Origin of the sequence: Tardiphaga sp. P9-11 (genome assembly GCF_008329525.1) — a bacterium.
GTDB lineage: Bacteria > Pseudomonadota > Alphaproteobacteria > Rhizobiales > Xanthobacteraceae > Tardiphaga.
This window is the reverse complement of record NZ_NPKQ01000004.1, coordinates 111923-225883: the sequence shown is the minus strand read 5'-3', so window position 1 is coordinate 225883 and position 113961 is coordinate 111923. Positions and strand designations below refer to the sequence as shown.

The 113961-nt window shown below is 61.4% G+C and carries 111 protein-coding genes and 1 tRNA gene (1 of these 112 running past the window's edge); 39 read left to right on the top strand and 73 right to left on the bottom strand.

The window, feature by feature from the left end; all coding sequences use genetic code 11:
• Positions 1 to 607: 607 nt before the first annotated feature.
• The 5 genes from CIW50_RS16450 to CIW50_RS16430 all read right to left on the bottom strand — a co-directional run bounded on the left by CIW50_RS16450 (position 608) and on the right by CIW50_RS16430 (position 4330).
• A complete protein-coding gene (locus tag CIW50_RS16450) occupies positions 608 to 829 on the bottom strand; it encodes a hypothetical protein (protein WP_149532290.1) in 222 nt (73 codons plus the stop codon).
• A 42-nt stretch (positions 830 to 871) separates the two neighbouring features.
• Complete coding sequence (locus CIW50_RS16445; protein ID WP_149532289.1) at positions 872 to 1102, bottom strand: hypothetical protein; 231 nt, start codon at positions 1100 to 1102, stop codon at positions 872 to 874.
• Positions 1103 to 1377: 275 nt separating this feature from the next.
• On the bottom strand, positions 1378 to 1890 hold the full coding sequence (ldtR, locus tag CIW50_RS16440; protein ID WP_149532288.1) for a transcriptional regulator LdtR: 513 nt from the start codon (positions 1888 to 1890) through the stop codon (positions 1378 to 1380).
• 339 nt (positions 1891 to 2229) lie between these two features.
• Positions 2230 to 3798, bottom strand: a complete 1569-nt coding sequence (locus CIW50_RS16435) for an AMP-binding protein (RefSeq protein ID WP_149532287.1) — start codon at positions 3796 to 3798, stop codon at positions 2230 to 2232.
• Positions 3799 to 3850: 52 nt separating this feature from the next.
• The gene (locus tag CIW50_RS16430; RefSeq protein ID WP_149532286.1) at positions 3851 to 4330 is read right to left on the bottom strand and encodes a DUF6163 family protein; all 480 of its coding nucleotides are present in this window, start codon (positions 4328 to 4330) and stop codon (positions 3851 to 3853) included.
• A gap of 230 nt (positions 4331 to 4560) precedes the next feature.
• Here CIW50_RS16430 and hemB point away from each other — a divergent pair, with 230 nt between their 5' ends.
• From hemB to CIW50_RS16415, 3 genes are all read left to right on the top strand, one after another.
• Complete coding sequence (hemB, locus tag CIW50_RS16425) at positions 4561 to 5619, top strand: porphobilinogen synthase (protein ID WP_149532285.1); 1059 nt, start codon at positions 4561 to 4563, stop codon at positions 5617 to 5619.
• 126 nt (positions 5620 to 5745) lie between these two features.
• Positions 5746 to 6327 (top strand): RDD family protein, encoded by a 582-nt coding sequence (locus CIW50_RS16420; RefSeq protein ID WP_149532284.1) that lies wholly within the window; start codon positions 5746 to 5748, stop codon positions 6325 to 6327.
• 99 nt (positions 6328 to 6426) lie between these two features.
• A complete protein-coding gene (locus tag CIW50_RS16415) occupies positions 6427 to 7203 on the top strand; it encodes an arginyltransferase (protein WP_149532283.1) in 777 nt (258 codons plus the stop codon).
• Here the strand turns inward: CIW50_RS16415 and CIW50_RS16410 are convergent.
• The 16 genes from CIW50_RS16410 to CIW50_RS16335 all read right to left on the bottom strand — a co-directional run bounded on the left by CIW50_RS16410 (position 7200) and on the right by CIW50_RS16335 (position 24686).
• On the bottom strand, positions 7200 to 8585 hold the full coding sequence (locus CIW50_RS16410) for an Nramp family divalent metal transporter (protein WP_149532282.1): 1386 nt from the start codon (positions 8583 to 8585) through the stop codon (positions 7200 to 7202). The two genes, CIW50_RS16415 and CIW50_RS16410, sit on opposite strands and share 4 nt — an antisense overlap.
• 270 nt (positions 8586 to 8855) lie before the next feature.
• Positions 8856 to 9383, bottom strand: coding sequence for a DUF5943 domain-containing protein (locus tag CIW50_RS16405; protein ID WP_149532281.1), 528 nt, complete (start codon positions 9381 to 9383; stop codon positions 8856 to 8858).
• Between the two features lies 1 nt (position 9384).
• A complete protein-coding gene (locus tag CIW50_RS16400) occupies positions 9385 to 10362 on the bottom strand; it encodes a dipeptidase (RefSeq protein ID WP_149532280.1) in 978 nt (325 codons plus the stop codon).
• 76 nt (positions 10363 to 10438) lie between these two features.
• Entirely contained in the window at positions 10439 to 11158 is a 720-nt protein-coding gene (locus tag CIW50_RS16395) for an ABC transporter ATP-binding protein (RefSeq protein WP_149532279.1), read from the bottom strand.
• Positions 11155 to 11943, bottom strand: coding sequence for an ABC transporter ATP-binding protein (locus CIW50_RS16390; RefSeq protein ID WP_149532278.1), 789 nt, complete (start codon positions 11941 to 11943; stop codon positions 11155 to 11157). Before CIW50_RS16390 ends, CIW50_RS16395 begins: the two co-directional genes overlap by 4 nt.
• Positions 11940 to 13106 carry a branched-chain amino acid ABC transporter permease gene (locus CIW50_RS16385; RefSeq protein ID WP_149532277.1) on the bottom strand — a complete coding sequence of 389 codons (1167 nt, stop codon included), beginning with the start codon at positions 13104 to 13106 and terminating at the stop codon, positions 11940 to 11942. Before CIW50_RS16385 ends, CIW50_RS16390 begins: the two co-directional genes overlap by 4 nt.
• Positions 13103 to 14014, bottom strand: coding sequence for a branched-chain amino acid ABC transporter permease (locus tag CIW50_RS16380; RefSeq protein ID WP_068737795.1), 912 nt, complete (start codon positions 14012 to 14014; stop codon positions 13103 to 13105). Before CIW50_RS16380 ends, CIW50_RS16385 begins: the two co-directional genes overlap by 4 nt.
• 22 nt (positions 14015 to 14036) lie before the next feature.
• Positions 14037 to 15221: a branched-chain amino acid ABC transporter substrate-binding protein gene (locus tag CIW50_RS16375; protein WP_149532276.1), complete on the bottom strand. Its 1185-nt coding sequence runs from the start codon at positions 15219 to 15221 to the stop codon at positions 14037 to 14039.
• 277 nt (positions 15222 to 15498) lie between these two features.
• Positions 15499 to 16350: a formyltetrahydrofolate deformylase gene (gene purU / locus CIW50_RS16370; protein ID WP_149532275.1), complete on the bottom strand. Its 852-nt coding sequence runs from the start codon at positions 16348 to 16350 to the stop codon at positions 15499 to 15501.
• Between the two features lie 101 nt (positions 16351 to 16451).
• Entirely contained in the window at positions 16452 to 16859 is a 408-nt protein-coding gene (folB, locus tag CIW50_RS16365) for a dihydroneopterin aldolase (protein ID WP_149532514.1), read from the bottom strand.
• Positions 16860 to 16871: 12 nt separating this feature from the next.
• Positions 16872 to 18161, bottom strand: coding sequence for a serine hydroxymethyltransferase (gene glyA, locus CIW50_RS16360; protein ID WP_149532274.1), 1290 nt, complete (start codon positions 18159 to 18161; stop codon positions 16872 to 16874).
• 9 nt (positions 18162 to 18170) lie between these two features.
• Entirely contained in the window at positions 18171 to 19544 is a 1374-nt protein-coding gene (locus CIW50_RS16355) for an L-serine ammonia-lyase (protein ID WP_149532273.1), read from the bottom strand.
• Between the two features lie 29 nt (positions 19545 to 19573).
• A complete protein-coding gene (locus CIW50_RS16350) occupies positions 19574 to 20101 on the bottom strand; it encodes a sarcosine oxidase subunit gamma (protein ID WP_172980352.1) in 528 nt (175 codons plus the stop codon).
• A gap of 34 nt (positions 20102 to 20135) precedes the next feature.
• Positions 20136 to 23126: a sarcosine oxidase subunit alpha gene (locus CIW50_RS16345; protein WP_149532271.1), complete on the bottom strand. Its 2991-nt coding sequence runs from the start codon at positions 23124 to 23126 to the stop codon at positions 20136 to 20138.
• Positions 23123 to 23416 (bottom strand): sarcosine oxidase subunit delta, encoded by a 294-nt coding sequence (locus CIW50_RS16340; RefSeq protein ID WP_149532270.1) that lies wholly within the window; start codon positions 23414 to 23416, stop codon positions 23123 to 23125. The genes CIW50_RS16345 and CIW50_RS16340 overlap by 4 nt, the downstream gene beginning before the upstream one ends.
• 16 nt (positions 23417 to 23432) lie before the next feature.
• A complete protein-coding gene (locus tag CIW50_RS16335) occupies positions 23433 to 24686 on the bottom strand; it encodes a sarcosine oxidase subunit beta family protein (protein WP_149532269.1) in 1254 nt (417 codons plus the stop codon).
• Positions 24687 to 24962: 276 nt separating this feature from the next.
• Here CIW50_RS16335 and CIW50_RS16330 point away from each other — a divergent pair, with 276 nt between their 5' ends.
• Both CIW50_RS16330 and CIW50_RS16325 read left to right on the top strand, forming a co-directional pair.
• Positions 24963 to 25478 carry a prolyl-tRNA synthetase associated domain-containing protein gene (locus CIW50_RS16330; RefSeq protein ID WP_149532268.1) on the top strand — a complete coding sequence of 172 codons (516 nt, stop codon included), beginning with the start codon at positions 24963 to 24965 and terminating at the stop codon, positions 25476 to 25478.
• 278 nt (positions 25479 to 25756) lie between these two features.
• Positions 25757 to 26779: a GlxA family transcriptional regulator gene (locus CIW50_RS16325; protein WP_149532267.1), complete on the top strand. Its 1023-nt coding sequence runs from the start codon at positions 25757 to 25759 to the stop codon at positions 26777 to 26779.
• Positions 26780 to 27379: 600 nt separating this feature from the next.
• On the opposite strand, the gene CIW50_RS16320 is transcribed toward CIW50_RS16325, so the two are convergent.
• From CIW50_RS16320 to CIW50_RS29870, 3 genes are read right to left on the bottom strand one after another with little or no spacing between them, the layout of a single operon-like run.
• Complete coding sequence (locus CIW50_RS16320) at positions 27380 to 28360, bottom strand: Bug family tripartite tricarboxylate transporter substrate binding protein (RefSeq protein WP_149532266.1); 981 nt, start codon at positions 28358 to 28360, stop codon at positions 27380 to 27382.
• A 36-nt stretch (positions 28361 to 28396) separates the two neighbouring features.
• On the bottom strand, positions 28397 to 28984 hold the full coding sequence (locus CIW50_RS29350; protein WP_197738375.1) for an aldehyde dehydrogenase family protein: 588 nt from the start codon (positions 28982 to 28984) through the stop codon (positions 28397 to 28399).
• A complete protein-coding gene (locus tag CIW50_RS29870) occupies positions 28929 to 29102 on the bottom strand; it encodes an aldehyde dehydrogenase family protein (RefSeq protein WP_502707497.1) in 174 nt (57 codons plus the stop codon). The genes CIW50_RS29350 and CIW50_RS29870 overlap by 56 nt, the downstream gene beginning before the upstream one ends.
• Positions 29103 to 30073: 971 nt before the next feature.
• On the opposite strand from CIW50_RS29870, the gene CIW50_RS16310 reads away from it, so the two are divergent.
• The 5 genes from CIW50_RS16310 (at position 30074) to CIW50_RS16290 (ending at position 36678) form a co-directional block, all read left to right on the top strand.
• Positions 30074 to 31333, top strand: a complete 1260-nt coding sequence (locus CIW50_RS16310; protein ID WP_149532265.1) for an MFS transporter — start codon at positions 30074 to 30076, stop codon at positions 31331 to 31333.
• 198 nt (positions 31334 to 31531) lie between these two features.
• On the top strand, positions 31532 to 32665 hold the full coding sequence (locus CIW50_RS16305) for a TRAP transporter substrate-binding protein (protein ID WP_149532264.1): 1134 nt from the start codon (positions 31532 to 31534) through the stop codon (positions 32663 to 32665).
• A gap of 131 nt (positions 32666 to 32796) precedes the next feature.
• Entirely contained in the window at positions 32797 to 33465 is a 669-nt protein-coding gene (locus CIW50_RS16300; RefSeq protein WP_149532263.1) for a TRAP transporter small permease subunit, read from the top strand.
• Complete coding sequence (locus tag CIW50_RS16295; RefSeq protein ID WP_149532262.1) at positions 33462 to 35324, top strand: TRAP transporter large permease; 1863 nt, start codon at positions 33462 to 33464, stop codon at positions 35322 to 35324. Before CIW50_RS16300 ends, CIW50_RS16295 begins: the two co-directional genes overlap by 4 nt.
• Before the next feature lie 127 nt (positions 35325 to 35451).
• A complete protein-coding gene (locus CIW50_RS16290) occupies positions 35452 to 36678 on the top strand; it encodes a multidrug effflux MFS transporter (RefSeq protein WP_246664300.1) in 1227 nt (408 codons plus the stop codon).
• Here CIW50_RS16290 and CIW50_RS16285 read toward each other — a convergent pair.
• The 3 genes from CIW50_RS16285 to CIW50_RS16275 are packed head-to-tail and all read right to left on the bottom strand — an operon-like array spanning position 36675 to position 42305.
• Positions 36675 to 37937: an adenylate/guanylate cyclase domain-containing protein gene (locus tag CIW50_RS16285; RefSeq protein ID WP_149532261.1), complete on the bottom strand. Its 1263-nt coding sequence runs from the start codon at positions 37935 to 37937 to the stop codon at positions 36675 to 36677. The two genes, CIW50_RS16290 and CIW50_RS16285, sit on opposite strands and share 4 nt — an antisense overlap.
• A 34-nt stretch (positions 37938 to 37971) precedes the next feature.
• Positions 37972 to 41136, bottom strand: a complete 3165-nt coding sequence (locus CIW50_RS16280) for an efflux RND transporter permease subunit (protein ID WP_149532260.1) — start codon at positions 41134 to 41136, stop codon at positions 37972 to 37974.
• Complete coding sequence (locus CIW50_RS16275) at positions 41133 to 42305, bottom strand: efflux RND transporter periplasmic adaptor subunit (protein ID WP_246664299.1); 1173 nt, start codon at positions 42303 to 42305, stop codon at positions 41133 to 41135. Before CIW50_RS16275 ends, CIW50_RS16280 begins: the two co-directional genes overlap by 4 nt.
• A gap of 335 nt (positions 42306 to 42640) precedes the next feature.
• Between CIW50_RS16275 and CIW50_RS16270 the strand changes: the two genes are divergently transcribed.
• Positions 42641 to 43942, top strand: coding sequence for a hemolysin family protein (locus CIW50_RS16270; RefSeq protein ID WP_149532258.1), 1302 nt, complete (start codon positions 42641 to 42643; stop codon positions 43940 to 43942).
• 86 nt (positions 43943 to 44028) lie between these two features.
• On the opposite strand, the gene parC is transcribed toward CIW50_RS16270, so the two are convergent.
• The 16 genes from parC to rpoZ form a co-directional block, all read right to left on the bottom strand.
• A complete protein-coding gene (parC, locus tag CIW50_RS16265) occupies positions 44029 to 46287 on the bottom strand; it encodes a DNA topoisomerase IV subunit A (protein WP_149532257.1) in 2259 nt (752 codons plus the stop codon).
• A 179-nt stretch (positions 46288 to 46466) separates the two neighbouring features.
• Positions 46467 to 46769, bottom strand: a complete 303-nt coding sequence (locus CIW50_RS16260) for a copper-binding protein (protein WP_149532256.1) — start codon at positions 46767 to 46769, stop codon at positions 46467 to 46469.
• A gap of 40 nt (positions 46770 to 46809) precedes the next feature.
• Positions 46810 to 47271 carry a cupredoxin domain-containing protein gene (locus CIW50_RS16255; protein ID WP_246664298.1) on the bottom strand — a complete coding sequence of 154 codons (462 nt, stop codon included), beginning with the start codon at positions 47269 to 47271 and terminating at the stop codon, positions 46810 to 46812.
• A 51-nt stretch (positions 47272 to 47322) separates the two neighbouring features.
• Positions 47323 to 48708 carry a multicopper oxidase family protein gene (locus tag CIW50_RS16250; protein ID WP_149532254.1) on the bottom strand — a complete coding sequence of 462 codons (1386 nt, stop codon included), beginning with the start codon at positions 48706 to 48708 and terminating at the stop codon, positions 47323 to 47325.
• A 13-nt stretch (positions 48709 to 48721) separates the two neighbouring features.
• Positions 48722 to 50188, bottom strand: coding sequence for a TolC family protein (locus tag CIW50_RS16245; RefSeq protein WP_149532253.1), 1467 nt, complete (start codon positions 50186 to 50188; stop codon positions 48722 to 48724).
• Between the two features lie 9 nt (positions 50189 to 50197).
• Positions 50198 to 50491 carry a hypothetical protein gene (locus tag CIW50_RS16240; protein ID WP_149532252.1) on the bottom strand — a complete coding sequence of 98 codons (294 nt, stop codon included), beginning with the start codon at positions 50489 to 50491 and terminating at the stop codon, positions 50198 to 50200.
• Between the two features lie 77 nt (positions 50492 to 50568).
• Entirely contained in the window at positions 50569 to 51039 is a 471-nt protein-coding gene (locus CIW50_RS16235) for a hypothetical protein (protein ID WP_149532251.1), read from the bottom strand.
• Positions 51040 to 51121: 82 nt separating this feature from the next.
• Positions 51122 to 51871 (bottom strand): DNA repair protein RecO, encoded by a 750-nt coding sequence (gene recO / locus CIW50_RS16230; RefSeq protein ID WP_149532250.1) that lies wholly within the window; start codon positions 51869 to 51871, stop codon positions 51122 to 51124.
• A 44-nt stretch (positions 51872 to 51915) separates the two neighbouring features.
• On the bottom strand, positions 51916 to 52308 hold the full coding sequence (locus tag CIW50_RS16225; RefSeq protein WP_149532249.1) for a hypothetical protein: 393 nt from the start codon (positions 52306 to 52308) through the stop codon (positions 51916 to 51918).
• Positions 52309 to 52341: 33 nt separating this feature from the next.
• Positions 52342 to 53295, bottom strand: a complete 954-nt coding sequence (gene era / locus CIW50_RS16220) for a GTPase Era (protein WP_149532248.1) — start codon at positions 53293 to 53295, stop codon at positions 52342 to 52344.
• On the bottom strand, positions 53285 to 54106 hold the full coding sequence (rnc, locus tag CIW50_RS16215) for a ribonuclease III (RefSeq protein WP_149532512.1): 822 nt from the start codon (positions 54104 to 54106) through the stop codon (positions 53285 to 53287). The genes era and rnc overlap by 11 nt, the downstream gene beginning before the upstream one ends.
• Entirely contained in the window at positions 54103 to 54861 is a 759-nt protein-coding gene (gene lepB / locus CIW50_RS16210; protein ID WP_089264616.1) for a signal peptidase I, read from the bottom strand. The genes rnc and lepB overlap by 4 nt, the downstream gene beginning before the upstream one ends.
• A 277-nt stretch (positions 54862 to 55138) precedes the next feature.
• Positions 55139 to 55558 carry a holo-ACP synthase gene (acpS, locus tag CIW50_RS16205; protein ID WP_149532247.1) on the bottom strand — a complete coding sequence of 140 codons (420 nt, stop codon included), beginning with the start codon at positions 55556 to 55558 and terminating at the stop codon, positions 55139 to 55141.
• Positions 55555 to 56319, bottom strand: coding sequence for a pyridoxine 5'-phosphate synthase (locus CIW50_RS16200; protein WP_149532246.1), 765 nt, complete (start codon positions 56317 to 56319; stop codon positions 55555 to 55557). The genes acpS and CIW50_RS16200 overlap by 4 nt, the downstream gene beginning before the upstream one ends.
• A gap of 31 nt (positions 56320 to 56350) precedes the next feature.
• On the bottom strand, positions 56351 to 58672 hold the full coding sequence (locus CIW50_RS16195) for a RelA/SpoT family protein (protein WP_149532245.1): 2322 nt from the start codon (positions 58670 to 58672) through the stop codon (positions 56351 to 56353).
• 153 nt (positions 58673 to 58825) lie between these two features.
• A complete protein-coding gene (gene rpoZ / locus CIW50_RS16190) occupies positions 58826 to 59218 on the bottom strand; it encodes a DNA-directed RNA polymerase subunit omega (protein WP_068732476.1) in 393 nt (130 codons plus the stop codon).
• A gap of 372 nt (positions 59219 to 59590) precedes the next feature.
• Here rpoZ and CIW50_RS16185 point away from each other — a divergent pair, with 372 nt between their 5' ends.
• Both CIW50_RS16185 and CIW50_RS16180 read left to right on the top strand, forming a co-directional pair.
• Positions 59591 to 60217 (top strand): LabA-like NYN domain-containing protein, encoded by a 627-nt coding sequence (locus CIW50_RS16185; RefSeq protein ID WP_149532244.1) that lies wholly within the window; start codon positions 59591 to 59593, stop codon positions 60215 to 60217.
• A complete protein-coding gene (locus CIW50_RS16180; RefSeq protein WP_149532243.1) occupies positions 60198 to 60905 on the top strand; it encodes a uracil-DNA glycosylase in 708 nt (235 codons plus the stop codon). Before CIW50_RS16185 ends, CIW50_RS16180 begins: the two co-directional genes overlap by 20 nt.
• Position 60906: 1 nt before the next feature.
• On the opposite strand, the gene CIW50_RS16175 is transcribed toward CIW50_RS16180, so the two are convergent.
• Positions 60907 to 61800 carry a LysR family transcriptional regulator gene (locus tag CIW50_RS16175; protein ID WP_172980350.1) on the bottom strand — a complete coding sequence of 298 codons (894 nt, stop codon included), beginning with the start codon at positions 61798 to 61800 and terminating at the stop codon, positions 60907 to 60909.
• 111 nt (positions 61801 to 61911) lie between these two features.
• On the opposite strand from CIW50_RS16175, the gene CIW50_RS16170 reads away from it, so the two are divergent.
• Positions 61912 to 62796: an NmrA family NAD(P)-binding protein gene (locus CIW50_RS16170; protein WP_149532241.1), complete on the top strand. Its 885-nt coding sequence runs from the start codon at positions 61912 to 61914 to the stop codon at positions 62794 to 62796.
• Positions 62797 to 62802: 6 nt separating this feature from the next.
• Here the strand turns inward: CIW50_RS16170 and CIW50_RS16165 are convergent, their stop codons facing one another.
• From CIW50_RS16165 to dapA, 4 genes are all read right to left on the bottom strand, one after another.
• Complete coding sequence (locus CIW50_RS16165; RefSeq protein WP_149532240.1) at positions 62803 to 63378, bottom strand: peroxiredoxin; 576 nt, start codon at positions 63376 to 63378, stop codon at positions 62803 to 62805.
• A gap of 38 nt (positions 63379 to 63416) precedes the next feature.
• Positions 63417 to 63890 (bottom strand): SsrA-binding protein SmpB, encoded by a 474-nt coding sequence (smpB, locus tag CIW50_RS16160; protein ID WP_068732465.1) that lies wholly within the window; start codon positions 63888 to 63890, stop codon positions 63417 to 63419.
• 66 nt (positions 63891 to 63956) lie between these two features.
• Entirely contained in the window at positions 63957 to 64373 is a 417-nt protein-coding gene (gene mscL, locus CIW50_RS16155; RefSeq protein WP_149532239.1) for a large conductance mechanosensitive channel protein MscL, read from the bottom strand.
• Between the two features lie 105 nt (positions 64374 to 64478).
• Entirely contained in the window at positions 64479 to 65369 is an 891-nt protein-coding gene (dapA, locus tag CIW50_RS16150; RefSeq protein ID WP_149532238.1) for a 4-hydroxy-tetrahydrodipicolinate synthase, read from the bottom strand.
• Between the two features lie 283 nt (positions 65370 to 65652).
• Here dapA and CIW50_RS16145 point away from each other — a divergent pair, with 283 nt between their 5' ends.
• Entirely contained in the window at positions 65653 to 67872 is a 2220-nt protein-coding gene (locus CIW50_RS16145) for a lytic transglycosylase domain-containing protein (protein WP_172980349.1), read from the top strand.
• Between the two features lie 142 nt (positions 67873 to 68014).
• Here the strand turns inward: CIW50_RS16145 and CIW50_RS16140 are convergent, their stop codons facing one another.
• Positions 68015 to 69541 carry a porin gene (locus CIW50_RS16140; RefSeq protein ID WP_149532236.1) on the bottom strand — a complete coding sequence of 509 codons (1527 nt, stop codon included), beginning with the start codon at positions 69539 to 69541 and terminating at the stop codon, positions 68015 to 68017.
• Between the two features lie 703 nt (positions 69542 to 70244).
• Here CIW50_RS16140 and CIW50_RS16135 point away from each other — a divergent pair.
• A tRNA-Ser gene (locus CIW50_RS16135) sits at positions 70245 to 70335 on the top strand.
• Positions 70336 to 70650: 315 nt separating this feature from the next.
• Here the strand turns inward: CIW50_RS16135 and mbfA are convergent.
• Positions 70651 to 71628, bottom strand: coding sequence for an iron exporter MbfA (mbfA, locus tag CIW50_RS16130; RefSeq protein WP_149532235.1), 978 nt, complete (start codon positions 71626 to 71628; stop codon positions 70651 to 70653).
• 212 nt (positions 71629 to 71840) lie between these two features.
• On the opposite strand from mbfA, the gene CIW50_RS16125 reads away from it, so the two are divergent.
• Positions 71841 to 72692: a hypothetical protein gene (locus CIW50_RS16125; protein ID WP_246664297.1), complete on the top strand. Its 852-nt coding sequence runs from the start codon at positions 71841 to 71843 to the stop codon at positions 72690 to 72692.
• A gap of 33 nt (positions 72693 to 72725) precedes the next feature.
• Here CIW50_RS16125 and CIW50_RS16120 read toward each other — a convergent pair whose 3' ends face one another.
• The gene (locus CIW50_RS16120; RefSeq protein WP_149532234.1) at positions 72726 to 73034 is read right to left on the bottom strand and encodes a hypothetical protein; all 309 of its coding nucleotides are present in this window, start codon (positions 73032 to 73034) and stop codon (positions 72726 to 72728) included.
• Between the two features lie 300 nt (positions 73035 to 73334).
• On the opposite strand from CIW50_RS16120, the gene CIW50_RS16115 reads away from it, so the two are divergent.
• A complete protein-coding gene (locus CIW50_RS16115; protein ID WP_149532233.1) occupies positions 73335 to 73676 on the top strand; it encodes a hypothetical protein in 342 nt (113 codons plus the stop codon).
• 68 nt (positions 73677 to 73744) lie between these two features.
• Here the strand turns inward: CIW50_RS16115 and CIW50_RS16110 are convergent, their stop codons facing one another.
• The 4 genes from CIW50_RS16110 to CIW50_RS16095 form a co-directional block, all read right to left on the bottom strand.
• Positions 73745 to 74014, bottom strand: coding sequence for a hypothetical protein (locus tag CIW50_RS16110; RefSeq protein ID WP_149532232.1), 270 nt, complete (start codon positions 74012 to 74014; stop codon positions 73745 to 73747).
• A 1392-nt stretch (positions 74015 to 75406) separates the two neighbouring features.
• A complete protein-coding gene (gatB, locus tag CIW50_RS16105) occupies positions 75407 to 76891 on the bottom strand; it encodes an Asp-tRNA(Asn)/Glu-tRNA(Gln) amidotransferase subunit GatB (protein WP_149532231.1) in 1485 nt (494 codons plus the stop codon).
• Between the two features lie 98 nt (positions 76892 to 76989).
• The gene (locus CIW50_RS16100; protein ID WP_172980348.1) at positions 76990 to 78372 is read right to left on the bottom strand and encodes a patatin-like phospholipase family protein; all 1383 of its coding nucleotides are present in this window, start codon (positions 78370 to 78372) and stop codon (positions 76990 to 76992) included.
• A gap of 239 nt (positions 78373 to 78611) precedes the next feature.
• Positions 78612 to 79817 carry an MFS transporter gene (locus CIW50_RS16095; protein ID WP_149532230.1) on the bottom strand — a complete coding sequence of 402 codons (1206 nt, stop codon included), beginning with the start codon at positions 79815 to 79817 and terminating at the stop codon, positions 78612 to 78614.
• Between the two features lie 145 nt (positions 79818 to 79962).
• Here CIW50_RS16095 and CIW50_RS16090 point away from each other — a divergent pair, with 145 nt between their 5' ends.
• Positions 79963 to 80469: a MarR family winged helix-turn-helix transcriptional regulator gene (locus CIW50_RS16090; protein ID WP_149532229.1), complete on the top strand. Its 507-nt coding sequence runs from the start codon at positions 79963 to 79965 to the stop codon at positions 80467 to 80469.
• On the opposite strand, the gene CIW50_RS16085 is transcribed toward CIW50_RS16090, so the two are convergent.
• From CIW50_RS16085 to CIW50_RS16060, 6 genes are all read right to left on the bottom strand, one after another.
• Positions 80466 to 81563 (bottom strand): sensor histidine kinase, encoded by a 1098-nt coding sequence (locus tag CIW50_RS16085; protein WP_149532228.1) that lies wholly within the window; start codon positions 81561 to 81563, stop codon positions 80466 to 80468. The genes CIW50_RS16090 and CIW50_RS16085 overlap by 4 nt on opposite strands.
• Positions 81564 to 81647: 84 nt before the next feature.
• On the bottom strand, positions 81648 to 83126 hold the full coding sequence (gene gatA / locus CIW50_RS16080; protein WP_149532227.1) for an Asp-tRNA(Asn)/Glu-tRNA(Gln) amidotransferase subunit GatA: 1479 nt from the start codon (positions 83124 to 83126) through the stop codon (positions 81648 to 81650).
• Positions 83127 to 83360 (bottom strand): hypothetical protein, encoded by a 234-nt coding sequence (locus tag CIW50_RS16075; RefSeq protein ID WP_149532226.1) that lies wholly within the window; start codon positions 83358 to 83360, stop codon positions 83127 to 83129.
• A 31-nt stretch (positions 83361 to 83391) separates the two neighbouring features.
• Positions 83392 to 83679, bottom strand: coding sequence for an Asp-tRNA(Asn)/Glu-tRNA(Gln) amidotransferase subunit GatC (gene gatC / locus CIW50_RS16070; protein WP_068732434.1), 288 nt, complete (start codon positions 83677 to 83679; stop codon positions 83392 to 83394).
• Positions 83680 to 83761: 82 nt separating this feature from the next.
• A complete protein-coding gene (locus CIW50_RS16065) occupies positions 83762 to 84838 on the bottom strand; it encodes an NAD(P)H-dependent flavin oxidoreductase (protein ID WP_149532225.1) in 1077 nt (358 codons plus the stop codon).
• A gap of 137 nt (positions 84839 to 84975) precedes the next feature.
• On the bottom strand, positions 84976 to 85200 hold the full coding sequence (locus CIW50_RS16060; RefSeq protein ID WP_092144320.1) for a hypothetical protein: 225 nt from the start codon (positions 85198 to 85200) through the stop codon (positions 84976 to 84978).
• A gap of 83 nt (positions 85201 to 85283) precedes the next feature.
• Between CIW50_RS16060 and CIW50_RS16055 the strand changes: the two genes are divergently transcribed.
• The 3 genes from CIW50_RS16055 to CIW50_RS16045 are packed head-to-tail and all read left to right on the top strand — an operon-like array spanning position 85284 to position 87309.
• Positions 85284 to 85841 carry a GNAT family N-acetyltransferase gene (locus tag CIW50_RS16055; RefSeq protein WP_149532224.1) on the top strand — a complete coding sequence of 186 codons (558 nt, stop codon included), beginning with the start codon at positions 85284 to 85286 and terminating at the stop codon, positions 85839 to 85841.
• Positions 85842 to 85888: 47 nt separating this feature from the next.
• Complete coding sequence (gene ruvX / locus CIW50_RS16050) at positions 85889 to 86380, top strand: Holliday junction resolvase RuvX (protein WP_149532223.1); 492 nt, start codon at positions 85889 to 85891, stop codon at positions 86378 to 86380.
• Positions 86381 to 86382: 2 nt separating this feature from the next.
• Complete coding sequence (locus tag CIW50_RS16045; RefSeq protein ID WP_149532222.1) at positions 86383 to 87309, top strand: AEC family transporter; 927 nt, start codon at positions 86383 to 86385, stop codon at positions 87307 to 87309.
• On the opposite strand, the gene CIW50_RS16040 is transcribed toward CIW50_RS16045, so the two are convergent.
• From CIW50_RS16040 to CIW50_RS16030, 3 genes are all read right to left on the bottom strand, one after another.
• On the bottom strand, positions 87310 to 88095 hold the full coding sequence (locus CIW50_RS16040; protein WP_246664296.1) for a CPBP family intramembrane glutamic endopeptidase: 786 nt from the start codon (positions 88093 to 88095) through the stop codon (positions 87310 to 87312).
• Positions 88092 to 89738 (bottom strand): isovaleryl-CoA dehydrogenase, encoded by a 1647-nt coding sequence (locus CIW50_RS16035; RefSeq protein WP_149532221.1) that lies wholly within the window; start codon positions 89736 to 89738, stop codon positions 88092 to 88094. The genes CIW50_RS16040 and CIW50_RS16035 overlap by 4 nt, the downstream gene beginning before the upstream one ends.
• A 67-nt stretch (positions 89739 to 89805) precedes the next feature.
• Positions 89806 to 90579: a M15 family metallopeptidase gene (locus CIW50_RS16030; RefSeq protein ID WP_149532220.1), complete on the bottom strand. Its 774-nt coding sequence runs from the start codon at positions 90577 to 90579 to the stop codon at positions 89806 to 89808.
• 147 nt (positions 90580 to 90726) lie between these two features.
• Here CIW50_RS16030 and CIW50_RS16025 point away from each other — a divergent pair, with 147 nt between their 5' ends.
• Genes CIW50_RS16025 through plsY form a run of 3 tightly spaced genes read left to right on the top strand, consistent with a single transcriptional unit; the run spans position 90727 to position 93632 of the window.
• Positions 90727 to 91680, top strand: coding sequence for an aspartate carbamoyltransferase catalytic subunit (locus CIW50_RS16025; protein WP_116661886.1), 954 nt, complete (start codon positions 90727 to 90729; stop codon positions 91678 to 91680).
• Positions 91681 to 91684: 4 nt separating this feature from the next.
• On the top strand, positions 91685 to 92986 hold the full coding sequence (locus CIW50_RS16020; protein ID WP_149532219.1) for a dihydroorotase: 1302 nt from the start codon (positions 91685 to 91687) through the stop codon (positions 92984 to 92986).
• A 58-nt stretch (positions 92987 to 93044) separates the two neighbouring features.
• Positions 93045 to 93632 carry a glycerol-3-phosphate 1-O-acyltransferase PlsY gene (gene plsY / locus CIW50_RS16015; protein ID WP_149532218.1) on the top strand — a complete coding sequence of 196 codons (588 nt, stop codon included), beginning with the start codon at positions 93045 to 93047 and terminating at the stop codon, positions 93630 to 93632.
• Positions 93633 to 93661: 29 nt separating this feature from the next.
• Here the strand turns inward: plsY and CIW50_RS16010 are convergent, their stop codons facing one another.
• Both CIW50_RS16010 and CIW50_RS16005 read right to left on the bottom strand, forming a co-directional pair.
• Positions 93662 to 94693 carry a DUF6892 domain-containing protein gene (locus CIW50_RS16010; protein WP_149532217.1) on the bottom strand — a complete coding sequence of 344 codons (1032 nt, stop codon included), beginning with the start codon at positions 94691 to 94693 and terminating at the stop codon, positions 93662 to 93664.
• Positions 94694 to 94787: 94 nt separating this feature from the next.
• Positions 94788 to 95252 (bottom strand): hypothetical protein, encoded by a 465-nt coding sequence (locus CIW50_RS16005; RefSeq protein ID WP_246664295.1) that lies wholly within the window; start codon positions 95250 to 95252, stop codon positions 94788 to 94790.
• Positions 95253 to 95359: 107 nt separating this feature from the next.
• On the opposite strand from CIW50_RS16005, the gene dprA reads away from it, so the two are divergent.
• The gene (dprA, locus tag CIW50_RS16000) at positions 95360 to 96478 is read left to right on the top strand and encodes a DNA-processing protein DprA (RefSeq protein ID WP_502707491.1); all 1119 of its coding nucleotides are present in this window, start codon (positions 95360 to 95362) and stop codon (positions 96476 to 96478) included.
• Positions 96479 to 96482: 4 nt separating this feature from the next.
• Here dprA and CIW50_RS15995 read toward each other — a convergent pair whose 3' ends face one another.
• Positions 96483 to 96863, bottom strand: coding sequence for a winged helix-turn-helix transcriptional regulator (locus tag CIW50_RS15995; RefSeq protein WP_246664294.1), 381 nt, complete (start codon positions 96861 to 96863; stop codon positions 96483 to 96485).
• 97 nt (positions 96864 to 96960) lie between these two features.
• Here CIW50_RS15995 and CIW50_RS15990 point away from each other — a divergent pair, with 97 nt between their 5' ends.
• Positions 96961 to 97569: an FMN-dependent NADH-azoreductase gene (locus CIW50_RS15990; protein ID WP_149532214.1), complete on the top strand. Its 609-nt coding sequence runs from the start codon at positions 96961 to 96963 to the stop codon at positions 97567 to 97569.
• Between the two features lie 71 nt (positions 97570 to 97640).
• Here CIW50_RS15990 and CIW50_RS29075 read toward each other — a convergent pair whose 3' ends face one another.
• Together CIW50_RS29075 and CIW50_RS15985 are read right to left on the bottom strand one after the other, a co-directional pair.
• Complete coding sequence (locus CIW50_RS29075; protein WP_172980346.1) at positions 97641 to 97796, bottom strand: hypothetical protein; 156 nt, start codon at positions 97794 to 97796, stop codon at positions 97641 to 97643.
• Between the two features lie 150 nt (positions 97797 to 97946).
• Positions 97947 to 98720 (bottom strand): SDR family oxidoreductase, encoded by a 774-nt coding sequence (locus CIW50_RS15985; protein ID WP_149532213.1) that lies wholly within the window; start codon positions 98718 to 98720, stop codon positions 97947 to 97949.
• A 128-nt stretch (positions 98721 to 98848) separates the two neighbouring features.
• On the opposite strand from CIW50_RS15985, the gene CIW50_RS15980 reads away from it, so the two are divergent.
• Positions 98849 to 99298: a winged helix-turn-helix transcriptional regulator gene (locus CIW50_RS15980; RefSeq protein WP_149532212.1), complete on the top strand. Its 450-nt coding sequence runs from the start codon at positions 98849 to 98851 to the stop codon at positions 99296 to 99298.
• Here CIW50_RS15980 and CIW50_RS15975 read toward each other — a convergent pair.
• The gene (locus CIW50_RS15975; protein ID WP_246664293.1) at positions 99287 to 99493 is read right to left on the bottom strand and encodes a hypothetical protein; all 207 of its coding nucleotides are present in this window, start codon (positions 99491 to 99493) and stop codon (positions 99287 to 99289) included. The two genes, CIW50_RS15980 and CIW50_RS15975, sit on opposite strands and share 12 nt — an antisense overlap.
• A 232-nt stretch (positions 99494 to 99725) precedes the next feature.
• On the opposite strand from CIW50_RS15975, the gene topA reads away from it, so the two are divergent.
• The 5 genes from topA (at position 99726) to CIW50_RS15950 (ending at position 106456) form a co-directional block, all read left to right on the top strand.
• On the top strand, positions 99726 to 102482 hold the full coding sequence (gene topA / locus CIW50_RS15970) for a type I DNA topoisomerase (RefSeq protein ID WP_149532210.1): 2757 nt from the start codon (positions 99726 to 99728) through the stop codon (positions 102480 to 102482).
• 11 nt (positions 102483 to 102493) lie between these two features.
• Positions 102494 to 104893: a ribonuclease R gene (gene rnr / locus CIW50_RS15965; RefSeq protein WP_149532209.1), complete on the top strand. Its 2400-nt coding sequence runs from the start codon at positions 102494 to 102496 to the stop codon at positions 104891 to 104893.
• 4 nt (positions 104894 to 104897) lie between these two features.
• The gene (locus CIW50_RS15960; RefSeq protein ID WP_149532208.1) at positions 104898 to 105320 is read left to right on the top strand and encodes a DUF983 domain-containing protein; all 423 of its coding nucleotides are present in this window, start codon (positions 104898 to 104900) and stop codon (positions 105318 to 105320) included.
• Between the two features lie 54 nt (positions 105321 to 105374).
• Positions 105375 to 106112: an NUDIX hydrolase gene (locus tag CIW50_RS15955; protein ID WP_149532207.1), complete on the top strand. Its 738-nt coding sequence runs from the start codon at positions 105375 to 105377 to the stop codon at positions 106110 to 106112.
• A 116-nt stretch (positions 106113 to 106228) separates the two neighbouring features.
• A complete protein-coding gene (locus tag CIW50_RS15950; protein WP_149532206.1) occupies positions 106229 to 106456 on the top strand; it encodes a hypothetical protein in 228 nt (75 codons plus the stop codon).
• Between the two features lie 51 nt (positions 106457 to 106507).
• On the opposite strand, the gene CIW50_RS15945 is transcribed toward CIW50_RS15950, so the two are convergent.
• Complete coding sequence (locus tag CIW50_RS15945; RefSeq protein ID WP_149532205.1) at positions 106508 to 107245, bottom strand: SDR family oxidoreductase; 738 nt, start codon at positions 107243 to 107245, stop codon at positions 106508 to 106510.
• Positions 107246 to 107361: 116 nt separating this feature from the next.
• Between CIW50_RS15945 and CIW50_RS15940 the strand changes: the two genes are divergently transcribed.
• The 4 genes from CIW50_RS15940 to CIW50_RS15925 all read left to right on the top strand — a co-directional run bounded on the left by CIW50_RS15940 (position 107362) and on the right by CIW50_RS15925 (position 111135).
• Complete coding sequence (locus CIW50_RS15940) at positions 107362 to 108276, top strand: LysR family transcriptional regulator (protein ID WP_149532204.1); 915 nt, start codon at positions 107362 to 107364, stop codon at positions 108274 to 108276.
• 211 nt (positions 108277 to 108487) lie between these two features.
• Entirely contained in the window at positions 108488 to 109813 is a 1326-nt protein-coding gene (locus tag CIW50_RS15935; RefSeq protein WP_149532203.1) for an LLM class flavin-dependent oxidoreductase, read from the top strand.
• Between the two features lie 126 nt (positions 109814 to 109939).
• Complete coding sequence (gene rpmG / locus CIW50_RS15930) at positions 109940 to 110107, top strand: 50S ribosomal protein L33 (protein ID WP_068732385.1); 168 nt, start codon at positions 109940 to 109942, stop codon at positions 110105 to 110107.
• 254 nt (positions 110108 to 110361) lie between these two features.
• The gene (locus CIW50_RS15925) at positions 110362 to 111135 is read left to right on the top strand and encodes a hypothetical protein (protein WP_149532202.1); all 774 of its coding nucleotides are present in this window, start codon (positions 110362 to 110364) and stop codon (positions 111133 to 111135) included.
• Positions 111136 to 111142: 7 nt separating this feature from the next.
• On the opposite strand, the gene CIW50_RS15920 is transcribed toward CIW50_RS15925, so the two are convergent.
• Together CIW50_RS15920 and CIW50_RS15915 are read right to left on the bottom strand one after the other, a co-directional pair.
• Positions 111143 to 112516: a PleD family two-component system response regulator gene (locus CIW50_RS15920; RefSeq protein WP_149532201.1), complete on the bottom strand. Its 1374-nt coding sequence runs from the start codon at positions 112514 to 112516 to the stop codon at positions 111143 to 111145.
• A gap of 10 nt (positions 112517 to 112526) precedes the next feature.
• Positions 112527 to 112892, bottom strand: a complete 366-nt coding sequence (locus CIW50_RS15915; protein WP_149532200.1) for a response regulator — start codon at positions 112890 to 112892, stop codon at positions 112527 to 112529.
• A gap of 221 nt (positions 112893 to 113113) precedes the next feature.
• Between CIW50_RS15915 and CIW50_RS15910 the strand changes: the two genes are divergently transcribed.
• Together CIW50_RS15910 and CIW50_RS15905 are read left to right on the top strand one after the other, a co-directional pair.
• Positions 113114 to 113407: a DUF3572 domain-containing protein gene (locus CIW50_RS15910; RefSeq protein WP_149532199.1), complete on the top strand. Its 294-nt coding sequence runs from the start codon at positions 113114 to 113116 to the stop codon at positions 113405 to 113407.
• Positions 113398 to 113961 carry the start of a DNA polymerase IV gene (locus CIW50_RS15905; protein WP_172980365.1) on the top strand. It continues 738 nt past the right edge of the window, so only the first 564 of its 1302 coding nucleotides appear in the window; its start codon is at positions 113398 to 113400; its stop codon lies beyond the right edge, outside the window. The genes CIW50_RS15910 and CIW50_RS15905 overlap by 10 nt, the downstream gene beginning before the upstream one ends.

The window sequence follows — 113961 nt, the reverse complement described above, 5'->3', positions numbered from 1 at the left end:
TTATATTCTCCTTCGTCCAGCCCCGATGAGAGGGGCGAGCGCGATCGTCACGTTCGCGGGGCTGGATGCGGTGGACGCCGGAGATGCGGCGTCACGCGGTTCATGGGGGACGTCTGTCTTCGGGCAGGACGGATCTGCGCCAGCACTGCCACTGGCAAGGAGACGACCGACCTTCGGATGGCCAGACCCCTGGACGGTGTGACGGACGACCAAGTCAAAACGTATCCGGCCTATTCGCTTGAGGCTCCCTTCCCATCGCCTTGGGACTTTAATTCGCGATCGGAGCGTTCGTCGAGGCAAAGTGCAAGCAACCGAAAAAACACCGCAGGCGGAACGCTGGGCAATCGCTCGGCGCCTCCGAAAGTCCTGATGCACTCAATTTGCGGAAGACCGCATCGGCATCAGGCCCAAGGGTGCATCGGGCACCCGGCGTTCCGCACGCCCTCTCACAAGGGGGCGGGAATGCAAGACACGACGGCGCCCCCGCGCCGCAAATAATAGGGGTGATGACGCATGTCTGAAGGGCAGTGGCTGTTTGAAATTTGAATCTGACAAAGCCTTGAATAAGGCGCCAGCGCGTAAACGCCGTGCTATTGCGCCTACTCCCTCAAAGCCCGGTAAATCCAGCCTTCACCGGATCATTACTCCCATCAAGCTCACGCAGATAGGTCAGCCCAAATACCGTCAGCCGATGCGGATCGGTCTCGCCGCCATCGAACAGCGACTGCACATAGTCGGTCAGCTTGGTGCGGGCTTCGTCCGATGCCGCCTGGGTGCGGCTCGTCATCAGGTTATAAGTGTGCATGATGCGGTCGATGGCAGTCTGCATGTCGTCGTTTTCCCTATTGGACATCAGAAAATAGGAAACAGGCTACGTCGCGTGAGGCTGAGCAGCCTGGAATTGCGCGATCGCTCTATTTGCTAGGCGCAGCTTGTTGCTCTCGCCGCGATGAAACATCCGAACGATGATTTCCAGCAGTCGATCATTGGTGAGATAGGTATCGGGGATCGCGCCGGACTTACGCAGGTAGTTCGCAGCGATGGCATAGGCCTCGCCCACCGCCTCGACATTCATCACCTTCAGACCGCGTTCGACCAACATGGCTTGATCCCTTCTGACAAAGCGATAAGCGGCGAGAGGGAACTTGGTTCCATCGCGGGAGAGAATTTCGAGGACCGGAAAAGCAAATCGGCCCGCCGTTTCCAGCAAGGCCGATTGAGGTCGAAACATCCGCCGTTGGCCGGCGTGTTATTGATCAAGGCAACATGGAAGGGAGACGCATGACCGGCCTTGATGGCCGGAACATCTTGCGGGGGTGCATTCCCCGCATGTGCGCCTTCACGTCTCCCTTCAGAATTCTCCGATCTTTCAAATTCTCAGAGGCGATACAGGATCTGGTCGGTCCAGAAGCGCTCGAGGCGATGCAGCGACTTGTTGAGGGTCGCGAATTCCTCGTTGGAGATGCCGCCGACCTGCTCGACCGTCTTGACGTGCTTCTGATACAGCGCGTCGACGATGTGGCGGATTTCCTGGCCCTGCGACGTGAGACGAATGCGAACCGAGCGACGATCGACGCGCGAACGCTGATGATCGAGGAAGCCGAGTTCGACGAGCTTCTTCAGGTTATAGGACACGTTGGAGCCGAGATAGTAACCGCGGGTGCGCAGCTCGCCGGCGGTCAATTCCTTGTCGCCGATGTTATAGAGCAGCAGAGCCTGCACCGAATTGATATCAGCGCGACCGCGACGATCGAATTCGTCCTTGATGACGTCGAGCAGGCGGCGATGCAGACGCTCCACCAACGTCAAGGCTTCCAGATAAAGCGGCTGAACCGGCGCCTGGCCCGGAACGAGATCGACGCTTTCCACCGTCGCAACGGTCTTCATCATGACACTACCCCTGTTGTCGTTTTTATCGACTTATTCGACGAAACTTGTGTTCCGCCTGATAGGGCCAACTTAAGGGGGAGCGTTTGAAGAACCGCTTAAATAAGACAATAAAGAGATCATGAATTTGAGACAGTGAATCTGAGATTAAGCCGGTGAAACAAGGGGTTTTCGCAAGGTTTGATTCACGCTGCGAAGCCCATGTTCCAGCTTTGTCCTCCCGATCTGTCGCATAGCGAAACAGCTTGCGTAAAATTCGAAACACTCGCGTAAGGTTCGTAACCGGCGCGTTAGGGTGACCGAAGTCTTACCGCCAGTGCCCCGAAAATTAATTCGACAATTTTACGCAACGCCGCGCGTTCGTCCTTCCCAATATGGGGAGCGCAATGCCTTGCGATCGATCTTGCCGAGGCCCGTCACGGGGATTTCGGCGACGAAATCGATGGTTTTCGGCGACCACGGCGCGCCGCGCTTGTCTTTCACATACGCCTGCAGTTCCTCCGCGGAATTATTCGCGCCGGCTTTCAGCACGACAAAGGCTTTCACCGCCTCGCCCCACTTCGCATCGGGAATGCCGATCACAGCTGCGGACGCGACCGAGTGATGCGCCATCAACGCATCCTCGACCTCGCGCGGATAGATGTTGAAGCCGCCGGAGATGATCATGTCCTTGGTGCGATCGACGATATAGAAGAAGCCGTCAGCATCCTTCACCGCGACATCGCCGGTGTGCAGCCAGCCACCACGGAACGCCTCTTCGGTGGCATCGGGCCGCTTCCAGTAACCATCCATCACCAGCGAGCCGCGCACGCAGATCTCGCCAGGCTCCCCTGTCGCCACTTCGCGCATATCGGCATCGAACAGTTTCACCTCGACCATCGGATTGGCGCGGCCGCAGGACCCGAGACGACCGGGCTTTGAGTCGTCGTGATCGATCTTGCGCATGGTGGTGATGATCTGCGGCGCTTCGGTCTGGCCGTAGAGTTGCACGAACACATTGCCGAAAATGCCGACGCCCTCGCGCAACCGGTCCGGCGACATCGGCGCCGCGCCATAGACGATCATCTGCAATGACGACATGTCGTATCTGGCGCGCAGCTCCGGCGCGTCGATCAGCGCGTAAATGAGCGTCGGCACCAGGAAGGTCGCTGTGATCTTCTCCTCGTGCACCACGCGGCAATAGGTCTCCGCATCGAAACCCTGCACCAGCCGCGCGAAGCCGCCGCGCAACATTACCGGAAACAGCGTGATGCCCGCAGCGTGGCTGATCGGCGTCGCGGCGAGATAGCGGATATCGGCGGGCCAGTCCCAATCCGCATAGATCGCCAGCGCCATCGCCACCAGCACGCGATGCGGCAGCATCACCCCCTTGGAGCGGCCCGTGGTGCCGCCCGTGTAAGCGAGCCAGCAGATATCGTCGACGCTGCTCTCGTCCACCAGCGGCGCCGGCGTCGCATTGGGCAGTTCGGCCAGCAGGTCGCGCGCACCGTCGAGCGCGCCGAAGGACAGCAGGTGTTTCAGGCCCGGCACACGGCTGCGCAGCGCAAGGCCACGCGCGGCGAACTTGCCGGCCTCCACGATCAGCGCGGAAATCTCGGCGTCTTCGAGAATGAAGGCGTGATCGTCCTCGGCGGCCATGGGATGCAGCGGCGTGTAGCGCAGGCCCATCACGGTGGCGGCGGAAATCGCAGCCCAGCTCTCGGCGCGGTTGCCGGACAGGATCGAGAGCGCATCGCCCTTCCTGAGGCCGAGGCTGCGGAACAGGCTGATGAAACGCGCGACCACGTCGCCGAATTCACGATAGCTCCAGCGGACATTTCCGTCCGCGAGCGCAGGCTGGTCGCCGTAGCGGGCAATGGCACTGACGACGAGACTACCGGCTGTGCCGCCGGAATAAAGCTGGTTCAACATGACCTCCCTGAATGCAGGGCCTTCTGCGAGGCCTCTGCTTGATGTGTTGAGCCTATGGCGGCCGCTCGCGCGCCGCCATCCATGCCAGCGCAAGGTAGCCTGCGAGAAACGCAGCCTGCACGCCGACGATCAGGAGATTGCCGCCATAGATGGTGGGAAACATCAGCTCGATGACCGCCATGGACACCACGGTCGTCAGCCAGACGACCGCGCCCCACGGCGTCGCGAGCCAGAGGCCGACGGCGCTGACCAGCTCGATGACGGCGAAATAGATCGTGGCGGTCTGCCAGGCCATGGTCTGGACCTCGAAGGCGTCGTCCTCAGTGCCGACGAAGCCCGTGACCTGTGCCCAGTGATAGAGGCCCTGCATCATCGAGACGACGGCCATCACGCGCAGGAACAGCACCAGCCGCCGGGTCCAGATGTTTTCGTCGGATTCGATGCGGCCGGACGAGATCGCCGCAACCGACATGGCGTGGTCTCGCGACGTGGGCTCTCTCGATCCGAGGTCGCGCGGCATCTGCTCAGACATGCGAATGCGATCTCGGAAGTGGGACCTGAAAGTTCAAACGATGGTCTGGATGATTCATGGGGGCTTTTTGTGGGCCTTCGGGCCTGCAAAATCAATGACCCAGCCCATCACGTCATGCGCGCATGACGTGCATGATCGCGGTGACGCGGCGATGTCGAAGTGCTAGACTTGAAACAGGTCGAATTTAAGGGGCTTTCAACCTCACGAAGGCCCGCGGGAGAGACGGTATTATGGCAATCAAGTTCGGGCGTCCCATCGAATTGCGCGATGCCCCCCGCCCGGCCGCTTATGACGCCCCCTCCCTCGGCCTGACCACCCGCCCCCGCCGTAACCGCAAGTCCGAATGGGCCCGCCGGCTGGTCCGCGAAAACGTGCTGACGACCGATGACCTGATCTGGCCGCTCTTCGTGATCGATGGCGACAACCAGCGCGCGGCCATCGCCTCGATGCCCGGCGTGGAACGGCTGAGCGTTGATCAGGCGGTGCGTGATGCCGAGCGCGCCATGAAGCTGGACATCCCCTGCATCGCGCTATTCCCCTATACCGACCCGTCGCTGCGCGACGAGATGGGCACTGAGGCCTGCAACGCCAACAATCTGGTTTGCCAGTCCGTGCGCGCCATCAAGAAGGAATTCCCGGATCTCGGCGTGCTCTGCGACGTGGCACTCGACCCGTTCACCAGCCATGGACATGACGGGTTGATCCAGGATGGCAAGATCCTCAACGACGAGACGGTCGCCGTACTGATCCAGCAGGCGCTGGTCCAGGCCGAGGCCGGCTGCGATATCATTGCGCCATCGGACATGATGGACGGCCGGGTCGGCGCGATCCGCGAAGCGCTCGACGACGCCGGATTCCTGGACGTGCAGATCATGGCCTATGCCGCGAAATATGCCTCTGCCTTCTACGGCCCGTTCCGCGACGCCATCGGCTCGGCCAAGACGCTGACCGGCGACAAGCGCACCTATCAGATGGACTCGGCCAATTCCGACGAGGCGCTCCGCGAAGTCGAACTCGATCTGGCCGAAGGCGCCGACATGGTCATGGTCAAGCCGGGCATGCCCTATCTCGACATCATCCGCCGCGTGAAGGACACCTTTGCGGTGCCGACTTTCGCCTATCAGGTGTCCGGCGAATACGCGATGATCATGGCCGCCGCCAACAACGGCTGGATCGACGGCGACCGCGCCATCATGGAAAGCCTGCTCGGCTTCAAGCGCGCCGGCGCCGATGGCGTGCTGACCTATTTCGCGCCGCACGCCGCTGAACGCATCAAGGCATCGCGCTGAGCGCATCCGCGCTCAAGCCTCGCCTGATCTGCATCATGGACAGTCTGTAACGATTCCGCGCACTTGTTGCGCGGTCCGGTGATATCCATGTGATGCATCGTGAGGATGCAAACGGAGGGATGCGTCATGTCTGACACCGGTTCGAATGCTGGCGGCCCCAACAACGGAAGCTGGCAAGGCGACACTTGGCGCAGTGCCGGGACACCGCCGCGCGCCCATGCCTTCGATCCCTATGCGCAGCCCGATCTGTTCCGTGGCGTGATGATGCGGCGCATTGTCGCCTTTCTGATCGATCTCGTGGTGCTGTCGATTCCGATCGTGCTGGCCTGGGTTTTCATTCTTCTGTTCGGCGTCGTCACCCTCGGCCTCGGCTGGGCGTTGTTCTGGCTGGTCTCGCCGGCGACAGTGATCTGGCCGGTGGTCTATTACGGCATGTCGCTGGGCGGTCCGCATTCGGCCACCGTTGGCATGCGGATGATGGATCTGCAGATGCGCACCTTCAGCGGCACACCAGGGTACTTCGTGCTTGGCGCCGCACACGCGGTCCTGTTCTGGGCCTCGGTGTCGCTACTCACGCCGCTGGTGCTGGTGGTCGGCCTGCTCAACGGCCGTCGTCAGCTGCTGCATGACCTCGTGCTGGGAACCGTGGTTGTGAACAACTCCGTGGTTCGTGCCGCTTACGCCCAGCCGCCCGGCCGCGCCTACTAACAGCCACAAATGACGCCAACCTGGCCGGGCAAAGCGATTGACCGTTTGCCCGGCCGGCGCGATGCTATGCCAAACTGCTTCGGAGACTGACGGCAACCCGTGACCCAGCACTCCCGCGACACTCCGCAATTTTACCTGACGGCGCCGTCGCCCTGCCCCTACCTGCCGGGCCGGCACGAACGGAAGGTTTTCACCCATCTGGTCGGCGACAAGGCCGGCGATCTCAACGACCTGCTCACCCATGGCGGCTTCCGGCGCAGCCAGTCGATCGCCTATCGCCCCGCCTGCGACCAGTGCCGCGCCTGCGTCTCCGTCCGCGTCATCGCCAATGAATTCAAGCCGTCGCGTAACTTCCGCAAGATCATGGCGCGCAACGCCGACGTGATCGGCGAGCAACGCAACGCCGTGCCGACCTCGGAACAGTATTCCGTCTTCCGCGCCTATCTCGACCAGCGCCATCGCCACGGCGGCATGGCCGACATGACCGTGCTCGACTACGCCATGATGGTGGAAGACAGCCACGTCGAAACCCGCATCATCGAATATCGCCGCCGTGGCGCTGACACCGGCATTACCGGCCGCGGCGAGGACCTGCTCGCAGTCGCGCTGACCGACGTACTGAGCGACGGGCTGTCGATGGTGTATTCGTTCTTCGAGCCCGGTGAGGAAAGCCGCTCGCTCGGCACCTTCATGATCCTCGATCACATCGCGCGCGCCAGGCGGCTCGGCCTCCCTTACGTCTATCTTGGCTACTGGATCGAAGGCTCCAAGAAGATGGATTACAAGGGCCGCTACCTGCCGCAGCAGCGGCTGGCGCCGTCAGGATGGTTGCGCGTGGACGCGACGGGCGAGACGATGCCCGAACCGCAGGACTAGCGGCCCGCGAAGAAATCCACCACCAGCTTCGCATTCAGCGCGATGATGACGACCGCCGTTATCGCAGCAAGCGCTGTAATCCAGCGCGGCGCAACGAACGGTCCCATCTTGCTGCGGCTCGCCGTAAACAGTACCAGCGGCACCACGGCGAATGGCAGTTGCAGGCTCAGCACGACCTGACTGAGGATCAAGAGCTGCCCGGTCCCCTTCTCGCCATACCAGATCGTGACAATGACGGCCGGCACAATGGCAATCATCCGCGTGATCATGCGGCGCAGCCACGGCGCGACGCGCAGATTGATGAAGCCTTCCATCACGATCTGGCCCGCCAGTGTTGCCGTGATCGTCGAGTTCAGACCACAACACAGAAGCGCGATGGCAAACAAGGTCGGTGCGAGGCTTGAGCCCAGCAAGGGCGCCAGAAACGCGTGCGCCTGATCGAGTTCGGCGACGTCGGTCCTGCCGGTCTTGTTGAATGTCGCAGCCGCCAGGATCAGGATCGACGCATTGATGGTGAGCGCCAGACAAAGCGCGATGGTGGAATCGATTGTCGAGAGCTTGATCGCCTCTTTCTTCTCCGCGACACTGTCGCCATAGCCGCGGGTCTGCACTAGACCGGAATGCAGATAAAGATTATGCGGCATTACAGTTGCGCCGAGGATACCGAGCGCCAGGAAGAGCATTTCCTTGTTGGCGACGATCTCGGTCGTCGGCGCAAAACCGCGGATCACCGCGCCCCAATCGGGATCGGCCATGGCAATCTGGATCGCAAAACACGCCGCGATGACGCCAAGCAGCGCCACCACGAAGGCCTCGATCCAGCGAAAGCCAAACGCCTGCAAAGCCAAAATCAGGAATACGTCGAGCGCCGTGATGATGACGCCGATCTCAAGCGGAATACCGAACAGCAGGTTGAGGCCGATAGCGGTGCCGATGACTTCGGCCAAATCCGTCGCAGTGATCGCAATCTCCGCCGACAGCCACAACACCCATGATACCGCGCGTGGATAGGAATCGCGGCAGGCCTGCGCCAGATCGCGCCCCGCACCCACGCCAAGACGCGCGCAGAGCGACTGCAGCACGATGGCCATCAGATTGGAGACCAGCGCCACCGTCAGCAGCGCATAACCGAACTTCGAGCCGCCGGCGAGCGACGTCGCCCAGTTGCCAGGGTCCATATAGCCAACCGCGACCAGATAGCCCGGTCCGAGAAACGCCAGCAGCTTGCGCCAGAACGAGCCGTTTTTGACCGTCCGGATCGTGCCGAACATGCCCGCGAGCGACGGATCTCCTCGGCTCGTGCGCCAGCCCGGCTGATCCACGGAGTCGTTTACGGTCGTCACAAGCGGCTCGGCGGTAATGGCGGGCGATTTGGCATCCATTGCGCCAAGATGGCCGATATTCGAGCTTATTGCAACTCATTTGCAAGTGCATCTGGAGCCCGTTTAAGCGCTGCTCAGTCCCGTTGGTGGAACGGCTCCCAATTGATGTCTCTGCCTGCGCTATTCTGGCTGGCGCGCCGAGCAGACCGAGGCGATAGCCAAAATTGTGCGGCCATAGTGACCTTGCTCCGTGAACACCCGCCCGCTCTGGTTGCCACAGCCAGCGTAGCCGCGTCCTATTACCCTGCCGACGGATCTGGCCTGCGTAAACTAGGCGGGCTCAACCTTGAACAGGCAGTGGTCGTGCTTACCCTCTGCTTCGCAATAGACTTCCTCCGCGCGAAGCGTCAGCTTTCGACCAGCGCTTGCCGCCACGTATTCGAGCGAGCCTTCGAGCCAGGATGCGAACATGTAGCAGACCTTGCGGCCGCTATTCCGGCGCTCGTCATCAACCATCGCCGAATTGCGCAGACGCACCGTCGCAGTCCCCCCTTCCGGAGACACGTCGAGCACGTCGAACTGGCCCCATCCGCGCTGCGTGATGCGGCGCATATAGTGACGGAACACATCGACGCCGGACATGCCGTGGAATTCGGCTTCCTTCTCGCACCAGTAATAGGCCGAGCGATGACCGGCCGGCCGCAGAATGCGCTCCAGCTCCGCAGCTCCCACCGCCGCCTCGATGGCGAAGTGGTTGTTCATGTAGAAGTGCTGCGGCACCAGAATCATATTAGTCGCATCGACCGACCAACGCCCGGTCTGGTCATCGACATTGATGTCAACCTGCGGCTTCCCCATCTCAGGCCCCCCAAACAGTCTTCAGGAGATTGACCCAGTTCTTGCCAATGACGGCCTCGATGCGTGAGGTCTTCCAGCCGCGCTTCTCCATCGCGGCGGTGAGATTCGGCCATTCGCCAATGGTCTTGATACCTTCGGGATTGATGACGTCGCCGAAATTGGTGAGGCGGCGGCCATACCCCTTGTCATGGGTGATCCAGTCGAAGAATTCCTGGCCATAGCCCTGCGTGAAGTCGGTGCCGATGCCAACGCTGTTCTCGCCGCAGATATCGATGACGTATTCGATCGCCTCGACATAATCGTCCACAGTCGATGCCGGACCGCGCTTCAGGAAAGGCGGAAACATCGTGACGCCCACAAAGCCGCCGTGATCGACGATGAAGCGAAGCTGCTCATCGGACTTATTGCGCGGATGCTCCTTCAAACCGGCTGGCAGGCAGTGCGAATAGGCAACCGGCTGCTTGGAGGCGAGAATGACGTCTTCGCTGGTCTTCGATCCCACATGCGACAGGTCGCAAAGGATGCCGAGGCGGTTCATTTCGGCGACGACCTCGCGGCCGAAGTCGGACAGGCCACCGTCCTTGGACTCGTAGCAGCCGGTGCCGACCAGGTTCTGCGTATTATAGGCCATCTGGATGATGCCGACGCCAAGCTCCTTGAACAGACCGAGATAGCCGATCTGATCTTCGATACCCGTGACGTTCTGCCAGCCCAGGATGATGCCGGTCTTGCCTTCTTCCTTGGCCTTCAGGATATCAGCGGTGGTGTAGACCTGCTTGAGGATGTCGTCGTTGTCGGCGAACCAGCGCTTCCACTTGACCACGTTGCGCATGGTGGCTTCGAAGCCTTCCCAGACGCAGCAGGTGCAGTTGGCGGCGGTCAGTCCGCCCTTGCGCATGTCCTCGAAGACCGGACGCCCGAAGTCCGAGATGATCAATCCATCGACGACGATGGCGCTTTCATGAATGGTGGAGGACATGACGTTTCCTTTCAGATGATAGTCTGACTTTTCGTTATTATGCGGCAGCCGTGCCGGCTAGCGACGTTCTTTCTGATCAGTGCGCTCCACCGAAGTAGGCGCTCTGGACTTCCTCGTTCTTTGCCAACATCTCGGATTCACCCTGGACGATGATCTTGCCTTGCGACAGCACATAGCCGTAATGGGCGATGGCGAGGGTCTGGTTGACGTTCTGCTCGACCAGGAGGACGGTCACACCGGTTTCGTTGAGCCGGCGCACGATATTGAAGTTCTCCTGCACAAACAGCGGAGATAGGCCCAACGATGGCTCGTCGATGATCAGAAGCTTGGGATCCGTCATCATTCCGCGGCCGATCGACACCATCGCCTGCTCGCCGCCGGACATAGTGCCGGCAAGCTGCTTGGCGCGCTCTTTCAGGCGCGGAAACACCTCATACACCTTGCCAAGGCGCGCTTTGACTGTCTTCTCCGCATTGACGAGATAGGCGCCAACCCGAAGATTCTCTTCGACCGTCATCTTCGCGAAGATCCGGCGCCCTTCGGGAATGCACGCAATGCCGAGACCGACGATCTCATGCGTGGCCATCTGATCGAGCGTCTTGCCTTCGAAAGCGATGGAGCCCGCACGCGGCGGCGTCAGCCGCAGAATCGAGCGGATCAGCGTCGACTTGCCGGCACCATTGGAGCCGAGGATACAAGTAATCTTGCCCGGCTGCACGTCGATCGAAATGCCGGATAGCACGTCGGCCCGATCATAGGCGGTGAAGATGTTCTCGACTGTGAGATGACCGCTCATGCTTGCCCCAGATAGGCTTCGCGGACCACAGGATCGGCCGCAACGTCACGGAATTTTCCTTCGCAGATCTTCTTGCCGTAGTTCAGCACGACGCAGCGATCGGTGACCCGTTCGATCAAGCCCATTTCGTGCTCAACAATGATGATCGTGAGCCCGCCGAGCGATTTGCGGATGCCGAGAATTTCATCCACCACCTGATCCGTCTCGTCATGGGTCATGCCGGCAGACGGTTCATCGAGCAGCACAAGCTTTGGCTTGCCGATCAACGCGCGGCAGATCTCAACCCTACGCCGATCGATCATGCCGAGCGAGATCGCCGGATCGAACAGTTTGTCCGGCAGCGCGGGATTGAAGACATGCAGCAGTTCGCGGGCTTCCTCCGCGATCTTCCGCGCTTCCGCAGCGAATGATTTCCGCTGCACGATATTGTGCCAGAGGCCATTGTTCAGTGTTCGCTGCGCACCCAGCGCAATATTGTCGAACACCGACAGCGACAGACACAGGCGCGATCGCTGGAACGTGCGCGACAGGCCATAAGACGAGATGTTGTGCGCCTTCTCGCGGGTGATATCGATGCCACCCAGCAAGATCTTGCCGGCACTTGCGGAATAGACGCCGCTGATCACATTGAGGAACGTGGTCTTGCCCGAGCCGTTCGGCCCAATCAGTCCGAGCACTTCGCCATTGTGGACGTCGATATTCAGCTCATTGAGTGCGAACAGGCCGCCGAACCGGACCGTCAGACCGCGACTTTCGAGCAGCACGTTGTTGGACAAACCCGTCATGCGCTTGCCTCCGCGCGCAGTTTACGGACCCGGCGTGCCACCAGACCGTCCGGGCGCATGGTCAGGATCGCGATGACCAGGACGGCGTAGAAGATCAGCCGGTATTCCTGGATGAACTGAAGCTTTTCCGGCAGAAGGACGACGATCAGCGCCGCGGGTAGCACGCCCCAGCGATTGCCGATGCCACCGAGGATCACGATGGACACCATCACCAGCGAGTCACCGAATGTGAAATTCGCGGGCGCGATGAATCCCGTCATTTTCGCATAGACCGCCCCCATCAGACCGGCGAGGAAGTTGCCGATCGTGAATGCCAGCACTTTCCAGTAAGCGATCTTCAGTCCAAAAACGGATGCTGCGGTCTCGTCAAGGCGCACCACATCGAACCAGACACCGACCCATGAGCGGTCCAGCAGTCCGACAAAGATCATCGCCAGCGCCGTCAGAATACCGGTCAGGATCACGTAGTTCACATAGGACGACAGCACGAGGCCGAAGATGTGGATGTCATTGGTGAAGTCCCAGCCGAACAGATTGATGCCGGGAAGCTTCAGACCTTGCGGGCCGCCAAAGAAGTCATTCGCATCGAGAAAGACGTTGAACATCACGCCGAACGCCATGGTCGTCAGCGCGCCGTAGTGTCCGCGGGTGCGTAGCACCGGGAGGATGAGCAGCGAGCCGATGAAGACCGCGACCAAGCCGCCACAGACCAGAACCAGCGCATCGGGCAGACCGCCCTGCTGTCCCAGCATCGCTGCGGTATATCCGCCGGTGCCCGCGAAAGCTGCGGCTGCAAAGTTGGTCAGGCCAGCATAGCCCATCTGCACAGTGAGGCCGAGACAGATGGTCGCGTAGATCAGCACCGTTGCCAGCATAAGCAAGCCGAAATTGTCGTCGCGCAGCACGAAGATGACGGCGAGCGAGGCCACCGTGATCAGGCCGCGCAGCAGCCAGGGATTTTCCGAAGCGGCCACTTCCGTCGCGGCGACGCCTCCGAACCGGGCGGCGCAGAAGCAGAACGCAGCCGTGATCGCCAGTGCGGCGCCGAGCAGTTTCTGGTTTTCGATCAGGACCAGTGCCGTGAGCGCCACTGCGGCGAAGGCCACAGCGACAAACAGCGGCCACACCGGCCCCCGTGCAAGCGTCCGAGAGCTCGGCGTCATACCCGTTCGCTCCCGCGTTCGGCGAGAAGCCCGGTCGGCCGCCAGGTGATGAGGACGATGATCAGCACGAAAGCAAACACGTTCTTGTAGTCGCTCATCGACGGCATTGCAGCGACGACGAAAGTCTGCAGCCCCGCGAACAGATAGCCGCCGATAATCGCGCCCCAGATATTGCCGAGACCACCCACGATCGCAGCCGTGAAGCCGATTACGGCCAACAGCAGGCCCATGCTGTAATTGATCTCGCTGTAATACAGCGCATAGATCATGCCGGCGAAGCCTGCGGTGATAGAGCCCAATGCAAAGGTCAGCGGGATGATGCGACCGAAATTGATCCCCATCACACGTGCCGTTTCGGTGTCTTCGGCCACCGCCCGCATCGCAAGGCCGAATTTGGAGTGGTTGATGATCCAGTAAACGGCGCCGATCGAGGCGGCGCCGGCAATGATCAGAATAATAGCGTCCGTGCGGAAGAACGACGGACCGATATTGAAGCCCCCGGCCGGCAGCAGCTCCGGAAAGCGCTGCGGATTGGTGCCGTTCGGAAAGAACAGCCGGATGGCTTCGCGGATGGCCGTACCGACCATCATCGTCATCAGCAGCATGTTGAGCGGCGGCGCATTGCGCAGCGGCATGATGAGGAAATGCGAAATGCCGGCACCGACCACCGCGGTCAGTGCCATTGCCACGCACAGCGCGACAATGAACTGCAGCGGCACCGACAGTCCCAGCGCGTTCGCCGCCCAGACGGCGACGAGGCCCCCGAAGGCGCCGAGCGTGAGCACGTCCCCGTGCGAGAACTTGATCACGTTCATGACGCCGAAGAAGATGGTGAACCCCATGGCGACGAGGCCATAGATCGTTCCTTGCATCAAACCATTCAGCAGGTGTTGACCGATCATACCCATGGGATGTCCTGACGATCCGCGCTTACGGCAGGTTCTTGAGCTTGCGCTTGCCGGACACGTATTCGCTTTCTTCCCAGACCACCCACTTGCCGTCCTGGACGACGTAACTCGTGGTCAGCGGCGTGATGTTCTGGCCATGGTCGTCGAAGGTGACCGGACCGACGATGGACGGACGATCCTTCACATCGCCAAGGTCGGCGGTGACCTTGGCGCGATCCGGCCCGACCTTCTCGATGGTCTCCATGACCAGGCGGGTGGCGACATAGGCGAACGGTCCGTAAGCTTCCGGCGGTTCGGAATAGCCGGCGGCCTTGTAGGCATCCGAAAACATCTTGCCGCCCGGCATCTTGGACAACGGCGGGCTGTCGAAGAAGGTCAGCGTGCCTTCGGCGAGCTCCGGACCAGCGGCGTTGACGAACGCGTCGCCCATGATACCGGAATTGCCCTCTAACTGCGCGTTGATGCCGAACTTGGCCATTTGCGTGCGGAGGCGCGCACCTAGCGGCGTCAGGCCACCAAAATAGATGACCTCCGGATTGAGCTCCTTGATCTTGGTCAGCTCGGCCGACAGATCCTGCTGATCCGGCGGGACCGAGAAGCTGCCCAGAATTTCACTACCGTTCTCGAGCGTGAACTGGGTGAAGTACTTGTTCATCGACTTGCCGTAGTCCGTGGAGTCGGCGAAGGACACGAACTTCTTGTAACCGCGTGCCTTCATGAACTGCGCGCCGATGCGGTTCTGGCCGATCAGGATGCCGCTGACGCGGTGCACTTCCGGATATTTCTTGGCATAGGTAATTTCGGGCAGCACTGCCGCCCACACGACCATCGGCATCTTGAAGCGATTGAAGATATCGACGGTAGCAATCGCAGTGGCAGAACAGTAATGCGGTATCGCGGCAATGATCGAACGGTCGGACGCGATCTTGGTGACGACCTGCACGCCAACGTTGGGTTTGCACTCGTCGTCAAGCACGACGAGCTCATACTCATATTTGGTGTTGGGTTCGGCATTCATCAGCTTCACGGCCAGTTCGGCCGAGTTGCGTCCGCCAATACCGTGAGGCGAAATAGCGCCGGTCAGTGGACCCACGAATGCGATCTTCACCTTATCCTTGGCGAAGGCCGCGCTGAAGCTGCCAAAGGCCAGTGGCAATACGCTCGCAACGGCCAATGCGGCCAAACCACGCTTGGTAATCGTCCCCATCACTGATCCTCCCAGTTAATCCAGCCTGCGACGCTAGTGGTCCGCGAATACGGCAGATAGGATGCACGCGCGCTGTTGCTTGTAGAATTGCGTCATAACTACCGAATATCGACTGCCTGTTCTTGGTTGGCGGGCCGACAGCTCGTCGAAACCATTTTGCGTAGCAAACACAATGATTTCCGCTGCGCTGCAAAATTCATCGCGAAGATCAAATCTTGGTCTATCCGTGCTCCTCAAACGAGCATTCGTGGCGTCATTGGTCGTCGCATTCCGGGCTCTAGAACACCACCGTCTTGCGTCCATTCAAAAGGACACGACGCTCGAGATGAAGCCGCACGGCGCGCGCCAACACTCGCGACTCGATGTCGCGCCCAACGGCGATGAGATCGTCCGAGGTCGACGCGTGCGTCACCCGTTCGGTCTCCTGTTCGATGATCGGGCCCTCATCGAGATCCGGCGTCGCGTAGTGTGCGGTGGCGCCGATGATCTTGACGCCCCTGTCGTGGGCCTGATGATAGGGCCGCGCGCCCTTGAAGCTCGGCAGGAAGGAGTGGTGGATGTTGATGACGTGACCATAGAGCTTGCTCGACAGGTCGTCCGACAGGATCTGCATGTAACGCGCAAGAATGACGAGATCGGCGCCTTCCTTCAGATACAGCTCGTAGAGCTGCCGCTCCTGCTCCAGCTTGGTCTCGCTGCTGACGGGCCAGTGATAGTATGGGATCCCCGCCTGCTCAGCGATCGCTTCGCAGTCGCGGTGGTTTGACACGATCGCGACGACCTCGGCTTTCAGCCAGTCGACTTTAACCTGGTACAGCAGCTGCTCGAGACAATGGTCCGACTTGGAGACCATGATGATCACCCGGGGACGCGACGCTGCATCGACCAGAACGGCATTCATCTCGAATCGAGACAACACCGGATTGAGCACCGATTCCAGTGTTTTTCTACTGATCGCATCCGGCGTCTCGAAAGCAATGCGCATGAACAGGCGATTGGTCGTCCGGTCCCAGAACTGCGCGCTTTCCAGGATGTTGCTGTCGACATCGGAAACCGCCGTCGTGACGGTCGACACGATGCGCGGACGATCCTGGCAATAGAAGGTCAGGATCCAGTTCTTCTTCGTCATCTTGCTTGTCTCGGTGATGGGCTCGATCGCGTGGCTGCGATCGCTATGGGGGGAAACATGTTGGTGTGGCTGCCGCGCAGCGGTATCCGCGGACGCCTGCATCACGCGGTCCGACCATGCCTGTCGGCGCGGTATCGCGTCAGCCTTATGCCAACGTCTTCGAAGATCGCCGTGATTGGCGCTTGCGGCTTGTGGACAGTGACGCGCACGGCGCTGGCGCGCGCATGAACATCGAGAACCCCGTCGGCGATGGCTGCTGCGGCCCGCTCCAACAGCACATGGCGCGACGCCAGAAATGCCTCAGTCGCGGTGGCGACGACCGACGCATAGTCGATCGTCTGTCCGATGTCGTCCGAACTGGCCGCGTCGGAGAGGTCGACCTGCAAATCGATATCGATCACGAAACGCTGCCCCAGTTGCGCCTCATGCTCCAGCAAGCCGTGGCGCGCGTGAACATTCAGCCCTTGGATGAATATCCCTTCCGCCTGCCCCTCTCCGAAGCGCTCCATCAAGCTGCCTGATCAGGATCGATAGATCGGGAACGACGCAACCAGATCGGCGACGCGGCCACGTGCCTTTGCTTCGACCTCCGGCGCTCCCTCGTCCGGCGCGCTGGAATTCGCATCCAGGACGGCGGCAATGAGCTTGCCGACTTCTTCGAATTCACCGACGCCAAAGCCGCGCGACGTCGCGGCCGGCGAACCGAGCCGGATGCCCGACGTGATGGTCGGCTTCTCCGGATCGAACGGGATACCGTTCTTGTTACAGGTAATGTTCGCCCGCCCGAGCGCCGCCTCGGCGAGCTTGCCGTTCAGGTTCTTCGGCCGGACATCGACCAGCATCAGGTGATTGTCGGTACCGCCGGTGACGATCGGATAACCGGCCTTTGAAAGCGTGTCCGCCAGCGCGCGCGCATTGGCAACGACATTGGCCGCATATTGGCGGAACGAGGGCTGCAGCGCTTCGCCGAACGACACCGCCTTGGCGGCGATGACATGCATCAGTGGCCCGCCCTGCAATCCCGGGAAGATCGCCGAATTGATCTTCTTGGCGATGTCCTCGTCATTGGTCAGGATCAGTCCGCCGCGCGGGCCGCGCAGCGTCTTGTGAGTGGTCGAGGTCACCACATGTGCATGCGGGAACGGCGACGGATGAGCGCCGCCGGCCACAAGACCAGCGAAATGCGCCATATCGACGAACAGATAGGCTCCGACCGCATCCGCGATGTGGCGAAACGCAGCAAAATCCCAGAACCGCGAATAGGCTGAGCCGCCGGCGACGATCACCTTCGGCTTGTGCTCCACTGCCAGCTTCTCAAGCTGCTCCATATCGATGGTGCAGTCGTCGCGGCGAACGCCATAGCTGATGACATTGAACCACTTGCCCGACATGTTCGGCTTGGCGCCATGCGTGAGGTGACCGCCTGCGGCGAGATCGAGACCCATGAAGGTGTCGCCGGGTTTCATCAGCGCCATGAAGACGGCCTGATTGGCCTGGCTCCCCGAATTCGGCTGCACATTGGCATAGCTGCAGCCGAACAGCGTCTTGGCGCGCTCGATCGCCACCTCCTCGACTTCGTCGGCGAAGTGACAGCCGCCATAGTAGCGCCGGCCGGGATAGCCTTCGGCATATTTGTTCGTCAGCACGGAGCCCTGCGCCTGCAGCACCGCACGCGATACGATGTTCTCGGATGCGATCAGTTCGATCTCGTCGCGCTGCCTGCCGAGCTCTCCGGCCAGCGACGACGAGATGGTCGGGTCCGCTTGGGCGAGATCGGTCGTGAAGAATGCCGCGAGTTCAGCTTGAGTCATGGTCTTCCCTCAACACTCTGCCAGATTGACAGCGAGGCCTCCCAGCGAGGTCTCCTTGTATTTCGATTGCATGTCGCGTCCGGTCTCGCGCATCGTCGCGATCACCTTGTCGAGCGGCACCACATGGGTGCCATCGCCCTGCAACGCGAGCGACGCCGCATTGATCGCCTTCACCGCGCCAAACGCGTTACGCTCGATGCATGGTACCTGCACCAGCCCGCCGATCGGATCGCAGGTCATGCCAAGGTGATGCTCCATGCCGATCTCGGCGGCATTCTCGATCTGCTCATTGGTGCCGCCGAGCACGGCCGCGAGCCCCGCCGCCGCCATCGAACAGGCCGAGCCAACCTCGCCCTGGCAGCCGACCTCCGCTCCAGAAATCGACGCGTTCATCTTGAACAGCGCGCCGATCGCTGCGGCCGTCAGCAGGAACACGCGCATGTTTTCAGGTGACGCCTCGCGACAATGGTCGCGGAAATAACGAAGCGTGGCCGGGATGATGCCAGCCGCGCCGTTGGTCGGTGCCGTCACCACCTTGCTACCGGCCGCATTCTCCTCATTGACCGCGATCGCGTACAGGCTGACCCAATCCATTACTTCATGCTGGGTGCGGCTGTTCGAGCTTGCGGCGGCGACAAGACGCCGATGCAGTGAGGGCGCGCGGCGCTTGACGTTCAGCCCGCCCGGCAACTGCCCCTCTTTGGTCATGCCGCGATCGATGCAGTCCATCATCACCTGGATAATGCGATCGAGCCGCTGCTCGATCTCGTCCGCCGGGAGCGACGACATCTCGTTGGCCATGACGATCTGCGCAATCGACAGACCGGTTTTCGCACCGATCTCGAGCAACTGTTTGCCCGACCTGAAAGGATGCGGGACGGGAACGTCTTCGACGATGCCGACGATGCCGACCTGCGCTTCCAGAACGACAAAACCGCCGCCGACGGAACACCAGCGCTCACCGTGAAGAACATGACCGGCCGCATCGAAGGCGGAGAGCGCCAGCGTATTCGGATGGTTCGGCGGCTCGGTCACGCCGTCGAAAACGATGTCATTCACGAAATCGAACGGGACATTGCGCCGCTCGGCCACTCGCAGCGTGCCAGCCGTGCGGGCGCCATCGACCAGCGTCTCTGCTTCTTCCGGATCGATCGTTTCGGGAAACTTGCCGGCAAGCCCGAGAACGACCGCCTTGTCGGTGCCATGGCCACGACCGGTCCAGGCCAGCGAGCCGAACAGCTCGACCTTCACGCGCGCGAGATCCTTCAACAGACCGCGCACCGCAAGCTGGCTGGCAAACAGCGCCGCGGCCTTCATCGGTCCCATCGTATGCGATGACGACGGCCCGATGCCTATCTTGAAGAGATCGAACGTTCCAATCATCGTACGGTCTCCAGGGCGCAGCCGGGCTGCTAGGACAGGTTTCGCGCTTCGTCGAGGAACTGCCAGACATAGGGCGCGAACGAACGCCATACATCCACATGGAACACTTGCTCTTCAGAACGTGACAGCAGAAGTGATGCCTTGCCCAGCACCGTGCGCGTGCACATGCCGACCGGGAACGCCTTGAGGGACAGATCCAGCGGGCAGCCATGGTTCAGCACCAGCGCCGCCGTTGGACCTGCAACCGCGATGCCATCCGAACGATGGCTGACATCCACCAGCGAGCAGGCCTGCGCCTGCAGCGCTGCCGACATCCCCCCGAATACCTCGATCGGATCCTCGTTCACCGCCTGGAACAGCCATTCGTCCGGCCCCAGCCAATGGACCGACCGGCCGCCGACCGCCGCGAAGCGGCAGGCCTCAAGGCTCGGCTTGACGCCAAAATGCGCCCCGGCAGCCTCGATCGCCTCGGTCTTGCCGCGAAACACCAGCTTCGCCGCATCGGGAAGAATCGAGAGCGTCGTGGTGGACGCAGCAGTGGTGCTGGATGACTGCATTGGGGACAACGCGTTCGAACGCATGATCGCAGGACTAAGCATTCAAACGTTCCCCCTTCGGATCGAACAATATCGAGTCGACGACTTTCGCCTTGATCACGCCGTCCGGCATCGGGATCGAGAGCTCCTCCCCCATCCGCGAGCGACCGCCGCGAACAAGTGCCAGCGCGATCGAGCGGTTCAGCGTCGCGCTCCAGTAGGCGGAGGTGACATGACCGATCATCGGCACCGGAATGGGATGGGTGGGATCGAGCACGATTTGGGCGCCCTCTTCGAGAACCACCTTGGGATCCGTCGTCAACAACCCGACCAGTTGCTTGCGGTCTTCCCTGACCAGCGCCGGCCGCGATAGCGAGCGCTTGCCGACGAAATCCCGCTTCGCCTTGCCGACAGCCCAGCCGAGGCCGGCGTCATCGGGCGTCACCGTGCCGTCGGTTTCCTGACCGACAATGATGTAGCCCTTCTCCGCGCGCAGCACATGCATGGTCTCGGTACCGTAGGGCGTGATCCCGTAGGGCTTGCCCGCCGCGAAAATCGCTTCCCAGACCGCCCGGCCATAGCCGGCGGGAACGTTGACCTCGAAGCCCAGTTCGCCGGTGAACGACACGCGGAACAGCCGCGTCGGCACGCCGCAGATACGTCCTTCGCGGACGCTCATATGCGGCATGGCATCGGCCGACAGATCGATGCCCTCGACCAGCGGCTCCAGCACCTTGCGCGCATTCGGTCCCTGCAAGGCAATGACCGACCACTGCTCGGTGGTCGAGGTGAGCCACACTTCGAGGTCCGGCCATTCGGTCTGGAGGTAGTCCTCCATCATGGACAGCACGCGGGCCGCGCCGCCGGTCGTCGTCGTGACGTGGAAACGATCAGTTGCCATGCGGCCGACGACGCCGTCATCCATGATGAAGCCGTCTTCGCGCAGCATCACGCCATAGCGCAGCCGGCCGGGCTCCAGCTTGGTCCAGGCATTGGTGTACATGCGATTCATGAATTCGGCGGCGTCCTTGCCGACAATCTCGATCTTGCCGAGCGTTGAGGCATCGAAGATGCCGACCGACTCGCGCGTCACCTTGCATTCGCGCGCGACGGCGGCATGCATGTCCTCACCCACCTGCGGGAAATACCAGGCGCGCTTCCAGACGCCGACATCCTCGAACTGTGCGCCCTGGGATTCGGCCCATGAATGGATGCTGGTCTTGCGCACGGGGTCGAACAGATCACCACGCGATTGGCCAGCAAAGGATCCAAAGGTCGTCGGTGTATAAGGCGGCCGGAACGTGGTCAGGCCTACCTTCGGCACCGCGACATCGATCTGCTTCGACACGACACCAAGGGCGTTCATGTTGGACAGCTTGCCCTGGTCGGTGGCCATGCCGGTGGTCGTATAGCGCTTGACGTGCTCGATCGACCGAAACCCTTCGCGGGTCGCGAGCCGGACATCCTTGGCCGTTACGTCGTTCTGGAAATCGACCCAGGCCCGCTTTTCCGCCTGATGATCGGTCATCACGGAGCCGATGAACGCATCGGCGCCTACCGACTGCGCGGAGACCGTATAGCTGCGCTCGCCGCGCGGGGAGAAGCCGGCCTTGGTCGCAGCGTCCCGGCCACCCCTGGCGCCGCTTTCGATGACGCCTTCGAGCGCGAACAGTCCCTTGCACGCCCCGACCGACCGCTCACGCTCGACCGACTCGCCAGGCACATAGGCACGCAGCTCTTCGCTGTAGCTGAGCTTGCCGCGGCTCTGCGAGAACAGATGCACCGACGGCGTGAACCCGGCGGACATCAAGATAAGATCGCAAGCCACCGTCTCGGCGTCACCGCCCTGCGCGTTAGAGATCTGCGCCGACTTTACCCGCAGCCGGCCCGACGTGCCGCGAACGATGCTGCCGGAGCGGACCTTGATGCCTTCGGCGCGCGCCTTGTCGACCCAATGGCCCGATACGCTCTTGCGCAGATCCACGATCACCTGGATCTTGGCACCGGCTGCCTTGAGATCCAGCGCCGCGCGATAGGCGCTGTCGCAGGCGGTGAACACAACCACCTGCTTGCCTGGCACCACGCCGTACCGATTCACATAGGTCCGGGCAGCATTGGCCAGCATGATGCCCGGCCGGTCATTGTCGGTGAAGACGAGCGGCCGCTCGATCGCGCCGGCGGCCAGCACGACTTCCTTGGCCCTGACCTGCCAGAGCCGCTCACGCGGCTGGTTCGCCGCGGGATTGCTGAGATGGTCGGTGACGCGCTCGTTGAGACCGACAAAATTGTGCGGGTACCAGCCGAACGCCGTCGTGCGCGACATCAGCTTCACATTGGAGCGCTTGCGCAATTCATCGAGCGCCGCGCGCGCCCATTCGGCGGCCTGCATGCCGTCAATCGACGCCGAACGATCGGACAGCAGCGAGCCGCCCATCTCCGCCTGCTCGTCGCACAGGATCACGGTGGCATCGCTGTTGCTGGCTTCGAGCGCCGCCGCAAGCCCCGCAGGCCCGGCGCCGACGATCAGCACGTCGCAATGCGCAAACACCTGCGTATAGCGATCGGCATCCGGCTCGGCTGGTGCCCTGCCGAGACCCGCCATCCGCCGGATTACCGGCTCATAGAGTTTCTTCCAGGCCGTGCGCGGCCACATGAAAGTCTTGTAGTAGAACCCCGCCGGCAGGAAGGCCGAGAAATATTCGTTGAGGAAGCCGGCATCGGTCTCGAGCGACGGCCAGCGATTCTGGCTTTCGGCCACCAGCCCGTCATAGATCTCGACCTGGGTCGCAAGCAGGTTCGGTGTATAGCGCGACTGGGTCGCGCCCACACCGACCAGCGCATTCGGCTCTTCCGAACCGGCGGAGACGAAGCCGCGTGGCCGGTGATACTTGAACGAACGGCCGACCAGATGCACGCCATTGGCGATCAACGCGGAGGCCAGCGTGTCGCCGGCCAGACCCTGATACGACTTTCCGTCAAACGTGAAATGAACTGCGTTGCAGTTTTCAACGCTGTCGCCGCGCCGTACGCGATACGTATCCGTCATGGCTTGGCACCCTGATGTTCCGCTTCGGGGCGCTCGCCCATGCGATAAGTGCGCTTGATGACGTCCGTGGTCGTGTCGCGACTGGCATTGAAGAAACGGCCGCAACCATTGGCATGCCGCCAGCGCTCGTGATGCAGGCCCTTAATGTTGTCACGCATATAGAGATAGGCGGCCCACTCGTCGTCAGTGAGGCTCATCGGATCGGCCGGGCGGGCGATATGTGCCTGCCCGCCATTGGCGAATTCGGCTTCCGGGCGCGACCCGCAATAGGGGCAATTGATCAACAGCATCTTGTTTTCCCCGCTATCAATGCGCCACGGCGGCCGCAGCCGCTTCGTCGATCACGGCGCCATCGCGGAATCGCTCGATGGTGAACGGCGCGTTGATCTTGTTCGGCTCATCCTTGGCGATCGTGCTGGCGAACACCTCGCCCGATCCCGGTGTCGCCTTGAAGCCACCGGTGCCCCAACCGCAATTGACGTAGAGGCCAGATACCGGCGTCTTCGCCACGATCGGCGAGCGATCCGGTGTCACATCCACGATGCCACCCCAGTTGCGCAGCATGCGCAGGCGCCGGAACGCCGGCACCAGTTCGCAGATCGCATCCAGCGTATGATTGACGATGTGCAGGCCGCCGCGCTGCGTATAGGACGTGTAGACATCCGTTCCCGCACCGATCACCATCTCGCCTTTGTCCGACTGCGAGATATAGGCGTGGATTGTGTTCGACATCACCACGCAGGGAAAGATCGGCTTGACCGGTTCGCTGACCAGCGCCTGCAGCGGGAAGCTTTCCAGCGGTAGACGCACGCCGGCCATGTTCATCACCGTGCTGGTATTGCCGGCCGCGACGACGCCTATGCGCTTCGCGTTGATGCTGCCACGCGTCGTATCGACACCGACCACCTCGCCGGTCGGCGCGCGGCGGATGTCGGTGACTTCGCAATTCTCGATAATATCCACGCCGAGCGCGTCGGCAGCGCGGGCATAGCCCCAGGCAACAGCGTCGTGCCGCGCTGTGCCGCCGCGGCGCTGTAGCGCGCCGCCGAGGATCGGATAGCGCATCGCCCCACCGACATTCAGCGGCGGACAGAATTCTTTGCATTCCTCCGGCGACAGCCATTCATTGTCGATGCCGTTGAGACGGTTGGCATGAACATGTCGCTTGAAGCTCTGCACATCGTGAATGTTGTGCGCCAGCATCAGGACGCCGCGTGGTGAATACATGACGTTGTAGTTCAGTTCCTGCGACAGCCCTTCCCACAGCTTGAGGGCGTGCTCGTAGATCCCGGCGCTTTCATCGAACAGATAGTTGGAGCGGATGATCGTGGTGTTGCGGCCGGTATTACCGCCGCCGATCCAGCCCTTTTCGAGGACGGCAACATTTTTGACGCCGTAGCGACTGGCCAGATAGTAGGCCGTTGCAAGCCCGTGGCCGCCACCGCCAACAATGATGACGTCATAACCCGGCTTCGGTTCAGGCGAACGCCACTGTCGCTGCCAGCCGGCATGACCGGTCAGCCCTGCCCGTAGTAATGAAAGCGCTGAAAATTTCTGCATGGCTGTCCACATTATGATTGGACGGAGCCTACAACTCGCTGCCGCTTCGCGGCCAGCATCAGCCCGCCAATCATGTTGGATCAGAGCGACATCCGAACGTCGCAGGCTTGCAAAGCCCCGACACGGAACACGTAGATTTGCGACAACCCGCCCCGGCTTCGCTCGCCGGGTCTCGAATTCGCGACGTATCCATGCGACACGGATCGCTGCCATGTAGACAGGACGGCATGCCCCGGGCACGCGCAGTCCCGCCACCGACGATCAAGGACACCTAGAATGAGCATCGAACGCAGCGACGAGATTCTTCAGTACCTCAAAGACAAGTCGATCGTGGTGGAGACGTTCGAACACCCGCCCGTGCATACGGTGGAAGAGTCGCGTGCGCTGCGCGGCGACATTCCCGGCATTCACACCAAGAACCTGTTCCTCCGCGACGGCAAGAAGCGGTTCTTCCTGTTCGTCACCGACGAAGCCGCGACTGTTCACCTGAAGTCGCTGGCAAAGACGATTGGCGCCAAAGGCGGACTGTCATTTGGAAGCGCGGAAGCCCTGAAGGAATTGCTTGGGATCGAACCGGGATCGGTCTCGATTCTGGCGCTCTACAACGATGCCAATCAGGCGGTCACGCCCGTCATCGATGTGCGCTTGCGGTCAGCGGAGCGCATCAATTGCCACCCCATCATCAACAGCCGCACGACATCGCTGTCGGTCACCGCACTCGACGCGTTCCTCGCTGCAATCGGTCGTGAGGCCTTGTTCACGATGCCGGAAGACCCGCCATCCAACGGCTGACCTTCCCCGGCCGCGCCTCTCCCGCGGGCCTGTTGGTTGCAGCAGCCTACAACCGCAGCCTCCGGGTTCCAGAGGCACGTCGAGCAGACGCAGGCAGGGCGAGGCGCTCCCCTCTCTTGCACCTATTAGCAATGTATTTTTAGGATCAGACCGTCAAAAATACCTGCCCCAGCGCGTTATAGACATGTAATGATGCGACATGGCTTCGTTTTGGACGTCGTCTCACGGCGATCACACGGAGTGCCATTCGACCATATGGTGAATGCTGAGGCAGGGTGATGCAGCCAAAGGTCCGTCCGCTTCGCGTTGGCTTCATTCTCACGAAGAACTTCACGCTGACTGCGCTGGCGAGCTTCGTGGACGTGCTGCGTCTCGCCGCAGATGAGGGTGACAACAGCCGGCCGATCCGCTGCCAGTGGCACATCATGGCCGAAACGGACGAGCCGATCCGCTCGAGCTGCGGCCTGCTCATGTATCCGAATTCCCGGTTCCTTGATCCGCGCGAACTCGACTATCTCGTCGTCGTTGGTGGCCTCCTACATCAAGGTCCGCAGATCGACGAGAAGACCAAGCGATACCTGCTGGAGGCCGCGCAGACCAAGGTCGACCTCATCGGCGTCTGCACCGGCAGCTTCGTGCTGTGGCGGCTGGGCCTGCTCAACCAGAAGAAATGTTGCATTAGCTGGTACCACTATCGCGACTTTCTGGAAGAATTCGGCGAGACGCTCCCGGTGGCCGATCAGCTCTTCGTCATCGACGGCAATCGCATCACCTGTTCCGGCGGTATGGGAGTTGCCTATCTCGCCGCGCATATCATCGAACAGCGCATGGGCTTGTCGAGCGCACAGAAAGCGCTCCACATTATGCTGATCGATCGCATGAAACCGGGGTCATCGGCTCAATCGGCGCCGCCGACCGAATTTGCCGAGACCGACGGGCGAATTTCTCGCGCGCTACTGATGATGGAACAGAACCTGTCCACGCCACTGTCGGTCGCGCGACTGGCTGGCAAGGTCAGTCTGAGCACGCGGCAACTCGAGCGCCTCTTCAAAGAAGAAACCGGACAGTCGCCGCAAGCCACCTATCTGCGGCTCCGGCTGAAGCATGCGCGCTGGATGCTGAAGACTGACCTGTCGCTGGCCGCGATCGCCGCCGAAACCGGCTTCGTCGACGGCTCACATCTCAGTAAGGCCTTCAAAGCTGCATTCGGCACCAACCCCTCCGAGGAACGCCGCAAGGTGATCGGACAACCGCAAGAACCGGACGTCGGCGAAGGCCGACGCGTGTTCAGTCTGGCTTAGACGACGGAGCTGGTAGACATGCACATACCAACGACCTGATCATTCGCCCCACCGAGCCGACCGACCGAACCGACAGCTCATGACGACAAAGCTCGCTTGTCTGCTTTCTGCTGCGCCGGCAGCAGAAAGCGTACCTATGTAGTCAATCTGATGCGTACGGTTCGTCCACCCAGTCCTCCTAATCGCGGCAAAGTGGAATTCATAGATGCCCGGCTCGGTAATGGCTGTACTCGACCTTATCCGTGGTCGAAACGCGACACCGTTCTTCGTATGCATAATGGTTGGCGAATACTTTCGTCAGCCAACCTTAGCTTCGATAGACTATTCCACTAGGTAACGCGTTCGCGAACTGTGCGGCATTTTGGTGCGAAATCTGATTGTCGACGGCGCCCGTCGATAAATCGGCCAACGGGACACCCCGTCGCCCCCTTCCCCTTCTGAAACAATCGTGTCGCGCTGAGGCCGCGAATGTCCTTGTTCATCAAACCCTGCTTGTCGCAAGAGCCGAGACAACATCAAGCTCGCCCTCTCGATCGGACAGAATGACAATTGCTTTCAACGCAGCAACGACAACCGGCAGAAATTCCGGATGCCGCTCCGCTATTCGAGTACAAGCCCACGCTCCTTGGCCAATCGTGTCCACTTTTCGCGCTCTGATGTCAGGACTTTGGCAAACTCTTCTGGAGAACTGCCTATTCCGACAAGACCTTGATCTTCCAGCCGGGCTACGAACTGCGGATCGGCAAGGAGCTTGCGCACTTCCGAATTCAATCTATCGATGATTTCGCGCGGCGTGCCCGCGGGTGCCAGCATACCCACCCACGAATTGACTTCGAAGCCGGGATATCCGCTTTCCGCAACGGTTGGAACATGTGCCAGAGCAGGTGACCGCTTCGCGCCTGTCTGCGCAATTGCGTTGAGAACACCGGCTCTCACATGAGGCAGCGCCAAGGCTGCCGAGAGGAACATCATCTCGATATGCCCACCGATCAGATCCTGTTGCGCGGGACCACCGCCGCGGTACGCCACGTGGGTTATGGTCGTGTCCGTGGCGGATTGGAAGAGTTCGGCCGTCAGATGGTTGCTCGAGCCGACGCCCACGCTCGCATAGTTCACACGTCCTGGCTGCGACTTCAGGAGCTTGATCAAGGACTCGAGATCCTTGGCCGGCACCTTCGGGTGGGTCAGCAGAATGAGCGGATTGCTCGCGATCTGGGTGACCGGCGTGAGATCACGCGAGATGTCGAAATTGAGTTTGGGATACGCGAGCGGATAAATGGCGTAGGAGTCGAACACTAGCAACAAGGTGTGCCCATCCGGTTGCGACCTGGCGACTTCGCCTGAGCCAAGAGTTCCGCCGGCGCCGCCACGATTATCGATGATTACGGTCTGACCTAGAGACGTCTGAAGTTGGGGCTGTATCTGACGAGCGATGGCATCAACGAAGCCGCCCGCGGGGAAGGGCACGACCACACGGATCGGCTTGCTTGGCCATGGCGTCTGCGCGTTCGCCGCTGAACAACATGCTAAGGACGCTACGAAGAGCATCTTGAAGAATAGACGACAGCCCGAGATTTCCATTTTTTTGTTTGCTCCCTCTTTGTTGGTTTCGTAAGGCTAACGCCGATAATAGGCGGGTATCTGCGCGTTAACGTTCACCCAGATGCTTTTCGCCTGGGTGTACTCTTGCATCGCATCGAACCCCATTTCCCGACCGTAGCCCGATCGTCCTACCCCGCCGAACGGCGAGCCTGGATTGGCGCGTTTGTACGAGTTTATCCAGACAATACCTGCTTTTAGGTCGCTCGCCAGCGAGTGAGCACGCTGCAGATCCCGCGTCCAAAGACCGCTGCCGAGGCAGTACTGCGTCCCGTTGGCCGGAGCCAGTGCTTCGGCCTCGTTCCGAAACGTCTGCACCGTCACGAACGGACCGAAGACCTCCTCTTGAATCAAGCGATCTTGCTGGGAGCTCACTTTGATGATGGTAGGCTCGACGTAGCATCCCAGTGCGAGAGCAGAGTTAGAAGGCTGGACGCCGCCCGAGATGACCTCTGCTCCTTCGCGGCGAGCGATGTCCACGTATTCGAGCACACGCCTCTGATGATGAAGACTGGTCAGCGGTCCCATTTCCATTTCCGGATCCAGAGGACTACCAAGTCTTATGGAGCGTGCAAGACGCGCGAAACGCCCTAGGAAATCCTCCACGATATCCGTCGTGCAGCAGAAGACGGGAGCCCGCAATGCAAGCCTGCCCTTGGTTGTGGAAGATAGCCCAGGCGCTCCCATTCACCGCCGCGTCGATACCGGCGTCGTTGAAGACGATGTTTGGCCCTTTATCGCCGAGTTCGAGCTGAACTTTCTTTAGGTTCGAAGCCGACGCGCCCGGATGATAGATTGGCCGGTGAACGTGCTACCAGTGAACGCGAGCTTCGCTACCGCCGGATGTTCGGCTATGCCACTCAAAAAACGATCCGGAGTATTATCAACGATGGCCGGCACGGCGACTGAGAATTTGCCAGTCTTGCGGCTTCTTCCAATGGTCGGCCATCAACTCGCTCGACCGCCTCAATCCGAGCTGCTGGATCTAACGGAATCTCCGCCAATAAACGTTGCATTTGAACGCGGGGATTGTCCCGTCGCGGATCGTCCCCAGTGGGGACAATGGTAGAGGGGGACCGCGCCAATTTAGCGTGTCCGACCGATCATTCCTCGCAGCAAAGTCAATGACTTACAAATCATTGGGGAGACATTTTTATAGGGCCTGACCATTTGGGTCGGCGCCGTGAGAATGCCTTCGCAGTCAAGGCGCGCGACGCGATCACGCTGCGGGAACTCGGACGGCTGAAACCGCACCGCCGTTGCAGACGTCCCAAAACGGAGCGGAGCTGCCAAATCGGGGATTTCGAAATCTTTAATCAATTCGTCCGCACGATCCCTTGGGGGCCAAGCCGACAGGTGCGTCATGCCAAATGACCGAGACGTCGTTCCCGAGCGATACCTTGCCATCACCGCAGCCGGAGTCTTCCTGCTCTGTGGTGGCTTACTCGCGTTCGCGTTTGGCTAGCAGTTTGCTCACCAGCCACATGCATTCGAGTGCAGAGACTTTATCGTCGATTGAAAGCGCGGAGTCGGCAGAAGCCGGCGCCGCGGGCTTCCGCGCTAGCACGGAATAGCGGTCTTGTAAGCCGAAGGTCGCGAGATCAGGCGGCTCTTGATCAACGGGCCGAGATTGGCGGGAAACGGGTGGCTGCAAAGACGGCAGTCAAAGATGGTGACCTGAACACAGGACTCGTCATGACCCACGCGCCCACCGACCGATTGCCCCCAACCTTCAACCGCCTCGCCTGGTCGAACCTCGCGGCGCAGTCGGCGGAGCAGATCGCGCTGGCAGCGGCGCCCATCGTCGCCGTGCTGCTGCTCGGCGTCGGCGAAGGCCAGACCGGATTGCTGCAGACCGCGCTGACCTTGCCCTTCGTGCTGTTTGCCATTCCCGCCGGCCTGCTCGCCGACCGCATGTCGCGCCGCGCCTTGATGGCTGGAGCTGAGGCGCTGCGGGCCGTCTCGCTGCTGCTGACGCTGGCACTGATCTGGTTCGGCGCGCTGACGCTGCCGCTGCTCGCTTTACTCGGCTTCGTCGCGGTGTGCGGCACGGTGGTCTACAGCGTCGCCGCGCCGTCGCTCGTGCCATCGCTCGTCGTGCCGCAATTGCTTGGCGCGGCGAATGCGCGGATTGAACTCGCGCGCACCGTGGCCTTTGCGAGCGGTCCCGCCATCGGTGGCGCGCTCGTCGGCTTCACTGGCGCCGCGCCCGCCTTCGGCTTTGCCGCAGCGCTGTCGCTCATCGCTGTCGCCTTGCTATCGGGCATCCATGAGCCCACGCGCACAACCATCCAACAACGCAAGCCGATGCAGGACATCGCTGAAGGTCTATCCTTCGTCGCACATCATCGCTATTTGCGGCCAGTCTTTATCACGCAGTTCATCTTCAGCGCCGCGTCCTTCATGGTGCTGGCGGTGTTCGTACCTTACGCGGTTCGCCGTCTCGGCCTCTCCGCCTCCGACGTCGGCGTGACACTCGCCATGTATGGCGTGGGCATGGTGATCGGCGCATTGCTGGCAACACGTGTAATGAAGCGGTTGCCGTTCGGCACCGTGATCGCGCTTGGCCCCGTCACCGGCTTCGTCGCCTCCGTCGTGATGGCACTGACCACATGGATCCCTTCACCGGCTTTGGCGGGCCTGAGCTTCTTCCTGCTCGGCGTCGGTCCGATCCTATGGGTGATCTCCACCGCGACGTTGCGGCAATCGGTAACGCCGCCCAGCCTGCTCGGACGCGTCTCCGCGATCAACATCCTGAGCTATGGCGCCCGTCCGATCGGAACCGGTATCGCTGCCGTTATCGGCGGGCTCTATCACGCGGAGGCGTGCCTCTACCTCGCCGTCGCGGGTTTCGCCTGGCAGGCCGTGGTGATCTTGACTTCGCCCGCAGTGACGCTGGAACGGCAGCCAGACATGGTCCGCGACGTGACCGGATGCGTTCCGACGAAAGTCTAACAGGCCTGGTGTAGTTCATCTGTAGTTCGCACTCGCGCACAATCCCCCCGCACCGCAGCACGGATAGTTAGTGTAGTTACGCCGCGTCCAAGCGTCGCAGCAAAGCGAACTTTCTTGCCAAAACTGCAAGCAAGCCTTTGTCTTGCCACCAATCAACAAGGTCAGTCCGCAAAAGGACGACCATTTGGGGAGAACACAATGGCTTCATCCAAGGACAGGAATCCGTCTCGGCGCCGCTTTCTGAAGGTCGCCACCGCCAGCGCGGCTGCAAGCATAGCGGCACCGGTAATCGCCCAGGCGCAGGGCCCGATCAGCATGCGCTGGCAGAGCACATGGCCTGCCAAGGACATCTTCCACGAATACGCGCTCGACTACGCCAAGAAGGTCAACGACATGACCGGCGGCGACCTGAAGATCGAGGTGCTTCCGGCCGGCGCCGTAGTCCCGGCTTTCGGCTTGCTCGATGCGGTCTCCAAGGGCACGCTCGACGGCGGCCATGGTGTGATGGTCTATCACTATGGCAAGCAGACCGCGCTGGCGCTGTGGGGCTCGGGTCCCGCTTACGCGATGGATGCCAACATGCTGCTGTCCTGGCACAAATATGGGGGCGGAAAAGAGCTATTGGCCAAGCTCTATGCGTCGATCGGTGCCAATGTCGTATCACTGCCCTACGGACCAATGCCGACGCAGCCACTTGGCTGGTTCAAGAAACCGGTGACCAAGGCCGACGATCTCAAGGGTGTGAAATTCCGCACCGTCGGCATTTCCATCGACGTGTTTACCGGCCTTGGTGCTGCAGTGAACGCATTGCCAGGCGGAGAAATCGTCTCCGCGATGGACCGCGGCCTGCTCGATGCAGCCGAGTTCAACAATGCCTCGTCGGACCGCATCCTCGGCTTCCCCGACGTAGCCAAGACCTGCATGCTGCAGAGCTACCATCAGAATGCCGAGCAGTTTGAAATCCTGTTCAACAAGACCAAATATGACGCCCTGCCCGAGAAGCTGCGCGCCATCATCGCCGGTGCGGCGGACGCTGCCGGCCAGGACATGTCATGGAAAGCCATCGACCGCTATTCGCAGGACTACGCGGATATGCAGAGCAAGGACAAGGTCAAGTTCTACAAGACACCTGACTCGATCCTGCAGAAGCAGCTTGAGGTCTATGACGAAGTCGTCGCCAAGAAATCGGCCGAGAATCCCCTGTTCAAGGAAATCTCCGAATCTCAGCAGGCCTTTGCCAAGCGGGCTACGCAATGGGAGCAGGACACCGTCGTAAGCCGGCGCATGGCCTATAATCATTACTTCGGTCCGAACGCGAAGAAAAAGACCTAACGCTGCACGGCGCACGTGCCCGCATCATCCGGGATTCCCATCCCGGATGATGCATTCGTGTTGCCGTTTACTGCCTGCTCTCGCCTGATCGAACCCGATTTGACGTTTCCAGCATCAGTGGCCTGAATAACATGACTGCCGAGCGTTTCCTGCACTCCATCGACGGTATCAGCACTTTCGCCGGAAAGGCCGCCGCCTGGTTCATCCTGGGATTGATGGGACTGGTCTGCGCCGAGGTGTTCAAGCGCTACATGCTGAACACGCCCACGGCCTGGATTTTCGACGCCTCCAACATGCTCTATGGCACGCTATTCATGCTGTGCGGCGCCTACACGCTGGCGCAGAACGGCCATGTCCGTGGTGACTTCCTGTACAGCTCGATGCGGCCGCGCACGCAGGCCTCGCTTGATCTCGTCCTCTACATCGTGTTCTTCCTGCCCGGCATCGCCGCGCTTGTCTATGCCGGCTGGGATTATGCGGGCGACAGCTGGCGCATCAAGGAACACTCCAACGTCACAGCAGACGGACCGCCCGTTTATCACTTCAAAGCGATGATTCCGCTGGCCGGCGCACTGTTATTGCTGCAGGGCGTCGCCGAGATCACCCGCGCTGCGATCTGCCTGAAGACAGGCGTTTGGCCGAGCCGGCTGAAGGACGTCTCGGAGATCGACGTCGTCGAAGAGCAACTCGCGCATAGCGAACATGTCGACGAGGAGACGCGCCGCAACGCCATCGCGCATGCGCAGGACATCGAGGAAAGCGCGCGCCAGCGCGGCATGAGCGGGGAGACGCACAAATGAGCGATCCCGCACTCGGCCTCCTGATGCTCGGCCTCATCGTCGTCGTGATCATGATGGGATTTCCGACGGCCTTCACGCTGATGGGCCTCGGCATGTTTTTCGGCTTCTTTGCCTATTACCGCGCAGGCGAATCCTGGGCCGACAACCACATCTTCGACCTGATGGTCCAGCGCACCTATGGCGCCATGACCAACGACGTCCTGATCTCCATCCCGCTCTTCGTGTTGATGGGCTATGTGATGGAACGCGGCGCGCTGGTCGACAAGATGTTCTATTCGATCCAGCTCGCCTTCCGCCGCGTGCCGGCCTCGCTGGCGGTCGCGACCCTGATCGTCTGTACTTTCTGGGGCATAGCGTCAGGTCTGGTCGGCGCCGTCGTGGTGCTGATGGGCGTCATCGCCTTCAACCCGATGCTCAAGGCCGGCTATGACGTCAAGCTGGCGTCGGGCGTCATCACGGCCGGCGGCACGCTGGGCATCCTGATCCCGCCATCGGTGATGATCATCGTCTATGCCGCCGTCGCTGGACAGTCCGTCGTGAAGCTCTATGCCGCAGCGATGTTTCCGGGATTCTTCCTGGCTTTCCTCTATCTTGTCTACATCATCGGCTGGGCGCTGCTGAACCCGAAGATCGCGCCAAAGTTGCCAGAGAGCGAAACACGCGTGCCCGTCCGGCCGTGGATCGCCGATCTGCAGCAAGCCTATTCGGACAAGATGCTGCCTGCCCTGCTGACGGCTGCCGTGGCACCGTCGCGCGCCATGGCGCTGACCATGGACGGCGCGCGGATCAGCTACACGGCGATTCTAAAAAATCTCGGCTTTGCTCTGGTGCCGCTGGTCCTGGCGCTGACTACGCTTTGGGCCGCGTGGTGGTATGTCGTCATCCATCCGCAGCCCGACGCTCCCGCGCCCGCCGCGATCACCGAGCGGGTTCAGCCCGGCAATGCCGGCACGGCCGCGCCTGAGGAAGAAAAACTGGAAGAGCTCGGCGCCGCCCAGTCCGGCTCGGCGAAAGAGAGCGAGCCGGAAGTGCTACAGCAGATGGGCAATGCCGATCTGCAAAACAGTCCAACGAATGCGCCGGTGGATGCCGGACCGCCGCCGGAATTCTACACCTACTTCGCCTTTACGGCAGCCATCATTGCGCTGATGCTTTTCTATTACTACTGGACCATGGGCGCTGAGCAATTCGAGGTGCTACGGCTCCTGACATCGTCCGTCATGCCACTCGGCATTCTGACCGCCATCGTGTTGGCCGTGATCCTGCTCGGTATCACCACGGCAACGGAGTCCGCCGCCGTCGGCGCTGCTGGCGCGTTCCTGCTTGCCTTCCAGGCGCGCACGCTGGACTGGAAGCGCACCAAGGAGGCCGTGTTCCTGACCGCCAAGACTACCTCCATGGTGTGCTGGCTGTTCGTCGGATCGGCGCTGTTCTCCGCGGTGTTCGCCATTCTCGGCGGACAGGCGCTGCTGGAAAGCTGGGTGCTATCGCTGAACCTGACGCCGGTCCAGTTCATGATCTTGTCGCAGGCGATCATCTTCATCCTCGGCTGGCCGCTGGAATGGACGGAGATCATCGTGATCTTCGTGCCGATCTTCCTGCCGATGCTGAAGCATTTCGGCATCGACCCGATCTTGTGGGGCGTGCTTGTCTTCGTCAACCTGCAGGCCGCCTTCCTGTCGCCGCCGGTGGCGATGTCCGCCTTCTATCTGAAGGGCGTCGCGCCATCGCATGTGACGCTGAACCAGATATTCTCCGGCATGATGCCCTATATGCTCATCGTCATCATCTGCATGGTGCTGATGTATATCTGGCCCGGCCTGACACTGTGGCTGCCGAATTATCTGTACGGCAACTGATCAATCAGCCCGATCACCGCCGGGAAGATGGCGGTGGCACCCGTCCTCCCGAAATACCGCATGATCGCCCTGCTCTTTGCAGGTCTCTTTATATGATGTACATCATTTATATAATGAGGATCATCATATGACCGACCGTACGGCAGACGCCATGGCAGACACATCGCAGCAGGAAACCTCCTCGACCGCGCTGCAGATCGCCGTGCTCGCGGCACTGGCTTCCATCGGGACATTGGCCACCAATATCCTGCTACCGTCGTTGCCGCAGATAGCCGCCTCCTTGAAGGTGACGACCCCAGCGGTCACAGCATCAATCACAGTGTTCCTGATCGTTTTCGCGCTCGGGCAGTTACTGGTCGGTCCGATCTCGGATCGTTACGGGCGTCGCATTCCCGTGCTCGCGGGTTTCGGCGTGTTCGTCATAGGCAGCATCTGGTGCGGATTGTCGAGCGATCTTTCCTCGCTGCTGATTGGCCGAGCCATTCAGGCGGCAGGTGCTTGTGCAACCTCGGTGCTGTCGCGCGCCATTGCCCGCGACCTGTTCAGCGGCGCGACGCTGGCACGTGCGCTGACGCTGGTGATGATCGCGCAGGCCGCAGCACCTGGCTTCTCGCCACTGCTCGGTGGCGGCCTCGATTATTTTTTCGGATGGCGCTCAGAATTTGTTTTCGTCGGCGCTTTCGCCGCGCTGTCGGCACTCAGCTATGTCATCGTGCTCGGCGAAACTCACAACACGACGCGTATCCCGCTCAATCCACTCGCCGTCGGCACAACCTATCTCAAGCTTTCGGTGAACCGCCACTTCCTGATCCCAGCCGCCACAGTGGGCCTGATCATGGGTGGACTGTTCTCGATCTTCTCCGCAACACCTCGCATTCTCATCGAGGGCTATGGCTTCACACCGATTGCGCTTGGGCTATTCTTTGCAGGCACCGTGCTGGTTGTGTTCGGCTCCGGCATGCTGGCCGCACGCCTCGCCCCCCGCTTCGGACTGGATCGGTCCATTCGCTATGGATTACTGATCGCGTTCATCGGCAGCGTTGCGGTGCTCGCGACCGCCTACTTCCACGGCAACGTCGTCACCTTCATCGCCGCGACCTGCGTATTCCTGATGGGCATGGGCGTGGTCAATCCGCTCGGCACGGCGCAGGCGCTGTCGCCGTTCGGCACCCATGCGGGCGCCGCCTCGGCACTGCTCGGCTTCTGGCAGATGATGGGAGCCGCGATCGGCGTATCTCTGTCGGCCACTATCGTGCCGCAGGCCGCATTGGCGCTCGGCATCGTTCTCGGCGCGGCCTGCCTGATCGCTATCGTGCTCTACGCGATGTGCCAGCCAACCGTTGCGGTCAGCTAACGCGCCAGATAGCGCTCGTAGCCGCCACGCACGACTTCGTCGCTATCGATCTCGGGATCCAGTGTGTAGAGATCCTGCGCGCGGCCGATGCCGCGCAAGGCGTAACGGCCAGTGGAGACCAGATATTTGCGGCCCGCCGCGTCAAGCCCGGCCTGAAACGCGGACGAGGTCAACAGCGGCCGATCGACCGACGAGCACATGGAAGCGATGCGGCTCACCTCGTTGACTGAGGGACCAACCACGGTGAAATCGAGCCGCTCGTCACTGCCGATATTGCCGTAGAATACTTCGCCCTCATGCAAACCAACATAAGCAGTCGTTACCGGCCGGTTCGCCGCCAATCGTTTCGCATTCAGCTTGGCGATATTCTTGCGGAACTGATGTTCGGCGCGCAAGGCGTTGCGCTTCGCCTTCACCATGTCGTCGCCGGTGAACATCGCCAGAATGCCGTCGCCGATCAGTTTGAGCACGTCGCCGCCGACATCATGGATCGCAGCGATCGAGGCTTCGGCGTAGTCATTAAGGAACGGGATGATCTCGTCCGGTCCGATCGCCTCGCTGATCCCGGTGGAGTTGCGCAAGTCGGAAAACCACAGCACCGCATTGATACGCTCGGTGACGCCTCGCGCGATCTTGCCGCGGAGAACCTGTTCGGCGGCATCGCGGCCGAGATAGACGCGGCCGAGCGTCCGCGCGATCTCCATCTGCGCCGCCGACTTGATAGCGAGCCCGAGCATCGGCACTAGTTCGCGCAACGCCGACATCTGTTGCTCATTGAACCCGTCTTCGTCGCGCGTCGCCCAATACGAATAGAGGCAGTCCATCTGCCCCATGGAACCGTTCTCGCCAAACTTGTGGACGAACACGGCGCCGTGACGGTGACCACCTTCCTGCAGGCTGCTGACCATCGAGAAGCGGTCGGCTATCCCGGGCGCGTGCAGATCGAGCCGCAATTCGTCGTGCCCCTCTTCCAGCATGTGGAAGAACACCGATCGTCGCCAGTTCGCGGCGGCCTCGCCGATCTCGGTCGAGCCATATTCGAACACATCGCTCTCGTTGCTGGCCTTGTCGTTCCAGCGGAAACCGCGCCCCTCAAAAATCGGATGCAGCGTGTCGAGGAAAACAAGCCCCCGCGACAGGTCGATGCCACCCGCCAAGCAGCGTTCGCAAAAGCCGCGGATCAACTCATTTTCCGGCAGGCCGGTAAGGCCCTGGCCGGTCAACCAGTTCATCAGTTCGATACGCGGCGCAGTGTCCATCGGAGATTCACTCGGCTCGGCTTCATCGACGCAATCAATGTGCGTCCTGCCCCCGCGCCGGAACCACCACCGAGCCCGGGAACAGGCGTCGGATCAGGATATAGAAGATCGGCGTGAAAATCAGGCCGAAGATCGTAACACCGATCATGCCGAAGAACACCGCGACACCAACCGCCTGACGCATTTCCGAGCCTGACCCCGACGAGATCACCAGCGGCAACACGCCAAGAATGAAGGCGAAGGACGTCATCAAGATCGGGCGGATACGAAGGCGACAAGCCTCGATCACGGCTTCCAGCTGGTCGCGGCCTTCGTGCTCGATGTCGCGGGCGAATTCGACGATCAGGATCGCGTTCTTCGCCGCCAGTCCCACCAGCACGACGAATCCGATCTGGGTGAGGATGTTGATGTCTTGCCCCATGATCCGCACGCCGATGGTTGCTGCGAACAGGCACATCGGCACGATCAGGATGACCGCAAATGGCAGCGACCAGCTGCCATATTGCGCCGCCAGCACCAGATAGACGAACAACACGCAGATCGGGAATACGTAGAGGCCCGCATTGCCGCCGGTCACCTGCTGATAGGACAGATCGGTCCATTCGAAGGTGAAGCCGCTTGGCAGCGTCTCGTCGGCGAGCCTCTTCATGGTATTGAGTGCCGTCGTCGAGCTGACGCCGGGCAGCGTATCACCCTGGATTTCGGAGGCGGGATAAAGGTTGTAGCGTGGCACACGGTCAGGGCCTGCCGTGTCCCTGAAGTTCACCACACTGCCCAGCAGCACCATATTGCCATCGGCATTGCGAGTTTGCAGTCGCGCCAGATCGGCGCGCTCCTTGCGGAACGGCAGATCAGCCTGCGCTGTGACATGATAGGTGCGGCCAAGGATATTGAAGTCGTTGACATAGGCCGAACCGAAATAGGTCTGAATCGCGTCATTGACGTTCTGAACGGGCACGTTGAGCATCTGTGCCTTCTGGCGGTCGATCTCGACGAACACTTGCGGCGTGTTCGCACTGAAGGGCGAGAATACAGCAGTGAGGCCAGGCGCTTTACGCGCCGCATTCACCAATTCGTCGGTCGCCTTCTCGAGGAGATCAGGACCCCGGCCCTGATTGTCGAGAATGCGCATGGCGAAGCCGCCACCGGTACCGATGCCCGACACCGCGGGTGGCGGCACCACGATCACCACCGCACCTTCGATGGCGGCCAACCGCTTGCGCAATTCAGCCGTGATCTTGGCTGCGGTGTTCCCATGTTTGGCGCGTTCCTCCGCATCGTCAAATACCGGGAACAGCGCCGCAGCATTCGACGCCTGCGTGCGCGTGGCACCGTTGAAGCCGGCGAAGGACGGCACGCGGACGACGCCCGGGACTTCCAGCGAGATGCGCTCGATCTGCCGCACGATCTCCGTGGTGCGACTCAGGGATGCCGCGCCGGGCAGTTGCACAACGACGATGACATAGCCGCGATCCTGCGCGGGGATGAAGCCCTGCGGCGTCGCATAAATCAGCCAGCCAGCCGTGCCGATCAGGACTGCGTAGACGACGAGCATCAGTGCCAGATGGTGGATCACAAAGCCGGCCGCGGTGCCATAGGCGTGGGATAACCGGTCGAAGCCGCGATTGAACACGCCTGTGAATGCGTTCCAGCCGCGGGCAACCACGTTCCAGCTCGGCGGCGGCTTTTTCTCGTGATGCTGTTCGAGGATCATCGAGGCAAGCGCCGGCGACAGGGTCAGCGAGCAGAAGCAGGAGATCGCCGTCGCCACCGCGATGGTCACTGCGAATTGCTGGAAGAACTGTCCAGAGATGCCGCCGATAAACGCCGTCGGCACGAACACCGCGCACAGCACGAGCGCGATCGAGATCAACGCGCCGCCGACCTCGGTCATGGTCAGCAGGGCCGCCTCGCGCCGGGTCTTGCCTTCGGCGAGATGCCGCTCGACATTCTCCACCACCACGATGGCGTCATCCACCACGATGCCGACGGCGAGTACGAGACCGAATAAAGTGAGATTGTTGATGGAGAAGCCGAGCGCCGCCATAACGGCAAACGTGCCGACCAGCGACACCGGGATGGCGATGATGGGGATGATCGCCGGCCGCCAGCCCTGCAGGAACACCAGCACGACGATTACGACCAGCACCATGGCCTCGTAGATCGTCTTGATCAGCTCATGCACCGACTGGGCGATGAATTCGGTCGGGTTGTAGCCGATATTGTATTCGAGCCCCTTCGGAAATTCGGTTTTCAACTTGGCCATGGTCTTGGCGATCGCGTCCGCCGTGGCCAGAGCATTCGATCCCGGCCGCTGCGAGACCGCGAGCGCCACCGCCGGCTTTTTCAGTAGAAAACTGTTGGTCGTATAGGACAGCGCGCCGAGTTCGATCCGCGCCACGTCGCGCAGGCGCACCGTGCGGCCGTCGCTGCCAGCCTTGATGACGATATTTCCGAATTCGGACTGATCCTTGAGACGACCTGTGAAGGTCAGGTTCGGCGAGAAGGCGCGATCGGAAATCGGCGGCTCAGCGATCTGGCCACCAGCAATCTGGATGTTTTGCGCACGGATCGCCGCAATCACGTCGCCCGCGGTCATGCCGAGATTGGCGATCTTGTCGGGATCGAGCCATAGCCGCATCGAATAGTCGCGCGCGCCAAAGATCTGGATGTCGCCGACGCCGTCGAGACGCAACAACTGGTCGCGCACATTGCGCAACGCGTAGTTGGAGATATAGAGCTGGTCGTAGGTGTCGTCGGGCGACAGCATGAACACGACCATCATCAGGTCGGGCGAGTTCTTGCGGGTCACAACGCCGTTGCGCTGGACTTCCTCGGGCAGACGTGGCTGGGCGATGGCGACGCGGTTCTGCACCAGCACCTGTGCCTTGTCGAGGTCAGTGCCGAGTTTGAAAGTGACGGTGATGTTCAGCTGGCCGTTCGAGGTCGCCTGGCTGTATAGATACAGCATGTCTTCGACGCCGTTGATCTCCTGCTCGATCGGCGTCGCTACCGTCTCGGATACGGTCTGCGCGGACGCACCCGGATACTGCGTGGTGATCACGACAGTGGGCGGCGCGACTTCCGGATATTCCGACACCGGCAACGTGGTGTAAGCGAGCGCACCGACGATGAGCAGCACGATGGACAGCACCATCGCGAGGATCGGACGATTGACGGACAGGCTGCCCAGATTCATGGCTTGGCGCCGGCAGCTGGAGTAGCAGGCTTGGCGTCGGCCATTTTTGGCGACACCTTGGCGCCGATCCGCGCCCGCTGCAGCCCATCGACGATCACCCGATCATCGGGTTTCAGGCCCTCCCTGATGACACGCAACCCGTCATCGAGCGGCCCCAGAACCACCGGTCGCGCTTCAACCGTGTCGTCGGCCTTCACCACCATCACGATCTTGCGCGACTGATCGGTCGCGATAGCCGTGTCGGGCACGAGCACCGCCTCGTACTCACCGCTGGCAATGACACGCAGGCGAGCGAACTGGCCGGGCAAAATCGAGAGGTCTTTATTTTCAACGATGGCGCGGCCGCGGAGTGTACCAGTGCCGACATCGAGGCGATTGTCTAGGAAGTCCATCTTGCCTTCGCGCGACGGCTTGGTATCACCGGTCAGTGTTATCTGCACCGGATTGGGTGTATCCCGCGAACTTGGTCGCCTGCCCTCGAACCACAGCCGGCTGTTTCGCTGATAGATCGACTCGTCCATGTCGAAATACAGATAGATCGGCGCCATCGACACGATCGAGGTCAGCACTGTCGCACCGCTGTCGCTGCCCTGCACAAGATTGCCAACGCTGATCAGATGTCGGCTGACGCGACCATCGATAGGCGCAACAACCTTGGTATATTCGAGATTGAGCTTGGCTAGCTTCAAGGCGCCTTCGGCCTGCAAAACCGAAGCCTGCGCCGCCGCCAGCTGCTGATTGCGCTGGTCGACGATGTTTTCGGAGATTGCCTGGGTCTTGATCAGCGTTGTGGCGCGCTCGAGTTCTTTCTCTGCCAGAACGACCTTGGCCTTGGCATCGTCGAGCTGCCCTTGCGCCTGCTCTGCCGTCGCCTCGTATTGCCGCGGATCGATCTCGTAGAGCACATCCCCGGTCTTGACGACGGCGCCGTCGACAAAGGTCACCTTCGTGATGAAGCCCGTGACCCGCGCACGCACCTGCACCTGGTCGACCGCATCGAAGCGACCGGTGAATTCATCCCAGTCAGTTGTCATCCGCTTGACGGGATTGGCAACCGTGACCGGCGGCGCCGGCGGTGCAGCGGCCTCTTCCTTCTTGCCGCAACCTGCGAGCAGAAGAAGTACGATGACGGACGAGACGGCAGGAAAGATCGATCTGACGCAAATCAAGACAAATGCCCCCAGCGAAACAAACTGACCAAAATCAATGGTACATGAAAATTGCGACGCGTCGAATTTTTTGACGGCGGCGATCACAATCCCAAGTTGGGGCAACAGATGTGGCCTCCGCCGCGCCACGCAATGCGCTGAGACCGCACAAAAGTTTGATAAATGAGGCTGAGAATGAGGGAAAGGCGACCTCCGCTGCCATTTGCCCCACCTGGAATTAGGCCATCGCCGTAATTTCAACGGGATGAGCCCATGTGTCACGCCTCGGGCCTGCACCATGGCGGGATCGCGCCGGATCGACTAGATTTGCGCTTCCATCACCAGAAGGAACCAAGGTGTTATCTCTCGAACTCGGGATCGTTGCGGTCCTGATCGTCGTCAACGGCCTGCTCGCAATGTCGGAGCTGGCGATCGTATCCTCCCGTCCTGCCCGCCTCGCCGCCTTGGTCGAAAAAGGCGTGACGGGCTCTCGCCGCGCTCTGGCGCTGGCGTCCGACCCCGGCAAGTTCCTGTCCACCGTGCAAATCGGCATCACGTTGATCGGCGTATTGTCGGGTGCATTTTCCGGTGCAACGCTCGGCCAGCGTCTCACGGTACTGTTGCTTGACCTTGGCGTATCAAAAGGCCTCGCCGACACGCTCGGCGTCGGCATCGTCGTATCGATCATTACTTACGCCTCGCTGATCATCGGCGAACTCGTGCCGAAACAGATCGCGCTGCGCGATCCCGAGGCCGTGGCGGTGCGCGTGGCACCGGCCATGGTACTGCTGGCAAAAATCTCGCTGCCGCTGGTGTGGCTGCTCGATCGCTCCGGCAAGGCGATCCTGTTTCTACTTGGGCAGCGCGGTGAAGCCGAAGAGAAGGTCAGCGAAGACGAAATCCGCACGCTCGTGACCGAAGCGGAAACCGCCGGCGTATTGGAGCCCGGCGAAAAGGAAATGATCGCAGGCGTGATGCGCCTCGGCGACCTGCCCGTCGGCGCCGTCATGACACCGCGCCACGAAGTGGCGATGATCGACCTTGCCGATCCCATCGAGACCATTCGGGCCGAGCTCGCCAACAGCACGCATTCGCGTTTCGCGGTGTTCGATGGAGACGGCGATTCCGCCATCGGCATCGTCCAGGCCAAGGACCTGCTTGACGTCTATCTCAGCGGCAAGACGCCGGATATTCGCGCACTGGTGCGCGAGGCGCCGATCATTCCCGAAACCGTCGATGCACGCGACGTGGTGGCGATCCTGCGCGACTCGCCTTTCCATATCGGCCTGGTGCATGACGAATACGGCGTGTTCCAGGGCGTGGTGACGTCGGCGGATATTCTGGAGTCGATCGTCGGCGCCTTCCACACCGAGGAAGGTCCTGCCGAGGTCGCCTTCCACAAACGCGAGGACGGCTCCTATCTCATCTCCGGCTGGATGCCTGCGGTGGAATTCGCCGCTCTGCTCGGCATCGAACTACCCGCGCAGTCGCGCCCCTATCAGACCTTCGCCGGGTTTCTATTGCAGGAATTCGGCAAGATCCCCGACGTCGGCGACGAGGTCGTCTCGCATGCCTGGCGTTTCGAGGTCATGGACCTCGACGGCCGCCGCATCGACAAGGTATTGGCGAGCCGAGTGACCGAAGAGGCACTCGGCTAGACTGGTAGTCGCGGCACGCTCTGTATGTCGTCTCTCGCATACGCGAAGACGACATGTTGAGAGTTTGAGAGTTACGGACTCGATGCCTACTCGATCACCCGGCCGAATTTGTTCGACTTCGGCAGACCCGTCGCGAGACGGCCAGCATCCGCACGGTTGCCACGCCAGTCGGCCAGTTCCTTCCAGGTCAGGCGATGCTCGCGGTCGGACGAATCCTTCCAGGTCAGGCCTTCCTTGGCCACGAAAGTGGCGACGTCGGACAGTGATGCGCTGGTATACTTCTGCAGACGCACGCCACGGCCACGCGCCATCTCAGGCACTTGGTCGAGCGGGAAGATCACCATCTTGTGGTTGGTGCCGATGACAGCGACCTGATCGCTGCCCTCGCCGACCACCGTTAGCACGCGCGCCTCATTCGGCATCTCGACGTTCAGCACCTGCTTGCCCTTGCGGGTATTGCTGACGCAGTCGTCCTCATTGACGAGGAAGCCCTGGCCGTCATGGCTGGCAATCAGGAACTTGCGGCCGCCCTTGTGCACGAACATCGAGACGATCGCGGCATCGCCCTCCATGTCGATGAACAGGCGGATTGGCTCGCCGTGGCCGCGACCGCCTGGCAGCTTCGCCACGTCGAGCGAGTAGAATCGGCCATTGGTGGCCAGCATCATCAGCTTCGAGGTGGTCTCGGCGAAGAACGCCTTGTCGAGTTTGTCGTCGGTCTTGAAGGTCAGGTTGGACAGGTCTGCAACCTGACCCTTGAGCGTACGGACCCAGCCCTTCTCGGAAATCACGACCGTGACGGGCTCGCGTTCGACCAGCGACTCTTCGAGCGCTGCGAGATCATGCTCCGGCGCATCCGCAAACACCGTGCGGCGCTTGCCGAGTGGCGTCTTCGGTCCGAAGATGTCGCGCACCTTGCGGACCTGCTCGCCGACCTTGGCCCACTGCTCGGTCTCGGACTTCAGGATCGCATTGATGCCCTTGAGCTCCGCGCGGAGCTCCTTGTCCTCTTTCCTGATCTCGAACTCTTCGAGCTTGCGCAAGCTGCGCAGCCGCATGTTCAGGATCGACTCCGCCTGCAATTCGGTGAGGCTGAACGCCTTCATCAAGGCCGGCTTCGGCTCATCCTCGGTGCGGATGATCCGAATCACCTCATCGATATTGAGATAGGCGATCAGGTAACCGCCGAGCACTTCCAACCGATGCTCGATCTGGTTCTTGCGGAAGTTGGAGCGCCGCAGCAGCACGTCGCGCAGATGGTCCAGCCATTCGCGCAGGCATTCCGCAAGGCCGAGCACCTTGGGGATGCGCCCCTTGACCAGCACGTTGAGGTTCAGCGGAATCTTGCTCTCGAGCTCGGTAAGCTTGAACAGCGACTCCATCACCAGGCCGGCATCGACATTGCGCGTCTTCGGCTCGATGACGACGCGGATGTCCTCGGCGGACTCGTCGCGGATATCACCGATCAGCGGCAGCTTCTTGTCGTTCAGGAGCTCGGCGATCTTCTCGATCAGCCGCGACTTCTGCACCAACCATGGAATCTCGGTAACCACGACATTCCAGGCGCCGCGGGCGCCCTCTTCTACATGCCACTTGGCGCGGGTGCGGAACGAACCGCGCCCGGTCATATAAGCCTCGGCGATGCTTTCCTTGGAATCGACGATGATGCCGCCGGTCGGGAAGTCCGGCCCCTTCACCCAGCGCATCAGCGATTTCGACTTGGCGTCGGGCTTGTCGATCAGATGCAGCGCAGCGTCACAGAGTTCAGCGACGTTGTGCGGGGGGATCGAGGTGGCCATGCCGACTGCGATGCCCTGCGCGCCATTGGCCAGCAGGTTCGGGAAACCGCCCGGCAACACAGCCGGCTCCTTGGTCTGGCCGTCGTAGTTCGGGCGCAACTCGACCGCGTCTTCCTCGATACCTTCGAGCAGCAGCCGCGCCACATCGGTCATGCGCGCTTCGGTGTAACGATAGGCCGCAGCACTATCGCCATCGATATTGCCGAAATTGCCTTGGCCGTCGATCAGCGGATAGCGCGACGAGAAATCCTGCGCGAGGCGTACCAGCGCGTCATAGATCGACTGGTCGCCATGCGGATGGAACGAGCCCATCACGTCGCCGACGATCTTGGCGGATTTCTTGAACGGCGTGCCCGGATCGAGCCGCAACAGGCGCATGCCATAGAGAATGCGGCGGTGAACCGGCTTCAAGCCGTCCCGCGCGTCCGGCAGCGCCCGGTGCATGATCGTGGACAGCGCGTAAGCGAGATAGCGCTCCTCGAGCGCGTCCCGCAGCTGCACTTCGTGAATTTCAGCCGGCTCCGGCGGAATCAGTCTTTTTCCCATGGCGAGGGGTTAGCGCCTCCGGGCGAATCGGGCAAGAAATGAATCACGCGCCATCGATCAAGTTCCATCGATATCGGGGGCCCTCGCGCAGGGAGAGCGCCCCCTCTGTCGTTCCATCCACCATTGGGCGATCCGATAGGCGGAGGTTCCAAGCTCCGCCTGGACGTCATCTTCCGGGGCTATTTGGATTTCTGGATGGAGGTCACCACGATCTGGCCATCGACGCGGCCGGCATCGAACTTCACCTTGTCGCCCACCTTGACCGATTTCAGCATCGCCGGGTCCTTGACGCGAAACACCATGGTCATGCCCTCGTCCATATCGAGGCTCTTGATCGGGCCGTGCTTCAGCGTGATCTTGCCTGCCGCCTCATCGATCTTCTTCACTTCTCCACGCACCGCAGCATCCTGCGCGTAACCCGCGACACAGAACATTGAGAGCGCAACAAAAGCGACAAGCGCGACAAACCCATCGGTCTTCATAGTGCAGTCCTTTGCTTGAGATTGAGCCGCTTGCATCGGGCTATTTCACGATGACCTTGCCGGTCATCCCCAGTTCACGATGCGTCGGGATCAGGCACGAATATTCGAACGTCCCGGCCTTCGAGAACTTCCACAGGATTTCTCCGGACTTCTTGGCGGCGAGACGCAGGCCGTTGGGCTCGTCATGCTCCATGTCGGGGTTTTTCTTCATCGCTTCGCCGTGCTTCAGATTTTCTGCCGTGGTCGCCAGCAGGAACTCATGTGCTTCGGTCCCCGCGTTGCGGATGACGAAGCGAATCTGCTCGCCGCGTTTCACCTCAATGACCGCAGGCGAATAATCCATCTCGTTCATGCTGACGACGATCTCGCGCGCCGGCTTCTTGGGATCGCCGGGTTCGCCAGCCGAATATCCTCCGTGCTTGTCGTGGGCCGCAGCAGCGGCCGAGTAAGACATCGCGGCCAGCATGAGGCCGCCGCCAATATATTTCCGGGTCTTGTTCATTTCAGTTTCCATATTGCTTGTTGTCTGTGATGACGATGTGTCGTTCGGCCCCTACATTCCCTTCATTTTCATGCCCTTCTTCATTTCCATCGGCTTCAGGCCCAGCCCTTTGATGGTGTTGTCCTTCACGCCCGTCTGTCGTGGAGCTTCGCTCTGCGGCGCCTCGATCTCATAGGCCACCGTGCCCTTCGGGAAATCATACTGGCCGGGATCGCGGTAATCGTCGCGCGCGAGCCCTTCCCGCACCTTCATGATGCTGAACATGCCGCCCATCTCGATCGGACCGAACTGACCTGATCCCGTCATCATCGGCAGTGTGTTGTCCGGCGCCGGCATCTCCATGTCGCCCATGGCGCCGCCAGTGGGTCCCATCACCATCGCATCCGGCGCGAGCTTGCCGACTGCCTTCGCCAGATCCTTTTTGGAGACGCCGATCAGGTTTCTGACGTCGTGACCCATCGCATTCATGGTGTGATGCGACTTGTGGCAGTGGAACGCCCAATCGCCGGGATTGTCGGCAACAAAATCGAATGCCCGGATCGCGCCCACCGGCACGTCGGTGGTGACTTCCGGCCATTGCGCGCTGTCAGGTACCCATCCGCCATCGGTACAGCTGACCGCAAACTTGTGCCCATGCAGATGGATCGGGTGGTTGGTCATCGTCAGATTGCCGACGCGTATCCGCACGCGATCGCCGAGACGAACCGGCAACGGATCGATGCCAGGAAAGACGCGGCTGTTCCACGCCCACATGTTGAAGTCCGTCATCTCGTTGACCTTCGGCAGATAGGTGCCAGGATCGATGAGATAGCTGCTCATGATGAAGACGAAATCGCGATCGACAGGCCGGAAACTGTTGTCGCGGGGATGCACGACCATCATCCCCATCATGCCCATCGCCATCTGGACCATCTCGTCCGAATGCGGGTGATACATAAACGTGCCGCTGTGCTTCATCTCGAATTCGTAGACGAAGGTCTTACCGGGCTTGATATGCGGCTGGCTGAGGCCGCCGACGCCATCCATGCCACTCGGCAGGATCACGCCATGCCAATGCACGGTCGTATGCTCCGGCAATTTGTTGGTGACGAAGATGCGAACCTTGTCGCCTTCGACGGTTTCGATCGTCGGCCCCGGCGACTGGCCGTTGTAACCCCAGAGGTACGCCTTCATGCCGTCGGCGAATTCACGCTCGACGGGCTCGGCGACCAGATGGAATTCCTTCCAGTCGCCATTCATACGCCACGGCAACGTCCAGCCGTTGAGCGTAACCACCGGATTGTAGTCGGGCCCGCTCGATGGATGTAGCGGCGGTTGCATCGTTACTTTGTCCATCATGGGCGCTTCGGGAATACTCGCCGCCTGGGCGCGGCCGGTCACCGCAGCAGCGCTAGCGAGCGCCGTGGCGGTGCCGAGAAAATTTCGCCGGGACAACATGGTTTTCTCCATTTCAGTGCCCTCCTCCACTGGACGCCTGCGCGGCCGTCGCGGATCTTGTTTCGGATGATGGTTCGCCACGGCCGCCGCCATTGATCGCGGTCTGCAGTTCGGACTGCGCGAGCCAGAAATTGCGCTTGGCTTCAATGGCTGCGCGCAAGGCTGCGATGCGTTGGCGGGCCTCGGTCAGCAGTGCGAATACATCGACCTGCATGCTGCTGAAGCGCAGTTGCATCTCCTCCGAGATGATCTTGCGGAGCGGCAGCACCTCGCGCTGGTAGTGACCGGCGATATCGTAGGTCGAGCGATAGACCCTGAAGGCATCGCGCGCTTCCGAGCGAATATTCACCGCCTTCTCGGTCAACAGATTGAAGGCCTGATTGTAGGTCTCTGACGCCTGCCGGACGCGGACTTCACCACCGTCGAAGATCGGGATCTGAAACTGGATGTCGAAACCACGCTCACGGAACGGTGCCCCCTCCGGATCACGCGTCTTGCGATCGATGCCGGCGACGTCGAGCAACGTCACGAACCGGCTTGCCTCGGTGAGGTTCAGCGACCGGGCGAGTGCAGCCAGTTCGATGCGGGCGATCTGCAGGTCAATGCGGTGTGCAACGGCATCGACCTCGATGCGCGGCAACGACAGCGGCTGGCGCGGCAGTACCGGAAGTTCTTGCGGCAGCCTTATGCCGATGTCGGCGCCCCAGAGACCGAGCAGACGGATCAGGCTCTCGCGCGAACTTGTGGCCTCCTGGCGGAGCGTGGCGAGATCGGCGGTCGTCTCCGCGTAGAATACCTGTTCGCGGGCTTGATCGAGCTTGTTCAGCGACCCAGTTTCGCCCAGCTTCTGCGCGAGGTGCGCCGTGGCTTCCGCCGTCGACTTGGCGTCCGTCAGCAGGCCGACAAGTTCGTTGGCAGCGACCGCCCTGTAATAGGCGCGTCGAACATCGGCTGCGAGCCGCAGCGTTTCTTCCGCCGCACGCAGCTGCGCCTTCTGGAATCGCTGACGGGCGATCTCGGAGCGGAACGGCAGTGTCGCCAGCGCAAGAATATCGCCGACCACCTGCCGCTCGATTTCCAACGCGCCGTTGCCGGAAATGCGCGAGACCGAGAATGTCGGATTGGGCGGCAGGCTGTCGCCGAGCAGGTCAGTCTCAGCCAGCGCCAGTTCGTTATACGCAGCCTGTAGGCCGCGATTGCTGAGCAGCGCGATCTGGACCGCGCTGTCGACTGTCAGTGGCCGCCACAGCAGGGATTTGACGGTCGCATCAGCACGTTGTGCGTCATCGGGCGTCCGGATCGCAATCACGTCCTTGTTGATGGTCTCGCTTGCGACCCCGGCGACAGCGCCCATACCGCGGTCCGGTGAGAATGAGGCGCAACCCGCCAACAGAAATGACGACAGAAGCGTGATCGCCGCAGCAGGCCTTGAGCCCAATCGGCGCACATGCGTAAGCGACTTATGATGCTTGTTGAACATGACGTGCCCCTACCGGCCAGATTTCGGCACAGGAGCGACGCGGTCGTTCTGCTCGCGCCATGAAGACGGGGCAACCGGCCGAAGGCTGCTGTAAGGAGCCACCGTGGAGCGATAGCCGACACCGGCGACCCTGGCGCCGGGATCTGCCGGGTCGGCGCCAGCCAACGGCACGGTCGTCGGCATGCAGCCACCAAGCGCCATGCCGGCAGCGGTCATCGCTGCGACGATTCCAAATTTGATATCGAATAGGTTCCCGGCCGCCGAACAAACGGCGGCGAGCTTCGCCTCAAGCTGCGCGAGCATGTTGTTTCCCTGAAATGACGATGGATCACAGGCGCGCATGCCCTTAACGGGCACGGCACCGCGTCGATACGATCAGATCAGGAAATGGGAGGGCGGTAGAGCCGCACGGGAGCGCTGTCGGTAACCGCGCGATAGCCTTCGGTGACACGAAGGACGGTCGGCACCGAAGGGGGCACGATGTCAGCCAGCACTGCCGGCAGCGCAGAGATACACATCAGGCCGCAGCATGGACCACTCGGTGAGTGCGGGACTTTGTGCGGGCCGGAGGCATCGTCAATCGCCGCCGACGCGTGATGATCATCATGTGCGGCTGATGAGTGCGCGACAGAATGATCGTGCGCGTGACCATCGCCATGCATGTGCGCCGGCTCACCGCTGTTTATATGAACCATGCCGCTCATATGGCTTTCGCCAGTCAGGCACGGCGCAACCGGATGCAGCCCCGGCAAGGCAAAAGAGATCGTCGGCGCCAGCACGCACAACAGATAGACTAGGGCGACGAACCACCCTGCTCTCAGCCGTTGCACTCTGGTCAGACGAACCAGCATCTGGACGCGATATCTTCCTATCAACCCGTCAATACTATGGATCATAGACGCGAATCTGGCGCCCGCCAATGTTGAACTCGCCTCAGGACGATGAGATTCGCGCCAGGTGTCGCGTCACCGCATTGATGAACCCATCCCGGGCGTCCGAATGGCCCTGTCCGCGCGGTTCGAGCACATTACGCAGCAAAAAACGTCCGGTCAGATCGAAGCCATCTTGCAGGTCGCGGTCGGCGACGCTGTTTTGTCCGTCTTCACTCTCGCGCAGGAATGACGGCAGCCGCATCAGCCGGTCGCGATACGGTTCACCCGCGGTCCGGGATACCGCGTTGCCGGATTTGGGTGACACATAAATTAGGTCAGAAGTCGCGCCGGTAGCGGCGCAATTCTCCAGATCGAGGCCGAAGCCGAGCTCGGTCAACATCGCCAGCTCAAACCGGATTACATGGAGCGCGGCTTCGCCGACATCATCGAAATCATCCAGAATACGCTCTAGCATCTCGTAGATGTCCTCATGCGGATCGCGCTCCGGCAGCAGCCGCGCCAGCGAGGCGAGATGGGTGATGCCGTAGACCGCATGGGACGAACCCAGCAGCGTCGCGGCACGCATCAACGTGCCTTCCATCAGGTAATAACCGAGCTGTTCGTCCAGCCGCGCGCGCCATATCGCCTGCACGCTGTTGCCGGGCTGTAGCAGCGGCCGCATCTTCGACCCCGCACCACCGCGCACCAGGCCGAGATGACGGCCATGGCTGCGCGTCAGGAGTTCGACGATGGCACTGGATTCACCATGTCGCCGCACGCCCAGGATGATGCCTTCATCGGTCCATTCCATGGGCGCAGTCTACAGGAATTCGGCAGCCGCCGCAGCAAATGCGATCAGGCCTTGAACCAAGTTTTCGCATCGCCGGTGAAGGCGCAATAGAGCCCGAGCCCGGTCAGGATGCAGGACACGATCTCGATCGCACTGTCGAACTGCAGCCCGTAGACGCCGAGCACCTGGAACAGCGACAACACCGAGAAGGCCAGCGACACCGTCAGCACCCAGCGCGGCCAGCCCTTGCGGCGATAGGCGGCAAGCCACACGAGCCAGACGAAGAACAGCAGCATGCAGGCGGCGACGAGGTTCGCCGCCATGATGGTGCTCTCGGACATCGTGAGGTCCGGCGTGCGGTCCTGGAACGCAATCGACAGCGCGTCGAGGATCAGCGACGTGTAGAGCAGCACCTCGAAATAGAAGACGTTCTTCGGAAGGTTGGCGGGAGCGGTCATCGTGTCGGCTGCACTTCCATCATCGCTCCTCGATCACTCGTGAGGAAATTCGAGGCCCATTTCGCGATAACGATTGGGATCATCGCCCCAGTTCTCGCGCACCTTCACGAACAGGAACAGATGCACGGGATGCCCGACGATCTCGGTGATTTCCCTGCGCGCGTCTGCGCCGATCGACTTGATGGTGGCGCCGCCCTTGCCGAGCACGATCTTGCGCTGGCTGTCGCGCTCGACAAAAATCGTCTGCTCGATGCGTACGGAATGGTCCTTGCGCTCGGTCCAGCTGTCGGTCTCCACCGTCGACTGATACGGCAATTCCTGATGCAACTGGCGGAAGATCTTCTCGCGGGTGATTTCAGCTGCGAGATGGCGCATCGGCGCATCCGACATCTGGTCTTCGGGATAGTGATAGGGCCCGGCGGGTACGTCGGCTGCGAGCCTGCGGCGCAGGTCATCGACGCCGTCGCCGGTCATCGCCGAGATCATGAAGGTCTCTTCGAACTTCATGCGTTCGTTGGCCATCTGCGCCAGTTTGAGCAGCTTCTCCTTCGAGACGATATCAACCTTGTTGATCACGAGGATTTTCGGGTGATTGACGCTCGCAAGCTGGCTGAAGATCGCGTCGGCCTCTTCGTTGATGCCCGCCTTGGCATCGAGAAGCACGCAGACGACGTCGGCATCATGCGCGCCGCTCCAGGCAGTCTTGACCATCGCGCGGTCGAGCCGTCGCTTGGGCAGGAAGATGCCGGGCGTATCGACCAGAATGATTTGGGCATGATTCTCGATCACGATGCCGCGGATCAACGCACGCGTGGTCTGCACCTTGCGCGAGACGATGGTGACCTTGGAACCGACCAGCGCATTGACCAGCGTCGACTTGCCGACATTGGGCGCGCCGATCAGCGCGACGAAGCCGCAGCGGGTCTCGGCAGGCGTCCCTTCGGACTCATGATCTGGTTCGGCATCGTTCACGACATTATCCTTCATTGCCGCCACTGCTGACGCCTTCACGCGCAATCATTGCTTGCGCCGCGGCCTTCTCGGCGGCGCGCTTGCTGCCGCCCTCGCCTTCGGCCGGCGCAAAACCCTTCACATCCACCTCGATCTTGAAATGCGGATCGTGATGCGGACCGGAGCGTTCGACCTCCCGATAGGCGGGCGTCGGCAATCCACGCCCCTGGGCCCATTCCTGCAACACCGTCTTCGGATCGCGCAGCGGGCGCACCGGCTTGCGCATGCGCTCGGTCCAGTTGCGCTGCACGAAGCTTTCCGCAGCCGGATAGCCCCCGTCGAGGAAGATCGCGCCGATCACGGCTTCGCAGATATCGCCGAGGACCGACTTCCGCAACCGCTGACCGGCGCCGGCGCCGACCGTGCCGAGCTTGATACCCTCGAGGAGACCCAAAAGCCGCGCGACGTCGGCGCATGCTTCCTTGCGGACGAGGTCGGCAAGCCGCTTCGACAACTCGCCTTCATCCGCATTCGGGAAAGCGCGAAACAACATGTCGGAGACCACGAGGCCAAGTACGTGGTCGCCCAGAAATTCAAGGCGCTGGTAGCTCTCGGTCCGGCTGCGCTGCGACTTCAGGGCTGAGACATGAGTAAAGGCCGTCGCCAGCAGCAACGGATCCTTGAAGCTGTGGCCGATGCGCGTTTCAATCTCGGCAGCAGCAGCCTTCGCGACGGCGCGCGCCTTTTTCTTGCGGGCAGCAGCCGTCTCCGGCGTAGCCTCGGTCGTCGAGCCAAGTTCGTCGGTTTTCGGCGCGCTCTCGATGGGATTGTTGGAGTCGTCGGTCATCGCACGATAGAGAAAATTCGATTCCAGCGCACGGCGGTCGGCCAGCGCCAGATCTGCCACGCATGTTCGCCTTCGGCGATCGAGAAGAAAATCATCTGCGCGCGACCGACGAGATTCTCGAACGGCACATAGCCGACGGCCGACAGCACGCGGCTGTCCGTCGAATTGTCGCGGTTGTCGCCCATCATAAAGAAGTTGCCGGGCGGCACGGTGTAGACATTGGTGTTGTCGTAGAAACCGTTGTCGACGCAATCGAGCGTCTCATAGGTCACATTGTTCGGCAGCGTTTCCTTCCAGCGCTTCACGCGCGCCGTAGCATCGGAGCCGCAGGGATCTTCACCGACGAAGTCACTCATGCGCTCGCGCTGCACCGGCTTCTCGTTGATGTAGAGCAGCCCCTCTTTCATCTGGACGCGGTCACCGGGCAAACCGATCACGCGCTTGATGTAGTCGGTGGAGTCGTCCTTCGGCAGGCGGAACACCACGACATCGCCGCGCGACGGCTCGGAGCCGAAGACGCGGCCGGAAAAGATATTCGGCGACAGCGGGATCGAATAGTGGCTGTAGCCGTAGGAATATTTCGAAACGAACAGGTAATCGCCGACCAGAAGCGTGGCCTTCATCGAGCCCGACGGGATGTTGAAGGGCTGGAACAGGAAGGTCCGGATCACCAGCGCGATCAGCAATGCGTTGATGACAACTCGGATGGTCTCGCCGACGCCGCTTTCAGTCTTGGTCCCGGATGTCACGCTCATCGCTTTCCCGATTCCCGCAGCGTCACCGCCCGGCTGGTAGCGCATTTTGGGGCAAGGCGGCGGCGCGCCTCGCACGAAAAATGCATTAGATTCATATAATTACGGCAAAGTCCTGCAAATGCCATGAGCGGCGTTAGCGAGAATTGGCGTCGGTTCGGTGTCGTCGCAGGTTTAAACGGTTGTTGGTAACGGTGCAATGAACCGCCCCGAAAAGCCGCTATTTCCTGCCGGTTTGGCGTCCGGTCTGCCGTCGCACAGCCTGCCCTCAGGGCTTGCCTCAGGATTTGGGCGAAGGGACGGCCGAAATTATGACGAAAGCCTGCGCCAGGGGCCAATCGTCCGTGATCGACAGATCGATCTGGGCTTCGTGGCCGGGCGGTATCAGGGCCTGCAAGCGTTCCAACGCGCCGCCGGTGAGCTTCATGGAGGGCTTCCCCCCGGGTAAGTTGACGACGCCCATATCCCGCCACCAGACGCCTTGCCGGATGCCGGTCCCCAGCGCCTTGGACATGGCCTCCTTGGCGGCGAAACGCTTGGCATAGGTCGCTACCACCATCTTCTCGCTCTTGGCGCGGCGTTGCGCCCTCGCCCGCTCGGCTTCCGTAAAGATGCGATCGAGAAAGCGGTCGCCATGCCGCTCGATCACCTTGGCGACGCGCGTAATGTCGATCAGATCGGAACCTATCCCGATGATCATGATGCACTCTTGGACTGCATCCGCCCGCGATCCATCGCCGCGCGCATCAGACGCACCGTATCGGACAGGCCGATGAACAGTGCCTCGCCGATCATATAGTAGCCGATGTTCAGCTCCATGATTTCAGGGAGCGCCGAAATCGTCTCGGCGGTGGCATAGTCGAGACCGTGGCCGGCATGCACTTCCAGGCCAGCAGACTTCGCCAGCCTGGCACCGGCGGCAATGCGCTGCCATTCGCGGGCCGCCTTGGCCGTATCACCGTCGGTGATGGCATCGCACCAGGCGCCCGTGTGCAGTTCGATCACGGGAGCCTTCAGCCTGGCAGCCATTTCGATCTGCTTGGGGTCGGCCGCAATGAAGAGCGACACCCGCACACCTGCTTCTGTGAAGCGCGCGATCGACGGCTCCAGCGATTCACGCTGGCCGACCACGTCGAGCCCGCCTTCGGTGGTCAGTTCTTCGCGCCGCTCTGGCACCAGACAGACGGCATGTGGCTTTACCGACAGCGCAATCCGCACCATATCCGGCGTTGCCGCCATCTCGAAATTCAGCGGCTTGGAAATCTCCGCTTTCAATCGCTCCATATCGGCATCGCGGATGTGGCGACGATCCTCACGCAGATGCGCCGTGATGCCGTCGGCCCCCGCCGAGATGGCTTCCAGCGCGGCACGGACGGGATCGGGATGCTTCCCGCCCCGCGCGTTGCGCAGGGTCGCGACGTGATCGATGTTAACGCCGAGGCGCAGCGAGGATGAGGACATGACGGAATTCCAGAAAATCTAAGGTGAGACGCTATCCATTGACCCGTTCGACCTTGGCGACCACGGCCTTGGCGCGCAACTGATTGATGATCGCGCTGAGATGCTTGAGGTCGTAGACACCGAGATCGATGGTCTGTTCGGTGAAATCAGGCGAGCGTCGATGCATGCTGATATTGTCGATATTGCCGTCATGGTCGGCGATCACCTGGGCGATCTGCGCCAGACTGCCCGGCTCGTTGACATTCTGCAAAAAGAGTCTGGCCGGGAAACGCTGCGGCGAGGACTCATCGATATCCCAGCGCACGTCGACCCAACGCTCCGGCTCTTCCTCGAAATCCTTTAGCGCCGGTGACTGGATAGGATAGATCGTGATGCCCTCGCCCGGTGTGACGATACCAACAATGCGGTCGCCCGGCACCGCGCCACCGTTCGGAGCAAACTTCACCGGCAGGTCGGAATTGACGCCGCCAATTGAAATGATCGAGGTGAAGCGCGTTGCGCCGTCGGGCGTTCTCACCTTGTCCGCCGTGGACTTCTTGTTGTTGGCCGAAAAACGGCCGATGCGCTCTTCCTTGTAATCCGGATACATCGCGCGCGCGACGTCCGCGGCGCGCAACTCGCCGCGCCCGACCGAGGCCATCACGTCATCGATGGAGGTCCGCGCCAGGCGTGGCAGCGCCCCCTTCAGCTGGTCGTCCGAATAGTCCATCTTGGCCCGCGCGAACAGGCGCTCGACAATGCGGCGGCCAAGACTGGCATATTGATCGCGTACCGCCGTTCGCGTCGCACGCCGGATCGCAGCGCGGGCCTTGCCAGTGACTGCCAGGCCTTCCCACGCTGACGGCGGCGCCTGTTGCGCGGCCGAGGTCAACACTTCGACTTCGTCGCCATTCTGCAGTTCGGACGACAGCGGCGCAAACTTGCCGTTGATCTTGCAACCCACCGCGCTGTTGCCGACGTCGGTATGCACGGCATAGGCGAAGTCGACCACATTGGCGTTACGCGGCAACGCGATCAGCTTACCCTTCGGGGTGAAGCAGAACACCTGATCGTGGAACAGTTCGAGCTTGGTATGCTCAAGGAATTCTTCCGGGTTGGTGCTCTCCGACAGAATGCCTATGGTGTGACGCAGCCAGGAAAAAGCATTGGACTCGCGCTTGAGCATCTCGGTCGGAGATCCCACGCCGTCCTTGTAGAACGCATGCGCGGCGATGCCGTATTCGGCGATGCTGTTCATATCCTCGGTACGGATCTGCAATTCGACGCGCTGGTTGCCGGGGCCGATCACCGTGGTGTGGATCGAGCGATAATCGTTCTGCTTCGGCGTCGAGATGTAATCCTTGAAGCGACCCGGCACGACGGGCCAGGTCGTGTGCACGACGCCGAGTGCGCGGTAGCATGCTTCCATGTCCTGCAGCACGACGCGGAAGCCGTAGATATCCGACAGCTGCTCGAAGCCCACCGACTTGCGCTTCATCTTGGTCCAGATCGAAAACGGCTTCTTGCGCCGGCCGGTCACCCGCGCCGCGATGCCGTTCTTCTCCAGCTTCGTGGAGAGATGACTCTCGATCATGTCGATGAGGTTTCGATTGCGCTCGGTCAGCGAGTCCAGGCGCTGCATCACCACCAGATAGGCGTCGGGATCGAGCACCTTGAAGGACAGCTCCTCCAGCTCCTCGCGCATCGCCTGCATACCCATGCGGCCGGCGAGCGGCGCATAGATGTCGAGGGTCTCCTCGGCGATGCGGCGGCGCGAGGCCGGCGGCATGAACTCCATCGTCCGCATATTGTGCAGACGGTCGGCGAGCTTGATCAGCAGGACCCGGACGTCGTCGGCAATCGCCAGCAGCAGCTTGCGCAGGTTCTCGGCCTGCTTGGCTTCGCGCGACACCAGTTCGAGCCGCTTCAGCTTGGTCAGGCCCTCGACCAGCGCGCCGATTTCGGCGCCGAACAGCTTGTCGATTTCGGTCCGGGTCGCCTCGGTGTCCTCGATCGTGTCGTGCAGCAGCGCCGCCACGATGGTGGCGTCGTCGAGCTTCAGGTCCGTGAGGATCGCCGCCACTTCCAGCGGGTGGGAGAAATACGGGTCGCCTGATGCCCGCGTCTGCTCGCCATGGGCGACCATGGCATAGACATAGGCGCGGTTGAGAAGGTCCTCGTCGGTGTTCGGGTTATAGGCCCGGACGCGGTCCACCAGATCGTATTGCCGCATCATTCGGACACGGGATGTCCGTGGCACTTTCGCCGGAATTGGCGTCTCTGCAGACAGTGCTTCAGGCGAAACTGGCTGAACCGCGGCGACCGTGTCGTTCGCAGCCTGCATCTGCCGTTTATTACGGCGCGAAGTCGCCATCCTAGCCTCGTTCGATCCGGTCAGCAGCGACCTGGATTCTTCATCGCAAGTTTGCCCTGAAATCGACTGCAAAAGCAAAGGCCCGGACGGATGTCCGGGCCTTTGTGATAGCTGATGATCAAAACGGTTAAGCAAATAACCGTGTGTGTCGTCTTACTCGTCTTCTTCGGGCTGCTCTTCCGGCGGAGCGAGGCCTTCGAGGCCCTTCAGCAGCTCTTCTTCGGTCATGCGCTCGACGGCCACTTCGGTATCGTCGGCATCGACGCTGGCGCCGGCAGAACCGATCAGCGGAATCGTATCCGGCTCGGGCTCATCCACTTCGACGAACTTCTGCAGTGAATGGACCAGTTCCTCGCGGAGGTCTTCCGGAGAAATGGTCTGATCGGCGATTTCGCGCAGCGAAACAACGGGATTCTTGTCGTTGTCGCGATCAATCGTAAGCTGTGAACCGGACGAGATCATTCGTGCCCGGTGTGCTGCCAGCAACACCAGGTCGAACCGGTTGTCGACCTTATCGATGCAATCTTCGACGGTTACGCGCGCCATAAAATGTCGCTCCGTTTGTTGTGGGACCGAATATGATGATTAAGTGCCGTAGGTATAGGGGCTTTGCGGCATTCGCAAGGACCAATTTGGAATTGCGGCCTTCTTGGCTTGGTTTTTTGCCTCACTATGGTACCCTCGAAAGAAGCTGCAGAAGCGGTGGCATCCATCTGGGCAGAAGCGGATTTCTCGACACCAAAAGGCTACATTGCAGGGGCAGATGGAACAGCATATTCGGGCAGTTCCAGACCAGCTGATTGCGTGAACGTCTATAAGGTCGATCCGGCGAAGAGCGGACGACGAATGTGATTCAAATGCGCGACAACGGGATTGCGCCAAAAACGCTAACAACAACAACCCACATGAGAAAACTTGATGTCCCTCACATCTGACAAGATCGCTCTCTTCATCGATGGCGCCAATCTTTACGCAACCGCCAAGACGCTCGGCTTCGATATCGACTACAAGCGCCTCCTCAAGGAATTTCAGAGCCGCGGCACCCTTGTCCGGGCCTTCTATTACACAGCCATCATCGAGGATCAGGAATACTCGTCGATTCGCCCATTGATCGATTGGCTCGACTACAACGGGTATACGGTGGTCACCAAGGCCACCAAGGAGTTCATCGATGCGTCTGGGCGGCGCAAGGTGAAGGGCAATATGGACATCGAACTTGCGGTCGATGCCATGGAACTGGCCGAACATGTCGACCAGATCGTGCTGTTCTCGGGCGATGGCGACTTCCGCTCCCTGGTGGAGGCCGTGCAGCGCCGCGGTGTCCGCGTGACGGTGGTATCCACCATCTCCAGCCAGCCGCCGATGATCGCCGATGAGTTGCGCCGCCAGGCAGACGTGTTTACCGATCTCATGGAACTGCAGAGCAAACTCGGCCGTGATCCGGCAGAGCGCCCTGCTCCGCGTGAGCCGCGTCACCAGACGCCGCAATTCCTGCAGCGCGCGACCACTATGGCGCCCCGAGGCGATGAAGATTTCGAAGACTAAGACGCAATTAAGCAGACAACAGCCGGCGGTGGTCGCAACAGCGAACTCCGCTGGCACCTCCACCGATCCCGGGCGCGATTGTCCACTGTGCCCCCGCCTCGTCGATTACCGGCATGAGGTGCGCGCCCGCGACCCTGTGGGCTACAACGGACCCGTGCCGTCTTTCGGCGCCTCCGATGCCGCGCTGCTGATCGTCGGCCTTGCCCCCGGCGTGCAGGGCGCCAACCGCACCGGGCGTCCGTTTACCGGCGACTATGCCGGCGACCTGCTTTACGAGACCCTGCTCGATTTCGAATTTGCCGCTGGCACCTATGAAGCCCGCCCTGATGACGGGCTGACGCTGCAGGATTGCCGGATAACCAACGCGGTGCGCTGCGTGCCGCCGCAAAACAAGCCGCTGCCGGTCGAGATCACGACCTGCCGACCGTTTCTGATCGCCACGATGGACACGATGCCGCGATTGCGGGCCATCGTGCTACTCGGCCGCGTCGCCCACGACACCATGCTGAGGACGCTCGGCATGCGCGCTGTGGCGGCACCCTTTGCGCATGGCGCTGTCCACGATGCCGGCCGCTTCAAGCTCTACGACAGCTATCACTGCTCGCGCTACAACACGAACACGCGGGTGCTGACGCCAGAGATGTTTCGGGCGGTGTTCGCACGGGTGAAGGCGGATCTGGCGCAGTAAATCAGCGGACCGTCTGCGATACGAAGTCGATGAAGGCACGGACTTTCGCCGCCGGGTGATGCCGCGACGGATACAGCGCATAGAGCGGAAAGGTCTCGTCGGCCCAGTCGGGGAACAGGTTGACCAGTTTACCTTTGGCAAGTTGGTCCTTCACGGCAATCGCCAGCACCTGACAGATACCTGTCCCCGCCAGACATTCGGTCAGCATCGTCCCCGCATCGCTCAGCACCAGGCGACTCGCGACCTTTACCGGCAGAATCTTGCCATTGCGATGAAACTCCCAGTCATAGGCGCGACCGGTCTGCGGATCACGGAAATCGATGCAGGAATGCCTGGGCAAATCCTGCGGCACCCGCGGTCTGCCATGGCGCTTCAGATAACGTGGCGACGCCACGGTGAGGATCTGGATATCCGCAAGTTTGCGCGCGATCAGCGATGCAGCGAGCGGCTCGCCGAAGCGCACGGCGACATCGACGCCATCGGCGACGAGATCGCCGACCTGTTCGCGCGTGATCATCTCCAGTGCCAGTTCAGGATATTTCGCGAGAAAGCCGCCGAGGTTACCTGCCAGCACAAGACGCGAGAAGAATGGATCGATGTTGACTCGCAACCGGCCGCGGACCCGTGCGGCGGCACTGGACGCATCGACGGCGGCTTCCTCGATCTCCTCCAGCGACGGTCGCACCCGCTCGTAGAACCGCCGCCCCTCGTCGGTGAGCGCCACCGATCGCGTGGTGCGATCGAGCAGGCGCACACCAAGTCGCGCCTCCAGCCTGGCGATCGCATGGCTGACACCTGACGACGACATCCCCAGCGCGTCCGCCGCTTTGGAAAACCCGCCGCTGGCGATCACCGCATCGAGTACGGTGACACCGGTTAACAGACGTCCGTCCATCGTCACATCATTCCTGACACATAGTCAGCAATGATGTGACGAACACGCATTTCAGTCAAATATCGATCGGTGCAACAAGAGCGACGTTTCTAACGCATCCGGAGAATTCCCATGTTCGCCATTACAGGAGCCACTGGCAAAGTCGGCGGCGCCGTCGCCCGCGCGTTGATAGCCGATCGGGAGCCCATTCGCGTTGTCGTTCGTGACGCCGGCAAGGGAGCGTCATGGACAGCACTCGGCGCGGAAGTTGCCATCGCCGACAGCACCGATGTCACCGCCACAACCGCAGCGCTCTCCCGCAGCGCCGGCGCATTCGTGATGCTGCCGCCGAATTTCGATCCGAGCCCGGATTTCCGCGAAGCACGCAGATTGATCGAAGCGCTTCGCAGCGCCCTGCAGCACGCGCAGCCAGAGAAGGTCGTCGTGCTCTCAACTATTGGAGCGGATGCGCAGCAGCCGAATCTGCTCAACCAGCTCGGACTGCTTGAGCACGCACTCGCCGACCTGCCGATGCCCGTGACCTTTCTCCGCGCGGCATGGTTCATGGAGAACGCGGCGTGGGACGTCGCGCCCGCACGCAAGGACGGCGTCATCCCGAGCTATCTCCAGCCGCTGGATAAAATCTTCCCGATGGTCTCCGCTGAAGACGTCGGCCGCACAGCAGCAGAACTCCTGCTCGAAAGCTGGGTGGGCCATCGCGTGATCGAGCTCGAAGGCCCCCGCCGCGTGTCGCCGAACGGTATAGCCGAGGGGTTCACGAACGCGCTCGGCAGTCCCGTCAGAGCTCGCATCGTTGCGCGCGATGGCTGGGACAGACTGTTTCGCGAGCAAGGCATGACGAATCCGACACCGCGAATGCAGATGCTCGATGGCTTCAACGAAGGCTGGATCGACTTCCCAAAACGCGGGGCGGAATCGCGCAAGGGCACGATCACAATCGATCAGGCTATCGAGGCACTCGTTGCCGAGACACCCATCAAGGCCGGCTCGTCCTAGCCCGAACTAAACCGGATTCGCCTTCAGCCATTCCAGCACATCCCCCGCATTCCGATCCGGTGGAAACACCGGATAGAACACGTGGGTGATCTTGCCGTCGTCGATGATCAGCGCCATGCGCTTGATCAACGTGAGATCAGCGACGTCCATGGTCGGCAGGCTGAGCGCGTTGCTCAGCTCAAGCTGCTCGTCGGACAATACCGGGAACGGCAGATGCAGCCGTCCGGCCATTTCGGTCTGGTAATCGTTGCTCTGCGTCGACAGGCCAAACACATGTTTAGCGCCAGCGGCCTTGAGCTCCGAGAACAGATCGCGGAACGAACAGGCCTGCGGCGTGCAGCCGCGCGCGCCCGGAATCATGTCCCAGTCATCGACCAGCCCAATCTTGCCGGGCTCGCCTGTGCGCGGATAGCCAAACACCACGGTGCGGCCGGTGAGCTCTGACAGCGTAACCGCGGTATCGTTGGTGGCGCGCAAGCTGATCGGCGGAATCGTCATGCCGATCAGGTGAGTGGCCGCGCCATCGTCTTTCGGTGCCGGGATCTTGCTCCAGTCGACTTCGAGCAGGTTGCCTTGCGTCATCACATCCTCTTGTTTGCAGGGATGGGCGACGCCCAGCCTCAGCCTCTCGCGCGGAGCAAACGCCCCTTCTCGCGGCCCCAGTCGCGATCCTTCTCGCTCGCACGCTTGTCATGGAGCTGCTTGCCCTTGGCCAGCGCAAGCTGCAGCTTAACGCGGCCGCGTTCGTTGAAGTACATCTTCAGCGGCACAAGGGTCATGCCCTGGCGTTCTACCGCGCCCATCAGCTTGTTGATCTGCTTGCGATGAAGCAGCAGCTTGCGCGGTCGCTTCGGCTCATGATTGAAGCGGTTGGCCTGCAGATATTCAGGGATATTGCAGTTGATCAGCCAGATCTCGCCGTCCTTGGGATCGGCGTAAGATTCCGCAATGGTGCTTTTGCCATTGCGGATCGACTTCACCTCGGTCCCGGTCAAGGCGATTCCCGCCTCGACCGTGTCCTCGACGGCGTAGTTGAACCGCGCCTTGCGGTTTTCTGCGATCACCTTGATCGGGCGTTCGTTCTTCTCGGCCATCATCCAATACTTTCAGCGTACCTGACCGGATATAAGTACCGCGAACGCCCGGCCCAAGCTCTGGGCTCAGGCCTTCTTGAGCAGATCGCGGATCTCGGTCAGCAATTCTTCTTCGCGGGTCGGCTTCGGCGGCTCAGCCGGCTTGGCGGCATCGTTGCGCTTCAACTGGTTCATGAAACGGATGACCATGAACAGAACGAAGGCGACAATAATGAAGTTGAGCGTGAGTGTCAGGAAGCTGCCCCAAGCCAGCACGGCGCCCTGTTTCTTGGCATCGGCCAGATTTGTCGCCGTGACGGTTTTGGAAAGACCCGTGAAATAATTCGAGAAATCGAGACCGCCGGTGATGGCACCGATGATCGGCATGATGATGTCGGCCACCATCGACGAGACGATCGCACCGAACGCGGCACCGATAATCACGCCGACCGCGAGATCGACCACATTGCCCTTCATCGCGAAATCGCGAAATTCCTTCAGCATCTGCAATTCCTTTTTGTTTTCAACGAACGACGGGGACGCACTTACAGATAAGGAGCGATGACGCAGCCAAGCAAAAGTCACTCGACACTTGGTCGATGCAAATGCCTAGTTGATGAGGCCGGCAAAAACCATGGCGTCGCGGATCACCTTGCCTGTCGGCGGCGTCACCGTCACCAGCGGCAGGCGCACCTCTTCCGTGATGCGGCCAAGCAATCCGAGCCCATGCTTGGCGCCGGCAACGCCAGGCTCCTTGAAGATCGCATCATGCAATGGCGTCAGACGATCCTGAAGCTTCAACGCACCGGCGTAGTCGCCCTTGAGCACTGCGTTCATCAGATCGGCGCACAGCTTCGGAGCGACGTTGGCAACCACCGAAATGCAGCCATGGCCGCCGGCCGCCATATAGGCCAGCGCGGTCATGTCCTCGCCCGACATCTGCAGGAAATCCGGCCCCATGGCATGGCGCTGCTGCGACACGCGCGCGAGATTGGCGGTGGCATCCTTGACCCCGGCGATGTTCTTCAATTCGAACAGCCGCGTCATGGTCTCGACGGACATATCCACCACCGAACGCGGCGGAATGTTGTAGATCAGGATGGGAATGCCGATGGCGTCGTTCACCGCCTTGAAGTGCTGATACATGCCCTCTTGCGTGGGCTTGTTGTAATATGGCGTCACCACCAGCACCGCATCGGCGCCGGCCTTCTCGGCATGCTTTGCCAGTGCCACCGCTTCCTTGGTGGAGTTGGACCCGGCGCCAGCGATCACCGGCACGCGCCCCCTGGCTTCGTCGATGCACCATTCGACGACCTTGTAGTGCTCTTCGTGGCTTAGCGTCGGGCTCTCGCCTGTGGTGCCGACCGGAACGAGGCCGTTGCTGCCCTCGGCGATCTGCCAACTGACAAGCGAACGGAAGGCCGCTTCGTCCAGCGCGCCATCTTTGAACGGCGTGACCAGCGCGGTGTAAGACCCCCGAAAATCTGTCTTGGCTGCCATGGTCTGCTCCGAACGCGATGCGGCTTTAGCCGTCTGCTTGAACCGATTGATTGAACTGCAAGTCTTATCGAGTCTGCGGCTGCGGCGAAAGACCGCCTAAGGCAGTTTCAGGTCGGTTTTCGGCCGGTTTCAGCGAGGTTTGCCGCCTGTTCAGCCGTGATTTCGCCGCCGTCACCGGGCAGAGAGGAGCAAGCGGTTACAGAAATTGACGATTTGGTCACCGTTTCAATCAAATACATCATGGGAATGCGTGCGATTGTCTGATTCGCCGCGAGGGAATGCCGTGAAGCACCTGTTTCTCACCACAACTGCGCGGCGGACGGCCTTGGGCTCCGGTCTGGCGCTGGCGGTCGGGGTATCGGTGCTGGCCGTCGAGGCCTGGGCGGCCACCAAGGTACCATTGCCGAAAGCGCGCCCCATCGCGCGCAGTGCCGCACAGGCCCCCACGGCCGTAGCTACCCCCGCGAAGCCGCTTGCACCGGATGCCGCGAGCCCCGCTCCCGCAATCCAACCCGCCACCCGCCAACACGCTGCCATTCCTCCTGTCATCAAGAAGCCGGTCGCCCGTGCCGCCGTCGCTGCGACGACGTCGACCTCGCAGGCAGATGCCGAAACGCTCGAAAACGTCATCGAGCTGATCCGCAAACGCAAGGGCTCGGAAGCAGCGCAGGTTGTCCAAACGATTGGCGATCCGGTCGCGCGCAAGCTCGGCGAATGGATCTACCTGCGTAGCGATGACAATGGCGCCTCCGTCGAACGTTACCGGGCTTTCGTTGCTGCCAACCCGAGCTGGCCATCGCAGACGTTCCTGCGTCGTCGCACGGAGGCGGCGCTGTGGGACGACAAACGCGACGATTCCGCGATCCAGTCCTATTTCGAGAGCGAGAAGCCGATCTCCGCCAAAGGCAAGTTCGCACTCGCCAAATCTTTGCTCGCGCGCGGCGACCGCGCCGGCGCGGAACGGCTGATCCGTGACGCATGGCGCAGCGATCCGATATCCGGCGATACCGAGAACATGGCCATCGACATGTTCGGTCCGCTGATTACGCCCGGCGATCACAAGGCGCGCATGGACATGCTGCTCTATGGCAGCGATTCAGATGCCGCGCTGCGCTCTGCCAAGCGCCTCGGCGGCGCACAGATGGCGTTGGCCAAGGCACGCATCGGCGTCACCAAGAAGGCATCGAACGCCAACGCCTTGCTCGCTGCAGTGCCGTCCGAGCTGCATAGCGACCCCGGCTACATCTTCAGCCGCATTCAGCAGCTGCGCCGCGAGGAGAAATTCGGCGAAGCCGCGCGCCTGATGATTGCAGCGCCGCGCGAACCACAGCGCTTGCACAATCTTGATGAATGGTGGATCGAGCGACGTCTCACGGCGCGCAAGTTACTCGACGTCGGCGAACACCGCGCGGCCTATCTCGTGGCACGCGATGCTGCCCTGCCCGCGCGCGACATCTACAAGACCGAGCAGGAATTCACCGCCGGCTGGATCGCGCTGCGCTTCCTGAAAGATCCAGCAACTGCCGCACAGCACTTCGCACGTATCGGCGTCGGCAGCGTCAATCCGACAGCTCTTGCCCGCGCCGGTTACTGGCAGGGCCGTGCTGCGGAGGCCGCAGGCCGCAGCCAGGAAGCTCGTGCCGCCTATACGCGCGCAGCAGAGCAATCCACCAGCTATTACGGCCAGCTCGCACGCGCGAAGCTTGGCCTGCAGCAGCTCGACATCAGTGGTGCATTGACCGCCCGCGCGCGTGGGCTCGATCGACTGGAAATCGTCCGCGCGGTGCAACTGCTCTACGCCATCGACGAGCGCGAAGTCGCCGTTCCGATCTTCGCCGATGTCGGCGAGAACGGCGATCCGGAAGCTGTGCTCGGCCTTGCCGAGCTCGCGCAACAGAACAAGGATGCCCGCGGCACGTTGCTGGTCGGCAAGGCGGCGCTCAATCGCGGCCTGCCCTTCGATCACTATGCCTATCCGACAACGGGCATTCCGAGCTACCGCCCGATCGGACCTGAAGTCGAATCCGCTGTCGTCTATGCGATTGCACGGCAGGAAAGCGCCTTCAACCCGGCGGTCGTATCGCCGGCCCAGGCCTATGGTCTGATGCAGGTGACGCCGAGCGCGGCGCAGTACGTCACCAAGCGACACGGCGGCACCTACGACCTCGCGCGCCTCAAGGGTGATTCGGTCTACAATGCTACGCTGGGCGCCGCCGAACTCGGTGGCCTGCTCGAAGACTATCGCGGCTCCTACATCATGACCTTCGCCGGCTATAACGCCGGCCGCGGCAGCGTACGCAAATGGATCGAGCGCTACGGCGACCCGCGCGACCCCAAGGTCGATCCGGTCGACTGGGTCGAGTCGATTCCGTTCTCGGAAACGCGCAACTACGTCCAGCGCATCATGGAGAATCTGCAGGTCTATCGCGCCCGCTTCGGCGGTGGCTCGCGGCTTCAGATTGAGGCCGACCTGCATCGCGGTGCCAGCAGCAGCGTCGAGTAGCACGCGACACGGCACGAACTCACCACCGTCATCGAGGCGGTCGCAGCGCCGCATTCAACGTCATCCACGCAAGCAAAAACCCCCGGCAGTTTCCTGCCGGGGGTCTTTGTTTCAGATAGCGATTGCCGTGAGGCAGTCGATATTAGAACGAGCGTAGGATCTGCACCGAACCGTTGTAGAGGTTCTGGTTGCTCGTGTTCAGGACCGTACCAGCCGGCTTGCCGGACATGCTCGACGCGGTGTAGGTGCCGTTGAGGTTCTGCTCGAGGCGGCTGTAGGTGAATTCAGCCGACAGGGTCAGGTTCTTGACGGGGGTCCAGGCGGTACGGGTACCGATCTGGGCCACAGCGAAGTCGAAGTTACCCGTGCCGGCGAAGACGCCAGCGCGAGATGCTGCGGCCGACGAGCTGCTCGCGCCCGGACCACCCGTGGTGAGGCCCTGGAATGCGGCGAGCATCAGAGCGTTGCCATCACCGTACGAGATGCTGCTGTAGCTGCCGAACAGCGACGTGCGCCATGCGGGGTTCCAGTAGTGCTCGTAGAAGCCAGCGACCGACCAGGCTTCGCTCTGGATGATCTGGCCATTGGTGGTGTAGACGCCATCGAGAACGTAGCCGAAGCCGATGCTGTTGCCATCGACCTTTGCGAAACGACCGCCGCCCGAGGTGTCGGTGGTGCCGCCAGCGATCGCGTACTTCGCTGCGCCCTTGGCGTAGGTTGCTTCGAGCTTCAGAGTGTCGCCAGCGCCGGTGGGCAGGTTCTTGAATTCAACCGCACCGTTGACTGCGAAACCGTACTTGTCATCAGCGTGACCGGTAGCTTCGTTCGCGCCGTAGAAGCCCGGGGTAGCAGTGTGCATCGCAGCGCCAAAGTGCAGCGTGCCCCAAGCCTGGTCGAGGCGGATGTTGCCGACGACGTCAGGAATGTGGTTGCCGCCGTAGGCGTTGCCCAGGAAGGTGTTCGACGACGAGCCGTAGAACGCACCCGTGAACGTGCTCGCGCCCGGTCCGGTGATGAACGAGTTGGTGTTCCAGAGGCCGGCGTTGCGATAGGCCGAAGCGTTTTCGAGCGAGATCGTGCCCGACACGCCGTTACCGAACGAAGCGGTGTAGGCGATCTGCGCGATACCGGTCGTGTTGTTCGAACCAGCCATGAAGCCCGACGAGATGTAAGGCTTGTTGAGGGCCCACTGCGGATCGAACTGCGAGACGGCCTTACCGAAGGTGAAGCCGGCGAACTGGATGAAGGCGTAGTCGACTTCGGTGAAGCCGCCAGCGATCGATTCACGGTTCTGCGAGAAGTCGAACTGGATGTTCGCGTAGGTACGAACGACACCGTATTCGGTGGCAGTGCGGGTATCGGTGGTCAGGTTGATACGCTCGCGGGTGATGAAATAATCCTTGGTCCAAAGATTATTGCCACCGGCGCCACCCTGCCAGAATGGGGTGTCGTAAGCTGCGGCGTTGAACGAGGTGTCCAAACGGATCGCGCCGCCGATCTTGATGCAGGTGTCGGTGCCCGGGATGTAGTAGAAACCCGCGCCGTAGAGGGAGCAGATCTTCACGTATTCGACCGCTTTGGCCTTGACGGGAAGATCGGCTGCCTGAGCTCCGCCAACGGCGAGCAGAGCTGCCGTCGAGCCGAGAATAAGGCCCTTAATCGTCTTCATGTAAACCTCCAAGTTGCTTTAGGGAAGGTTCCGCAACGGGGTGGAGGCCACCCTGAAGACAAGTCCCCTTAATCCCTGACAACCCGCAAACGCTCCGGATCTCAAAACCTGTCGCACAAGGTGTGCCGACGAGGTTCAGGACGAACCACCTTACGGGACGACCTCGGGATGCCCCCCTCCGTCGCACCGAGACCATCTCCTAAGGTTTCCCGCTCCGCAACAATGGAACGCCTCAAAGCGGCCTCCATTCGGCCGTTTCCTAGGCTGTGTTGCTTAAATCACACGGGCTTGTGAACGCACTCTTCCTGCAAGCCGCTGTCTTTTCGAGAGAATTTTCATCGCCACATTTCGGCGCGGTGGCCATCCCGTAACGGGTAGAAACACTTGCCCACTCGCATGCGACGTATTTGGCCGGCTGGCACTGGCTAGCGGCCGAATCGCCGGGCATCATCGGACGATCGGATTCCGGCAAGTCTGCGAGCGCAACGCCCCGGGGATAAGGGCATTCGCGGTCGGGTCACCCGTCCATATCTCCGACCACCCCAGCGCAGCACCGTTCTATGATGCCGTTCTATTATAGAGTGACACGCACATCCCACGTGCCCCTTCCGGCCAGGCGGTCGATTTTTGCAAACAGGCGTCGCCAATAGCGATCTGGCGCTTGCGGCTCGCGGCGGTGTCGGGCATATGCAGCGCTGGTGATGGAGCTGTGGCCGAGTGGCTGAAGGCACCGCTTTGCTAAAGCGGCATACCTCTCAAGGGTATCGAGGGTTCGAATCCCTCCGGCTCCGCCATCCCGCCCAGACCTCAAAAAACATCGATGATTTCGATGGGCACGAAAGGCGCCCATTGGACGAAGTTATCGATTTGGACATTCACGGTTAGCTTGCTGCGACAACGTGCGTAGCGACGCGATCATGAAGGCGGAAAAACACCGGCCGACATAAATACGGCGCCGACGCAGCGTGACGTTGCACATGTTCGGCGCTACGCGTGCCGCACTGATCGAGATTGAAATGACGTTGCGATAGCTGCCGAATTCGATCCGCTGCTTGATCTCCGGCTAGCCTCTTACCTACGCCGGCTTATGCAACCGGCATTCGCGTGCGCTAGCTGCCGCCGATGAGAATACCGGCGGCCAGCACCAGGGCGCCACCGACGACGATCTGCAATGCGGCGCGCAGGAACGGCGTCTCCATATATCGGTTCTGGATCCAGGCAATCGCCCATAGCTCCACGAAGACGACAAGGCCCGCAATCATCGTGGCCGTCCAGAATTCCGGAATGAGATATGGCAGCGCGTGACCGAGGCCGCCGACAGCCGTCATGAGGCCGGACGCCAGTCCGCGCTTGAGCGGCGATCCGCGGCCCGAGATCACGCCATCGTCATGCGCGGCCTCGGTGAAACCCATCGAGATGCCGGCACCGACCGAGGCCGCAAGCGCTACCGTGAAGGTCGTCGAGGTGGACTGGGTCGCAAAGGCCGTCGCGAAGATCGGCGCCAGCGTCGATACCGATCCATCCATCAGGCCTGCGAGCCCGGGTTGAACCCATGTCAGAATGAACTGACGCTTCGCCTTGTCGTCTTCCTCAAGGCCTGCATCGCCGTTGGCCGTCGCGTCTGTCAGCTCTTCGGCGCGATGTTCGTGCTGGCGTTCCGCTGCGGCGAGATCGCCGAGCAGCTTGCGCGTGTCGGGATCGCTGCTGGCCTGCGCAGCACGGAGATAGAACTGCGCCGCGTCATCCTCCATGCGCGCGGCTTCGGCCCTGATGCGCGCGAGACCGAGATTCTGGACCAGCCAGATCGGTCGGCGGGAATAATAGCCGGCCACATGCTCACGCCGGATCAGCGGGATCACCTTGCCGAACCGGCGCTGGAAGGAATCGATCAGCAATTGGCGATGACCGTCTTCCTCGGCCGCCATCTCGTCGAAGATCGCCGCTGTCGCGGGATAGGCGCCGCGCAATTGCTCGGCATAAGTCGCATAAATCCGCGCGTCATCCTCTTCGGATGAAATGGCCAGTGCCAGCACTTCGGCCTCAGACAGGTCGGAAAAGCGTCGTCGCGCGGGAGTGCCAAGGATCATCACAAGTCTCTTGATCAGGTCGCCTAAAATACTTTAGAATAATTCTAATCGGCAGATAGCGGTCATTTTCCGGGATTGCAAGCGTCAAATGCCTTCCCCATGCGGCTGCCAGGGAACTGGGCGTGTCCGAGGCGGATGCTTCGGAAATGCGGTGCGCTCATCTGCAACCGGACCACCGCAGACCGAACGAGCTCAAGCAGAGGCTGAACGAGATGACGCGCTATTGTCTGACGCTGTCGATCGCCGGTTGCCTGTGCGCGACGACGCTCAGCCAGGCCAGAGCCGTCGACGAAATCCAAGTCTACAACGCCAGCATCGCCGCGCCCGGACAGTGGACGATCCAGCAGCACCTGAACTACGTGGGCCGTGGCCTGAAGGAGCCGCCTTTTCCCGGCGGGCTGGTGTCGAACGGAAGCCTCAACGGCACGCCGGAATTTGCTTACGGCGTGACAGACTGGTGGGAGCTCGGTCTCTATCTTCCCTTCGCAGTCCAGGATCACCAGTTCCTGTCGGACGCCGTGAAGCTGCGGACCCTGTTCGTGTCGCCCAATGCGGACCAGCGCGAATTTTTCTACGGCGTCAATTTCGAGATCAGCAATTCGACACCCAGGTTTTCGCAGACCCGTTTCGGTCTGGAGATCAGGCCGATCCTCGGCGTCCGCAAACACGACTGGGAGTTCATCATCAATCCGATCATCGATGTCGGCTTCGGCAGGAATGGCGAGATCGATTTCACGCCGGCGGTCCGCGTCGCGCGGAGGATCAATCCCGACCTTCAGCTCGGCCTCGAATATTATGCGGATTTCGGCGAGATCGGCCGCTTCGGCAGCGTGAGCAGCCAGTCCCACACACTGTTCGCCGTGACCGACTTCAAGCTCGGCATCTTCAGCGTCAATCTCGGCGCCGGCTACGGCCTGACAGCCGCATCGGATCGCTTCGTAGTCAAGACAATCGTCGGCTATGCCTTCCCTGCCCCCGGCGGAGATTCCGCAGCGAGCGAACGCAGGCCGATCACTCCAGTCAATCCGATGGCACGCTCAGCAACACGCATGCCGGCATATTGATAGCGCCGGCGCGTAGCGTCGTGGGCGGCCCATCTACCAAGTCTGGTTTCGCGAATTGTCTCCAACGCCGTAACCGAAGCCCGGATAGGATGGCGATACACCACCTGCCCCACCGACATAACTGCCATAAGCATCACGCGGCGCTGTGCGTCGCGCCTGCCGGGTCCGGCGTGCTGCACTGATATCGGTAGATGTGACAGCAGCAGACTGGGTGATTGATTGCGTATGCCCGGGCACCGATGCTGCAGCCGCAGGCTGGGCTGCGCCGACAGCGATACCCGCAAGAAGTGCGAGACCACTGGCGCGAATGATCGACTGGCATGCGAGACTCTTCGTCGACATGGCATTGTCCTTTTCCTCTGCAGCCTCTCGGCCTCGTTGTGCAACGAGAAGGACATTGGGGCGCACATGCCGGTTACAACCGTGACGCCTGTAACAAGGCCGTGACGTGGCTACGGTACATTTGGAAGTATGCGAGAGAGTGCGCGATATGAAATGGGCCGTTGTGACTGCCGTCGGGATCACGATCTCATCTACCGCATCGGGGTAGACCGTTAAGCTGATGGATCTCAAGGAGGTCGATCCGGTGATGCTCAAGGATATTTGCGGAGCTTGGAAGCTTCGGGACATCAAGGGCAGCAAATGCTGCAGCTGGTTCTGATGAGCGAAAGCACTATCGGCAGCTCACAGATCGACGCCGCCAAGGACTGCGCCAAGGCATTCCCGGTCATGGACGATATCGCCGCCTGGCGGCTCTATGAGGGAGGGACTATCGGCCTTGCCAACGCGGCCCGCAAACCGCGGATCCGCTTGCCGACGCAGGACAACCACGATGTGGTCGAGGTGGAGACCGACGGCATCTTCACTATCGTCAAGAAGCAGGACCTGCAGGTTCGACGGAGCAGGTGTCGCACGAATTTCGGCGGGCGCATGATCCGGCATCACTGCGCCGGGCGCTCCACGATGGCTTCCTGTCAAGCTTGAGCGCGTCACATGGCAGCCGGCATATCGATCGCCCCTGCGGCGATCGTCGGAACAGCCGCACGACCGGACTAGTGAACCGTTGACAGCCAGGCGCGGGCATCGCGCTGCGCAGCCGCGATCTCGATATCCGACATCATCTCGGCTACTTCGCGACGCATCGGGATGGCGTCGACCCGGCCCTTGAGAGCAGCGAGATTGAACCACTTGTGTGCGGCGACGAGGTCAACGATCCCCGAACGGCCCGACGCCCAGTACAGACCGCGCTCGAATAGTACGTCCTGGATGGCAGTCTCTGCGATCGGCGTCGCAGCTTCGAAATCAATCTGTCCCTGAAACATCGATCATTCCTTTTCTTGTTTTGCCGCCCTGCTCCGAGCGCGGCTCCTGTCCGTTATTTGATGCAATCCCAACCGCCGTTTGCCGGCTTGTTGGGATCAATATGACCGATCAAATTTGAAGAGCAGTTTAAGCATCGGGATGAACGAAATCTGAAGAGCCGGAGCCGAAACTGGCTCGCGCGCGGCCAAAAACCCAGTATTTATGCGGGTTTTCTGCATTTTCGCGGAATTCGGTTTACCCTGCTGCTTTGGGATACCGTAACCATCGCAACAGCGTCAGCGGCTACAGACATTAAACGCCTGATCAGCGAGCGCGGCGACGCCAACGCCAGATACGTCCGAGCGAAGAAACCTGAATATATTCGGGATTGGGAAATTCAAAGCGCCGGGGATGACCCGCACCGGCAAAAACGAGGGCGTCGGCAACACGTCAGGATCATATCTCATGTGGCCGAAGCCACCGATGAAACTGCGGACCAATGATCCGCACCGAATAAAGAACGCCAATCACGGAATGATCGGCTTCTTTGCCGGACCGGTTCGCGGGAAGAGCAAGCTCCGCCCGGGAGTAACGGTCCAGCCGTTTGACCTGATGTCTCGCCGACACCCTCCTTCGTCGACATGAGCCTCTCAACATCCGCTTCGAGAAGCAAATCGTTGCCGAGGCCCTTGTGACGTCGCCGGCGTTGCCACCGACGTCGATCGTGGCAGAAGAAGTTACTTCTTCTTCTTGGCGACCTTCTTGGTCTTCTTCGCGGTCTTCTTCACAGCGCTCTTCGCTGCCTTCTTGACGGTCTTCTTGACTGCCTTCTTCGTAGCTTTCTTGGCCATGTTGCCCTCCAGTAAAGAGATGACTTGATCGCTGCGTGCACTCGGGAATCGAAATGCACTTCATCCCGAATACACCAACGATTTCAAAAGAACAGTCTCCCGCTTAAGGAAGTGTTGATGAGCGCGAGGCGCCACTTCCCCCACGGGCTCAGTCACAACTTGAAATCCGGCATGCGGGGCGAGGCGAAAAACGCCCGGAAACTCTGCGTCCACAAATGTCAAGATTGCGGAAAGTGCTTATTTTTTCTGAGCGCCCGCAATTCGTACTACCAAACAACTACACAAACTTTTGCCGCTCCCAGACGTGAGTCGGATACTGAAAACAGGCTCCGCGGACTCTGAGTCGGGATTTTTGGCAATGAAAATATTTTTCGAGAAAACGCGTTCGCGACTTATCGGTGCTGGTCACAACCGCACTTTTGTCACCTGACGGCACGCCGATTCGCGATCTGATTCCGCGCTCGCGACCGTTCATCGCGTGGGTTACGACGCGCCAATGAGGTCCGCCAAAACGACAACGGCGCCGCTCAACGCGGCGCCGTTGTCGTCGAAAGGCAATCGTCAGATGCCGAGCTTGCTCTTCAGGAGGTCGTTGACGACCTGCGGATTGGCTTTGCCACCGGACGACTTCATCACCTGGCCGACGAACCAACCCATCAGCGCCGGCTTGGCCTGCGCTTGCGCGACCTTGTCGGGATTGGCGGCAATGATGTCATCGACCACCTTCTCGATGGCGCCGGTGTCCGTCACCTGCTTCATGCCGCGCTCTTCGACGAGCGCGCGCGGGTTACCGCCATCAAGCCAGACGATCTCGAACAGGTCCTTGGCGATCTTGCCGGAGATCACGCCCTCCCCGATCAGATCGACGATGGCGGCCATCTGCGCCGCCGACACCGGTGACGACGCAATGTCCTGGCCTTCCTTGTTGAGGCGCCCGAACAGTTCATTGATCACCCAGTTGGCGGCGAGCTTGCCATCCCGCACTTTGTCGGCAAGCCCGGCGAGCGTCGTCTCGAAGAACTCAGCACTCTCGCGCTCGGCCACCAGCACGGCGGCGTCATAGGCCGACAGGCCGAACGCGCCGATGAAACGCGCCTTCTTCTCGTCGGGCAGTTCCGGCAGCTCCGCTTTCAGCGCGGCGACATAGTCCTCGCTGAATTCCAGCGGCAGCAGGTCGGGGTCCGGGAAATAGCGGTAGTCATGCGCCTCTTCCTTGGAGCGCATCGACCGGGTCTCGCCCTTGTTGGGATCGTAGAGCCGCGTCTCCTGATCAATCGAACCGCCATCCTCGAGGATTCCGATCTGGCGCCGGGCTTCATAGTCGATGGCCTGGCCGATGAAACGGATCGAGTTGACGTTCTTGATCTCGCAGCGGGTGCCATAGGGATCGCCCGGCTTCCGAACCGAGACGTTGCAGTCGGCGCGCAGGTTGCCCTTCTCCATGTCGCCGTCGCAGGTGCCGAGATAGCGCAGGATGGTGCGCAGCTTCGACACATAGGCCTGAGCCTGTTCGGCCGAGCGCATGTCAGGCTTGGAGACGATCTCCATGAGCGCCACGCCGGACCGGTTGAGATCGACGAAAGTCTGCGTCGGGCTCTGGTCATGCACCAGCTTGCCGGCATCCTGTTCGAGATGCAGGCGCTCGATACCGACGGTGATGGTCTCGCCGTCGGACAGCTCAACCGTGACCTCGCCCTCGCCGACGATCGGCGACTTGTATTGGCTGATCTGATAGCCCTGTGGCAGGTCCGGATAGAAGTAGTTCTTGCGGTCGAAGGTCGAGCGCCGGTTGATCTGCGCTTTCAGCCCGAGACCGGTGCGGACCGCCTGCTTGACGCATTCCTCGTTGATGACTGGCAGCATGCCTGGCATGGCTGCGTCGACCAGCGACACGTGGCTGTTCGGCGATCCACCGAACTCCGTGGACGAGCCGGAGAACAGCTTGGCGTGAGAATTGACCTGGGCGTGGATCTCCAGACCAATGACCATTTCCCAGTCGCCGGTGGCGCCTTTGATGAGCTTCGAAGGTTTGACAGGTGCGTTCATGGGGCGGTTTCTACCGCGATGACGGGCGCGGGAAAACCCCCTGCGGCGTGTTCAAGCCCATGCCCAAGCCCAATCACACAGCCCGGGCGCGGCCGCGCCTATATGCCCGCAGCAAATGCCCGGAAAGTCGGATTGGCGCGCAGTGCATCGCGGCCGGCAGTGATGACCTCATCGACCTGCGCCTGCGGCAGCGAGAAACGGGTTGGGACCGCCTCTAGAACGGCCGCGCGCGCCGGTTCAAGCTGATCGAACCCTAACCGTCCGATGGAGATTTTGAGGTCGCGGCAATTCCAGCCAGGACGCGCGCCATAGCGCGCCCGCTCCGCCGCCGACAGGCCGCAGCGCCAGCGCACCAGCGAGTTCTGCCAGTCCGTCATGGTACGATCGAAGGCGGTGTAGCTGGCGCCAACGCTGGCATCCATGGTGGTATCGACCGCAGCCTTGATCAGATCGACTCCACTCGGTCCTTCCACTGTCTGCACCCAGTTGCCGGAAAGACCGGCCTTGGCATCGACCACCAGAAACAGCGCACGCCGCAGTTTCACCGCCTGCTGCGGCGAAATCGGCCCATAGGGCGTCTCCGACGACTCGCGCGCGATGGTGAGGCCGGAAACGCCATAATTGTCGACCAGCCCGCCATCGAGCAGCTTGATGTAGGGCACCGCGCCGTCGCGGTAGCGGACGATCGCCTTCGCATACGAACTCAACATCGGCGAAGCGGTACGATCGGCGGCGACACGCTTGATCCAGGACGGCAACGGATCGTTGCAAGTGCCGGGGAATGCCTGAACCACCGCCGGCGCAAACGCAATCGGTACCGCAGCCGACGCGGCTACGGCATTGGAGATCGGATAGGTGGCGAGGTCGCTGCAGATCGCGCTGAATGCCGTTGCATCAAAGATAAACGGAACCCGGTTGTAAATATCCGAGGCATTGATCCAGACCCGCGGCCGGCCTGCGCGGAGCTGACTGAACGTCGCTCCCTCGAACAGATTCGCATCGAGCCATTTGGTGAAGCCAACGGAGTCATTGACGCCACCGGAGAAGGCGCGGCCGATGGTGCCGAGCGACAGGCTGGTTTGAAGCCCCTCCTCCGCGTTACGGATCAGGAAGCGCTCACGAAAGTCCGACAACGCCACACGCTTTTTCAACCCGTAATAGGCTGCCAGCACCGAGCCGCCGGACACGCCGGACACAAAATCAACGTGATCGAGCATCGAACTCGCTGCGCCGCGAACCGGGATCCGCTCCATTTCCGAGAGCACGCCAAAGGAAAATGCCGCCGCCCGCGTGCCGCCTCCAGAAAATGCGAGACCGACGAGAACCTCGCCCGCGACTGTGGAACTATCGAACCCCGCGTTGAGTTTCTCCAGCCCACCATCGGTCGCCGGCGTATTGACCGGAATATTGTGAACCGACGCACAGCCAATCAGCACGATGCAGATTGTGACGACAACACCGATAGAGCGCACCCAGGTCATAAGTCTACCGTTCGCACGCTTTCAGTCGAAACCTGTCCCCGGATCTGACCGAAGGGTGGAGCCGATCCCCGCAACACCGTGCACTCTGAAAGCTCAAACAAACCATAATCCAAATCATTACGCATTTATGCAAAGCGGCGCGGATGGAAGCATCCGCGCCCGCATCATGGTTAATACAAGGCAAGCCGCCTGCGTCACACGGTAGCGCGATCCGGCTGAGCGGCGGATGTTAGACGGAGCTATCGAGAGAGCCGCAGGTAGGACGCCGGCGAGAAACGCGTGGACATGCCGATCGGGAGCAGCGCGCCGGCCGCCATCACCATCCAGGCTTGTGACAGGTCGGAGAATTGATCGCGCAGAATGCCCGCCAGCAGAGGCATGGCGCTGGCGATGATGTAGCCGCCGCCTTGAACGAAAGACGCCAGTTCCCCGGCGCGCGCGGGATCGTCGATGTGATCGAGCGTGAGGATCAGCGACAGCGGAAACAGTGCGCCAATGCCTGTTCCCAGCAAGCCACAGGCGACGACGGCCAAAGACAGTGGTGCAGCGATCAGGCAGATGAGCCCCGTCAGCAGCAGTGCCAAAACAACGATGAGCGGTCCGCGGCGATCGGGAAAGCGTCCGATGAAGGCCGAGACCATCAGCCCGGCCACGACTTCGGTGATCGTGAGACCGCCAAGCAGGAAGCCTGCATCGGAGCGGCTCCATCCCAGCGCCGTATAGAAAGGAGGAAGCCATGCGAGGACGAGCGTATAGGCGCCCGTCCCTATTCCGAAAAACACAAGCAGCTCCCAGGCGCGAAGGCTGCGCCAGAATGATAAATATGTGCATCGCGGATGGACCGTTCGTGGCTGCGGGATCGAGGGTATCCCGCCCTTCCCGCGCCATGTTGCCATCAGCCAGAACAGGACTGCGAGAGCCGCAGGAATACACCAGACCGCAAGCGTGGCCGGCCATCCCAGATGCTCGGCAAGACCCGCCGCCGTTGCCGCGGCGATCGCCGCGCCGCCCATGATGCCTGTCGTATAGACCCCCATGATGCGTCCGCTCTGCATCGGGAATTCGCGTTTGATGAAGGTCGGTAGCAGCGTTTGCACCAGCGCGATGCCGATGCCAACCAGGATCGCGGTCCAGATCAATCCTTCTCTTCCCGTCAGCGCCACGCGCGCAAGACACGCGACGAAGACGATCGCTGCCCCGATCGCGATGCCTCCGCGTTCCCCGAGCAGACGTCGCAGATGAGCGCCGAACAGGGCGCAGAGTCCCATCACCAAAACAGGCAGAGTCGTCAGCAGGCTCGCTTCGGTGTGAGTCAGGCCGGTGGAAGCCTCGATGAGGTCGAGCAGCGGGCCGATGGCAGCTATGGCTGGACGTAGATTGAGTGCCAGCAGAAGGATGGCTGCAGCGCGAAGCAATGAACCGGCGGGGACGCAGCGCACGTCCATTTCAACGCTCCCGCCGCACGCACAAGACAGGCGTGAGCATAACGATCGACCTCTTTGAGACTTTGAAAACCGTTGGCGATAAGCAACGTTCGGGATATTATCTAGACATCGAGTATCTTAACGTCAAGACATATAGGAATGACGTATGGCAGATCGTGCAGCAATCGCGGCGGGGCAATGGCGCAATGAGCGCCCCGACCTCGATACATTTCCGATGGAAGTGCTGGGTAGGCTGCAAGAGGTCGCGCTGGTAATCAGCCGCGACCGGCTGACCCCACTGTTCGCCAGCTTCAATTTGCAGCCAGGCGAATTCGACGTCCTCGCCACCTTGCGCCGCTCGGGCAAGCCCTATGCGCTGACGCCGACGGAGCTTTACGAGTTCCTGATGATTTCATCGGGCGGGATGACCAGCCGTATCGACCGACTGGAAAAAAACGGGTTCATCAAACGGCGTAAGCATCCGACCGACCGTCGCGGGACCCTTGTTGTACTGACCACCGCCGGTAAAACCCTGATCGACGACCTTCTCGACCGGCACGTCGAGAATGAGCGCGCCGTTTTATCGGCTCTCAACGCAGACGAGCAGCGGCGTTTGAACAATCTTCTCGCGAAACTTCTTGCAGGCCTGTCGAACAGCGAGGCTTCAGCCTAGTTCGGCTGACTGCTTGGCGCGGCATCGAATACCAGCGTGAACCAGCTGCCCTGCCCGCGAATGCTCTCAGCATTGAACATTACGTTCGACGCATTCTCCTTCAGAGTCTGCAGGATCAACGCACCTAGCTTGCGCGGCGACGGCCATTCCTGGCCTTCGGCAAGACCAACGCCGTCATCGGCGACGATCACCGTGACATGGCCACCTTCCAGCTTGCAGATCAGTTTGATCTGACCGCCGGCACGGCCGACGAAGGCGTATTTCAGCGCGTTGGTGAGCATCTCATTGACCAACAGTCCCGCCGGCATCGCGATATTGATCGACATCGGGCAATAGCCGACCTGCAGGTCGAGCGTGATATCCGCCGTCGCGCTGGCAGCCATAACCGCATTGGCGATATCGGCGAGATACTGTCCGAGATCGATATCGGCTGCAGCGTTCTCGTCGGACAGCGTCCGGTACAAAACCGTCAGCGCATCGATACGGCTGGCAAGCCGCGCGAGCGCCACCGCCTCGCCTTCTGCTGCCGAGCGGGCTTCGAGCCGCACCAGCGCCGTGATGAGCTGCAAATTGTTCTTCACACGATGCTGTAATTCGCGCATCAGCATGTCGCGGTCGCGGATCTGGTTCTCGAACTGCTCGATCTGCGCCCGCTCGCGGCCACCGACATCCACCAGTGCCACGATCCGGAAATTCTCGACGCCGTCGTCACTCTCGATCACCGAGGCATAGGCCTGGACGATGACGAGACGCTCAAGCGGGATCGAGGGACGGAACACGCCGATGAAATCCTCGCCGTCGCGGATCGCTTCGCCGAGCGTCTGGGCCTGATTGTCTTCGTTGAGAAAGCCGTCAAGACAGGTCCACCCCTGTCCCTCGACATCAGCGGGCGCCACCGCCATCAAGGCTTCGAACGCCTTGTTGATGTAGACGACCTGCTGTTCGCCTGCGGAACCGCACGACACTGCGACGGCAACCGGAACATGATCGAGCAGATGTTTGTAGCGATCGCTCTCGATCGCGGCGGCAAGCTTCGACGACCCCAGAATCTGGTCGACTTGCTGGGTCGGTGGGAGACCGTCGTCAGTGCTCATCAGCGGGCCATGCTCATGGGCAAAGCATGGCCAAGTGCATTGCAAAACGCAATGTCAAACGCGCAACACTTCACGCGGATGATGTCAGGCCCACCACTTGGGTGGCGTGAAACGCCCTGATGCCTGTTCGATGGTTTCGCCGAGCGAGAACAGCGTCTCCTCGTCGAACGGACGGCCGATGAGTTGCAGCCCAAGCGGCAATCCCTGCGCGTCCTTGCCTGCGGGAACCGCAATGCCTGGCAACCCCGCCATGTTCACCGTCACCGTGAAAATATCGTTGAGATACATTTCGATCGGATCAGCGCCGCCCTTCTCGCCAATACCGAATGCCGCAGAGGGTGTCGCCGGCGTCAGGATTGCGTGGATGCCCTTGGCAAAGCACTCCTCGAAGTCGCGTTTGATCAGCGTCCGCACCTTCTGCGCGCGCAGATAGTAAGCGTCGTAATAGCCGGCAGAGAGAACGTAAGTTCCGATCATCACGCGGCGACGCACTTCCGCGCCGAAACCTTCAGCGCGGGTATTCTCATACATATCACTGATGCTGCGGCCCGGTACGCGCAGGCCGTAACGCACACCGTCATAGCGCGCGAGGTTCGACGACGCTTCGGCCGGCGCCACGATGTAATAGGCCGGCAGCGCGTATTTGGTATGCGGCAGCGACACGTCGACGAGTTCGGCACCGGCGGCCTTGAGCTGCGCGGCGCCTTCCGACCAAAGCTTTTCGATCTCGGCCGGCATGCCGTCGATGCGATATTCCTTGGGAATGCCGATCTTCATGCCCTTCACGGACTTGCCGATGGCAGCCTCGTAATCCGGCACTTCGCGATCGACCGAGGTGGAATCCTTGGGATCGTAACCAGCCATCGAGCGCATCAGGATCGCGGTATCGCGCACGGTGCGCGCGATCGGCCCGGCCTGATCGAGCGAGGATGCGAAAGCGACCGTACCCCAGCGCGAGCAGCGGCCGTAGGTCGGCTTCATGCCGACGATGCCGGCGAAGGCCGCAGGCTGGCGGATCGAACCGCCAGTGTCGGTCGCGGTCGCGCCGAGGCAGAGACCTGCGGCAACGGCCGAAGCCGAACCGCCGGACGAACCGCCGGGCACCAGGTTGACGTCGGAGCCGTCACGCCGCCACGGATTGATCACCGGACCGAAGAACGAAGTCTCGTTCGCCGAGCCCATGGCGAATTCATCATTGTTGAGCTTACCGAGCATGACCGCGCCATCGCGCCAAAGCTGCGCGGTCACGGTCGATTCGTAAGGCGGCACGAAGTTGCCGAGGATTTTTGAACATGCGGTGGTGCGCACGCCTTTGGTGGCGAACAGATCTTTGATGCCCAGCGGCACGCCACCGAGCCAGCCGCCCTCGCCCTTGGCGAGCTTCGCATCCGCCGCCTGCGCCATGGCGCGCGCCTGATCCGGCGTCTCCAGCACATAGGCGTTCAGCACGCGCGCGGCTTCCATCGCCTTGAGATGCGCATCGGTCAGTTCAACTGACGTGAAGGATTTGGTCGCAAGGCCGTCACGCGCCTCGGCGAGTGTCAGCGACGTCAGATCTGTCATCTATTTATTGACCGGGCTGCAAAAGAAGGGAGAGAGCGTCTTGTCGTTTTCGGGCAAGTCTTTTTTGGATGAGGCACGACGGAGTTTGTCGTCAGCTTCCTGTGCGGCCTGAACCTTGTCGAGGATGGCATCCATCGCCGCGTCGACATCCTTGACCTTCCCCTGACGCTCCATCTCGTCGAGGTAGTCCATATAGAGCTGATAGGACTTTTCATCGTCGCAAAGCAGGCACATGGCGGTTTCCGTCCGAACGGTTCTTGCGCGATTACTCGACGACTTTCGGCACCAGGAAGAAATGATCTTCGGACTCCGGCGCATTCGCCGTCACCGCGTCGACGATCTCGCCGTCAGTGACGACATCGGCGCGCTTCTTCATTTCCATCGGCATCACCGAGGTCATCGGCTCGACGCCGTCGACATTCACTTCCTGCAATTGCTCGACAAAGGCCAGCATCGCGTTCAGTTCACCCTGCAAATGGGGAACCTCGGCATCAGTGACCGCGATCCGCGCAAGGTGCGCGATCCGGCGAACGGTGGCAGCATCGACTGACATCTATATAGGGCCTCGGAGCAAAATCTCCCTGCCATATAGCAGACGGAGGTTTTGCGCCGCAACCGCCGGGCGCCCGGCCCTTCTAGCCTCGCAATTCAGCCATCCGGGCGAGCGCCGCCGCTGCCAGCGAGCGCGTCAGTTCCGCCGCAGGCAATTCGCTACCCATTCCGACCGACTGTCCAGCCCAGAGATTGGTAAAATCGGCCCGGCCGAGCTTTTCTGCAGCCGCTTTCAGCGGCCCCAGCGCGGTCGCCGAATGCGGGAACGCAGGCGCATCGGGCGAGACCGGCCCGACCTCGCGCATGACGCGGTTGATGACGCCCCGGGCCGGACGGCCGGTCATGACATTGGTGATGACCGTCGAGGCGTCCGACGCGCCGGCCAAGGCTGCACGGCCCGGTCCGCTGACCTTGGATTCGGGCGTTCGCAAATAGGCCGTGCCGATCTGCACGCCCGCAGCACCGAGCGCAAAGGCCGCCGCGATGCCGCGTCCATCGGCGATGCCACCTGCGGCGATCACCGGCACTTTCACCGCATCCACCACCTGCGGCAGCAGCGCGAACAGGCCGGGCTGCGTGGCGATATCCTCGGTCAGGAACATTCCGCGATGACCGCCAGCTTCCGCGCCCTGGGCAATGATTGCATCCACGCCGCGCTCTTCGAGCCACACGGCCTCCTTGACGATGGTCGCAGAGGCGATGACCCGACAGCCGGCTGCCTTGATGCGCTTCAAGAGCGCCGGGTCCGGCAGGCCGAAGTGAAAGCTGACCACTTCTGGCTTCAATTCTTCCACCAGCGCACACATCGCCTCGTCGAACGGCGCGCGGTTGGCCGCATTGATGTCGGCATTCGGGTCGAGCCCGAGTTCGGTGAAATAAGACGTCAGCCGCTTGCGCCAGTTGGCCTCGCGTGCGGGATCGGCGTCGACCGCGGTATGGCAGAAGTAATTCATGTTGACCGGCGCAGAGACGCGCTGGCGCACGATATTGATCTGCTCACGGGCTTTCTCGGGTGAGATCATTGCGCACGGCAACGAGGCCAGCGCGCCGCCCTCCGCTGCGCCGATCATGATGTCGGCATCCTGCACGCCGGCCATCGGCGCCTGCACGATGGGAAATTCGGTGCCGAAAAGGTCGATCAGTCGGCGGTCGGGCCACATGGGGGATCTCCGGATTCTTGCGGCAATGCCTCTGAATCCAGCGGCAAAGCGGTGACTATCTTGAGACAGACTTGAGGAAGTGGCATGTGCGTCATTGCCGAGCCATGCTCAAGCTAACACAGCCGCACCCGCGCGAGCTATGCGGTTGCGCGGGGGATGAGCATCCACTTGCGCAGCGCCACACCGGCCCAGATCGCCTCCACCAGCCCGAACGGCCAGGCGCCCTGCAGAAATCCGTAAAGCGATCCGAGCCCACAGGCGCCGGCGAAGGCCAGCGTAAACCACGGACTGCGCGCCTCCAGCGCGTAGCAGACCAGCATGGCGCTGACGGCGAACAATCCAAACAGGCTGAGGGAATCCATGGATCGGGCTCGTGACGTAAGACGCAGAAACGCGGGAACGATGCTACCTTGCCGCAAATCACCACCGATGTGAAACGCGACCGATGACCGCTGCCATTCCCGAACTCACCACGCCCAGACTGATCCTGCGCCCGCTCGTGCTGGATGACTCCGATGCCGTGCAACGGCTCTTTCCGCAGATGGATGTCGTGCGTTTCCTGGCCAGCCGTGTGCCATGGCCCTACCCGGCTGATGGCGCCTTCACCTTCCTGCGCGATGTCGTGCTGCCAGGCATGGAAAACGGCACCGAATGGCACTGGTCGATCCGCCTGAAGACTGCACCGGACCAATTGATCGGCATGATCAATGTCAGGGACAGTGACGACGACAATCGCGGCTTCTGGCTCGATCCCGCCTGGCACGGACAAAGGCTGATGACCGAGGCCAGCGACGCCGTCACCGATTACTGGTTCGACACGTTGCAGCGGCCCGTGCTGCGCGTCATCAAGGCCATCGCCAACACTGCTTCGCGCCGGATTTCGGAGACGTCCGGCATGCGCGTGATCGCCACCGAGGATCGCAATTACGTCTCAGGCCGTTGGCCCTCGGAAATCTGGGAAATGACCGCCGAGGAATGGCGCACCCGCCGTCATTTCCGATAGGTGCGGCGCAGCGTTTGATCTGATGGCCACGCGTGTTATGCGGGGTCATGCCTGCTGTGATCCTCCCCCTCGTCGAAGCCGCCGCACATCTGCCCGCCCGTGGCGCGCTGATCGGTCTCGATCTCGGCACCAAGACCATCGGCGTCGCGGTGTCCGATCCCGATCGTCGCCTCGCCACCGGCATCGAGACCGTGGAGCGCACCGCGTTCAAGGCGGATGCCGCGCGTCTCATCAAGCTCTCCACTGAGCGCAATATCTGCGGCTTCGTGCTCGGCCTGCCCATCAACATGGACGGCAGCGAAGGCCCGCGGGCACAATCGACCCGTGCCTTCGCGCGCAACTTCTCGAAACTGACTGAATTGCCAATCGCCTTCTGGGACGAGCGGCTCTCCACATCTGCGGTCGAGCGCGAATTGATCGCCAATGATGTCAGCCGCGCCAAACGCGCCAAGGTCATCGACGAACATGCCGCGATCTTCATTCTTCAGGGCGCCCTGGATCGCCTCGCCGCCTTGCTGCGCACGCCGGATATTCGCTGACCATGTTGACGGTATTCGGTGCTCTCGTCCCGGTCTTCCTGCTCATCGTGCTCGGCTTTGCATTGCGACGTTTGCTGTTGAAGCAGAACATCGAGTGGGTCGGGCTGGAACAGCTCGTCTATTATGTCCTGTTCCCCGCTTTGCTGATCGACACGCTGGCGCGCGCCAATCTGTCCTCGGTGCCGATCGTCGGCGTCGGCGGCGCACTACTGCTCTCCGTTGTCCTGATGTCTGCGCTATGTCTGGCGCTGCGCCCGTTGCTGGCGCGGGCCATCGGCCTCGATGGGCCGGCCTTCACCTCGCTGTTTCAGGGCGCAACGCGCTGGCAGACCTTCGTGGCACTCTCGGTCGCCGGCAATCTGTGGGGAGACCTCGGCATCACGCTGGCCTCCGTCGCCATGGTGGCAATGATCCCGCTGCTGAATATTCTGGCCGTCTGGGTGCTGGCACATTACGCCTCACCGCAACGGATGGCGTGGCCTGCGCTACTGCTGACCATAGCCAGGAACCCGCTGATCTGGGCCTGCGTGATCGGCCTCGCGATCAACCTCGCCGGATTGTCCGTGCCGCGCCCCGCCCATGAATTTCTCGATGCCCTCGGGCGCTGCTCACTGGCGATGGGCCTGCTGATCGTCGGCGCGGGTCTTCAACTCGAAGGCCTTCACAGACCCGGCATGGCCGCAGCACTGACAGTCGTCTTGAAACTCGCCGTGATGCCGCTGATCGCCATGGGCCTCGGCATCGCCTTCGGCCTGTCCGGCACCAATCTCGCAGTGGTCGTCTGCTGCGCGTCGGTGCCGTCGGCGTCGAACGGCTATATTCTGGCGCGGCAGATGGGCGGTGACGCGCCTCTGTTGGCGCAAATCCTGACCGTTCAAACCACGCTGGCGGTCCTGACCATGCCCGTCTTCATTGCGCTGGCAGAATAGCTACGGCGATATCACACCGTTCGCGATCAGCAGCGTTTGCACCGTGGCGGCGAGATTGTTCAAGCCATGCAGATAGATCGTCAGCCATGTCGAATGGCTGCGATAGCGCATATAGCCGAACAGCAGGCCGATGGTGAAAATCTCGACGAAGAAGAACCAGTCATACTGCAGATGCATCGCCGTCCAGACCAGCGATGACGCCACGATGGCGCCAACCGGCCGCAAAAACGATTCCGACCAGCCGCGATAGAGAAAACCGCGCGCGAAGAATTCTTCGGTCATCGGCGCGCCGACGCAGAACGCTATCACGAGCAGCCACAGTGCGCCGTCAGCGCGAGCCGACTTCAGCACTTCCAGCATGAAAGTCGGCGCGGAGTCGCGCCCCATGCCTTTTGCGACCAGCTCCCAGGCACCGACCAGCACGATCAGCGCCACCGTGCCGAGTACGTAGTTTTTCCAGGACGTGCCGCGCAGCCCCAGATAGTCAGCAAAGGATTGCCGCGCCATGCGCGTCGCCAGCCACAGCGCCAGACACACTGCCGGAAGTCCCATGAGAACGGACGCGGCGATGGTCGTACCGCTGCTCATCGCCTTGATCAGCAGCGTCGCATCGAGTGGCGCATCCTTAATCAGCAGATAATAGGCGACGACGGTGAGCTGGCCGGCGAACATCGCTGCAAAAGCGAACAGCCCCCAGAGGCTGGTGCCCCAGAATTTCCAGACCCTCGGCGGCTTTGTCGCGGGTGGCAGGTTTGACCGTATGACAGGCGTATCCAGCGCGCTCACTGCGGCAACGCCCGCTCGAGCAGTCCCCGGCCCTGAGCTTCGGTCATTTCAGCAGTGCCGTAGATCGCGTTGCGCGCACTATCAAGGCGTGTCCGCGCAAACAGTTCGGCATGGGGCGGATGCACTATGTTCAGCGCAGCGCAGGCCGCCAGCAACGCCAGCGATTCCACCGCCTGCCGTGCAACACGCTCGCTGTCGGGCCGCAGCAAGGTGCGGATGATGAAGGCCGCAGCATCGGCCGCGCCGGGCAGTCCGCGCGTCTCCAGCATCAGGTCCTGCAGCACCGCGGTCGAAGCGTCACCTTCGCGCGACAGCGCCCGCAGCACATCGAGACACATCACGTTGCCCGAGCCTTCCCAGATCGCATTGACCGGCGCCTCACGATAATGCCGCGCCAGGATGCCCTCCTCGACATAGCCATTGCCGCCCATGCATTCCATGGCCTCGTAAAGGAAGCCCGGCGCCGATTTGCAGACCCAGTATTTCACGACCGGCGTGAGGAAACGCATATACGCCGCCTCAGACTGATCTTCCGGCGCGAGATCGAAGGCGCGGCATAGCCGCATCACCAGCGCCGTCGAGGCCTCCACATGCAGCGCCATATCGGCGAGCACGCTTTGCATCATCGGCTGATCGGCAAGATGTTTCTGGAACACGCTGCGATGCCTTGCGTGATGCAGCGCATGAACGAGGCCCGAGCGCATCAAGCCGGCCGATGCCGTGGCGCAATCCTGCCGCGTCAATTGCACCATCTGGATGATGGTGCGGATGCCCTTGCCTTCGTCGCCGACGCGCAGTGCGTAGGCATCATTGAACTCGACTTCCGACGACGCGTTGGAGCGATTGCCGAGCTTGTCCTTCAGACGCTGGAAATTCAGCGCATTGAGCGAGCCATCCGGTCGGAACCGCGGCATGAAGAAACAGCTCAACCCGTCCTCGGCCTGCGCCAGCACCAGGAATGCGTCGCACATCGGCGCCGACATGAACCACTTGTGGCCGCTGATGCGATACGCATCGCCGTCGCGCACCGCGCGCGTCATGTTGCTGCGCACATCCGTGCCGCCCTGCCGTTCGGTCATCCCCATGCCCAGCGTCATCCCGCGCTTGGCCGACCATGGCGCAAAGCTCGGATCGTAGTCGTGGCTGGCAATGACCGGCATCACCTGCGCCAGCACATCCGGCTGCATCGCCAGCGCACCGACGGCGGCACGTGTCATCGTGATCGGGCACAGATGCCCGGTCTCGACCTGCGCGGCCATGTAGAAACGCGCCGCACGGATCACTTCCGCCCCCCGCCCCTTTGGCTTGCCGTCCGCCGTCCAGGTCGAATTGTGAATTCCCGCTGCAATGCTCTGTGCCATCAGTTCGTGATAGGCCGGATGAAACTCGACCTCGTCGCGCCGGTTGCCGCGCGCATCGAAAGTCCGCAGCTTCGGCGTATTCTCGTTGGCCAGTCGCGCGCGCTGCGCCATGTCGGCCGATCCCCAGAGCTGACCGAATTTGGCGTGGTCGACATAGGCGAACGAGCCCTCATTCATCGCAACCGCTTCCACCAGCGGCCGGTCCAGCTCGAACAGATTGACGTCCTCGAACGGTGGCGACTGGTTGAGCACCGCATGAATGGCAGAGGTGGCGTCGGTCATGAATCAGTTCCGGCTGGAGGCGGTATTGCGAATCATTTTACGCTGGATTGACCGGGATTTCACGGGGCTATCTTGCCTGCCGCACAATCGGAAAATCGTAGGTGCTCACGCCTGTGCCCGGCAGCGAGAAGTGCCACCATTCCTTGGAATAATTCACGAAGCCCTGCCTGCCCATCACAGTCACCAGGAGATCGCGCCAGCGCCGCTGCGCGGGTAAGATCGTGCGCGATCCGGTATGCGCCTTCGCATCGGAGCAATCGTAACCCGTGCCCATATCGACACTGCCCTCCGGCGCGCGCTGTGCCTCCGGCGCGATACAGCTCGCATAGGCCTTGTTCGGATCAAATGCCGGAGACGCAGGCGCACGCAGATCGACCAGCGTCAGATCGAGCGCCGCGCCGGTGGAGTGGCCGGAGCGCTCGGCGATATAGCCAAGCCTGAACAGATCCGCTTTGCTGAAGGACGGATTGTAACGCTTCTGCGCCGGCGTCTCGTTGCCATCGCGCGCCCACGCCACCATGTCGCGCGATGCCCGCGCCGGCCGATAGCAATCCAGCATTTTCAGCGACAGGTTTTGCGCCATCAGTTCGCGCTGCACCTTCTGCAGAGCGAGGCCGACCGCGCGTTTCACCACGCATTCCGCGCTGTCATAGCCGCTAAGCTTGCGCCCGACGAAGTTGTTGACGCCGGCATAGCGGATGTCCTGCCGGATCGAGGGATCGATGTCGCGCAGGAACACGAAATCGTCAGGCAGGTTTTGCGCCTGCGCAGGCTGGGCGACCGACGCCAGCCAGAGCCCCGCCGAAATCACCGCCAACAGTCGATTTGGAAAACGTCTCATCAGCGGCCTCGCGATCCAAAACGGGCGACTTGACGGCGATTTATGCCCATCATCTTTACCCTGCCACCGGACTGACCGGGGGATAACCGAAAAGCGGGCGAATCGCGCTTGCTCCGCTTTTCAACTCTGCCTATAGCTTTCGTTTTAATGACCCAAGCCACGAAATCCTCTTTCGTCCTCGGACACCGGCATTTGCTGGGCATCGAGGGCCTTTCCGCCGCGGATATCACCGGCCTCCTCGACCTGTCCGAGGAATATGTCGAGCTGAACCGCCAGGTCGACAAAAAGCGTTCCTCGCTGCGCGGTCGTACCCAGATCAATCTGTTTTTTGAGAATTCGACGCGCACCCAGTCGTCGTTCGAACTGGCCGGCAAGCGGCTCGGCGCCGACGTCATGAACATGTCGGTGTCATCGTCCTCGATCAAAAAGGGCGAGACGCTGATCGACACCGCGATGACGCTGAACGCGATGCATCCGGACATTCTCGTGATGCGCCATCATGCCTCCGGCGCGGTCGAACTGCTGGCCCGCAAGGTCGACGGCTCCGTCATCAATGCGGGCGATGGCGCCCATGAACATCCGACCCAGGCCCTGCTCGACGCGCTGACCATCCGTCGCAACAAGGGCCGCCTCGAAGGACTGACGATCGCGATCTGCGGCGATGTCCTGCATTCACGGGTCGCGCGTTCAAATATCCTGCTGCTCAACACCATGGGCGCACGCGTGCGCGTGGTTGGGCCTTCCACGCTGCTGCCGCCGGGTATCGAGCGCATGGGTGTCGAGGTCGCGCGCGACATGCGCGAGGGCCTCCACGGCGCTGATATCGTGATGATGCTGCGGCTGCAGCGCGAGCGTATGAACGGCTCCTTCGTGCCGTCCTCCGCCGAATACTTCCAGTATTTCGGCCTCGACCAGAAGAAGCTCGCTTATGCCAAGCCCGACGCCCTGGTGATGCATCCCGGCCCGATGAATCGCGGCGTCGAGATCGACTCCATCGTGGCCGACGGCGCGCAGTCGCTGATCCGCGAACAGGTCGAGATGGGCGTAGCGGTCCGCATGGCCGTGCTCGAAGCGCTCGCGCGCAACCTCCCGAACGCGTGACGCCATGTTGACAGATCGCCGCCCCATCCTGCTCGCCAATGCGCACCTGATCGATCCGTCACGGGACCTCGACGGTATCGGGGATGTGCTGATCGCCGACGGTATGATCCGCGACGCCCGCCGCGGCATCGGCGCGGCCGGTGTGCCTGAAGGCACCGACATCATCAATTGCGCCGGCAAGGTCGTGGCCCCCGGCCTCGTCGACATGCGCGCCTTCGTCGGCGAGCCCGGCGCCAGCCATCGCGAGACCTTCGCATCCGCAAGCCGCGCCGCTGCGGCTGGCGGCATCACCACCATCGTCTGCCAGCCGGATACCTCGCCGGTCATCGACAATTCCGCCACCGTCGATTTCGTGCTGCGCCGTGCCCGTGACACCGCGATCGTCAACATCCATCCGATGGCCGCACTCACCAAGGGTCTCCAGGGCAAGGAGATGACGGAGCTTGGCCTGTTGAAGGCCGCGGGTGCCGTCGCGTTCACCGATGCCGACAAGAGCATCACCAATGCGCAGCTGATGCGCCGCGCGCTCACTTACGCCCGCGACTTCGACGTTCTGATCGTGCATCACACGGAAGACCCCGATCTCGTCGGTGAAGGCGTAATGAACGAAGGCGAGCGCGCCTCGCGGCTTGGCCTGATGGGCATTCCCACGGCCGCCGAAGCCATGATGCTGGAACGCGACATGCGTCTGGTGGCTCTCACGGGCGGCCGCTATCACGCCGCGTCACTGACCTGCGCAGAATCCATCGAGGTCTTGAAGCGGGCGCGCGATGCCGGACTTCGCGTGAGCGCCTCAGCCTCGATCAATCATCTCACGCTGAACGAAAACGATATCGGCCCCTATCGGTCATATCTCAAGCTGTCGCCGCCGCTGCGCGTCGAGGAAGACCGCCAGGCTCTGGTGGCCGCCGTTGCCTCCGGGCTGATCGACGTCGTCATGTCCGATCACAACCCGCAGGATGTCGAAACCAAGCGCCTGCCATTTGCAGAAGCCGCTCCGGGTGCCATCGGCCTCGAGACGATGCTGTCGGCCGGATTGCGGCTGATCCACAATGGCGAGCTCACCTTCACCCAACTGATCCGTGCGATGTCGACACGTCCGGCCGAACTGCTCGGCCTGCCCGGCGGCACGCTGCGCCCCGGCGCGGTTGCCGATATCATTGTCATCGATGCCGATGTACCGTGGGTGCTGGATCCCGCAGACCTGAAGTCACAATGCAAGAATACGCCGTTCGACGAGGCCCGTTTTACCGGCCGTGTTGCGCGCACTATCGTCGGCGGACGTACCGTTTACGAGCACGTCTGACGCGATAGGCGTGTCTGAGAGCACGAAAGTGCGAAACGCGTCTTAGGATAGAGGCCCGATGATCGTTCTTTATATATTTGCCGCCGCGCTTGGCTATTTCCTGGGATCGGTCCCATTCGGGCTGGTGCTGACCAGGCTCGCCGGCACACAGGACATCCGCACCATCGGCTCGGGCAATATCGGCGCCACCAATGTGCTGCGCACCGGCCGTAAGGGCCTTGCCGCGGCGACCCTGCTGCTCGATGCCCTCAAGGGCACCGTCGCAGTGATCATCGCCGGCAGCGTCGGCGGTCCCGTTCCGGCCATGGTTGCCGGTCTCTTCGCTTTCCTGGGCCACCTCTTCCCGGTCTGGCTCGGCTTCAAGGGCGGCAAGGGCGTTGCCGTCTATATCGGCATCATGTTCGGCCTATACTGGCCGGCCGCCGTGGTGTTCTGCCTTGCCTGGCTCGCCTGTGCCTTCTCCTCGCGCTACTCGTCATTCTCCGCCCTCACCGCCAGTGCCATCACGCCTATCTTCCTGTGGTGGGCCAAGGCGCCACAACTCGCCGTGCTGGCCACCGTGCTGACGCTGCTGCTGTGGTTCATGCACCGCGAGAACATCAAGCGATTGCTGAACGGCACCGAAGGCAAGATCGGGCAGAAGTAGGACCCCGTCCTTTTTTGGCTCTGCTGCAATCAATACAGGCGAACCTTCACACCTTTCGCCTTGAGCGCTTCCAGCGCCACACGATCCGGCGCGTCGTCTTCATGACAGGCAAACCGCTCCAAAGCCGGCAGACCCAGCAGGATCGCAGCCGGCAGCTTCGTTCCGAGCCCTAGATCGAGCGAACGTAAATCGGGCAAACGTAAAAGCGGGCTCAGATCGTTAGCTTCCAGCAATGCGATATCGTTGAAGTCTCGCAGATGTGTCAGTTGCTCGATGCCTTCCAGGCTGCGCACATGAAAGTCATCGGTCTCGCCGCTCCAGCCCGGCCAGATGTAGTCATAGATCGCATTGCCGCCATCGAAACACAGCGCTGTCACCGCTGACAGCTGATCTGGTGTGAGCAGGATACGAACGAGATAATCGTAGGCAGCTTGGCATTTGTGCGGCCACTGGCTATCGCCGCGGGGATCATAGGGCCGCCCCAGCACCCGCGACAGAAACTGGGAAGCATTCCCGAGATCAATCAATCTCGCTTCCAGAAGCGCATCAAGCACCACCAGTTTGAAATTCAGATCGGTGAATGGTGCACCGGCCGGCAGATCGAGTGGTGCAAGAGCGGGCATCTCCGCCACATAGATCGCATCCGGGTAAAAGAGTTGAAGACCGAGCAGCCGTTCGTCGCGGAATAACGCAGTCAATTTCATCCCGTCGGCCGTCGATGCGCCGTAAAGCTGCAACGTCTGAGACACGCCGGCGATGTCCTGCAAAAAAGCAAGCGTGGGATACTCGCCTTTCACCGCCTGCAGCGTCATGCCCAGCTGCAGTCGATCGTCCATCACCGGTTTAGGGAATGCGGCGTGTATGTTGAGATGGCCGATGATGCCGTGAATATCGACCCGCGCCGAGAAACCACCGACCACATCGCGCGCCGGTCTGACCCAGCCTTCGTCGTCCGAAGTCAGCGGGCGCCAATGCGTACCGAGCGCTTGCGACAGACGCAACACAGGCATTCCCGGACGCAACTGCGCGAGTGCTTCGATATCGACGGTGTCGCTGGGCATGACGGAGCTCGCTGCTGTGAATGCAGCTGTTAGTGATCCGCTGGCCGAAATAGTTCATCACCCAAAACAACCACAAGCGTTCCGGCGCACGCGCTCAAAACACCCGTGCGCCCTGCCGCGCATCGAGATCGAACTCCCAGATCTCGATGCCGCGGCTGATCAGGTGGCCGTTGTTCTTGATATAGTGCGAGATCAGACTCACCTTCGAATGCGGGTGAAGATGTTTGAGCACGAACAGAATCTTCCGATAGTCGCGGGGCGCCGCACCGAACAGCAGCATGGCTTCGTTCATGCCGCGGATCTTGGCGCTCGGCCGATTGCCGGACACTGTCCAGGTGTAGGACTTGCACTCCACTAGGATGCGCGGGCTGGCGCTGCCGAGATCGAAGCGCTTGTTCTTCTGCAGCCGGTGGCCGACGGGCACGACGAAATTGCGCGCAAGCTGCACGCCCTCGGAATGAAAGAAGATCTGCGCCGCGTCCTCGAACTCACGCCCAACGGCGGCGTTGCTCGATGCGCCGATCCGCTGGAAGTTGTTCACGTCCCAAAGCATTGCCATCACTGAACACAAGCCATCCGGGCTTACCCCTACTCTCGCACCTTAAGTACGAATGTCAATTGAATGCACCCTCAAGTTGATAGATGCTTGCGCTGGGGGATCAGCGCTTGGACACTATCTCGCAGGGCAGCACACAACTCACGGACGCTCAGCGGCTCGACTGGCTGCGGCTGATCCGCAGCGACAATGTGGGGCCGCGTACCTTTCGATCGTTGATCAACCACTTCGGCAGCGCCCGCGCCGCGCTGGAGCGATTGCCGGATCTGGCGCGCCGCGGCGGTGCTGCCCGCGCCGGCCGGATCTGCAGCCCCGACGATGCACAGCGTGAACTCGACCTCGGACGCAAGATCGGCATTGTGGTCGTGGCCCCGGGCGAACCCGGCTACCCGCCGCGATTGGCGGGGATCGACGATGCACCGCCGCTGCTCGGCATCCGCGGCAAGATGGATGCGCTGATGCGGCCGATGATCGCCATCGTTGGCTCGCGCAACGCGTCCGGCGCGGGACTAAAGTTCGCGGAGAGACTGGCGCGCGATCTCGGCGACGCCGGTTTCATGATCGTGTCGGGCCTCGCACGCGGTATCGATCAGGCCGCGCATCGCGCCAGCCTGAATGCAGGCACCGTCGCGGTGCTGGCCGGCGGTCATGACAGGATCTATCCGCCCGAACACGAAGACCTACTGTTTGCGCTTCTGGAAAGTGGAGGAGCGATCTCCGAAATGCCCCTCGGCCATGTCCCGCGCGCCCGCGATTTTCCCCGCCGCAATCGCCTGATCTCGGGCGCCGCACTCGGCGTCGTGGTCATCGAAGCGGCGCATCGCTCGGGCTCGTTGATTACCGCACGGATGGCTGCCGAACAGGGCCGCGAAGTGTTTGCGGTGCCGGGCTCGCCGCTCGATCCCCGCGCCGCCGGCACCAACGACCTTATCAAGCAAGGCGCGGCGCTGGTGACCGAAGCATCGGACGTGATCAACGCCGTCGCGCCAATCATGGAGCGGCCGATCGGGCTCCCGAACCGTGAGCCCGATGATGTCTCGTCATTCGACGAGCCGGACAGCAGCGACCGCGCGCACGTCATCGCCCTGCTCGGTCCAAGCCCGGTCGGCATCGACGACCTCATCCGCCTCGCCGGCACGTCGGCCTCTACGGTCCGCATCGTGCTGCTGGAGCTCGAGCTTGCCGGACGGCTGGAGCGTCATGGCGGAGGGTTGGTGTCGATGATCTGAGGACTCAATCCTCCAAATTGCGCCCGTCGAAATTCTTTCGCGCGGTGTCGATATCGGGGAGATGTTGATGCGCCCATGCGCCGAGTTTCATGACGGGATCGCTCAGGCCTCGGCCGAGATCCGTGAGTTCATAATCCACACGGGGCGGTACCGTCGGAAATACCGTGCGCGTGACCAAGCCATCGCGTTCAAGCCCGCGCAAGGTCAGGGTCAACATCCGCTGCGAGATGCCGCCGATCATCCGCTTCAACTCGTTGAAGCGCCGCGGGCCGTCGCCGAGCAGCATGATCACCAGCACGCTCCACTTGTCGCCGACGCGCGCCAGCACCGAGGCGACGCCGCGGCAGTCGCTCTCCTGATGCGGAATAGCCGGCAAAGCAGGCACCTTTTTGTGCTCGGGTTTCAAAATTGTTCCTTCTTGTGCGGTTTCAGCCAGTCACTCATGTAGCGTCAGTTACAAACTTATACCATGAGGTGACCACATGAAACTGCTCCATATCGATTCCAGCGTACTCGGGCACAATTCCATCAGCCGGCAGGTCTCCGCCGCCGTTGTCGATCGGCTGGCCAAGGCCACACCCGGCCTCGACATCACTTACCGCGACGTGGCCTCAGCCCCGCTGGGCCACCTGTCCGGTTCCCATCTTGCCGCCGCGCAAGGTGTTCCGGCCGACGCCGCGTTGCAGCCCGACCTTGCCGCGGGCCAGGCCGTGCTCGAAGAATTCCTGGCCGCCAATGTCGTGGTCATCGGCGCGCCGATGTACAATTTCTCGATCCCGAGCCAGCTCAAGGCCTGGATTGATCGCATCGCTGTGGCGGGAAAGACATTCAAATACAGCGCCACCGGTGTGGAAGGCCTGGCCGGCGGCAAGCGCGTGATCATCGCGGTGTCGCGCGGCAACTTCTACGGCGCCGGTGCGCCGGCCGCTGCCTACGAACATGTCGAGACCTATCTGCGTAGCGTGTTCGGCTTCATCGGCGTCACCAATCTTGAGATCATTGCCGCCGATGGCGTTCAGGCTGGACCCGACCATCGCGAAAAGGCTATCGCCGCGGCACTGCAGGCGGCCACTGATTTACGCGCGGCTTAAGCCAGCACGGCCATAGCAGGCTTGAACCGGTTCGCCGGTTCAAGCGGTTTTGCTCGTCGGGAAGAGAGATCTCAGAACCACTCACCCGGCACATATTTATCGAGCAACAGAACGGTCAATGAGATCAACAGGCCGATTGCGCTAAACAGCGCGATCGTAATGAGTGGGTGACTTTCGGTACGTGTAGAGATGACCGCAGGTTCGGAGATGCGCGCGACTTTGGTCATGTGGCCTCCTGTGCGTCGCTTCAGCCCGCTTCAAATGTCTAACCGGCAGCCACAATGGTTCAGCACATCCAAACATTATCTTCAGGAGATACCGACATACCTCGAACGCGTTCGAGACACGCCGGCACTCTTGTACTGTTTGATCAGCGATCAGCCACGAAACGCCGGCGCGCCGGCTGGCGATGACGTGACGCCGCCATCGACAAAAATCTCTGCCCCCTGCACGTTCGATGAATCATCGGATGCCAGAAACAGCACCGTCTTGGCGACCTCTTCGGGCTTGCCGAAACGACCGAGCGGAATGGTCTGCGAAATCCTGGCCTCCAGCGCCACCTTGGCTTCCGGCGTCGGCGCGGTGCGATCCCAGATCGGTGTCGTCGTGCCACCGGGCGAGACCACGTTGACGCGGATATTGCGCGGCGACAGTTCGGACGCCATCACGCGGGCCATGGCGCGCACACCGGCCTTGCTGGCAGCATAGGCGGCATAGCCGGGATTGCCGAGCACCGAGATTACCGAGCCGTTGAGAATGATCGACGCGCCATCATTGAGATGCGCAACGGCTGCCTGCACGGTGAAGAATACCGCGGTGATGTTGGTCTTCAAGACGGACTCGAACACATCGAGCGCGGTGCCACCCACTGGCGTATGCGCGCTGATGCCGGCATTGGCGAACACGATGTCGAGCTTGCCGAATTTCTCGACAGCTTTGGCCACGGCATTCTCGGTGGCAGCGATGTCAGTCGCGTCGGCCACGATGCCGATCGCATTCGGGCCGAGTTCGGCCACCGCCGCGTCCAGCTTGGCCTTGTCGCGGCCGGTGATGGCGACCTTGGCGCCCTCCGCGACGAAGAGCCTGGCCGTAGTCAGTCCGATGCCGCTGTTACCGCCCGTAATGAGCGCCGTCTTGTTCGCCAAACGCATGATGATCTCCTGATGATCAAGTGGTTGCTTTTTAAAACCACATGGACATCTAGAGTAAATGGTTTCATAATGCAACCACTCGACCAGTCGATCGCAAGATTTTCTTTTTTCCGCCGCTGGAAAGTCGCATGGCCAAACGCACCAGTCTCAAGGACTCCACCTGCCCGGTCGCCCGCTCCGTGGAGGTGATCGGCGACTGCTGGACGATGATGATCATCCGCGACGCCATGCTGGGGGCACGGCGCTTCGGCGAGTTCCAGAAGAGTCTCGGACTGGCGAAAAACATTCTCGCCGTCAGGCTGAAAGCCCTCGTGGAGGACGGCATCCTGAAACTAGAGCCGGCAGCCGACGGCAGCGCCTATCAGGACTATGTCCTGACCGCGAAAGGCCAGGCGGTCCATCCAATCATGGTGGCGCTGCGTCAATGGGGAGAGGACTATGCTTTCAAACCTGGCGAACCGACGACCATCATGGTCGATCGCAAGACCGGCAAGCAGATCAAGAAGCTGGAACTACATGCGGCCGACGGCACGTTGCTCGGCTATGGCGACACCACGATTGTGCCCTCAACTGCCTGAGGGCTTGCGCAGGCCCCTCAGCCGCAAAACCTCCTCGGTTTCCAGATGCACCATGTCCAAGAGGTAAGCGAGCATGTCGTGATGATGGCGGCGCGCCATGCGCGACAGATCGCGGACCGCACTCTTTATATAAAGAGCCGCCTCCTCGGGTCCGCCATCGCCCTGCGCCTGATCGTCCGGAATGGGCGGTGTCATAGGCATTCCCTACCCGGGCAGTCCGGGCGAAATCAGCACCAACGAAGCATCAAATCATACCCTTAATAGTTGTATTTTACAACCCTTGGTAATTGGTTGGGAACCAACAGACGCGGCCATCAACAACTCACGATTTGACACGGGCCCCCTTCGCACCCATGTTCGCCGCGAAACGGCTGGCGCGACTCTCGCAGACCCAAGCCGGATTCCCCCTTTAAGTTATTGGAATCACATGAATCTCGTCATTGTCGAGTCGCCTTCCAAGGCCAAGACGATCAACAAGTATCTGGGCAAGGACTATGAGGTCCTGGCGTCGTTCGGCCATGTCCGCGACCTCCCCGCCAAGAACGGATCGGTCGATCCCGACGCCAATTTCCAGATGATCTGGGAGATCGACCCCAAGGCCAACAGCCGGCTCAACGACATAGCCAAGGCCGTCAAAGGCGCCGACAAGCTCATTCTCGCGACCGACCCTGACCGCGAAGGCGAAGCGATCTCGTGGCACGTGCTCGAAGTCCTCAAGCAGAAGCGCGCCCTGAAGGACCAGAAGATCGAGCGCGTGGTGTTCAACGCGATCACCAAGCAGGCCGTCACCGACGCGATGAAGAACCCGCGCGAGATCGATGGCGCGCTGGTCGACGCGTATATGGCGCGCCGCGCGCTCGATTATCTGGTGGGCTTTACGCTTTCTCCGGTGCTGTGGCGCAAGCTGCCCGGCGCCCGCTCCGCAGGCCGCGTGCAGTCGGTCGCATTGCGTCTGGTCTGCGACCGCGAGCAGGAAATCGAGAAGTTCGTCCCCCGCGAATACTGGTCGCTGGTGACCACACTGGCGACACCGCGCGGCGAAAGCTTCGAAGCGCGCCTGGTCGGCGCCGACGGCAAGAAGATCCAGCGTCTGGATATCGGCACCGGTGCCGAAGCCGAAGATTTCAAGAAGGCCATCGAGGCCGCGAATTTCACTGTCTCCACTGTCGATGCGAAGCCGGCGCGCCGCAATCCGCAGGCGCCGTTCACGACATCGACGCTGCAGCAGGAAGCCAGCCGTAAACTGGGTTTTGCGCCGGCGCATACGATGCGCATCGCGCAACGCCTCTATGAAGGCATCGATATCGGCGGCGAGACCACCGGTCTCATCACCTATATGCGAACCGACGGCGTGACGATCGACGGTTCCGCGATCACGCAGGCTCGCGAAGTGATCGGCGAGGACTACGGCAAGCAATATGTCCCGGAGGCCGCGCGCCAATATACGAGCAAGGCCAAGAACGCCCAGGAAGCGCATGAAGCCATTCGTCCCACCGACATGTCGCGTCGCCCGGCTAGCCTGAAGGCGCGGCTCGATAGCGATCAATTCCGTCTCTATGAACTCGTCTGGATGCGCACGGTCGCCAGCCAGATGGAATCCGCCGAGATGGAGCGCACCACCGTCGACATCGCTGCGAAGGCAGGATCGCGCGTGCTGGAACTGCGCGCCACCGGTCAGGTCGTGAAGTTCGATGGTTTTCTCGCGGTCTATCAGGAAGGCAAGGACGACGACGCCGACGACGAGGATTCACGCCGCCTGCCCGCCATGAGCGAAGGCGAAGCGCTGAAGAAAGAGAACCTCGCGGTCACCCAGCATTTCACCGAACCGCCGCCGCGCTTCTCGGAAGCATCTCTGGTCAAGCGGATGGAAGAGCTCGGCATCGGCCGTCCCTCGACCTATGCATCGATCCTGGATGTTCTGAAGGCGCGCGGCTATGTGCGCCTCGAGAAGAAGCGCCTCTATGGCGAGGACAAGGGCCGCGTCGTGGTCGCGTTCCTCGAAAATTTCTTTGCCAAATATGTGGAGTATGACTTCACGGCGTCGCTCGAGGAAAACCTCGACAAGATCTCCAACAACGAGATCTCCTGGCAGCAGGTGCTGCGCGACTTCTGGACCGGCTTCATCGCCGCCGTCGACGAGATCAAGGATCTGCGCGTGGCGCAGGTGCTCGACGCGCTCGACGAAATGCTCGGTCCGCACATCTACGCGCCGCGCGAAGATGGCGGCGATCCCCGCCAGTGCCCGACCTGCGGCACCGGCAAGCTCAACCTCAAGGCCGGAAAGTTCGGCGCCTTTGTCGGCTGCACCAACTATCCGGAATGCCGCTACACGCGTCCGCTCGCAGCGGACTCTGGCGCCAATGCCGATCGCGTGCTCGGCCCCGATCCGGTGTCGGGTCTGGAAGTTGCCGTGAAAGCTGGACGTTTCGGGCCTTACATCCAGCTCGGCGACGCCAAGGACTACGCGGAAGGCGAGAAGCCGAAGCGTGCGGGCATTCCGAAGAATACATCGCCCAGCGATGTCGAACTAGACATGGCGCTGAAGCTTCTCTCGCTGCCGCGCGAAATCGGCAAGCATCCGGAAACCGGCGAGCCGATCACCGCGGGCCTCGGCCGTTTCGGGCCATTCGTGAAGCATGAGAAGACTTATGCCAGCCTCGAGGCCGGCGACGAGGTGTTCGATATCGGCCTCAACCGCGCGGTCACGCTGATCGCCGAGAAGATTCTAAAGGGCCCGAGCGGCCGTCGTTTCGGCGCCGATCCTGGCAAACCGCTCGGCGACCACCCGACCCTCGGCGGCGTTGCCGTGAAGGGCGGACGCTACGGCGCCTATGTCACCGCGGGCGGCGTCAATGCGACGATCCCGAGCGACAAGACGCAAGAGACCATCACGCTCGAAGAAGCCATCGCGCTGATCGACGAGCGCGTGGCCAAGGGCGGCATCAAGCCGAAGCGCGGCGCCAAGAAAGCACCGGCAAAGAAGGCTGTCACCAAGAAGGCTGACGCAGCCGAGAAGAAGCCGGCGGCAAAGAAGGCTGTTGCGAAGAAAGCGGCAGCTAAACCCAATGTTGCTAAACCCAAGGCTGAAACGGCTGCCGCCAGCAAGGCGCGCGCGCCCGTGAAGGCGAAAAAGACGGCAGCCAAGAAGGCTGTGAAAACTGCCGCGAAGAAGAGCGCAGGCTAGAACGGACAACTGTGAACAAGAAACGCGACAGCAGCTTTCCAACCAGGGATGCCATCGTCGCGTTTGTTCGCGCGTATCCCGGCAAGATCGGCACCCGCGAGATCGCGCGTGAATTCGGACTGAAGAATGCCGCCCGTGTCGAGCTCAAGCGCATGTTGCGCGAACTCACCGACGAAGGCGCCATCGCCAAAAAGGGCCGTTCGGTACACGAGCCCGCGACGCTGCCGCCGACGGTACTCGTCGATATCGCCACGCGCGACGCCGATGGCGAATTGATCGCAGTACCCACCGAATGGGACGAAGCAACCCAGGGTGCCACGCCGAAAATTCGCATCCATGTACCGCGCCGTCCCCTGCCCGGCACCGCCGCCGGTGTCGGTGACCGCGCGCTGCTACGCATCGAGAAGATCGAGAACGAGGGCGAATTAGCCAGCTATCAGGGCCGCGTCGTGCGGGTGCTCGAAAGTGCGCGCACGCGCTTGCTCGGCATCTATCGCGCGCTGCCGAATGGCGGCGGACGGCTGATCCCGGTCGACAAGAAACAGGCAGGCCGCGAACTCAACATTGCCGCGTCAGACGCCAACGGCGCCGAGGACGGCGATCTCGTCAGCGTCGATCTCATTCGCACCCGTGGCTACGGCCTCGGCTCCGGCAAGGTGAAGGAGCGGCTTGGCTCGCTCGCCTCGGAGAAAGCCGTCAGCCTGATCGCGATCCACTCGCACGACATTCCTCAGGCGTTCTCGCGCGACGCGCTGAAGGAAGCCGAAGCCGCGAAGCCTGCGACATTGCAGGGGCGTGAAGACTGGCGCGACGTGCCGCTGGTCACCATCGATCCACCGGATGCGAAGGATCACGACGACGCCGTTTATGCGGAGCTCGATCCCGATCCGAACAACGCGGGCGGCTACATCGTCACCGTCGCCATCGCCGACGTCGCCTTCTATGTGCGTCCCAACTCGGCGCTCGATCGCGACGCGCTGACGCGCGGCAACTCCGTCTATTTCCCCGATCGCGTCGTACCGATGCTGCCGGAGCGTATCTCCAACGACCTGTGTTCGCTGGTGCCGGGCGAACCGCGCGGCGCATTGGCCGTGCGGATGGTGATCGGTGCCGATGGTCGCAAGAAGTCGCATACGTTTCACCGCATCCTGATGCGCTCGGCGGCCAAGCTGAACTATGCGCAGGCGCAGTCCGCCATCGACGGCAATCCCGACGATACCACCGGCCCGCTGCTCGAGCCGATTCTCAAGCCGCTCTATGCGGCCTATGCGCAAGTAAAGCTGGCGCGCGACGAGCGTGACCCGCTCGATCTCGACATTCCCGAACGAAAAATCCTGCTCAAGAAGGACGGCACCGTCGATCGCGTCATCGTCCCACAGCGGCTCGACGCCCATAAGCTCATCGAAGAGTTCATGATCCTGGCCAACGTCGCCGCAGCCGAGATGCTTGAAAAGAAGGGTCTGCCGCTTATCTATCGGGTACATGATGAGCCTTCGGTGGAGAAGGTTCACAACTTGCAGGAATTCCTCAAGACCCTCGACATGCCGTTCGCCAAAGCGGGCGTGCTGCGGCCATCGGTATTCAACCGGGTGCTGTCACAGGTCAAAGGTCAGGATTCCGAACCGCTGGTGAATGAAGTGGTTTTGCGCTCGCAAGCCCAGGCGGAATATGCCGCCGAGAATTACGGACATTTCGGTCTGAACCTGCGGCGCTACGCGCATTTTACCTCACCTATCAGGCGATACGCAGATCTGATCGTGCATCGCGCGCTGATCCGTGCGCTCGGGCTCGGCGAAGGGGCACTGCCCGAGACCGAAACCGTGGAAACGCTGAGCGAAATCTCGGCGCAGATTTCGGCCACCGAACGCCGGGCCATGAAGGCCGAGCGTGAGACCTCCGACCGGCTGATTGCGCATTTTCTGGCCGACAAGATCGGCGCCACCTTCCGGGGCCGGATCTCCGGCGTCACCAGGGCTGGACTCTTTGTCCGATTGACCGAGACCGGCGCCGATGGCCTGATCCCGATCCGCACGTTGGGCACCGAATACTTCAACTATGACGAAGCTCGCCACGCCCTCGTCGGTACACGCAGTGGTGCCATGCATCGGTTGGGCGACGTCGTCGATGTCCGTCTGGTCGAAGCCGCCCCCGTTGCAGGTGCCTTGCGGTTCGAAATGCTCTCCGAGGGCAATACCGCCCAACGGAACCGCCGACGCGAACATGCCCGCAGCAACGACGCTGCAGACCGGCCGCGTCATCCGGGTGCCAAACCTTCTGGTGTGACGAAGTTCAAATCGTCGAAGAAGCTCAAGGCACCCAAGAAAGCCAAACCCGGTCGCAATGCCCGGCAGGCTGCCAAAGCTGACAAGGCTCGCGCCGGTGGTAACCCCGGCAAGCCGAAAAAGGGGTAACGTCATGATGACATTGACCACACCGAAGATCTGGAGCGCGACGCTGGATTCCTCCGCCAAACGCAATGTGTGGACCGCGATGAAGCGCGGCTTCGCCTGCCGTTGCCCGAACTGCGGCGAAGGCAAGATGTTTCGCGCCTTCCTGAAAACCGCAGATCACTGCGACAAGTGCGGACAGGATTTCTCCGCGCACCGCGCCGACGATCTCCCAGCCTATCTGGTGATCGTGATCGTCGGTCACATCGTCGTGCCGATCGCGCTGTGGATCGAGACCAACTACTCGCCATCCGTCGCACTGCAACTTGCGATCTACCTGCCGATCACACTGGTCGCATCGCTGTTGTTGCTGCAACCGGTCAAGGGCGCCGTGGTCGGATTACAGTGGGCATTCCGCATGCACGGATTTGGCGACGGCGCGGCTGACTGATACGTTCTCCGTCCCCTTGAACAGCACGTAATAAGAAGAATTTCAGGAGACGGAATGAGCGACGCAGTCGAGATCGGCAAGGAAGCCGACCACCATCCCTATAAGCGTCCGCGCGACGCTGCGACCCTGATGCTGGTCGATCGCTCCGGTCCGATTCCGAAAGTGCTTGTCGGCAAGCGCCACGACAAGGTCGTGTTCATGCCCGGCAAGTTTGTCTTCCCCGGCGGTAGCGTCGACAAGACCGACAACAAGATTCCGGTGGCTGCACCTTTGCCGCCGGAGCTTGAAGCCAACCTGATGAAGGGCAGCCCGAAGACGCCGCCGTCACGCGCGCGTTCGCTCGCTGTCGCCGCGATCCGCGAAGCCTGCGAAGAAACCGGCCTCTGCCTCGGCCGCAAGATTGGTGGCACGACCAGGAAGCTCCCCGGCGTATGGGAAGCTTTTAGCGATGCACGCCTCCTGCCCGATCCCTCAGGTCTGTTTCTGATTGCCCGCGCCATCACACCACCCGGCCGCATCAAGCGTTTCGATACGCGCTTCTTCACGGCGGATGCATCCGCCATCGCGCATCGCGTTGAGGGCGTCGTCCATGCGGATGCCGAACTCGTGGAACTGGTCTGGGTCGAACTCGGCTCCGCACATTTAGCGGATGCGCATGCGATGACGAAGAACGTGCTCAATCAGTTGCAGCAGCGCCTTGCCACCGGCCCGCTGCGTCACGACGCACCGCTGCCCTTCTTCCATTGGTATAGCGGCAAGATGCAACTCGACATGCTGCCGGGAGATGCCTGAGAAAATCAGGCAATCCGGTCACGATTGTTCGGCTTATTTTAGCTGTTTCCTTAGCGGGATAGTTGGTGCAACGCAGTAATAGCTACCCACTTTCTCGCTCACAGGAATTCCCAGTTATGGGACAGATGGATTGGACGTCGGAGGCCGAGCCTTCGACATTTACACGCACGTCACTGGAATATCGTCGCAAGGCATCGGCACTCAGCCAGCGTGCAAGCATGGAAAATGATCCGCGCAAAGTTCGCGCATTGCTACAACTCGCCATCTCGTGGATTCAGGTTGCTGAAAATGAAGAACTGATGGCAAGCGAGTATCGCACCACGTCCCACATGTACCCGCTCTGATACGAGAAGACGCCGCACCCGCGGCGCCTTCTCACTTCATAAAAGCGATCGTCAGATCTGCGCCAGACCACCATCGACGAACAGTTCTGCACCGGCGACGAAGCTGGAGTCGTCCGATGCCAGAAACAACACGGCCTTCGCGACTTCGTCCGCGGTGCCGAGGCGACCGAGCGGCACCAGCGTCTTCAGAAATCCCTTCACGTCATCATTGGCGAATGTATCGAGACCGGGCGTCTGGATCGGTCCGGGGCTGACGACATTGACGCGGATCCTGCGAGCCTTGAGATCGGCAGTCCAGCTACGTGCAAAGGACCGGATCGCCGCCTTGGTCGCATTGTAGACGCTGAACGACTCCATGCCCTTCGATCCCGACACTGAGCCGGTGAGAACCACCGAGGCGCCATCGGAGAGCAGCGGCAATGCCTGCTGCACCGTGAACAGCACGCCCTTCACATTGATGTCGAACATCTTGTCATAGACGTCTTCGGTGATCTGACCGAACGGGCTGAATTCGTAGCCGCCAGCATTGGCGAACAACACGTCGATCTTGCCCTTGGCGGCCTTCACCGTATCGAACAGATGCGCGAGATCGGCGAGCTTGGCCGCGTCCGCTTGCACGCCGACGGCCTTGGGACCGAGCTGCTTCACGGCAGCGTCGAGTTCGGCCTGGCGGCGGCCGGTGATGAACACGGTGGCGCCCTCGTCGATGAAACGCTGGGCGGTGGCCAGACCGATGCCGGCGCTGCCACCGGTGACGACTGCGATTTTGCCTTCGAGTTTGCGGGTCATGATGCTCTCCATTTGACTGGGAACGGCGCATCGCCGTCCGGTGTGGAGAACATCGTCCATTCAATCATTTGCTGGTATGGGCTTGTTTGGATATTATTTATCCGTATTCTGAATGAATGATCGATACAGTCGCCCTTTTCCAGGCCTTCGTCCGCGTCGTCGAAGCGGGCTCATTCACCCGTGTGGCTGAGGAGCGGAATTCCAGCCAGCCAACGGTCAGCCGCCAGATCGCGACGCTGGAAGATCATCTCGGCACCCGCCTGTTCACCCGCACCACGCGCAAGCTGACGCTCACCGATGACGGCCGCGGCTTCTACGAACGCGCCAAACTGGCGCTGGAGGCCGTTGCCGAGGCTGAGGGTGCGGTGGGACGCCGCCGGGCCAGACCTTCAGGCACGTTACAACTGGCCCTCCCCGTGGTGTTCGGACGGCTGCGGGTGATCCCGCATCTGAAGGGCTTTCTGGCGCGCTACCCCGACGTCAGTGTCGACCTCGTGATGAGTGACGGCTTCAGCGACCTCGTGGAGGACGGCATCGATCTCGCGATCCGCTCCGGCGTCGTGACCGATCCGAACCTGATCGCCAGGAAGATCGGCGTGACACGCCGTATCCTGGTGGCCTCGCCATCCTATCTGCGCGGCAGGACACCACCGGCACATCCCATCGACCTCATCGGGCATGATTGCATCCCCTATACGCGCTTCACCGCGGGCGTGACCTGGCGCTTCGAAAGCCCGGACGGTCCGATCGCGATCGAAGCGAGCGGACCTGTACGCACCCAGAGTTCGGAAGGCATTCGCGAAGCCGTGATGTCTGGCCTCGGCATCGGGTTTGTGCCGATCTGGCATTTCACCGATGAGATCGAGACCGGCCGTCTCATTGTGCTGCTCGAAGCCTTCGAACCGAAACCGGCGCCGATCAGCGCGGTCTATCCCTCGCGCCGCTTCGTGCCGCAGAAGACCCGCGCCATGATCGACTACCTGGAAACGCAATTTGCGATGGACCCGACGGTCAATCCGAAGAAGGTGTGAGCTCCGTCCTCATGGTGAGGAGGCGCTACTTCAGCGCCGTCTCGAACCATGAGCGCCCGTCTCCATCCTTCGAGACGCGGCGAAGACGCCGCTCCTCAGGATGAGGTTCTGCGGATAATCTCCAAATCGCAATAATCTTCTCGTGAGCAGCATCTACCTCCGCGCGCCGGCGTTCCTATCTGTTCCCGACCAGCATCACGGGGAATTCCAGATGGCGAAGCGTCAGTTGAAGCTCGGGGCCTTCATGCGCCCGATCAGCATCCATACCGGCGCATGGCGCTATCCCGGCGCTCAGCCTGACGCCAACTTCAACTTTCCCTTCCTCAAGCAGATGATCCGCAAGCTCGAGGCCGGCAAGTTCGACGCCTTCTTCATGGCCGATCATCTCGCAGTGCTGAACATGCCGGTCGAGGCGCTGAAGCGCAGCCACACCGTGACCTCGTTCGAACCCTTCACGCTGCTCTCGGCGCTGGCCGCCGTCACCGACAATATCGGCCTTGTCGCCACCGGCTCCACCACCTTTGACGCGCCCTATCACGTCGCCCGCCGCTTTGCGTCGCTGGATCACATCTCGGGCGGCCGCGCCGGCTGGAATATCGTGACAACGTCGAATCCCGATGCCGCGCTGAACTTCGGCCTGGACGATCACATGGAGCATGCCGAGCGCTACAAGCGCGCACGCGAATTCTACGATGTCGTCACCGGCCTGTGGGATTCCTTCGCCGACGATGCCTTCATCCGCAATGTCGAGACTGGCATCTTCATGGATCCCGAGAAGATGCATGTGCTCGATCACAAGGGCCCGCATCTCTCGGTCCGCGGCCCGCTAAACATCGCCCGGCCCGTCCAGGGCTGGCCGGTGATCGTGCAGGCCGGCGCATCGGAAGACGGCAAGCAGCTCGCCGCCGAAACCGCGGAAGCCGTGTTCACCGGCGGTGGTCCGATCGGCGAAGCGCAAAAGCTGTATGCCGATATCAAGGGCCGCATGGCCGCGCTCGGCCGCGATCGCGATCACCTCAAGATCCTGCCCGGCGCCTTCGTGGTGGTCGGCGACAGCGTCGAGGAAGCCAAAGAGAAGCGCGCGCTGCTCGACAGCAAGGTGCATTACGCCAATGCCATCGCCTCGCTCTCGATCAATCTCGGCACCGACGCTTCGGTGTTCGATCCTGATGGTCCGCTGCCCGAGATCCCCGAGACCAATGCCAGCAAGAGCGGCCGGGAGCGCGTCATCGCCCTGGCCCGGCGCGAGAACCTGACCGTGCGTCAGCTCGCCCAGCGACTCGGCGGCTATGGCGGCTCCGCCTTCGTGGGCACGCCCCAGACCATCGCCGACCAGATGCAGGAATGGCTGGAAACCGAGGCCTCCGACGGCTTCAACATCATGTTCCCCTACCTGCCGGAAGGGCTGAACGACTTCGTCGACCGGGTGGTCCCGGAACTGCAGAAGCGCGGGATTTTCCGTACCGAATACGAAGGTAAGACCCTGCGGGAGAATTTGGGCCTCCCAAGGCCCGAAAATCGCTTCTTTCCGGCTTAAGACCCGCAAATCACCGGATTCACCGGCCCGGAAAACCTTGACTTTGGGGCGTTCGGGGCTAGGTTGCGCGCCAACACGGCCAGTTCTCTGGCTGTCACCCGATTCCCGACATTCAGAGGTTCTGCCATGGCCAAAGCGGTCACCATCAAGGTCAAGCTCGTTTCCACCGCGGACACCGGCTTCTACTACACCGCCAAGAAGAATTCGCGCACCATGACCGACAAGATGGTCAAGAAGAAGTACGACCCGGTCGCGCGCAAGCACGTCGAGTTCAAGGAAGCCAAGATCAAGTAAGCGCTGATTACAGCTGCTGACGGATTTTGAAACGGGGCCCTTTCGGGCCCCGTTTTCTTTTGACCTCTCCGCGCAACGCGAGGTTAAGTAAGAAGCCCAGCTCAATCGTTTCAATTTTAGCGATGCGCGCAGTATCGTGTTTACCCTGCCACAACTATGGCGGGCATGAAGCCTGCGATTGAAACGGTATTCACGTCATTTCGTGCGACAAGTCGGTATCATTCGACGCAATTGATTTGCATCGGGAGCGACCCTTGTCTTTCCGCGACACAGACACGACGGCTGGCCAGCTCACCTCCGCCGTGTCCATGGCAGGCATCGCCGTCCGCTACGCATTCTATTTCTTCGGAATGATCGTTTTCGGGATCATCGCCCTCGCCTTGATCTGGCAGTGGCACAACCGAACCCGGATCATCGATGACAAGCCCGCTTTCAGGATTGCAGACGGGAGTATCGCCAGACTTCCCGTGAGCACCGACATCGTTTCGCGCGCATCGAAGGCGCGGATCGACATCCTGCGCTATGGTACGCTGCAAAATCGCACGACGGACTTGGCGCTGGCGATCACATTCCCGAGCCGTGGCAGCGGAATGACGTCGCCGGGCATGGGTGTGCTGAGCAACGGCTTGCTCACTGATCTCAATTTCCGGACGCTCGCCGGGCATTTCGATCTCGAGACGCGCTACGGTCCTTACCATGCCGTTGAAATGCGCATCGAGGCCGATGGTCGCTGGAAACAGTGCCTAGCCTTCAGCTCACGCTTCGACACGAACGTGGTATTTGTCGCCGGCTGGACCTGCGATGCGACGGGCACCAAGCCCGGCGCCGATGCCCTTGCCTGCGCGCTCGACAAGCTGGTGATCGACAAGGAATTGCCGACCAAGGAAGCCGACGCCTATCTGCGGGAACGCATGACACGGCCGGCGTTCTGTTCGTCCCGGCAGGTCTCACAGACCTTCGATACGGGATCGCGCCCGATCGCACCGCCGTCGCGATGGTCGCAACCGTCGGCACGAACGCGTCTGTGATCGTAACTTAAGCGGCCGCGGCAACCACGCGGTTGCGGCCATCGTGCTTGGCGCGATACAGCGCCACGTCGGCGCGCTTGAGCACGTCACCGATGGGCTCGCCCTTCTTCTCCAGCGTCGACAACCCGATCGAGATCGTGACCTCGATGCGCTTGCTGCCCTTGTCGATGGAGAAGGGCTCGCCGGCGATCGAGCGGCGCAGACGCTCCGCCACCATGCTGGCGACGTGCATGTCGGTCTCGGGCATGACGATGACGAATTCCTCGCCGCCGTAGCGACAGGCCAGATCGATACCGCGGATCGACTTGCGAATGCGAACGGCGAATTCGCGCAACACGTCGTCACCGCAATCATGGCCGTGATTGTCATTGATCGACTTGAAGAAGTCGATGTCGAGCATCATCAGCGCCAGCGGCTTGCCGCGGGTGGCCGCCTGCTCTGCCAGCGTCTCCAGATGGCTTTCCATATAGCGCCGGTTGTGCAGCCCGGTGAGCCCGTCGGTGATCGCGGCTTCGATGGAATGCTGTACGTTGTCGCGCAGATGGTCGGTATAGCGCCGACGACGCACCTGCGTGCGGGCGCGGGCCAGCAACTCGTTCTTGTCGACCGGGCGCATCAGGTAGTCGTTGACACCGATTTCGAGACCGCGCAGCAGCCGTGGATTGTTGTCGGCATCGGCAATCGCGAGAATCGGTATCTGCCGCGTGCGCTCCAGCGAGCGTGCCTGGCTGCACAGCCGCAATCCGTCGTAATTCTCGAGGCTCAGCGAGACAATGAGCAGGTCGTAATTGCCCTCGGCCGCGTGAAACAGCGCCTCGGTCGGATTGGGTTCGACATCGACAGTGTGTTCGGCCGACAGGACCGGCGCCAGCCGCTCATAGGACGACGGACGATCGTCGACCAGCAGGATACGTCCGCCGATGCCCAGATCAGACACGGCGCTGCGCTCAGGCGCCTGCACACCGATTTCCAGCGAGGTGATAGCGCGCATGCGCAGCTCATCGGTCATCATCTTCAAACGCGTCAGCGAGCGCACGCGCGCCACCAGCACGGCATCGGCGACGGGCTTGGTAAGAAAGTCATCGGCGCCGGCTTCGAGGCCGCGCACGCGATCCGACGGCGAATCCAGCGCGGTGACCATCACCACCGGAATGAAATGAGTCTTCGGATTGGCCTTCAGGCGACGGCAGACTTCGAAGCCGTCCATGTCGGGCATCATGACGTCGAGCAGAATCAGGTCGCATTCCGAACGCGCACAGACTTCGAGCGCCTGTGCGCCGTTGGACGCGGTGATGACGTCGAAATACTCCGCCGAGAGGCGGGCCTCCAGAAGCTTTACGTTGGCGGGGATGTCATCGACGACAAGAATACGCGCTGACATAGGGAACTCCCTAACCGATGAACCGACGCACGGTTTCGATAAATTTTCCGACCGAAATGGGTTTTGACAAATAGGCTTCGCAGCCGCCTTCGCGGATACGTTCTTCGTCGCCCTTCATGGCGAAGGCTGTGACGGCGACGACCGGGATCATGCTGATCGCAGGATCCCTCTTGATCCAGCCGGTCACTTCGAGACCGGAGACCTGCGGTAGCTGAATATCCATGAGGATGAGATCGGGACGGAGCGAGCGGACAAGATCGAGCGCTTCATAGCCATTGCTCGTGCCGACAGTCTGATAGCCATGGGCTTCCAGCAGGTCACGGAAGAGCTTCATGTTGAGCTCGTTGTCCTCCACGATCAGGACGGTTTTTGCCATCCCGCCCTCCAATCCCGAACCCGAGCGTTCTTGTTTCGCGGGGCATGATTGCCCTGCGTCACCGGCACTGCGATTTCCGAAGCGAACTTCCAAATTCACTTCGGCCACCCCGCCGAAGTGCCCGTGTACCGCGCGTATCCCTGCAACTGGAATCGCCCCGGTGACTCGGGCATGATAATTCAAAATAGAGACGATAAGTTACGGAAAGGCAAACACGCGTGATGAAAAAGCCCCAACGCCACCCCCGCGAAGTCGCTGAAATCGTTGCGATTCAGGCGCTGTCCTTCGTTGCCGGGGACCCCGAGCGGTTGGGTCTGTTCCTGTCCGAGAGCGGAATCGGTCCAGAGACTCTTCGCTCGGCTGCAAAGGATCCCCAGTTCCTGGTCAGCGTGCTCGATTTCGTGCTGCGCGACGATGAGACCGTCAAAGCGTTTTCGGCGTCGTCGCAACTGGATCCCACCACCATCGCCGCTGCGCGGCAGGCGCTGGATCCCCGCGGGCAGGAATTTACGTGACCCCCTCCCCGACAGAGCTGAGCGAACCGCGCTGCTTCTGCCGGGATTGCCTTGTGGATCTGGATGTTCACGTCAAGCGCTGCGCTGCCTGCGGCTCGCCACGCCTGGTGCGACACCACGCACTGCCGTCGCTGACGCTGGCGCATATCGACTGCGATGCGTTCTATGCGACCGTCGAGAAGCGCGACAATCCCGACATCGTCGACCAGCCCGTCATTATCGGCGGCGGCAAGCGTGGCGTGGTGTCGGCGGCCTGCTACATCGCGCGTACCTATGGCGTGCGCTCGGCGATGCCGATGTTCAAGGCGCTCGATCTGTGCCCCAACGCCGTCGTGGTGCGACCGGACATGGCGAAATATGTCCGCGTCGGCCGCGAGGTCAGGACGGCCATGCAGGCCCTGACGCCACTGGTCGAGCCTCTGTCGATCGACGAAGCCTTTCTCGATCTCTCCGGCACACAGCGCGTCCACGGCATGATTCCGGCCAAGGTGCTGGCGAAATTCGCCGCCGACATCGAACGCACTGTCGGCATCACGGTTTCGGTTGGCCTGTCG

Coding starts and splice junctions, on each gene's coding strand:
- CIW50_RS16385 (WP_149532277.1), bottom strand. CDS start 13,106: ATGACGCCGAGCTCTCGGACGCTTGCACGGGGGCCGGTGTGGCCGCTG.
- CIW50_RS15935 (WP_149532203.1), top strand. CDS start 108,488: ATGGCGAAGCGTCAGTTGAAGCTCGGGGCCTTCATGCGCCCGATCAGC.
- CIW50_RS16005 (WP_246664295.1), bottom strand. CDS start 95,252: ATGGCAATGCTTTGGGACGTGAACAACTTCCAGCGGATCGGCGCATCG.
- CIW50_RS16200 (WP_149532246.1), bottom strand. CDS start 56,319: ATGTCCTCATCCTCGCTGCGCCTCGGCGTTAACATCGATCACGTCGCG.
- CIW50_RS16090 (WP_149532229.1), top strand. CDS start 79,963: ATGGCAGATCGTGCAGCAATCGCGGCGGGGCAATGGCGCAATGAGCGC.
- topA (WP_149532210.1), top strand. CDS start 99,726: ATGAATCTCGTCATTGTCGAGTCGCCTTCCAAGGCCAAGACGATCAAC.
- CIW50_RS16325 (WP_149532267.1), top strand. CDS start 25,757: ATGCAGCCAAAGGTCCGTCCGCTTCGCGTTGGCTTCATTCTCACGAAG.
- CIW50_RS16075 (WP_149532226.1), bottom strand. CDS start 83,360: ATGTGCCTGCTTTGCGACGATGAAAAGTCCTATCAGCTCTATATGGAC.
- CIW50_RS16310 (WP_149532265.1), top strand. CDS start 30,074: ATGACCCACGCGCCCACCGACCGATTGCCCCCAACCTTCAACCGCCTC.
- CIW50_RS15990 (WP_149532214.1), top strand. CDS start 96,961: ATGAAACTGCTCCATATCGATTCCAGCGTACTCGGGCACAATTCCATC.
- CIW50_RS16045 (WP_149532222.1), top strand. CDS start 86,383: ATGTTGACGGTATTCGGTGCTCTCGTCCCGGTCTTCCTGCTCATCGTG.
- CIW50_RS16345 (WP_149532271.1), bottom strand. CDS start 23,126: ATGACGGATACGTATCGCGTACGGCGCGGCGACAGCGTTGAAAACTGC.
- hemB (WP_149532285.1), top strand. CDS start 4,561: ATGGCAATCAAGTTCGGGCGTCCCATCGAATTGCGCGATGCCCCCCGC.
- CIW50_RS16305 (WP_149532264.1), top strand. CDS start 31,532: ATGGCTTCATCCAAGGACAGGAATCCGTCTCGGCGCCGCTTTCTGAAG.
- CIW50_RS16170 (WP_149532241.1), top strand. CDS start 61,912: ATGTTCGCCATTACAGGAGCCACTGGCAAAGTCGGCGGCGCCGTCGCC.
- CIW50_RS16280 (WP_149532260.1), bottom strand. CDS start 41,136: ATGAATCTGGGCAGCCTGTCCGTCAATCGTCCGATCCTCGCGATGGTG.
- CIW50_RS16235 (WP_149532251.1), bottom strand. CDS start 51,039: ATGCTGGTTCGTCTGACCAGAGTGCAACGGCTGAGAGCAGGGTGGTTC.
- CIW50_RS16225 (WP_149532249.1), bottom strand. CDS start 52,308: ATGACCGCTCCCGCCAACCTTCCGAAGAACGTCTTCTATTTCGAGGTG.
- CIW50_RS16085 (WP_149532228.1), bottom strand. CDS start 81,563: ATGAGCACTGACGACGGTCTCCCACCGACCCAGCAAGTCGACCAGATT.
- rpmG (WP_068732385.1), top strand. CDS start 109,940: ATGGCCAAAGCGGTCACCATCAAGGTCAAGCTCGTTTCCACCGCGGAC.
- CIW50_RS15955 (WP_149532207.1), top strand. CDS start 105,375: ATGAGCGACGCAGTCGAGATCGGCAAGGAAGCCGACCACCATCCCTAT.
- CIW50_RS16020 (WP_149532219.1), top strand. CDS start 91,685: ATGTTGACAGATCGCCGCCCCATCCTGCTCGCCAATGCGCACCTGATC.
- CIW50_RS16115 (WP_149532233.1), top strand. CDS start 73,335: ATGCTGCAGCTGGTTCTGATGAGCGAAAGCACTATCGGCAGCTCACAG.
- CIW50_RS16295 (WP_149532262.1), top strand. CDS start 33,462: ATGAGCGATCCCGCACTCGGCCTCCTGATGCTCGGCCTCATCGTCGTC.
- CIW50_RS16405 (WP_149532281.1), bottom strand. CDS start 9,383: ATGGGGAAGCCGCAGGTTGACATCAATGTCGATGACCAGACCGGGCGT.
- CIW50_RS16180 (WP_149532243.1), top strand. CDS start 60,198: ATGAAGATTTCGAAGACTAAGACGCAATTAAGCAGACAACAGCCGGCG.
- dapA (WP_149532238.1), bottom strand. CDS start 65,369: ATGGCAGCCAAGACAGATTTTCGGGGGTCTTACACCGCGCTGGTCACG.
- CIW50_RS16435 (WP_149532287.1), bottom strand. CDS start 3,798: ATGTTGAACCAGCTTTATTCCGGCGGCACAGCCGGTAGTCTCGTCGTC.
- CIW50_RS16185 (WP_149532244.1), top strand. CDS start 59,591: ATGTCCCTCACATCTGACAAGATCGCTCTCTTCATCGATGGCGCCAAT.
- CIW50_RS16010 (WP_149532217.1), bottom strand. CDS start 94,693: ATGCCCAGCGACACCGTCGATATCGAAGCACTCGCGCAGTTGCGTCCG.
- CIW50_RS15975 (WP_246664293.1), bottom strand. CDS start 99,493: ATGACACCGCCCATTCCGGACGATCAGGCGCAGGGCGATGGCGGACCC.
- CIW50_RS16290 (WP_246664300.1), top strand. CDS start 35,452: ATGACCGACCGTACGGCAGACGCCATGGCAGACACATCGCAGCAGGAA.
- CIW50_RS16350 (WP_172980352.1), bottom strand. CDS start 20,101: ATGCAGTCATCCAGCACCACTGCTGCGTCCACCACGACGCTCTCGATT.
- CIW50_RS16175 (WP_172980350.1), bottom strand. CDS start 61,800: ATGGACGGACGTCTGTTAACCGGTGTCACCGTACTCGATGCGGTGATC.
- parC (WP_149532257.1), bottom strand. CDS start 46,287: ATGGGAAAAAGACTGATTCCGCCGGAGCCGGCTGAAATTCACGAAGTG.
- gatA (WP_149532227.1), bottom strand. CDS start 83,126: ATGACAGATCTGACGTCGCTGACACTCGCCGAGGCGCGTGACGGCCTT.
- CIW50_RS16340 (WP_149532270.1), bottom strand. CDS start 23,416: ATGCTGTTGATCAATTGCCCCTATTGCGGGTCGCGCCCGGAAGCCGAA.
- CIW50_RS15950 (WP_149532206.1), top strand. CDS start 106,229: ATGGGACAGATGGATTGGACGTCGGAGGCCGAGCCTTCGACATTTACA.
- CIW50_RS16450 (WP_149532290.1), bottom strand. CDS start 829: ATGCAGACTGCCATCGACCGCATCATGCACACTTATAACCTGATGACG.
- gatB (WP_149532231.1), bottom strand. CDS start 76,891: ATGAACGCACCTGTCAAACCTTCGAAGCTCATCAAAGGCGCCACCGGC.
- CIW50_RS15980 (WP_149532212.1), top strand. CDS start 98,849: ATGGCCAAACGCACCAGTCTCAAGGACTCCACCTGCCCGGTCGCCCGC.
- CIW50_RS16245 (WP_149532253.1), bottom strand. CDS start 50,188: ATGTTCAACAAGCATCATAAGTCGCTTACGCATGTGCGCCGATTGGGC.
- gatC (WP_068732434.1), bottom strand. CDS start 83,679: ATGTCAGTCGATGCTGCCACCGTTCGCCGGATCGCGCACCTTGCGCGG.
- CIW50_RS16445 (WP_149532289.1), bottom strand. CDS start 1,102: ATGTTGGTCGAACGCGGTCTGAAGGTGATGAATGTCGAGGCGGTGGGC.
- CIW50_RS15960 (WP_149532208.1), top strand. CDS start 104,898: ATGATGACATTGACCACACCGAAGATCTGGAGCGCGACGCTGGATTCC.
- CIW50_RS16030 (WP_149532220.1), bottom strand. CDS start 90,579: ATGAGACGTTTTCCAAATCGACTGTTGGCGGTGATTTCGGCGGGGCTC.
- CIW50_RS16095 (WP_149532230.1), bottom strand. CDS start 79,817: ATGGACGTGCGCTGCGTCCCCGCCGGTTCATTGCTTCGCGCTGCAGCC.
- CIW50_RS15920 (WP_149532201.1), bottom strand. CDS start 112,516: ATGTCAGCGCGTATTCTTGTCGTCGATGACATCCCCGCCAACGTAAAG.
- CIW50_RS16060 (WP_092144320.1), bottom strand. CDS start 85,200: ATGGATTCCCTCAGCCTGTTTGGATTGTTCGCCGTCAGCGCCATGCTG.
- CIW50_RS16120 (WP_149532234.1), bottom strand. CDS start 73,034: ATGTCGACGAAGAGTCTCGCATGCCAGTCGATCATTCGCGCCAGTGGT.
- CIW50_RS29075 (WP_172980346.1), bottom strand. CDS start 97,796: ATGACCAAAGTCGCGCGCATCTCCGAACCTGCGGTCATCTCTACACGT.
- CIW50_RS16400 (WP_149532280.1), bottom strand. CDS start 10,362: ATGTCCTCCACCATTCATGAAAGCGCCATCGTCGTCGATGGATTGATC.
- CIW50_RS16025 (WP_116661886.1), top strand. CDS start 90,727: ATGACCCAAGCCACGAAATCCTCTTTCGTCCTCGGACACCGGCATTTG.
- mbfA (WP_149532235.1), bottom strand. CDS start 71,628: ATGATCCTTGGCACTCCCGCGCGACGACGCTTTTCCGACCTGTCTGAG.
- CIW50_RS16255 (WP_246664298.1), bottom strand. CDS start 47,271: ATGAACAAGACCCGGAAATATATTGGCGGCGGCCTCATGCTGGCCGCG.
- CIW50_RS16240 (WP_149532252.1), bottom strand. CDS start 50,491: ATGCTCGCGCAGCTTGAGGCGAAGCTCGCCGCCGTTTGTTCGGCGGCC.
- CIW50_RS15910 (WP_149532199.1), top strand. CDS start 113,114: ATGAAAAAGCCCCAACGCCACCCCCGCGAAGTCGCTGAAATCGTTGCG.
- smpB (WP_068732465.1), bottom strand. CDS start 63,890: ATGGCCGAGAAGAACGAACGCCCGATCAAGGTGATCGCAGAAAACCGC.
- CIW50_RS16320 (WP_149532266.1), bottom strand. CDS start 28,360: ATGGAAATCTCGGGCTGTCGTCTATTCTTCAAGATGCTCTTCGTAGCG.
- CIW50_RS16165 (WP_149532240.1), bottom strand. CDS start 63,378: ATGACGCAAGGCAACCTGCTCGAAGTCGACTGGAGCAAGATCCCGGCA.
- CIW50_RS16390 (WP_149532278.1), bottom strand. CDS start 11,943: ATGACGGGTTTGTCCAACAACGTGCTGCTCGAAAGTCGCGGTCTGACG.
- CIW50_RS16055 (WP_149532224.1), top strand. CDS start 85,284: ATGACCGCTGCCATTCCCGAACTCACCACGCCCAGACTGATCCTGCGC.
- CIW50_RS16300 (WP_149532263.1), top strand. CDS start 32,797: ATGACTGCCGAGCGTTTCCTGCACTCCATCGACGGTATCAGCACTTTC.
- CIW50_RS16430 (WP_149532286.1), bottom strand. CDS start 4,330: ATGTCTGAGCAGATGCCGCGCGACCTCGGATCGAGAGAGCCCACGTCG.
- lepB (WP_089264616.1), bottom strand. CDS start 54,861: ATGAGCGTGACATCCGGGACCAAGACTGAAAGCGGCGTCGGCGAGACC.
- CIW50_RS16410 (WP_149532282.1), bottom strand. CDS start 8,585: ATGGATGCCAAATCGCCCGCCATTACCGCCGAGCCGCTTGTGACGACC.
- CIW50_RS16195 (WP_149532245.1), bottom strand. CDS start 58,672: ATGGCGACTTCGCGCCGTAATAAACGGCAGATGCAGGCTGCGAACGAC.
- CIW50_RS16035 (WP_149532221.1), bottom strand. CDS start 89,738: ATGACCGACGCCACCTCTGCCATTCATGCGGTGCTCAACCAGTCGCCA.
- plsY (WP_149532218.1), top strand. CDS start 93,045: ATGATCGTTCTTTATATATTTGCCGCCGCGCTTGGCTATTTCCTGGGA.
- CIW50_RS16285 (WP_149532261.1), bottom strand. CDS start 37,937: ATGGACACTGCGCCGCGTATCGAACTGATGAACTGGTTGACCGGCCAG.
- CIW50_RS15945 (WP_149532205.1), bottom strand. CDS start 107,245: ATGACCCGCAAACTCGAAGGCAAAATCGCAGTCGTCACCGGTGGCAGC.
- CIW50_RS16380 (WP_068737795.1), bottom strand. CDS start 14,014: ATGGGTATGATCGGTCAACACCTGCTGAATGGTTTGATGCAAGGAACG.
- CIW50_RS16250 (WP_149532254.1), bottom strand. CDS start 48,708: ATGTTGTCCCGGCGAAATTTTCTCGGCACCGCCACGGCGCTCGCTAGC.
- CIW50_RS16395 (WP_149532279.1), bottom strand. CDS start 11,158: ATGAGCGGTCATCTCACAGTCGAGAACATCTTCACCGCCTATGATCGG.
- rpoZ (WP_068732476.1), bottom strand. CDS start 59,218: ATGGCGCGCGTAACCGTCGAAGATTGCATCGATAAGGTCGACAACCGG.
- CIW50_RS15985 (WP_149532213.1), bottom strand. CDS start 98,720: ATGCGTTTGGCGAACAAGACGGCGCTCATTACGGGCGGTAACAGCGGC.
- CIW50_RS16100 (WP_172980348.1), bottom strand. CDS start 78,372: ATGACCTGGGTGCGCTCTATCGGTGTTGTCGTCACAATCTGCATCGTG.
- CIW50_RS16330 (WP_149532268.1), top strand. CDS start 24,963: ATGAGCATCGAACGCAGCGACGAGATTCTTCAGTACCTCAAAGACAAG.
- CIW50_RS16260 (WP_149532256.1), bottom strand. CDS start 46,769: ATGAAGACCGATGGGTTTGTCGCGCTTGTCGCTTTTGTTGCGCTCTCA.
- era (WP_149532248.1), bottom strand. CDS start 53,295: ATGAAGGATAATGTCGTGAACGATGCCGAACCAGATCATGAGTCCGAA.
- folB (WP_149532514.1), bottom strand. CDS start 16,859: ATGGAGCGCTTCGGAGAGGGGCAGGCGGAAGGGATATTCATCCAAGGG.
- CIW50_RS16065 (WP_149532225.1), bottom strand. CDS start 84,838: ATGTGGCCCGACCGCCGACTGATCGACCTTTTCGGCACCGAATTTCCC.
- CIW50_RS15915 (WP_149532200.1), bottom strand. CDS start 112,892: ATGGCAAAAACCGTCCTGATCGTGGAGGACAACGAGCTCAACATGAAG.
- CIW50_RS16110 (WP_149532232.1), bottom strand. CDS start 74,014: ATGTTTCAGGGACAGATTGATTTCGAAGCTGCGACGCCGATCGCAGAG.
- CIW50_RS15940 (WP_149532204.1), top strand. CDS start 107,362: ATGATCGATACAGTCGCCCTTTTCCAGGCCTTCGTCCGCGTCGTCGAA.
- mscL (WP_149532239.1), bottom strand. CDS start 64,373: ATGCTGAAGGAATTTCGCGATTTCGCGATGAAGGGCAATGTGGTCGAT.
- CIW50_RS16420 (WP_149532284.1), top strand. CDS start 5,746: ATGTCTGACACCGGTTCGAATGCTGGCGGCCCCAACAACGGAAGCTGG.
- acpS (WP_149532247.1), bottom strand. CDS start 55,558: ATGATCATCGGGATAGGTTCCGATCTGATCGACATTACGCGCGTCGCC.
- glyA (WP_149532274.1), bottom strand. CDS start 18,161: ATGACTCAAGCTGAACTCGCGGCATTCTTCACGACCGATCTCGCCCAA.
- ruvX (WP_149532223.1), top strand. CDS start 85,889: ATGCCTGCTGTGATCCTCCCCCTCGTCGAAGCCGCCGCACATCTGCCC.
- CIW50_RS16335 (WP_149532269.1), bottom strand. CDS start 24,686: ATGCAGAAATTTTCAGCGCTTTCATTACTACGGGCAGGGCTGACCGGT.
- rnc (WP_149532512.1), bottom strand. CDS start 54,106: ATGACCGACGACTCCAACAATCCCATCGAGAGCGCGCCGAAAACCGAC.
- CIW50_RS16355 (WP_149532273.1), bottom strand. CDS start 19,544: ATGATTGGAACGTTCGATCTCTTCAAGATAGGCATCGGGCCGTCGTCA.
- recO (WP_149532250.1), bottom strand. CDS start 51,871: ATGGAATGGACCGATGAAGGCATCATCCTGGGCGTGCGGCGACATGGT.
- purU (WP_149532275.1), bottom strand. CDS start 16,350: ATGACGAAGAAGAACTGGATCCTGACCTTCTATTGCCAGGATCGTCCG.
- ldtR (WP_149532288.1), bottom strand. CDS start 1,890: ATGATGAAGACCGTTGCGACGGTGGAAAGCGTCGATCTCGTTCCGGGC.
- CIW50_RS16375 (WP_149532276.1), bottom strand. CDS start 15,221: ATGGGGACGATTACCAAGCGTGGTTTGGCCGCATTGGCCGTTGCGAGC.
- CIW50_RS16125 (WP_246664297.1), top strand. CDS start 71,841: ATGACGCGCTATTGTCTGACGCTGTCGATCGCCGGTTGCCTGTGCGCG.
- CIW50_RS16140 (WP_149532236.1), bottom strand. CDS start 69,541: ATGAAGACGATTAAGGGCCTTATTCTCGGCTCGACGGCAGCTCTGCTC.